Source organism: Wolbachia endosymbiont of Brugia pahangi, from assembly GCF_012030695.1.
Taxonomy (GTDB): Bacteria; Pseudomonadota; Alphaproteobacteria; order Rickettsiales; family Anaplasmataceae; genus Wolbachia.
Genome location: NZ_CP050521.1, coordinates 980,415 through 1,072,967 on the forward strand (window position 1 = coordinate 980,415; position 92,553 = coordinate 1,072,967).

Consider the following 92,553-nt stretch of genomic DNA (forward strand, 5'->3'; position numbering starts at 1 on the left):
TAAATTAACACACTTTAAATTTGGTTTAGGCGGCACCGGTGGTGGTTCCTTTTGTAAATTAACACACTTTAAATTTGGTTTAGGCGGCACCGGTGGTGGTTCCTTTTTGTTTGACCAGCAACTTGAAGAAGTTGCAGTTTCAGGCTCTTGTTGATCTGCATCATCGTCAGATATATAACCACTGCTAGGAGTTGCACTACTTTTTTCATCGTATGGCTGAGAATTTGAAGACGTAGATTTTCCCCTGCGTTTTGTCAGCTTTTTCTCTCTCAATTCTTTCTGTTTATTAACACTCGTATCACTCCAATCACCATTATCACTGTAGTTAGAACGATCGCTTTCACTATCTGAGAACTCAATTGCTAATCTTCGATATTTAAGTTTTTCAAACAATGCAGTACTAGAATATCCACCTACGTTATCGCTTGATTGCTCTTTTTTATCATCTTTCATTGCTGCCTGTTTTTTTAACTTCTCATCGCGTTCTTCCTTGGTTAAGAGTTTTGTTCCTTGCCTTATCTGCTTAAGCATAGCATTACGGCTATCATCATACTCAGGTGTCTTTACAGGACCACTAATTTTTTTTAGTTTTGTATTTTTCACCCCTGCAAATAAACCAGCACTACTCGGTTGAGTTAATGAAATTTGAGAAAACAGAGGAGGTGGCGGTGGGGGTGGTGCAGCACCTGCATCTTGTGATAATGGAAGTGATAGTAGCGGAGGTGGTGCATTATTTAATAGAAGCGGAGCAGACAATGAGAAAGTTTTTGTACCACATATTGGCGAAGATGGTGAAAAAGAAATATGTTTATTTAGTTCACTTTTCAGAGCACCATCCTTACACACAGATTCTTGTGTTAGCCCATGAGATACAGTACACTGCTGGCCAGATCGATCAAGTGCTTCTCTACTGGGACCTGCTTCTTTCTTATTACCAGCTATAGAAACGGCAAGTTTAATAAGGTATGCTGCTGAAACCAGTGCAATAACCATAGAAACAGCAAAAATTGCTAACGGAGCTGCTGTAACAGCACTGGAACTAGAAACTGCTGCAATAACATAAGGAAAATATTGACCAGCTGTGAAGCTCAATACAGATGATGATAAAATAGCAATTAAAGGTCCAAAATTAGATATACGCATTTTTTTCCTCACTATTAATATAGCATTAATAATAGTAAATTATCAATGATTGTCAACAATTTATAGATAAATTAACATTCGTGTAAGATAATATATGACCAGCAATAGCCCATACAATATTCACCCTTTAAGCATATACCGCAATATTTCATTGGCCATAGCAACATCTTGGCGTGGGACTTTGCCGTACTCTATGAATATAGAGATTGCATAGCGCGGGTCATGGTAAGGGCCATAAGCGATGAATAATTTATGACTTTCACCCTTAGAGTTTATCTCTGGTGTACCGGTTTTGCCGGCAATTCGTATACTGCTTAGCCCTTTTCTATAGGTTCCAGCTTTAATATTCACCATGTTAAACATAGCTTTTCGAACTATACTGAGATGCTCATGAGCTATATCAATATCAGGAAAATCTTGCATCGTTTTACTCATTTCAATGCGGGGAATCACCTCCTTTCCTGTTGCAATTCTTGCCGCAAGAACTGCAAGCTGCAGTGGTGTTGTAAGCACATACCCTTGTCCTATAACTAAGTTGACAGTGTCACCTAAATACCACTCCGAATATAGCTTTCGTGTACGCCAATCTTTATCAGGCAACAATCCTGGAGCTTCTTCTTTAAATGTTCCAATTAGTGGCCCACTTCCGATACCAAATTTTCTTGCCATTTCTACTAGAGAGTCTACACTTATTTTTTTTCCTATATTATAAAAGTAAGTGTTGCATGATAAAGCCATTGCTTCATTTAAAGATACATATCCATGGACTTTGCTTTTCAAGCAACAAAACCTCCGCTCACCTATTTTCATATAGCCTACACATGAAAATTTCTCTTCTGGAGTGATTATTCCATCCTTTAGACCCGCAAGTGCAACTATTATTTTAAATATCGAACCAGGTGGAATTTGATACGATAATGCACGATTTACAAGTGGTAATGAAGGAGTATTTAAACCTTCCCAAGCCTCATTTGATAGTTTGTTAGCAAAAAGGTTATTATCGTAAGAAGGTGAATTATATAATGTTAAAATTTCTCCGTTACCTACATCAATCGCCGTTACAGAACCTTTGTGACCTTTAAATATCTCTGCAATTTTCTCTTGCAGATCAATATCAATTGTTAGCTGCACATCTTGTCCGTCCTGTTGTGGTATGCTTGATAATTCTCTCACGATGCGTTTTTTAGAATTTATTTCCTGCTCAGATCTCCCTGGCTTGCCTTTCAATATATGATCATATGTATATTCAATACCACTGATTCCTGCTTCGTCTATGCCTTGCTGTTTTTTCGTATATCCTAGTGTATGAGAACATATTGAACCGAACGGATAGTGACGTTTATAAAGAGCGGTTATTTTTGTTTCTGACGATTTTGTTACATTAGATTCAATTTCTGATAATGTTTCCCAATCAACTTCTTCACCAGAAATTTTTTGCTTATCGAACAAAACAATGTACGAAATTTTGTTTACTGCAAGTTCAATGCCATTCCTATCTAAAATTCTACCACGCTTAGGCATAATAGCAGCAACTCGTATCCTGTTATTGTCAGCCAGCTTTTCGTATTTTTGTCTGTTTCGTATTTGTAAACTATATAACCTACAACTAAAAATTGTGGAAATGGTAAGCTGAATACCGCCTAATATAAATGCCCTACGATTAAAGACTTTGTTTTTTATCCACATAAAATTTTTTTAAATACACCCTCTCCCATTGATACACCTTTGGCTTTACAAACTCTTTCCTCCCATTCACTTAAGGTAACAAATTCATAACCCAATTTTTTTAGTATTTTAATAATCTGAGGCAAAGCCTCAACTGTATTTGATTTATTATCGTGATCATGGAACAGTATGATTGCTCCATTATGTACGTTACCCACAACCCTATCAACTAAGATCTCTGGTTTATCGCCCTGCCAATCCAGAGAATCAACCGTCCATAATATTGAACACATGTTCAATTGATTAGTATTTTTGATTAGATTATCGTCATGACATCCATAAGGTGAACGAAACCATTTCACATCCCGTTCTATTGCATTTTTAATTACCATATTTGTCTTTTCCAGTTCTTGCAATTGTTTCTCACTTGAGAGTGATGTCAATTTCTTATGTGACCAGGAGTGATTGCCTAGCTCATGACCAGCATTATAGATTTTCTTTACTATCTCAGATGTTTTTTTATTTATGCGTTCACCAAGAAGAAAAAATGTTGCTTTTGCTTTATAATTCTCTAAAATATTAATAATATTATTCACTCTATTGCTAGATGGCCCATCATCAAATGTAAGCGCGACAAACTTGTCACTGTTATTTAGCAATTTTTTTATATTACTTAAATTTTTATGTGATAGATCCAAATTACAACTGAGTCCACGGTATGGTAAATTAAAATTACAATCATCGCAGAAAGTTGCGCTCGGGTATAGCAAAAGAAAAGTTGTTATTAACCATGCTTTCAGCCCCATCATCTCAATAACTTTAATCCCACCTAATCACATTATTGTAACTATAGACCTTAGCTCACAAAATCAGAAGCATCAACTTTCTTCTGCAAGCAAGCAGCAATAACAGTATTTATCATCAAGAATGCAATGGTCATCGGGCCAACGCCCCCGGGTACTGGTGTAATAGCTTTGGTTTTTTCTTTCACTCTATCAAAGTCAACATCACCTATAAGTTTTGTCTTTCCCTCTATACTTACACTATTTATGCCAACGTCAATCACTATTGCTCCTTCCTTTATCCAGCCTTCTTGGACAAAATTTGGCTTTCCAACTGCTGTAACTACTACATCCGCTTTAGAGCAATATTCAGCTAAATCTTTACTCTGTGAGTGCAAGATGGTAACAGTGCAGTTTTCTTGCAACAATAGATGAAACATTGGCTTACCCACGATGTTTGATCTGCCAATCACCACTGCATTTTTACCTGAAAGATTAGTTTCAACCAACTTAATTAAATGTAAAGCACCTTTAGGAGTGCAAGGTACAAGGCAATTTTTTTCACCTTTAACTAATTTACCAACGTTTTCACGATGAAAGGCATCTACGTCTTTTTCAACACTTACTGTGTTAATCACTTTGCTTGCATTAATGTGATTTGGTAAAGGTAGCTGTACTAAAATGCCATTTACAAATCGATCATTATTTAATTCATTAATTTTTTCAATTAATTCATTTTCCAAAATATTATCAGGCAAGACAATAGTCTCAGAACTTATGCCTATTGATTCTGCTTTTTTTTGTTTATTACGAACATAAACCTGACTTGCTGGATTGTTGCCCACGAAAATTACTTTAAGGCAAGGAAAAATGCTGTGCTCTCTTTTTAAAACATCAATTCTTTGCGATAACTTCTCACACAGGCCACTTGCTATTTTTTTACCGTCAATGATAATTGTCACTTGCTATACTCCTTGCCATTCTTTGAAGTCAGGTAATTTGATATCAAACAAACTCAATACTTTGCTAATAGAGTGACTTATAATATCCTCCAATGATTTTGGTTTAGTATAGAAAGCAGGCATTGGTGGAGCAATTATTGCTCCCATCTCCGTTAATTTCAGCATGTTTTGTAAATGACCAAGGTGTAGCGGTGACTCTCGCACTATGAGAACTAATTTTCTTCTTTCCTTTAGCGTTACATCTGCAGCTCTTGTTAACAGATTGGAAGTAACACCTGATGCAATTTCGGACATTGTTTTCATAGAACATGGAGCAACAATCATCCCTGAAGTCTTAAATGAGCCACTTGCTATTTTTTCTCCTATTTTTTCTTCAGAATAGTAAAAATCTGCAAGTGATGTAATATCTTCAAGTCTTTCTGTAATTTCATGAGCTATAGTTGTTTTTCCAGCACGGCTTATTACTAAATGAGTTTCGCAATCAGCACCTTTTAGTGCCTTCAAAATATGCATACCATAAATAGAACCAGATGCTCCACTTATTCCAATTACAATTCTGTTATTCACTTAGTTTTCTTCGCAACTCATTCCCAATGCACGTTTATAAGTATTAAGCAATATTTCTTGTTCTGCTCTGTCACCATCTTCCATTTTTCTCAGCCTAATAATTTGTTTCATCACTTTTATATTCCAACCTTTATCTGCGGCTTTTGCATATACATCATGAATCTGATCTTGCACATTCTTCTTTTCTTGTTCAAGTTTTTCAATCCTCTCTATATAACCCTTTAACTCCTCAGCTATTACTTTTACTGCGTCTCCCATAAAATCCAATTAATCAATTGCTGTTACAGTATTATCAGTTTTTACTTGTACTTCAATGACAGTAATAATATTTTTATCTTTTTTTAAAATCCTAAAGTAAAAACCAAACATGGAAAATTCCTCGCCCTCGTCAGGAATACGCTCTATCTCATTTACAATCATACCCGCCAAAGTTGTAGCTTCTTCGTCAGGAAGATCCCAGTGTAACTGTCTGTTAATATCCCTAATAGTAGATTTCCCTTCTATGTGATACACATTATCAGACATCTTCTTTATAAAATTCTCCGTGATCAGGTCATGTTCATCGGAAATTTCTCCAACTATTTCTTCCAGTATATCTTCAAGGGTTACAATTCCTTGCAGCGCTCCATACTCATCAATAACAAATGCAAGGTGTTTCCTATTTTTACGGAAGTTATGAAGTTGTACACTGAGCGGTGTACTTTCCGGTAAGAAACAAGGTTTTGACATAACTTGGGCAATGTCAACCTCCTCTATTTTATTATCCTTTTCACGCAAGGCATTTATTAGATTTTTCACATGAACTACTCCGACAATGTTATCTAGTTCCTTTTGCCATAAAGGCACTCTACTATGACTGCTGGTTAAAATTTCTTTTATTAATTCTTCTTTATTTCGATCTATATCAAGAGAAAATAGGTTTCTCCTATGGGTCATAATTTCTGATATTTCTGTCTCAGCTAAATCAAGTATGCTGCTTAACATATCCAAATCTTGTTGTAACATTGTTCCTTCACTGCGGTGAAGGGCAATCATGTTACGCATTGCATCCGCTGCAGATATTGCCTCCCTGTTTTTATGAAACCCACATAATTTTAAAATGAAATTAACAATAAACTGAATGCCTAACGTCAATGGGGAAAAAATCTTGACAAAAAACAGTACAAAATAAGCAGAGAATGACGTAAACTTTTCAGGATTTTGCATAGCATAAGTTTTTGGTAGCACCTCACAGAACAGTAAGATACAAAACGTCATTACAATTGTTGATAGAAAAACACTTTCATTTCCAAAGAGATTTATAAATATTGCTGTAAATAAAACGGAACAAGTAATATTAATAATCGTATTCCCAAGTAATATTGTCCCTATTGTTAATTCTTTTTTATTTAATAAGTGGTCTATTATCTTGGCCCTTTTATTGCCGTCTAGTTTTAGCTTATTGACTCGAGAACGACTAACAGAGGTTAAACCTATTTCTGCTCCTGAAAATAAAAACGATAAAATCAACAAAACAAAAATTATCGATAATATTGAAACCAATAACCAATCCATTAAAGTATGATGTTATTGAGACTAAAAACAGAGCTAATTTTATATATTACAAGAAGCATTTGCAAGTTTGAAGTTTTATATGGTGGATTTTATATGTTTAAAATGCTCATATAGCTTTAATCTTAAAAAATAAATTATAGAGTATATCATATGCTGCGTCCATATGTTTATCCTCAACGATAAGTGGAGGGGTTATTTTTATTACCCTATCATTCAAAACTTTAGTCATTATTAAACCTTGATCAAGAGATCGACTGACAATTTTATCAGCCAAAGGGTCCTTAAGTTCTATTCCTGCTAACAAACCTTTTCCACGAACTTCGGAAATTATCTTTGGAAACTCTTCAGCTAAAAGCAACAGTTTTTCTTTTAGATATTTACTAATTTCTTAAACATGATTAAAAAAGCCTTTTTCCAGCATTATATCGAGCACTGCATTACCAACAGTCATAGCAAGTGGATTACCACCATATGTTGATCCATGTGTTCCTGGAGTATCGCCTCCGCTATATAATCTTCTACTAACATGCAGCTAGAGGAAACCCCTTACCCATAGCCTTTGTACAAGTTAACATGTCAGGTTCAAATTTTATATTTTGATAATGAAATAAAGAACCGATACGTCCATATCCACATTGCACTTCATCAAAGCATAGAATTATTTCTTGAGCTTTTGTTATTTCTCTTAACTTTTTGAAGATACCTTACATCAAGTGTATACACTCCACCCTTGCTTTGTATGGGCTCTAAAACACAGCAGCTGTTTCATTGCTGATTTTTTCCTCTAGTGTTCTGACGTCATTCCTTGGCACTTTATCAAAGCCAGAAAGAAGCGGAGCGAAACCTTCGCGTGATTTTTTATTTCCTCCAGCAGAAATCGCAGCAATACTGCGACCATGAAATCCTCCTTCGATTGTAATGATACGATTACGCTTTTCTTGTCCTTTTGAATAAAAATAATGGCGAATAAATTTAATTGCGGCTTCTGTTGCTTCAAGCCCACCTGAGCAGAAAAAAAACTTTGTCTGCAAAAGTAAGTGCTGCTAAACGCTCAGCAAGCTTTTCTTGCTTAGGAATAGTGAAAATATTAGAGCAGTGTCACAATGAACCCAATTGCTCTTTTAGCTTGTCTGCAATGTACGGACGGCAGTGTCCTAAAGAGGTTGTAGAAATACCTGCAGCAAAATCTAAATATTTCTTACCGTCTCTATCAAAAAGATATACTCCTTCCCCTCTAACCATAGGGGTTTCAAGCCTGCTATATGCGTTAATAATATAACTCATTTTAAGTGTTATAGTATTATCCACAATCTCGTAACTATAGCTATACATCATTATCAACAAATAATTAGTGTTTGTAAATTAACTACATCTAAAATATAGAACGTGGAAGGAGGTAAAAGTGCGTTTTGCATTAGAAAAAGAAGATGCTCCAAGGTAATGTCTGCAGTAACGCAAATTGTTATGTGATAACTACTAAAGTAAGAGTAAATAGTAAAACGACACTTAGTTTTCCTACTGTATCGTATCTTATGTTACTATCGGTGAGCTTACAGATCAGCGTTTTATTATGATTGACTATAGTCGCGGGGTACATAAGGTACTGAATCATTTTCTCAAGGGCTACAACTAAAGCTAAAAACAATAAAAAATAATAATAAAGTTAGCTTTAGTTACTAGCTCAGATGAACCTTACTATTATTACTATAATGAAAGTTGTAATGGTATAATCTCTTAATAATGTAGCTACTATTGGTCGTATACCTGAAAATAAATAAATATTTAATATGTTTATATATTCGATCATGAAAGGTGTAATGTTCCTACGAATTACTGGAAAACAGTAAGATTTTAATAGATTCAAACAATATAACGAGTAGTGAAAATATAAGCTCTATTTTAAAAAATCTTAAATTTTTGCCTAATAATAGACTTGAGGTACGAATTGGAGAGAACTTTTTTAAAGAATCGCAATTTGTATACAAAGCTTATAAGAACGTTGAAATACATGATTATATTGGCATAAGGTTGATATACTGAACAATGTTGTCCCAACATTCGACAGGAGAGATGGTAACTTCAAACTATTCCCTTCTCATAAAATAGAGAGCTTGGAAGAAAAAGATAGTAATTTTGCAATGGAAAAGCCAGGTAATAACTACGTTGGCTGCATATCAGGTGAAAATGGTGAATGTAAGAACTTTTATGATTTAAAACTCAATTTTGTAAAATATAACTCTGGTAATAACTCAAGTTTATATCCTTATTATTATAACTTAGAAAATTTCGGTAACTTTTTAGAGGTTGATGTGAAACTGAGAGAACTTATAGGTTTGAAGAAAGGGTTGAAAGACTAGAAAGTGAGTTAAGCCCTTTGGGAGATATGGTTGATACTTTACGGCTAGATGTAGACCAAGTGGACCTTCTGGTTCACAGGTTATCCAGGTCCAGCTGGTCCTAAAGGTGAACCAGGTTATGTCTATCAAAGTCCAAAGGAAGATTAGGTGCTGAAGTGGCTGATCAGTTTTTGAGTGAGATGAATCAAACGAAAATTAAAATTCAGGATGCTAAAGAAGCGACAGAGACAGCTAGAAATGTTTCTAAAAGCTTCGCTCAAAATGCTAAAGATAAGAATACAGAACTACACGATAAAGTAGTGAATTTTACAAAAAAAGCTGAAACCGCAAGCGAAAATGCCGAAGATTTTGCTAGACAAGCATTTCTATCAAAACAAAGTACTAAAACCCTTAAACAAGAAACAAAGGAACTTTAAATAAAAAAAAAGATATATTTTGCAAGACAAAACCTACAGATCAAGTTTGTACTGCATGTAGAAGAAGGAGAAAAGCTGAAAATTTTAACAGCCTAGTAGCAAGTGTGGCAAGTAGACCAATCTCATTTATATCTCAAGTAATAAATTTCTCTTATCCTTCTGTAAAACAAGATGAATATAAAATAGAAAATAAAATACAGGAGCTCAATCAAGTGGCAAAATGATAGACGCAAAATTATTGGCAGAAACAGCTCCAAAATGCAGCATTTCAAAAAAGTTTAAACTTTGATCCAATAGAACTACAGTCAACTATTGTGAGTAAGTCATTATCTAATGATGAAGACCCGTAACAAACTGTTGAAACTCTCATGCTCAGTTGCAAAAAAACCATGACCTCATTACAAACAAACTGATAGATTTTTGGCTATTTTAAAAGATTGCATGGAAAGGACTTAGAAAGCAACGAACAGTAAAGAGGTTTTGTTAACGCTAAAAAAATAGCAACAAGTAACCAAAAATTTTATGGATGATGTTACTCCTCTAAGTAGTCTCAGTGCCATTATCCGGTAGACTGTTGGCTATTTTAAGGTGAAAAACTGTTAAAGTAAATTTTGGTAAAATAGTATGAAACAATACACATTTAGAATAGATAACAAAGATCCACTCTATAAAAAGCTGATTAAACTTCCTACTGCATACTACACAGGTTAAAGCATGATGGCAACAAGCATAATATCCATTCAAACGATAATGTCCTATTGGAAATAGGAAACAATACTAATGGTGTAAAATTAAGGTGGGAAAACGATAAAATAGTTTTACATAAAGGAAGTTCAGCCCTGTATTGAAAAACATAGAAGGTCAAGATTTTGGTGTTGGGTTATTATTTTACAATTCTGGAAACCCATTAACTGGAGTACTAAAATTCATTAATTTTTATGATGAAAATAATCTAGTGTTGCAAAAAGATCAAAGAAGAAACAGGCAGGCTTTACTTGACAGGGGACGATTGTTCTCAAACTATCTGCATATCAAACAAGGATGATGCTTATGTCACAACGTATGGTGATAACGGTCCTATCATGTCAATATAACAAAGTGATGCATTTACAGCAATAGATAGCTTAATCAAGGCTGGAAATGCACAGCAGAAATTTACTTTGCAAAAAGGAAAAGAACTATCTTCTGATGTCTATGAAGCAAATATTGTTTTGAATGATAAGACAATGGCTACTTTACCAAAAATAGGTTACCACATGCTCAATGACCAATTGGTTATGTATAATCATGTTACAGAAGAGAAGGTAGTTATTAGCAGGGATTTCCATTTTTTAAAAGCCGTTAAATTTGGTGATGATTACAAACTGACCTTTTACATGCGCTGGGAAATGAGTTCTTTGAATATAAAAAATATGACCTACAGTATTCAAACATTTCGGATAAGAATAAATTCATAGGTTTAAATTGTGCGAAAAAAATACAGTTTGAATCTCGGCGAGTTATTTAGTCACCGACCACCGTTTTTTATTAAGGAAGGATCCGCTGAACCAGTCTTTCATGGTTATCATTTAGCTAACGTGTTCGAATTAACAAGTAGTAAAAAAGGTAAGAAAATAGTTAAACTAATTAATGAATTTGATTATTTCAGTAAAAATATTCAGTTTAAGCATTGCGATTACCATGAAGGAATAGGTGCAACATTTATAATTCTTCCGAATGAATATAGAAAAAGAATACATAGTAACAAATACAAATAGCAAGTTCTCTCTAGGAGATAATAATTTGATTCTTCATACTATTCCAGAGTTATATCCATCGAATTGTAGAAGATCTTGACATAACTTTTAGCTACAAATATTTAAGAAGCTGTAACTGTTTACAGATTATAGGAATGGGTAAAGAACTAAGCAGCGACAGTTACCAGATTCTGTAACTTTTGAAAGGGATTTCGGCCATTTAGACGTGAAGTTAAAAGTATCCATTCAGCGGAGTAGCAAAATAAGATAGACAAGGTAGTATAAAAGATAACGATAGAGCAAAAGTGAGGTAATATGGTAAATCTTTTAGAACTTTACAGAAGTCTGGAGCAGAAAATAGCAAAGTTAGAAGCAAAAATAGAAAGATTGGAAAGAGAGAATGAAAGTCTAAAGGCAGAGAACAAGATTTTGAAAATAGAAAATGCTGAGTTAAAGGAAAAGCTCGGTTTAAATTCAAAAAATTCATTATTTGATAAACCATACATCCACCAAGTTGATCTTCCGAAGATCGAGTCTTATGTAATGGAATATCAACTTACCGGAAGGTGTTATACCAGACACATTTAGGCCAAGAGTTAAGTTGATAATTGCAGCATTCAGCAAGTTTTATAAAAATTCGAAATATGGAATAGCGAATATTATAATGACATTTTCAATGTGAACATAAGTGTTGGTAGCATATCAAATAGTGAACATAGAATAGCTTCAAAATGTGAAGAAATGTATTAGCAGTTAAACAAGAAGTAAGTACAAGCAAAGTTCTTTATATTGACGAAACCAGCCATTACAATAAAGGTAAGCTTAGTTAGCGCTGGATGTTTACAAGTAATACGGCAAGTTTTGTAAAGTTGACAGAGTTAAGAGGAATGAAAGTTTAAAAAAATAGTAAATTCTGCAATTGTCATAGCTTAGTAATAACTAACAGGTATGCAGCATACAGTTATTTTACTGATAAAAAGAGACAGATCTGTTGGACTCATTTATCAAGAGATTTTGAAAGATTAGCCTATAGTTGTAACAGAGAAGTCAAAGTTCTCGCCTGTTATTTAAAAGAAACGTTGCTGCTGAGTTATTTGCACTAAAAGAGCCTTACTAAAGAATGAGATAGATATTTTAAGATTTGTCAGGCGTACCAGAAAATTGTGAAAGTGCACAAGGTATTACTTGAAGGAGATATCCCAGTTACCTAAAACAATTGGAGCCTCTCGAGTTGCAAAAAATATTTTGAAGTTGAAAGGACGATGTGGAAATTTTTGGATGATCCAGGAAACATTCTGCTAACGAACAACCATACTGAACGGCAAACACTGCATTATATAGTTTATACAAAAACCCATATCTTACATAATCGGGACAAAGAAATGCATTTTTTGAATGGGTAATTTCATTATACTTAACATGGAAACAAAAGGAGCTAAACCCTTTCCATAATCTCCTATCTATCGTCTCTCACACCGCTTAGCTGAATGGATATAGAAAATAAATTTATTAATAATATACGTAAATATTTAACAAACCGTGGACTCAATGGAAAACTTGAACTAGAAGACTACCTTGATAAAGGTGATATTACCAAAAGTTTGATCGGAATAGAACTGAGGTCCACCAATGAAGAGTATATACAAGTTTAAGTTGATAGAGAAAGAAAAATTATTCTTGCTATACCGTAAGTACGTTCCAAGATTACACTAAAGTTTTTACTGCACTGAAAATCTTCGTTTTTTCTAACCTCTAAAATTATCAATGCATCGTCACTTAACCATCCTGAATTAGCCAATCCGTCTAAAGTTGAGTTAACTAGATTACTATAATAAGGAGGATCTATAAAAACTATGTCACATTTTGAAACAGGTTTTGGCAATGCGTTAGCACTGCAACAAATTAGTGTAATACTGTCTGTAATACCAAGATCTTTTGCTGTTTTTTCAGGTAATTGCAAATTGTAATAGTCTAAATCTACTATGAATGCATGTTTGGCACCGCGAGAAAGCGCTTCAAATGAAAAAGAACCACTTCCACAGAATAAATCAAGTATATTCAAGTTGTAAATAGTTTTTTTCGAGGAGAGTATGTTAAATACTGCTTCTCGGACAATGCTCATAGTTGGTCGCGCAGCTAAATGCTTGCCTGTGGCTATTTTTCTTCCACGATACTTTCCTGCAATAATACGCAGCATACTAAATGAGCTCCAAAGTAACTAATTATTTAATAATACATAATTAATGTCAATACGACTTTAGCAGATTAATAAGAAGATACCACCAGAATTACTTACATCAAACACAAGATCAATCAATCACTTTTTTTTGATTTATCAACTATATCGATTGCATGACCAATCTCATCCTGTAAGTCATCATGGTCATCCCTTTCATCATGGGTTAATCCTTCAATTCTGCTTTCTAACTCCAACTTAATCATAGTATTAATTTTGTCTATGTTATTGAGAAAGCTTTTACATTCTTCATCGCTATATTTCTCACCAGATGCCCTTTTTTCGATAAATAGACTTTTAAATTCTGCTAAATTAGAATTCTGGTCATTATTAAGTACAACATTTCTCTCGATGAAGCTAAGATCTGACAGCAGTAAACTAACCTCTAATAGATCTTCGCTTTTAATGTCTACAAGATCATCAAGATTATTTAAAACATCAAGCACCTTAAGCTCTTCCTGCACAATTTCTCGATCCTCCTGATCAAATTCAGACAACAATCCTCTATCATTTATGAGTTTCTCACTAAGGGCTTTATCTAGCTTTGAAAGATTAATGTCATTTTGTTTAGTGTTATCCAGCAATAAGTCCACTCTTGCTCTGCGCGCATTCAAAACGTCATTATAGTCATTTAACTTTATGTTACCATAATCGTCTTGTTGCAGTTTATAATAATCAAAGCCCTTGAAATTTTTTTTACTAGCTTTCATTGTTATCCTATTCACTATTTCTATCTTTTGTTAGCTTATTCGATACACCTCTTTTTATTAATTCATTCGATAGATTCCTGTCTTGTTTTAAACCTGGTGTACTAGGTTGACTGTTATCATCTTTATCTTTATACCTCTCCGGTTTCCTCTTGCGCCCTATGGTGTCATCATGAAGTTTTTCTAAGAACGCTTTTCTGTATTCTTTTATCCTATAAAGTAGATTATGGTTATAGCCATGCTTTCCTATAGAATCAAGACCATGTCTCCAAGTAAACTTCATGGCATCTTCTATTGTGTAGCCCAAATGTGATCCTACATATCTTTTGTAATAATCTAAATATCTACCAATCCTCCTGTGTGTGATATCTTCTTTATCAACTCCAAATGCTCTGTAAATTCTTTCTTCAAGCTTATCAACGTCATTTTCAGGTGATATTGTAAATTTTGTTGCCTCAACCGTAGTACCTACAAGCCTACGTGGTATATCAATAGCATGTTTCAATACACCTCCCACCTTTGGTATTCTGCCTAATAAATTAGCTGTACCTCCAGCCAACTGGTTAGGGAGCCCAGTAGCAAATTTACTGAGAGTATCTAACCTTCCACCAACTGCATCTTGCCACAAATGCTTAGGCATAGAAATAGCATGCATTAAGCTAATGTCTTGTCCACCTACTTTAAATGGCAAATTAATTTGGGGTAATATACCACCTCCTTCATACATTTTAGATATATTGTAAACGCTGTATCCACCACCAGTTATACTTGAGCCTATTTGTTGTACAAACTCGCGTAAGTAGAACATTAAAAATGAAAGTAAGAATAATATAAAGATCTCTCCTGCATTGATTAAATAACCTCTCTGTATGTCTTGTACCCTTTGGTAATCGCTATTTTCTTGATAGCCTTTGCAATCTTTGCATCTCTGACAGCATTCACTGTTGGAATCATGGATTTTCAGTATTCTACAACCTTGATTTTCTACCACACTCTGCACTAAAGACCTTATTTCACTTTTTAAATTTGGTCGAATGATGCCCTTTCTGTGGTCGCCTATTATTTCTTCATAATTTTTGCATTTTTCTTCATATTGTTGAGATTGACAATAACGCCTTTTTATCTCACTACCTATCTTTTTATCTATACTGTCAATCAACAATAGAATATCAGCCTTTTCTACTGCATGTAGCAAACTATTTGTTAAACGTACTAGGTCTTTTGCACTGCAACTATCATCAACTATAATGTCATTTTCTGCTATATAATGGTCCGCTGGATTATCTTTAGTGCCAGGAATTGGATTGAAGAAAGGATAATCTATGTAACGAAAACCTTTTATATATTCACCGCTTTCATTTTTAGGGTAATCCGGTGGGAGAGGGATATATCCAGCACCTCCAGTAAATTTTATTGTACCACCTTCTCTGCTTAATTTTTCTACACCCTCTATGCTTTTGTCTACATTCAGTGGGGAAGCCTCTCCAATAGAGTAGGGCACAAAAATTTGCCCAGGAGTCCAACCAAAGTATTGCTTATCAATGATACAAAAACCGCCAAATACCCATTTTGGAGCACATAACCTCACTTCAAACCACTTATTGTAGCATACAGTGAAACCTAACTGTCTGTAAAAGGTATTCATTATGATTGCAGCTAGCAATGACAGCAGGGTAAATATTATAATTGATTGCAAACAGAAACTAATACAAAATTTTATCCAACCTTCAAATAAGCTTTTTAGCGGTGAAAATAAAATAGAGATTAGAAACAGTGGCATTATAGCTATAAGAAAAGCTATACCTACAAAGCCCGAAAGAAATATTATGTAAGCATACAAACACAACAGAAAATATAAGACGATCCCTATGAAAATTGCTGGCACCATAAGAATGCTTGACCACATTTGGTAATGCAAAAACGCCGCAAACTTTTTCCAAACGGAGTAAGCAAAAAACTTGTTAAACATATCTTCCATAGAGCTAAACAACTTAACACGAGCTTCATCTCCTTGAGCAATGCTTGAATCACTTCCGGTGTTCATGTTGGGAGCAAAATTAGTAATTATACTTATCAATTGTTCAAGGCCTTTAACGAATAAAATAAGAAAATGATCATAGAAAAACTTGAAGCTTCCAGGAGATATAAGCACTATTACTAGAGTGATTTTCATCATCCTGATGAGCATATCATGCTTAGTTTCTCGTATCATACCAAAAAGATAAAGAAGCGATGAGATTACTATGAATAGAACAAGCAAAGAAAGAACAAAATTGTGAAAGCTCGTGCTTTTTTCCGCTATGTTTTGAAATATAGCTTGTGCAGCTGCAGGATCTTTACTGTCAAAATGCTTTTCACAATTTTCGTTAATCAATAATGCACATTTTAAATAGTTATAAACGTAATCAAAAAATCCAAAGGTACTTGGTTTCTGCACTCCACTCAAAAATTCAAAGGAGTAGCCACCTACATTATCTAAGTAATATCTGTCTAATATTTTTACATATATTTTCCATCCCTTTTTTAATTTCACTGTATCACAATTTTGGTCCTTTAATTTAGTGCTATTTCTTTCTAGAGTAAACAGTCCACTTCCGTCTTCTGCTGTAGAGTTGTAACCTAAATGTACAGTGGGAAATGAAGGATTACGCATTGATTGCAGACTTTCATTAGGGTTGCCATCACCTGATTTAAATAGAAGATAAGCGCCATAACCTTTGGTAAACCAACATGGAGCCCCACGTGACACCGTACTCTTGCTATCATCTTTATTAATGCAGTTACAACTCACAGTGCAACTTGCGTTAAGATTACTTGAAACGTTCTGTGGTGTACTAGGTTTATAATCATTACAAACCAAGTGAAAGTTAGGCAAATTATCATCACCTTGTTCGCCTTCAAATCTGGTTGCATATTTTAGCTGCTCTAAACTTTGCAAACTGTAACTACCTTGAGATTCTCTTTTGTTATTATTACTCCAAGATGTCCATGCACCATTAACTCGCACTATTAAATCATCTCCATTGGTTTCTAGTCCAGTATCTTTCCATTTCACCACTTGGTTATGGTGAAAACCATAATTAATTTCGCCAGTATCAGGGTCAATAATCTCTCCATCATCTGGAAAAAACGCATTATGACCGATTGGAAAATGAGCACCAACCGTAATAGGTTCAGGACCAAAATAGTCAGCAGATATACATCTTGGAAAAGGCATATCATGCTTATCACAACCTGTTATCAGCACATAAGCTGTAAGAAGTAGTAACCTAAACCAAAATTTGCTTAAGCATAACTGCATATCTAAACTTTTTCCAAATATAGAAATAAATTTCTAAAACTTTATTTAAAACATCTTTTTAATTAGTTACTACATGATAATCATATCCTCTCCTTCTAATTCTTTTTCTCATCCTCCTTAGATTGGTGATCATCACTAGAAGTGCTTGTTGCTTCACCAGAATCTTCTTGATTACTGCGTTTTTTTTTGCTCGGTGCTTTTAGTTGTTCCTCAGTTTGTTTTTGCTTTTTCTTTGCATCTTTCCCATCATCAGGTTTTTCTTTGTTTGATACGTCTGATAATTTCTCAGTTTGGCTTTCCTTGGGCGTTGGAAGCTGAGCTTTAATTTCTGCTGGATCTTTATGTATAGCTCCTCTAATCCGTTTAATATTTCCTTGAGTATCACGATCAAGGCCAACAGTTGACAATATAGATTGCGATGCACTACTGGCAACATTACTCACACCATTTATAATTCCATAACCGGCGCCAAATATCGCTTGCGCTACGGCTTCTGATGCACCAACAAAAACTTCCATTGTGCCAGCAATAATTAGGTATATAAATGCCTGGATTAGATCTATAGGCAATGCTGCAAAGTGTCCACCAGTTCTTTCTCCGGTGTTGAGTGCAACATCAACGCTAGTACCAGGATTGTATCCGAGAGGCAGTATTGATTTCATAATACAAAGATCGTACGATAAGAAATTTACGCTAATTAAGCATTGGTAGCATGCAGAAAAATTCGTGAGGTTATACAAGGCTGAATACATCAATTGGTTTAAAATAGATAAAGATGAAAATAAGACTACTGGTTGCACTACAACATGAGCCAGAGTTTTTATCCAGTTGTCAAACAGAGATTTAGTCTGTTGAAATAAAATAAATATAATAAATAAAGGTGTTAATGACAGCAAAAACGCTACTAGAATAGTAGATATTACATATTTAAATGTAGCACTAATAATACATTGTAAGAATGTAAAACTAGCATGGAGTATTATCAGGAAAGTTACGAAACCAAAAGGACCAGCGAGCATTAATGATAGAAACTTTAACCAAGTCTCTCCTGTGAATAATACTCCCGCTGTTAAGTCTAAGAATGCAAATCTTTCACTTCCCTCTCCTATGTAGCCAGAGAAACTATCAACTAGATAAGTGCTACCATCCATAAAAAGTTTAGATAAAGTCATGCCAAAGAGTTCCCAACTTCTGTCACTAATGGCAAAAGCTATAAATGCTATCTTCATCATCCTTATAATAAAGTCAAATTTACTTAGCTGTATTGTTCCAAGCATATAGCCAACAACAGTAAATATAACGTATAGAGTAAGCAAAGCTCTTACTCCTTGAAGGAGACTTTTTGTATATCCTTCATACGAAACTTTAACGCTGTCGCCAATTACTTCTTTTTTTATAAAATTAAATATTTTGTTTATATTTGATGAAATAAAATCGTTAATCTTTCTTTTTATAAATAAGGTTACAATATACTTATTGTTTTCATAATATCTGCCATTTTTGTCTGTAATATCATCTTTCTCTGCACTTCTTACATCAATACCAAAATATATCTTTTTAGATTCTCCGTCCCGAAAATGCTCTCCACTTATTACATCTAATATAATGTATTCATCTTTTCCCTTTCTTACTCCTACTATTTGGAAATCACTGGTTCCTACACCGCGCAAATCTTTAGGTGGCTCATCACCTAAGTACATATATAGTTTTTGGCCATTAATATACTCACATGACCTAGTTACTTCAACATGGTAACCACCCCTATTATAGTAGTAATGACCATAATCTGCAATAGCAAGCATTACACTACTATTAGGTTTTACACCTTCCATATCTATTGCATAATCATGGTTTAATCTTAAAGAAAAATGCCTAAAATTATCGTTTAACTCTGAGCACACCAAGTTCTCATGTGCTCCTTTTCTTTTCGGAAGACATTGGGTACCTTTAGCAGTATCCTTCATATCATAACGTTCGCTTCCAGGAATGCTTGCACCACCTGGATCGCTTATCTTTGCAACAAGAGCCTCAGCTCTGGAAATATCCTTATCCTCTTCGTCATCTTCATCTCCGCTATCTTTATTATTTTTATTAACTTGCTCAGTATCTTGCTTATTTTGTTCAGTACTTTTCAGTCTCTTTTGAATTTCTTCAAGATAAGAATACATATCACACTTATTCCCTTTATCATATTTATTATACCTTATAGAAGAAACACAGTTCCGTTCTTTGTTTTCATGTGAACTATAATTCCATATACCCCTCTCAGTATAGCACACGTTTTGATAGTAACAGTTAAGCTCATAAGAGCTGTACTTCTTTATTTCGTCAGAATCGCATTTTCCTCTTTTGCATAATTGATCTAACTCTATTTTAGTAGAGCTCTGCTTTTGTCTCTTGTTGAAGTCGCAGTCTTTTCCGTCACATAATTCATTTAACCCTATTTTAGTGCGACGTAAATCGAGCAACGAACCGTGCATCCATGGGCTTTCATCTTGAATATAGCCTCTATTAAAATGCACTTTATTATCATATGGAGTGTAGCCATTTCCAACTAGCACTTCTCTTCTTTCCATATTTTCTTTGCTGAGCTGTGGAAATTTTTCTGCAATTCTTTTACCATTGTTCTCACAATAAAACGTTCCTCCATTGAGCATGTCTTTTATTGTAGCTTTATCATCTCCTTTTTCAGTTCTATAACAATTATCATCAAAACTGATGCCTTTCCCTCCTGGATTGCCATGATCAATTGTTATCTCTCTAGGAACTAGTCTGAATCTTAGCCTATCACCAAAATTTACTTTGATTCCAGTATCAACATAACGTCTCTTGCTGTAGGATTGGCTGTTTCCGAATCCTACGTTTTTACACACTTCTTGTTCGTTAAGGCCAGAATTATTAATTAATTCATCACTGTAACTTGGTATCGAACCATCAGCACAAAATACAGCAGGGACAAGTACTTTTCTTGGATTTTTGTCTTCTTTAAGAGGACAAAAATTGATTGATCCATCGAGAGTAAATTTGATTTCCTCACCTTTACTGATTACTTGACCGGAATCAACCCAATGAATTTTAGTACCTTCATCAGCTTTATGAACTGGAACATCCACATTAACACTAGTATTTCTGCTCTGCAACCCAGGTTCAACGCAATCTATGTTGCAACCAGTAATTGCGAAATATAGTATCAATAATAGCAATCTTTTGTTTATCATGACGGACCGCTTCCTCCTCCTGTAGGTATTCTAGGTACTGGAGCCCTTTGCGGTATTTGGGCTTTTTGGCTTGGTGCACCTGATTGTTGAGGAGCACCTCCTTCTTCGCTTCTTTCTCTTCTTTGAACGCTTTCCTCGTCTAACCCTACTGTTCTCATAAAACTCTGTTGATATTGTTTTCCAGGTTCACTCATTACATAAACACTAAATAATGAGTCGGATATTTTCGAAGAAGCTTCAACTAAGGCTTTCATAGCGTGACCCAGGATAACAAAAGCCATCATAGCAGTGATGTTAGGTGTATACTTGGAAGCATACCCGTAGAAAATACAAGATTCAAAAATTTTTAGGTTGATACTAAGTATACATGTAGAACAGACTTCAAAATCAAATACTGAATATATGATGTAATCCATAACTTGAGTTATTAATGATATAGAAATTAAAAGCACTACTGGATGAATCGCAAATCTTGCCAAGTGTTTGACCCAGTTGCGAAATATCTGCCTAGTGTACGCAAATAGAAGGCAAATAATAAAGAAAGGTGCTAAAGATAGTAATAGCACAACTATTGCTATGGATGTAATAAAAGAAAATAGGGCATTAAAAATAGATGAGCTCACTGTTATTAAACCCCAAATCACCAAACAGAAAGATACAATGCCCAAAGGGCCAGAAAATATAAGAGATACTATTAACAACACTGAATGTGATGATAAAAATCTATTTAATGGTAAATCAAGAAACTCAAAAACATTTGATGTTGTACCCCTGAAGTTTGCTATTTCTATTAAATGTTTTGGAATGTTAATAAAAATAGAAAATGCATTATTATAGAAAAAATTCCAACTATCATCCCGCAATAACTGGGTAATAATTCCTATCTTTACGCATATAATTAAAAATTCATATATAGAAATATGAGATAACCCAAAGAAGTAATAAAGGGTATATAAGACTATATACAATACTAACAGCGATACTATTGTAGATCTAATGGTTTTTGTCTTGCCCAATGATATGAAACTCTGGTAAAGAGCCTTGCCAAGGCTAGTATCAGAATGAATTGCGTCAGGGTCTTTGTAGTTAGAGCCAAAAAATGTAGTCTTTACTTTCTCATCAAAAAAATTATATATTGCACTGAAGGTTTTTATAGGTGGCTCTTTGATTGTCAAGTTGATGCTAAATTGACCTTCATTTTTCTTATAATCGCAACCTTGATCTCTTATTCCGTAATATATGATGCCGCTTTTGCCTTTTAATTTTCCTTTTAAGTCTTCCATATACTGAGTATCATGAACTCCACTAACATCCACAGGTATATCCTCCTGATTTTCACCAGGATTATGCTCAGGAAGTTTGTCAGAAATGCGTATATATAAGTTATTTTTTAGGCTATGTTTTTTTGTTACTCTTATGTTGAAACCACCCTTGCCACTGCTATCACCTAACCTAAAAGTTAATTTTGGTACTGGATGATCATTATCTATTTTGTAATCACAATTAGTACATATGCCACCTATTGGAACGGGTTCAAATTTTTCACCATCCATATTAATACTTAATAATGCAATATCAGTTTTTATCTGCTTTTCCTTTAGTATTTTACTAATAGCTTCAACATCAATAGATTTACCACTAGTACTATTAATGGACTGGAATATCTTACCTTCTATACTATTGTATTCAACATACACACAACCTTTGTTTTCGTTGCCAGAAGCAAATTTACATATACGTCCGCAGAGTAAATTTAAAATGCGCGCATCTATCCCACCTTTCTGATCATTTGAAAGACTACTGCAGTCTATGTTTTCTCCTTGTCTTATAGAGTTGATAATATTTTTAATTTCCTCCTCATCTTGATCTAACTTCGAAAAATTTGGATTCCAGTACTCTTTTCCGCTTAACCATTGTAGGTTGCCTACAATATATTTATTAGGACATATTGTATACTGATATTTTTCACCCTGCCATATTGCCTGACATTCATTTTGATTTAAAACATGTGCAAAATATTCTGTTTCTTGCTCTCTACACTTTTCATCGATTTTTATATACCTGATTGTATCATCTTTTTTGTCTTTACACACTTTACTTCCAATGACACTGAAGCTTATCGAATCACCTGCTTTAAGCGCAAATGGTAATGTACGTGGGACTATACCATTATCTATTTCAGGACTAATTGCAAAATCTTCATACTGGGGACAAAAATTAACCTTGCTAGGCACTATACTAATTTCCGTTACCTTTATTCTATCTGAAATGTAAACACCAGAGTCGACCCACTTCTGTTGCGTCGAAACTATATCTAATTTTTCGCGCAAGCTTGATAAGCTCTCTGGTTTGATACAGCGATCTTCACAACCAGATAACAAAAAGAGTACTAATATCAACAAAAACTTATGCATAGCTTACCAAGTTCTGGTTACTTAAATATTTAAGCATTTGTTACCCATCTTTAACTTTCAGTAGAGTTAGCAGCTTCACTGGCAGCACTCTGTGCAGCGTCAGCAGTACCTCTAATAGCTTCTCCAGTGGCATCAGCAGCTTCAGAACCGACAGTTGCAGGGGATCGTCCACTTTTATCATCAGCATTTCCAGATGCAAGAGCTCTAGAGTCATCCCTTGCCTTTTGAGCTTCTTTAGCAGCTCCAGCAGCGTCTCCGGAATGAGCTTTACCAACAGCTCCAGCAATAGCCTTAGCTACAGAGAAAGCTTTGGACATCATTTTTCCAGGTGTAGTACCAGAACCGAGTGCCGCCCTGTGATTACCAGAAAGTTCTGCAGCCATATCAGGAAGGATGTTTAGGAAGTGATAAAACAGGAACAGTATTAGAGCTAATTTTAATAATTCTCCGATGAGAGAATTACCAAACTCCATGTATGTAAAATCAAATAGACCAAGTATGTTGCTCTTCTCCCATTTGTAATTTTGCATCATGCATGCAAGAGTATTTTCATTTTTATCACATTCACCACCTTTCAATTTAAACCACTGTTTTTCGTTGCCTAATATTTTTATCTTTTCTTCTTTTTCAAAATGTAAATTTTTAAAATAGATTTTATCACATGCTATGAACATAAAGGACAAAAACGCAAAAAGCATAACTGGGTATAGGCTATAGGTAATCAATTCTCTTAGCCACCCATCGAAATACCCTTTAGTGTGTTGGAATAAAACCATAGGGATAAACAAGGGTGATAAAATGATGATTATGCTTAAAGCAATGAGGGATAGGATAAACACATAGCACATCCATAAAATAACCATCATCATCATAATAGCCATGAATATAGCGACAAGGGCTACTAAAATTTGTCCACCAGCGCAAATAATACCGATTACTGAACCTGCAACTAACAAGGCAGGAGCAGCACCTAGTAAGATAGCCAATATTCCTACATCTCCAGTACCAATTTTGCCAGCAATTCCATCCAAAGGTGCACCTAGATAAAATAAAATTCTACAATCAAGCCTATCCCAGGGTGCGAGATAACTGTAATTTGTTGTATCATTTTTGTAATCCTTCGCTTCATAATTACATATACCTTTACTTTCAGATGACGCTTTTAATACTATCTCTGATAAACCATTTGAAAGCTTTGTTAATTCTCCATAATAATGAGACATGGTATTGCCTGTTGTGAAGTAAATCACTAAAGCAAATTTAATGATCAACATATACATTTCTTGAGGACTATGAACTCCACCAGACATAGCTTTTATAGAGAACAATATTAAAGCTAAAACCAAAACAGCAGTGATGGTGTTCTTCAGCCTTTCCTGTGCTACAGATATAAAGCTTTCACCATTTGGTGTACCTTTACCTGCAACTAAATTATCTAACGATTCCTTAATGCATTGCACTATCATAGAAGTTATAGGAATAGGAGCTAATGATTTACTTCCGGCCTGATTGTGGCAAGCTTCAGAGACATACGAGCTGAAACAGCCTTTATTGTCATAACCTACAAAAATTTCCTTTTTTTCTTCCCTTTCCCTTATTAGAGTTTTGTAATCTTTACTCTCATTTCCTTTAAGAAGGTCCTTAATAGGGTTTGGGTCTGTGATAATTATGCCACCCTTATTTTTAAATTTCATCTTAGATTCATCACACATAGGGGCAAGTGGGTCAGGTGGCAACTCTGTACATCCCACATCAACTCCTTGCGGCCAGGGAGTCATTGAGATGCCAAGCGTACTAATACTGGCTAACTCTACACACAACCTGCCCATCTTTTTTAGTGCTTTAAATGTTGACCCATGTATGGTTTTACTCTGTCCAGCTTTGAGGACTTTACAGTCTAGGTCGCCGTCAACTTTTGGAGACCATGATCCATCTACATATCCAGTATCTTTTTCCCTGACATCAAAGTTTATATACTTATCTTCCCCTCTGCGATCGAAATCTTCCTTTTTAAAAAGATTACCAAATGTTAAGGGGTTTCGATGACATACTTCTATATATTCACTATACTGCACACTATTTTTTGGCCAGTAATAATTTCCTGTATTGTTCTGAACATTGGGGTTCAAAGCTTCTCTTTCTGCTCTTTTTCTATCGTAGTCTTTTTTGTTTGCGTTTTTCCGAGTTTTATTTTGCAAACAAGAAAAATACTCATCTTCTTTTTGATAATTCTTATTAGTACAATCCGCATACCCTCCATCTAATAATGCAAAGTCCTTATATTCCCCATCATGATCGCGCGCAACTGGATGTCTAACAAAACTATGCTCACAAACAACAAGTCCTCCTATCGCTTTCCAAACCCCAACAATTGCAGCTATCATTCCAACGATAACAAGAGCAGTAAATAAGCCAGAGGAAGAGAAGATCAAAACAATGCCAGTCCATACTGCACCAACGGCAATTGCTATTCCTGCAATAGCTGCAGCTGTTTTAAAAGCCCCACAGTCAGGGTTAGAGGCGCGACTAAAGCTGCCAGCAGAACTAAATCTGCTAACAAATTCCGTCTTGTCAGTACCACTTACTCCGTCTGCAAATACTGGACATGAGAGTAAAAAATCTATATTTAGTAAAAATACTGCAATTAATAGCAATGACAGCTTAGTCTTAAACATTTTTTACCTTCTGATAAAATATAGGCAACCATACTTTTGGGTCATCCCCGACTTCTTTTAATATATCATGTAACAGTATGACACTCTCTGCGCGTCCAGATAATACGTTAACTATATCATCTAAACCTTTTAAGTCTATTCTAGCTACCACAGCATTAATCCCTTGTTTTACCAAAAAAAATCTAGTACTTGGATCTGTGTGCTTGATTAGTATGTACTCGCGTTCAGTTAACATAAAAACATTCCGATAGATACTAGTAGCTTTTAGATTTGGCAAAAAAATCTGTGTTGCCGTTTGCTGTACAAGTGTATCACTAATAGCACTTTTACTTGCATCTTCAACGCTCTGAGTAGCAAAAACCACAAAAGCATTTAATTTTCTCAGCACTTTCAACCAGTCCTTTATCTTAGGTGCAAAAACTGGATTATCTATTAATGCCCACGCCTCATCAAGGACGATAATAGATGGAGTGCCATCAAGAGATATACTAATCCTGTGAAATAAATAAATCAAGACCGGCCCAAGAGCAATGGGATCTTTGAGCAAGCTAGCCATTTCAAAGCCAAATACTCTTGCTTTTGAAAAATCTAGCAAATCTTCTTTATTATCAAATATTGCAGCATGAGAGCCATTACCATGCCACATAGATATCGCTCCAGCTAGAGTATCAGAACCTGCAAGCCCTAAAAATGGTACTAAGTTTCTTAAGAATCTGTCTTCTTTTCTTAATTTAAAATTTCCCTCAATTGCATCATTAACTCGTGTAATATCTTCAGAAGTGAATTTATTATTATATACTGAAATTAAAGACTTTATCCACTCCATTAAGAAGGTTCTATTGTCAGGAGTATCGTCAAGTTGTAGGGGATTAAAATTCGTCTTAGTTCTTGGTTCTATCAGAGTATAAATACCACCAAGTGCTCTTAGGAAAATCTCCGCACCGCGGTCTTTGTCAAAAAAGAATATTCTTGGAGAAAATTTCATTGCTTGGGCACATAGGAAATTCATTAAAACAGTTTTACCAGCACCAGTTGGACCAATTATCATAGTATGTCCAACGTCCCTTATGTGAAAGTTGAAGAAAAATGGAGTGCCAGATGTTGTGTCAAAGACTGTTACAGCATCTCCCCAGTGGTTATTGAATTTATTACCGGTAGGATAATTATGTTGGGATACAAAGCCAGCCAAATTAAGACTGCTTATCGTACCTTTTCTCACTATATAGTCAAAATTACCAGGAACTTGTGCCCAAAATGCCGGTTCAAGGTTAACTTTTTCACGGATAGGGTAAACACCGCAATTAGAAAGCTCAGACTCTACAAATGATAAAGCATTATCCAATGATTTGGGGCTTTTTTCTATACATAAGATAGTTAAGTGATGTTCACCGAACACAATTCTACCACTCATTGCATCATCAAGTGCATGAGAAATTTCTGCGATTTGAGAAATAGCTTTATCTGCAGATTGTATCATCCGATTTTGCTGTATCTGCATTTTGGCAATTGCCATTTGTCTATTTGTAAACTGGAAAGACTGTGTAATAATAAATTCATAAGGAAGCTGCAAAAAGTGGTCAAGCATTCCTGCAGAAGTATTATTTCCATATTCTTTGATACTAACTATTCCAGCGTATTTACTTTCATTATGAGTTACAACCTGTATCATCTTACGGCCAAAAAATAACCTATGTACCGGTAAGTATCTTGATATTTCAGTTTTTAGCGGAAGGAGTGTGTTTGTAATGAAGCCACAATTTACGATCCTAGATAGGAATTCCATTATTTCACAGAACAGACCATTTGGGGTTTCTTTTACTCCAAGAATTTTGGGCGAATAACTTCTAAGGTTTGTCATTACACGGTTCGTTGTTTCTTCTAAATCTTCATAGGTAGCACGCATATCGCTTTCCCAAGCATGTTTTGAAGTTACATGTCCAAATTTCTTTAGTAGATGCGATAAAAATTCTACTCCTTTTGTGTCTGCTCTACGAATAATTGTAATATATAGATCATTAATAAATGACTGCCTTGTTGCGTGTTTCTCTCTCCATTTTAAATTTACGTAATTAGCAAAAAAGTTTGGAAAATTTTGACTTGCAAACTCATCAGAAAAAATATTTTTTTTACGTCTGATAGTATGAAAATATAGACCAAACGCTGGAGATGAAATGCTTCTCAGCATCTGATTCCTGATATTGTTTTGTATTACCAGATCTTCGTCATCGGCTGTTTCAAATGCAAAGCCGCTTAACTTGATGAACTTAACTAACCAATTTTGTTTTGTTATCAAGGTTGTACTATTCCAATAGCAAGAATAAGGAATAAATTCAGCAGCGTGAACTTCCCTGCTTAGAATAGACTTATTCTTTGATTGAATGGCTCTGAATCTCAACATTGCATAACATTAAGTAATGTCGTAAGAATTGGCTCCATAGTAAAAACGATTCAAACATTTAGAGCATTTTCCTAATTTTACCATAAATAATTCAATAAACAACGGTTCTTTTGCAGAAGCTATATAACCAAGTCCATGTATCCCTGGTAACATCAAAAGAATTATTCTAAGATCGTTTGAGTTGATAAAAATTAACATACAAATTAGAACATTTAGTATTGCAAACATGTAACTCACACCAAAAAGCATTGCAGGTCGTGTAAGACCTTTAAATAACTGATCTGTTTGTATGCTGCCTGTGGACATATATACCCTTCTCACTAATAGCTCTAACACTAATACTACATCATTAATTAAAAATCCATTGAAATGAGCGGTATTTTAGGTAAGATGATTAATTTAATCTTAATGATAAGCTGGCCGTTTCAGGAAGTAGAAAAGGTATTGCAAGAATTTCCTGATAAAAAAGAGATAATATTTGAGACTGGCTACGGGCCTTCGGGTTTGCCGCATATTGGTACTTTTGGAGAAGTCTTCCGTACTACAGTTGTTGCAAATGCACTGAAAAAAATAGCTCCTGAAATAAAAACCAAAATTATTGCAGTTTCCGACGATATGGACGGTTTGCGGAAAATACCAGATAATATACCAAATCAGGAAATGCTAAGAGAACATTTAAACAAGCCGTTGACTATGATACCTGACCCATTTGGCACTCATGAAAGTTATGGCCATCATATGAATTCGCTGTTGTGTAAGTTTCTTGATCTATTCGAGTTCGAATACGAATTTAGAAGTGCTACAGAGTGTTACAAGTCTGGTATTTACGATGAAAAACTTTTGCTCCTGCTGAAAAATTACGATAAAGTGATGGATATAATGCTTCCATCATTCCGAGAAGAAAGACAGCAGACATATAGTCCATTTTTGCCTATATGTCTGGAAACTTCTCAAGTTTTACAAGTTTCAGTAATTGAAAGGAATACAGATAAAGGAACAATCACATACAAGGACCAAAATGGAGAAAAAATAGAAATCCCGGTGACAAAAGGCAGATGTAAATTGCAATGGAAACCGGATTGGGGAATGAGATGGGCCGCATTTGGAGTCAATTATGAAGCTCATGGCAAAGATTTGACTCCATCTGCTGTGCTTTCAAGTCAAATATGTAAAATACTTGGAGAAAAGCCACCGCTTTTGTTTTGCTATGAGTTTTTCCTTGATAAAGAAGGAAAGAAGATATCAAAATCAAAAGGAAATGGCATTTCAATTGAGAAGTGGTTAACTTATGCACCAATAGAGAGCTTAGCGTTATACATTTTTCAGAGCCCTAAAAAAGCTAAACGTCTATATTTTGATGTAATACCAAAATCAACTGATGAATATTTAGAGTTTGTTAAGCGTTACAATGAAGGCAAAGAGAAAGATATAAATAATCCTGCCTGGCATATCCACCAGAGTAAAGTTCCAAACGTGGAAACTTCAGGTATAAATTTCTCATTGCTCTTAAACCTAGCAGCAGCTTGTAACGCTAAAAACAAAGAGATTCTTTGGGGTTTTATATCCACTTATACACCGAACGTTATACCAGAAAGTAATAAGATGCTAGACAGGCTTTCAGATTTTGCAGTTAGATATTATCACGACTTTGTTAAGCCAACAAAAGCATATAAAGCCCCAAATGAAAAAGAGAAAGAAGCGTTACTAGATCTAAAGAACATCCTGCATTCCTTGCCTATTACAGCCACTGCTGAAGAAATTCAATCTCAGATCTTTTCCATTGGGAAAAAACACAATTACAACAATTTACGTGATTGGTTTCAGTTGCTGTATGAAACGCTACTTGGCCAAAAAACCGGCCCAAGAATGGGATCTTTTATTAAAATTTATGGAGTAAATAATACAATTTCTCTTATAGACAGTGCTATTGGACGTACACTTTAGAGTTTTTTTATTGAATATAAAAGCCCATTTTACAGGCCTTAAGAACCCTTATATGGGGATGTTTTAGACCTAAAATTTATCCTTAATCTTTATTTAAGTGACAAAAGCACATTATTAAACTAGGTGTGTTATGTTTAATTTTTCTTATATAGACACTCCATGTCTTTATAAATTTTTATCTACGTTAGCTGAATCTCGCTTATTAGGTAATGTAATAAGCGCCAAGTTTTTGAGAGAACAGTAAACAACTCACATTGCATTGTTCTTTATTTAAGAATTAGTTCAAAAATCAACTAACCTTCTTTTTTTTATAAAGAAATTATTTGAAAAACTTCTGCATTACCCTTATCGTGACGTTATGGATATTTATAATTCCAAGGTTGACTACTTACCAAGCATATAAGACATTAATGTCAAGTTCCTACAAGAGATATCACTAAGGTTTCTTTTGCTTTTTTTCCTGCTTGATGAGTTCCTTAAACATTTACAGCTAAAGCGATTTAAGAGAGAGATCACTCAAATCTGAGATCCAGAAAAAAGTAGGGTTCACTTCAGTGCATGATACATAATTATGTATCATGCACTAAGTTTACCTTGTAGCATTGCGTTTATATAACTTAAATCACTTCAAACCCGAATTCCCAAATCCAAGTAGGTATTATCATGTCAAATAACTTCAATTTTAAAGAATTTTTTTTAATTACTATGAAATAAACAGTACATTAGATGATATACAAAGGTGTTGTGTGTTGTAGAAATCAGTAATAGCATAGGCAATGATTAATGCAACAAGTAACTGTAAAAAAAGCAGAAAGTTTGGTAGAAAAACATAAAGCAATTTCTGGTTATCAGACTTTAGTCGAGATTTCGTATATACATGTATACTTGCTGATTATGACCAGATATATGTAAAAAACAAAATATAGCCAATTCTAGAAAGCCTTACTAAAAAAATCAGATAAAACTTTCTGTACATACTTAATGGGATTTGCCTTTTTCACTGAAAAAAATACCATGCAACCTTCTATCTATAGCTTCCTCTATATCTTTAATTAATAGCTGCTTTATCATATTTACTTTTCGTTTTGCATCTTGAGAATGATGTTCATCATTGCAACCATAACGACTGTTACTACTGTAACTGTTCTTACTGCTATAGCTATAACTACTGGCACTTGGTTTACTACTGTAACTTACTCTATTGACCCTTTTACCTATGATTATAAATTTGAGCATTTGTATCACCTTTTCCTTTAAAAAAGACTTCCAGCCTGTGTTAAGAAACAACCTATAGAGAAAGTGCGGAGCAAGAAATCCCACTAACACTCTAAAAGAAACTTCATAACCCAGATTTTCTCTGTTGTCATAATACCACTTGCAATATTGAAACAGATGGAAAAATGCATTTTTTGGAGAGCTAAATTCTACAGCATACCAAAAGCCATTGCTAAGAAATATGAGCATAATGCTGGATACATAAAGATAAACTGTGAGGAGAAATAGCTTTACAACTATGTCCTTTAAGCTGCCTAATATGTAATTTAATAACCTTAACTTATAGAAAAGCGACATCATTTTACACCACCATTAAATACGGCTGGGGTAGAAGGATTCGAACCTTCGCATGGCGGTATCAAAAACCGCTGCCTTACCACTTGGCTACACCCCAATACTACTCACATCAATAACACTATTAACCCAATTAGCAAAAGATTTATTTACTTTTTCTATAGGTATTATCACAATAGCTGGCTGATCATAAGAATGCATTGCCTCAACTTTTTCTACAATTTTATCAACTTGATCGCTTCTGGTTTTCATAATTGCTATTACTTCACAACTACTATTAATTTCACCTTTCCATAAATAAAGAGAATTCACTTTAGGAAATATATTTACACATATAATTAATTTCTTGTTTAATAATTCTTCAGAAACAGCTTTAGCCTCCTTCACATTTGAAAAAGTCGTATAAACTAAAACTAAACTGTTCATTAGAATCTACATAAACGCATTGCTACTATACTTTACTTAGATTAATCTATCAAGAAAAAATAGAAGAGACTTTTTTTGAAATCCTGTTGTTTCAGTATATAACACTGGAATTTAGAAATTTTTTATGATCAAATCCTTAATCAGAAAAACAAAAAAAGGATGTTACTCGATGAATAACATCCTTTTACAGAAAGTAGGTATTTTGTTTAGAGATACGACACTTCTGCACCTGATTTTTCAGCCTTAGGTTGACTAAACGTTGTAGCAGGTTTATCTTTTTTGAAGTCTTCTTCTAAGTCTTCACTCACATCTTCTACTGCTGGCGCGGAAGCAGAAGGCTGTTGTTCCACCAGCTTGCCCAAAGAACCTGTGTTTTTCAAGCTTGCACGAGCTTTAGCCAAGTCTCCTGGAGAAAGACTTTGTTTTTCCAACGTAGAAGGACCAGAATCCATTCCACTATCAGAACTTAAGGAGCCCAGAGAAAGACTTTTTGGTACCTGTAGTAGAACAGCTGGAGTAAGCACAGGAGAACCATATAAGCTATTAGGTGAGTTGCTTCTAAAAAGATTAGGGTTGACTGTTACAGTTTTATCAACACCTTCAGCTGGAACAGGAATACCATAAAAAGTTCTCTTTCCTATTTCTCTAGCTAGTATGTCTGATTCAGGAAGAACTTGATACTTAACGTTAGTAGCTTCTTCTGGTGCTTTGCTTACTTTATTCCATGGTAACCACCTTAGGAGCTTACTAGAAGATCGTACTTCTCTATGCCCCTCAGAATTCAACAATTCTGCTACACTATTAACAGTACTGTCAGTTCTTACAGAACTAAGTGAATTGCTTCTTGGTAAACTAGATTGTGTTGAATCTTTTCTGCTTTCATCATGCCTTTTTGCCATTCTATTAAGACTTTCTGAAAAATTATGCTCTGTTTTGTGCTCTTTAACAATTCTCTTAATCTCATCATGGTGTTCAGAGAAAATTTCATAAAGATTGTTGTCACCTTGAGCTAATAGATTTTGCAACTTCTTAGAGCTTAATTTGCTAACAAAATCTGCTTGCTGCCCTAATTGATTGATTAACTGGTCCTTTTTGAACCCTTGTTGACCATCAATAGAGTAAGCTTTTTCTAATACTTTTCCCTTCAATTCAGAGAATATTTTTTTGACTAAAACAGAGCTATCAATAGCTTTGTCTTCAAAAACCTCCTTAACGAACATTTCTTTTATACTATTAAAATTTTTCGTTTTTTCTTCTGTTTTTGAAACAACCATTGAATCTTGCAGCCCTATTGAATACGGGATGCTATCTAAATTAGACATACTCGCACCTAAACCACTTAGCTTATGCCCCATTGTTTTCAACACAGAACTAGTTTCTTCCCTTGCCACTTGCCCCATAGAACTCACAGCTTCTTTTACTGAGTCTTTAGCATGTATAGCACTATCTTTAATTTTTTCCCCAATATATTTTACCCCTTTAATTGTCTTTTCTGCAGCATATCTGAAGCCCGCCTCTACTTGTGCCCTGCATCTATATACAGTTGCACCAAGTGCTACAAGTGCTACAGTTGCAAGCACTCCACCTACTATACTGCCAGCAATTATCGGAGCTGCTGCAATGGCAAAACCAGCTCCTACTGTCATGGCTGTTGCTAACGTACTTATAAATAAACCAAGTATTACTCTGTTCGTTACTTCTAACGACTTTATCCTTTTCTCCAATGATTGCATTTGTTGTAATAAACCCTCCGAAGAAGGTGTAATATTATCTACTTGTTGAAGTTTTTGTGCTTCAACAGAATTTGAATTTGCTTCTTGACTAAGTAACATTTTGAACCTCACTATTAATCAAACATATTGATATTGTATGCCTCCAATCCTTAAGTTAGTATTAACTTGGCTGTTAGTGCTCATTCATCTTTAAATAGTTTTGTTTGACGTGTTTTTCTGTGGCGTAGAAATCAGGTTAAAGGCTCTCCGGGCTAAAGTATTTATGTGATGTATAAAAGGGCATTCTTCATTGCAGTTTTAACAATAGTTTTATTATCCAATCACTATTCTTACCTACATGAAAACGCAGTGCACCTAAGAACAATAATAAGGGATTTAAAATAAGGCCAGAAAGTTCTATAGAGTTAACCATATCACATAGAGAAAAGAAAGTGTACGATCACGTCTTCCATTCTGATAATTAACTCGTAAATAAAAGTAATTTATGCTTGCATTTTCTTATTAAAGAAGTAATACTAGTGTATTAATTGATAGAATTAATCATTATGTTTGATGAACATAATCCTTGGAACCTGGAAAAAAAAACGGTAGGGAATAAAACTCCTAATAATGAAGATATTTTAAGTAAAGCTATATCTGAGATAAGGTACTTTTTTATTGGTTTAACAAGAAATAGTGGCAAAAAGCCTTATTTCATCATTTTTATTATTTTGTTATTCTATGTCTGTACTGGTTTTTATATTGTCCATCCAAGTGAAGAAGGCATAGAGCTTACATTTGGTAAATATTCCAATACGGAAACACCTGGCTTGCGTTATCACTTCCCTTACCCTATCGGCAAGGTTTTTAAAGTGAACGTTAAGGAAGTAAATCGTGAAGAAATTGGGATAAGTAGCCCTTATGGGCGAGACACAGATCGCGGCGAAGGTGTGATGCTCACTGGAGATGAGAATATAGTTAACGTTAACTTTGAGGTCCAATGGCGCGTTAGGGACGCTAAGGATTATTTATTCAAAGTAAGGGATTATAAACCTGGTTTTAGTGTTAAAAATGCTGCTGAGAGTGCTATGAGAGAAATAATAGGCAAAAACACGATCTCTTTTGCACTCGAAGGTCAAGGCAGAGCTGAAATTTCCAGAGACACTAGAATTTTATTGCAACAAATTCTTGACGGATATCAAATGGGCATAGAAATTTTATCTGTTCAAATGAAAAAAATCGACCCACCAGAAAAAGTAATTAGCTCATTTAGAGATGTACAAAGTGCTCGTGCAGATAAAGAGCGTACTATAAATGAGGCATATGCTTACAGCAATGATATTATACCTCGAGCAAAGGGTGAGGCAATAAAGATAAAACTAGATGCGGAAGCATATGAAAATGAGATAATAAATGAAGCAAAAGGTAATGCAAATCGCTTTTTATCTCTTTATGAGGAATACAAGCAAAATCCTTCTCTCGTAAAAAACCGTATTTATCTTGAAACTATGGAAAATATCTTTAATAAAGTAGATAAAGTTGTTGTCACTGAAGATTTGAAAGGTATGTTTTCTTATTTACCTCTTACAAATTTGGGAAAATAACCATGCGCAGTAACATTAAAATTGCTTTTGTTTCTATATTTGCTATCTTGTTGATTGTTCTATCTAATTCAATATTTGTTGTGCAAGAAACAAAGCAAGCAATAGTTATACAACTGGGTAAAGTTGTAAGAGATATTAGAAAAAGCGGTTTATATTTCAAGTTACCACTTATAAATAACGTAGAATTTCTTGATAAGAGAGTTTTAGATTTAAGTCCTGACAAAACTCCAAGAGAAGTGATAACTGCAGATCAAAAACGTGTCATAGTAGATGCTTATGCAAAATATAAAATAGTAGATCCTATCACTTTTTACCAAACTGTGGGAAATGAATCAGGGTTAGTCAGAAGATTATATCCAATCATGGAAGCGCATATAAGGGAAAATATAGGGAGGTTTTCATTAATTAGTTTATTAAATGAAAAAAGATCAGAAGTCATGCAACTAATCCAGCGTGGAGTTTACTCTGAAGCTGGAAAATTTGGTATAGAAATAATAGATGTCAGGATTAAGAGAGCAGATTTACCAGAGGAAAATAGCTCTGCAATATTTCGGCGTATGCAAACTGAAAGAGAAAAAGAAGCAAAAGAAATTAGAGCAGAAGGAGAACAAGCAGGGCAGGAAATTAGATCAAAAGCTGATAAACTAAAAAGGGAAATTATTGCTAGTGCAGTAAGAGAAGCTTATGAAATAAGAGGTCGTGGTTATGCTGAAGCAACTAGAATTTATAACAGTGCATTTAAAGTTGATGAAGAGTTTTTTAACTTTTATCGCTCTATGAGAGCTTACAGTAAGTCATTTACTGAAAATAACACTAAATTTATACTTTCACTAAATAATAATTTCTTAAATATTTTGAATAAGGGATGGAAATAGTTTATGAAAAGTAAGGTTTTATCTATATTTGCATGTTTTCTGATTTCATTTTCTTCGTATGCTAATATGTTTGATTGGGGTACAAGAAAGGTCTCAGACACTAATACCTATGTATGCAACTGTAATCAAGGGCTTGCTGATCTAGTGGAAGAACTTATTCCTGCAGTTGTAAACATCTCAAGTGAACAAATAATTAAGCAAGAAAATAACAATAGAACTAAAACCCCTTTTGCACCAAGAAATAATTTCTTTGACGATTTTAGAGAGTTCTTTGAGCATTTTGATCAGTTTTTTACAGATAGGAACCCTAGTATCAACAGAGAAGTGGTATTGCTTGGATCAGGATTCATTATAGATAAAAGTGGAACTATAGTAACCAATTATCACGTTATTAAAAACGCCCAAGACATCACAGTTACTATGAATGATAACACCTATTTCAAAGCAGAAGTTTTGGGTTACGATGCAAGAACTGACCTCGCTGTGCTTAAGATCAAAGCTGACAAAGACCTTTCCTTTGTAACGTTTAGTAACTCCGATAAAGCAAGGGTTGGTGATACGGTTATGGCAATAGGTAACCCATTTGGTTTAGGTGGTTCTGTAAGTACAGGAATTATATCTGCAAGGTCCAGGGACATTAGTATTGGCACCACGAGTGAGTTTATTCAAACTGATGCTGCAATTAATAGAGGTAACTCTGGAGGTCCATTATTTGATTTAAATGGAAAAGTTATAGGTATTAACACTGCTATTTATTCCCCATCTGAGTCTGGCGGCAATGTGGGTATAGGCTTTGCTATACCATCTAATCTAGCTATATCTATTATTGATACATTAAAAAGTGGTAAAAAAATAAAACACGGTTGGCTTGGCGTACAAGTCCAGCCTATAACAAGAGAATTTGCTGAATCTTTAGGTTTAAAAGACGTAAAAGGTGCACTGGTTGCAAACATAGTGAAGGATAGTCCTGCAGAAAAAGGTGGTATTAAGGTAGGTGACATATTATTAGAATTTGATGGTAAAAAAATTGATAGAATGACACAACTACCTCAAATGGTCTCAAGGACTGAACCTGGGAAAAAAGTGCAAATTAAGTTATTGAGAAAAGGTAAAGAAGTTAATGTTAAAGTTGTTATCGAAGAATCTGTAAATGACAGCAAAGATAGCAACACAGAAGAAAATAGATCAATATCTGACTATATAACTGGTTTAACTGTTTCAAATCTACCAAAAGAGTCAAAAGAAAGTAAAAATGACACGCCTATAAAAGGTGTGATAGTTACCAATGTAGATAGTAATAGTAACGCTACACTGCGTGGTATCAAAAAAGGAGATATCATTATTCAACTAGATGGGGTTGATATAGAAAATACTGAAAATTTTCAAAAACAAGTTGATTTAGCAATAAAGAAAAGCGGTAAAGATTCAATAATGTTGCTTATTTACCGCAATGGAAATCAGTTCTTTACTTCGATAAAGTTGAAGAAGTAATCTCATTACTAAGTCCATAAACGGATTTCAGTTTACTAGAATAGTGTCTTCCAAGTTATCCCCCACACAAAAAATGCAAAAATTACCTGACATTACAAGCCCTGCCAATCCTCTTATCATAATGCTGGAGGTATTTAGTTATCTTTATCTGCGCAGATTGAACAGCAGGAGTATAATATGATTAGCGTCTTATTTTTTAATTTTTGCCTATGCGCACCCTATGTCTTCAACAACAGTCTAGGTTTTACTATACAAGTCGAAACGCGCTTATAAAGCTTTAGACTTAAAAAATGTCGATACTGAAAATAGATAGTAGAGTTAGGGTTTCTTTTGCCTTTTTCTGAGTTGGTTAAAAATTTAACCAACTTTTATTATGAGACTTTTTACATATTTGAGCAAGAGGCTACTACTTGATATCATGCAAGTAGTTGAAACTGGGAAAGAATATCAGTAAACAAGAACGTTCAGTAGAATACCTAAACTTTTATAAAAGAAATTTCACTACCATTCAGCTAAAATTCAAGAATTTCAATGCTTTAGCTATTTTGAATAGAATTGAATTTATTAATACAAATAACGAATTACTATTTGATCAGATTGATTGCAAAAAAAATAAGATTTTTAATAGATTAACTATAATCTTAACTATAGTTAACTTTTCATAGGTTGCGAGCAACAAAGCTAGCTGGAATCAAGAAATAAAAGACTGGATGCTAATGTTACACACTGGATGACAAGAGAGGATACGGAATGACAGGAAAAGGAGGCTACTTAGATGACACCACACCCCCCTTTCAATGGAAATTATTCTCAAACCCCAATGTCCATATGGTTATGCCCAAAAGGGCCAGGATTTTACCTCCGACCCTGGTTAAGTGGTTATAGTGAAATAAGATATATTAAATAAATAAACCCAATAGCTTAAAGAATTAAAATAGATTCTTAAAGAAAGCCTTAGCCCCACTTGTACTAATAGAATCCAAATGTGAAGATGGTCGCTTATCTTTAGATCCCTTGATAGGAGCACTCGGGTTTGAAGATGATAAATCAGTGTCAGTGCATTTACAATGGTACGGCAAATTATTTCCTTTAGAAGGTGGTATGTGATACTTGCCAGGTTCAAATGTAAGTTCTAGACCAAGCTTTTTTTTATCAATACCTTCACCTTCATTATACAGTACAGAAGGACCATGTTCTCTATTATAACGCGACACATCAATTGTTTTACTTGGTATAATAGTTTTGCTTGATATGTTACTTGATACAGAATCACTGCTTGTAGTCGATAAACTACTTACTGATGAAGCGTACTGAAAAGAACCTCGAGGGAATTTACCTTCACCACTAGATTCCACAACGTCAACAACACTCGACCATCGCAAGGAACTTATACCACTATCAATCGTACCACCTGTTTTATTTGTAGATTGTGGTGAACCTGATTTACAAGAAATAGCACTGTCCGTAGAAATAACAGAAATGTTAGACTTATGTCTTTCTCTTATTCGCTCCTCCTGACTAGCAGCTTTACTTATTTTACTGTTAGTATCAGCAGTTGTTGTATGCCGTGGTAACAGAGGAGAAAGCTTTTTTATACCTGGTATTTTACTTAATAGTTCCCAAGGAGATCCACTACCAGCATTTACCTCAGCAGCACTTATAGACCGATCACTACCTTCACCTGAATCTATAGTATTGTGTAGTAGCTCCTTTTCTTTTGGACTATATCTGGGAGACTTTAAGTGTGTTAGCGGCTGTTCATGAAGTGAGCACCACTTTAATTCCAGTTGGTCACTCTGTTCAGGAGAAACATAGAATTCTGAATATAGTTTCTTTCTTTCATAAGACAAAGAAAGAATTGAGTATAGCTTCTCCCTACCTTTAGGAGAAAAGAGAGAGCCTAATATTTCTGTTTTTGATTTCTCATTATTATCAAGAGGTAAACTAAATATAAAACGCTGCAGAATGTATTCTTTTGCTTCATCATCAATCATAAATGATCTTTTTAAAGGCTTATAAGGGATGGCTAATTCATGATCTTCATTGATTACGGAGTTTTCTATGATTTTATTTATTACACAGTGAGAAATCTCTGGGTTAGAAAAGTTTATACCACATACCCAACTGCTTCCATTTATTGTTAATGCTGCTTGAGTATCACCACTAATATCATCAAACACAGCACCATTAAATGTCTCATTTAGAATTAAAGCTTCTTTACATGTTAATAACCTAGCTCCTTTACAACTTCGTATAACGGGTATAAGAATTGAGGCTTCTTTTCTACCTAGAGGAGAAGCACACATAAAACCAGCTATTATTATTCCCGTTGATTGATAAACAGACTCTATTATCATATCTTTAAATAACTTTACTTTATAGTTATCACTACTGCTAACCCCAAGGTACATCCCTACAAGCCATGCAGTATACCGTGTTATACTATCAACAAACTGAATATCATTAAAAATATCTTTTATATATACATCATTGTCCTTCACCTTCAAAGGTTTCTGAGGAATATTCTCATATCTTTGCTCTATACCTGATAAAAATAAATTTACAAATTCCTCACATAACTTTGTATTAGGAAATTCACCCTGCCACAAATAACCTTCTTTGTTAGGTGCTTTAATAAACATAGTAGAAGCCGGCATATCTACTCGAACATCTTTTGCAAGTGAAGCAGCTAAATGAGACTTTAAATTAAAAATTACACCTGGATCAATAGGCGTTACAAACTCAAGCCTATTATTATCTTCATCTAAATACCACTCTCCTTTACTAAGATCAAATGGAAAAGACTTTATATCAAAAATTAACTCAGCTGTATTTAATATTTCTTTATCATTATCTTTCTCAATATCGTAGAATTCACATATTATCCTTCTTTTTATATCACTTAGGTATCTTCTACACTGATAATCATCCATACCTTTATCAAATGAAACTATAACACAGTCTTTCTTGTCTCTCCTTTGCACAGAAAAATTAGTGTCAATTATACGACGAGCATAATTATTTACATTAAAAGCACTAATCAGTGCACTTACTGTTTTTTTTATATTAGGCATATACCCCCCTATTTCTAAATTAGAATAATTATCTTTTCTGACTGCTACTAGCTCCACTAGAGTAACACCCGCCCATAGAGCTACTAGGCTGATTAGACTGGTGCTCACGTTCTCTTTCTTGTATTCTTCTTGCTACATCGCTATGATCATCATACCTTGCTCCTTTAACTCGTACTACTATTCCACCACCTTCACCTTTTTCATTCTTAAGTTTCCACTCTTCCATTCCTTTAAAACCTTTATCGCCATGCATATCACCTCCTAAATAAAAATATTATGTAATTAGTATATAATAAATAAATCATCAGTGCAAACATTTTTTTATATTTTTTCAAAAATTTTTATTCGTCTTTCTTATATTCCTAGATTCTAACGTTACGTGCTGGAATGATACCACCTTGCTATCTTGATTGTGCTTCTCCTTGTGCCCTTCCCATTGAGTTTACGTGATTATTAACTTTTACATCATTACACTCACTTGTTGGTTGGGCATTATTCACAGAACTTTGTTGAGCTTCATATTCAGCATTACTCCAAGTACTAAAATCATATTCACTACCAACAACAGAACCTTTCATAAGTTGTCCTGAAGACCCTCTATTAGAAACAGATTTTGTAGCATGTTGAGTTGAAGCTTCCCCGTTAAAAACATATTCCTGAGCTAGTTGTTCTGGAATCTCTCTACTAAAAACAGAACTTTGAGCAGGTCGCCTTGAAGTATTTCCGTTGGAAACAAATCCCCGATTAGATTGCCTTAAAGTTTTCTTACAAGTATTATTCTTACCTTGACCTTTCATTTCTTTCCAATCACTGTTATCTCTTTGAGTATCCTTCAGCTCCATTGTATTTGTTGCAGGCTGCCCTGAAGCAGTTGGACGTACAGCAATCAATTCTTCCACTTGTTTATTTTCCTCCACTTTTGTCTCTTTTACCTCACAATTTTCCCTATTCACATCATGTTCAGGCCCATGAATCATCTTTTTTAGAGAATCCCGTAAAAGGTTCTGCTCTTCTGGCTTAAGTGGAGGAATAATTAGTCTATTTGACTGACCACGAGCTGGGATTAAGAAAAGAGATATTGGCAAGATTCGCAATTTCTCATCTTCACCTACTTTTATTCCTATTTCTTTACAAACCTCTACTTCTTTTTTCGACGACGTTTTTTCCGCCTTTTTGTCTTCTTCTTTAGCTGTCCCTGTTCCTTCCGCTGCAACCACTAGCTCAACTGCAAAGATCTCAGCAACCATTGCTACAATCCATCCAGCTACTGCCATTTGAAGTTTCAATTTGAGCTCACGCAGGGCTTCTAGCTTTCCCAGTACTGCTACTTCCTCTTCTTTGGAGAAACCACCACTTAGCAACTTTTCTTCTAATTCTTTTATCTCTTTATCGATCCTCTCATCAAAACTTAAATCGCAAGAAAAGACCTTTTCAACTAATTCCTTAAGCTTATCATGCAAAAATTTAATTATCGCAGCAAGCCAGTTTTTCTCCCTTTTTCCATTGATCATCTCGTAGGTTTTTGGGTCCAAGTCCATTTCAAATTCACTTAATAAAGATTGAAAAAACTTCCCAAGTTCCGCCAATGTTTCTTCTACTATACCATCATCTGTTGGATTATCATCACCCAGCATTACTGGAGTAAACATTCCTTGTATTTCACTGCTCGCTTCCTTCCCTAACCCTTCATATTCCTGCTTTTGCAGCTCAACCTTCTTAAAAAGCTCCTCAGTTGCCCCTTTGAGTTCATTTACTTCCTGAGCCTTATTTAAATCTTCTGGACAGATTTTTCCTTGGAAAATTGAACTGTCGCTTGAATTATTGTTATTAGTGAAATCGTTCATAATGTTAATCTCTTCTGCCATCAAACTTAATAATTTAATTTTATAGTACTAAATATTTAATGTGTATTAATCCTAAACGCATCAATAAAATTACTTACTTTTTTAAATGATGCACATTATATCACAGATTATTTATCCTTCCAATAATATTTTTGATTTTAGCTGCTTCTTCAAATTCTAAGTTCTTGGCATGTGCTAACATCTGTTTTCTTAAACTGCTTACAGTATCCTTGTTCATACCGATTGTTGTTACCTTCACCACCACTTTTTCTTTTAAAGTATTTGATATAGGTTTTATTATAGTCTTGGGTAAAACATTATGCAAGACACTATATTTCTTTTGTTTTTTTCTTCTCCTTTCAGTTTCTTTTAATGCACGATCCATGGAACCAGTGACTTTATCTGCATATAAAATTGCCCTGCTTTCAGCATTACGTGCAGCACGACCGATCGTTTGAATGAGTGAAGTCTCTGATCGCAAAAATCCTTCTTTATCAGCATCCAGAATTGCAACCAAACCACACTCTGGAATATCAAGACCCTCCCGCAGCAAGTTAACACCGATTAGAACATCAATTTCTTTCGATCTTAATTTGTATATAATGTCAATTCTCTCTAGCGCACTAATATCTGAATGCAAATAACTCACTTTCATATTTAACTCGCTCATATGCTCAGCCAGCTTTTCTGCCATTTTTTTGGTCAATGTAGTAATTAGAACACAAAATCCTCTCTTTATTGTCACTTGCGCCTCGTGAACCACATCGTAAACTTGAGCCTCCGCTGATTTCACAATGCAGATTGGATCTGTAATTCCTGTTGGACGAATAACTTGCTCTACGAACAAGTTATTCGTCCTTGCCAACTCATATTTTCCGGGAGTGGCTGAAATGTAAATAGTCTGCGGCCGCATTGACTCCCACTCCTTAAACTTTAACGGACGGTTATCGAAAGCAGAAGGAAGCCGGAAGCCGTGGTCGATCAATTTTTTTTTACGTGACTCATTACCATTATACATTGCACCAATCTGAGGAACAGTAACATGACTTTCATCAACAAATAAAATTACATCCTCAGGTAAATATTCAAACAATGTAGGCGGTGCATCTCCAGCTTCCATTCCATAGAGATAACGCGAATAATTTTCAATACCTTTACACGTTCCTGTTGCTACCATCATTTCGATATCAAAATTGGTACGCTGTTCAAGGCGTTGTGCTTCAACAATTTTGTTTTGCGAGTAGTAATAATCCAAGCGTTCATTCAGCTCTTCTCTAATTGGCTGAACCGCACGCAACAGAGTTTCACGTGATGTAATATGATAGCTATTGGGAAAAATGGTGATTTTATCTATGCATTTGATAATATTACCCGTTATAGCATTAATTTCAGAGATCCCTTCTATCTCATTACCAATCAGCAATAAACGCCAAGCTTTGTCTTCATAATAGGCAGGAAATATATCGATAACATCGCCGCGCATTCTAAAATATCCTCTCTCAAATCTGATATCAGAACGCTTATACTGGAGATTAGCTAAATTATTCAGGAAATCATTAATACGAATTCTATCCCCAGTACTTAAAGTTATGGTCATACTGAGGTAGGTTTCAGGCGAACCAAGACCGTATATGCAGGAAACACTGGCAACTACAATTGTATCCCTGCGCTCTAAAAGGGAGCAAACGGCAGAATAACGCAGCATATCAATTCTTTCATTGATTACAGAATCTTTTTCAATATAAGTGTCAGTTTGTGGCAAATAAGCTTCAGGCTGATAGTAATCATAATAAGAAATGAAGTATTCAACAGCATTATGGGGAAAAAAACCTTTCATTTCCTCATAAAGCTGCGCTGCTAAAGTTTTATTGTGAGCAATGATGAGAGCAGGTCTGTTTGTCCTTGCAATAACATTTGCCATAGTGAAAGTCTTCCCAGAACCAGTAACTCCAAGTAAAACCTGATCTCTTTTATTGTCATTTAGTCCTGCAACTAGACTATCTATTGCCTGCGGTTGATCTCCAGCTGGTTGAAAATGCGTAACTAGTTGAAATTTCATAATTCCTATATTATCATATATTTATTATCTTACTAGAGTAAATAAGGTATGAAAGTGAGTGTCAATGGATACAAAAAAACTCTATTTTCTCTTTTTATAGAGCTTGCTCCAAATCCTTTTGTTGGTTAGTACAACAAACACCGTTAAGATTATAAAATACGCCACTATTTTAAATCCAAGCTTATGTCGGCGCTCTAGCTCTGGCTCTGCTGCCCACTGTAAAAAATTTACTACATCGTACGCCATATTTTCAACTGTAGCTTGTCTTGCACCATCATATTCTATCATTCCTTCAGATAGCGGTGGTGCCATAGCTAATTTACCTGTTGGGAAATATGGATTAAAATATAAACCATTCTCATCTTGCTCATCGTTTCGATAGCCCGTTAAAAGCGAATAGACATAATTTGCACTATCGTGTCTCGCTTTAATAATGAGTGATAAGTCCGGTGGAATTGCACCATTATTACTTGCTGCAGCTACTTCTTTCGTATCAAAAGGTGCAATAAAATAATCTGAAGGTATTCCAGGTCTATCGAACATTTCACCCAGATCATTTGGACCATCTTTAACTTGGTAAGAAGCTGCAATCTGCTTTACATCATCTTCAGAAAAACCAACACCTTGCAAATCACGAAACGCTATTCTATTCATTGAATGACAAGCAGCACAGACTTCCTTATATACTTTATAACCACGCTGGATTGACTCCCTATCAAAGAATCCAGTAGCTCCATCAAAGCTCCAGTCCATTTTTTTATTTGGCGAAGGTACAAATTCTTCTGCACACACAGAGTTAGTAAGAAGTAATGCACAAAACACAGCTAATATATTCTTAACCAGCATTATTTCATCTCAGGTACAGAATCACTTATGGTTTTTGGTAATTCCTCTGGCTTCTCATACTTACTAAGCAGTGGTAAAACTACCATAAAGTATGCAAAGTAATAAAGAGTAGAAAGCCTACTTAGAGTGATGTAAGGTTCTTTGACTTCCTGTCCCCCAAGCCAAGCAAGAAATGCAAAATTTACTGCAAAAACCAAAAAAAACTTTTTGAATAATGGGCGATAAGCACCACTTTTAACTTTTGCTTTATCAAGCCAAGGCAATAGAAACCACACTAAAATAGACCCAAACATAGTAAGCACACCGGTAAGTTTATCTGGAATTGAGCGCAGCATTGCATAAAAAGGTAAAAAGTACCATTCTGGTACTATATGAACAGGAGTGACCATAGAATCAGCCTCTATATAATTAGAGGGATGACCAAGATAATTGGGAGCATAGAAAACAAACGCAAATAAAACTATAAAAAACAGACCAAAAGTTATGCAATCCTTTACTATATAATAAGGGTAGAGTGGAATGGTATCCTTACCTGATTTCACTTCTACTCCACTTGGGTTACCAGAACCAAATCTATGTAGAGCAATAATATGCAGCATAGCTAAAGCAATAATAACAAAGGGTAAAAGATAATGCAGAGCAAAAAAACGATTAAGTGTTGGGTTATCAACGGAAAAACCACCCCATAACCACATAACTATTTTATTGCCAACTAAGGGTACTGCTGAAAATAAGTTGGTTATAACTGTTGCACCCCAAAAACTCATTTGTCCCCAGGGAAGAACATATCCCATAAATGCTGTTGCCATCATTGCAAAAAATATAAATATACCTATAAACCATACCATTTCTCGTGGCCTTTTATAAGACCCATAATATAACCCGCGCATCATATGAACATAGACTACCATAAAGAAGAGCGACGCTCCAACAGCATGAGTGTAGCGTATCAGCCATCCATAATTTACGTCACGCATTATGCGCTCCACGCTGTTAAATGCATGATCAACATGTGGAGTGTAGTGCATAGCAAGAAATATACCCGTTATTATTTGTAAAATTAGCGCTACACCAGCCAAAGAACCGAAGTTCCAAGCATAATTTAAGTTTTTTGGCACTTGGTAAGAAGCAGTATGTTTTAGAAAAGAAAATATAGGTAATCTATACTCTATCCAGCCTAATATGCCCTTTTCTTCTTCTATCGTTGTTTTTTTATCATCTTGCATAATCAAAGCTTTCTTTACCTTTTACTCGTTTATTGTAGCAGTTTATTCTCTATAAACAATAAAAACTTTAAATCAAGAAATCAGATCTTTTAGCATCAAAAGTTGTAACATAGAGAACTAGTTGCACAGCTACCAGTCCACCAAAGTAACTTATAGAAATGCAAAAACTATTTAACAAACTCCGCTAGCCCCATTATAATGATAAATATTACAATAATACAAAAAATAATATTATAGAATTCAATAAGGTATTCCCTAGGGGTTTATTGTATTCTAAAAAAGGCAAATCTTGTTAACATTGTTTCAATGTAAAAGATAGGCTAAATTTTTATAAGGAAGATATTTTAAATAGTAAAATATCTTTGATTGAGAAAGCACTAAACTTATGAGGTGAACTGGCTCGCTATTTCGACTCAATTAACAAACTTAATGGAAAGGAAAAAACATCACGAAAATGTAAAAAAAATAAGAAAAGCTATTGTTAAAAGATTCAAAGATTGGAAGGGCATCCTGATAACCACTACTGCAGCTGACACAGAGGAATTAAAGACTTCTAATATACCAGAAAACTTGAGAAAGTTAAAGATAGTTTTAATGTAGAGGAACATGAAAAGACTGCAAATATGACAACAGATGCAGAAACTGATACTCAATTATATAAAAATATCAATATAAATATTAAAGATTTTAAAATTCCTCAATCCATATGTGAAAGTAGAGAAGAGGCATATAATGCTTCAGTAGATATCTCCGTGCAAGAGCCAAATACCTATAATGACACCTCTTTCGCTGAACCATGTAGTGAATCTACAAAGGAAATTCTGCAAAAGAAAAATCATCAAAAAGAGCATATTAATCAATTGTGGCTGGTGTTGTTGGTGCAGTTTCATTGGTAAGTAGTGTTACATTTCATGTGCTAGAAATGCCTATAATAGAAGCGATCGTGGAAATTATTGGATCAGCTTGTACAGGTTTTACGTTGTACAACCTTTTAAAGCCCAACACAAAACTCGAAAAAGTTGAAAATGTGGAACAGCTAATAGTTTCCTTTGAACCCAAGGTTATACTTAGAAATACATAAGCATCAAGAAAGCAAAAAGAGATAACTTCTTTAGAAAAATCCACAAATTATCAATTAATACTATCTACATCAACCATGCTACCATTTTTCCTAATCAGAGCTTATGGCTTTCACAGCACGTATTTTTGAACTTGTCAAAAACTGCACAGATACAATTCATAGGTCGTTCAGAAACTAGTAAAATTGGACACATTTCCTCTTCAAATATAATCTTATTCATAGTAAGATATATGAAATTTTCAGTAGATGTTGTAAGCAAATCGTACTCCTTTGATAGCCTTCTATTCCTAGAGACTTAGGCAAAGGTCCCCTCTACAAACCACCTTCTTGGCTGTATTTTAAATCCCTGTTCTCTTGCTGGTAGCAATGCAGGTGGTATGTCTTTATATATCCAAAACCCACATGGAGGCCTTTTCACAATTTCAATGTCCATTCCATATTTTTCCTTTATATACATCTTTAAATTTTTGCTTTGATATCCCATATCAGCCTACATTTCCTTAACTCCAGTATACTTCTCTCTGTCTTGTTTAACACTACCTTTACTCCATCCCTGTCATTCTCACTGGCAGCTCCCACACAACAACTCAGTATGAAACCCTGAGTATCTATAATCATATGCCTTTTTCTACCTTTTACTTTTTTACCCCCATCATAACCTTTACTCCCTCTTTTTCTGTAGTTTCAACAGACTGGCTGTCTACTATGGAAGCGCTCGGCTGCTCATTTCTTCCTATTTTTCGCTACATTTGGTAATTTCATAACTCATTTTTTCAAAGGTACCCTGCTTTTTCCATTGCATGAATTGCTCATATACAGTTTTCCAGAATGGAAAGTCATTCGGCAGATAACGCTATTGGCACCCTGTACGTAGTACATAGAAAATTGCTTATAATATTCCTTTCTTACTATACTTTGGCGATCTTTCTCCTTTCTTGTATGATACCCTAAAGTATTTTTCTATTCTAGCCCACTCCCCTTCACTTAAGTCTGTTGGATGTTTCTCCTTATCTCTTACCTCATTTTATACTCTTAACACTATACCCTTATTTTAGTCTCCGGATAATCTCTTATAGCTAACTAAGATAAAGTTTCCCCAATGCTGAAAGACAAAATCGATGATCGAATTGATATCAAGCCAAAAGTTTGGTTTGGTAGAGTTTTTCTTACAGCATGCTTGATAGCAAACCAAAACTTCTCAACTGGATTTAAGTCAGGTGAGCATGGCAGCAAAACAAAATTTTATATCCAACGGTTTCTATTAATTTTCTCGTCCTTATCAGACTTATGAAAGCTCACATTATCGAGAATAATAGTTTGCCCAGGTTTTAATATCGGAATAAGCACATTTTAACATAAGCTTCAAAAAATTCGCTGTTATAATACCCTTCAATTATCCTGGTGCTTCAACTTTTCCTTCACCGAGTGCTCCAATTATGCACACCCTTTTTTTTGTACCCTGTTTTTTCCGCAAACAATCTTTCCCCTATTGCAGCCCACCCATATATATAAAACTCATTATCCTCTATACCTGATTCATCAATGAATACTAAATTTTCTTCGTTTATTTCTACTATTTTTTTATGAATTCCTTTCGTTTTTCTTCATCCCTTTCCTGATAGAGAAAAGTTTTTCTTAGTTTACTTTTTTTAAGGTAAGTTATACACCATACTTTTGCATATATTACCAAATTTTCCAATTATCTTTTCAATTGCAATTTCCCGATTTTTACTCAGGAACTTGACAAATTTGTCTATGTCTTTAATCTTATGGTCATATCCCTTTTGGTAGCCTGAAGATGATTTTATACTTCTTGTTTCTTCTCTTCTTTTCCTCCACTAATATATAGTCTTTTCATCAATTTTGAATATCCCGCTTACTGAATTCATAGTCATTTTTTTCTTGTCAACCACTTTTAAAACTCGTTCTCTGAGCCTTTATACCAATTTTCACTGTTAGTAGGTCAAATAAGTGACATTGCAGAGTTGCTTTATTGCGGAGAGAGAAGGGTAGGTAATAAATTTGCATAAAGCGCTCTCAAGCAAAGTAATTGTATTATATACTTTATTATGCAAAATGTTCTGTTTTATATACAACCAAAGTTTCCCAATAGGATTAAGCTCAGGTAAGTACGATGATAGGTATATAATCTTGACATTTTTAGGTATCTTTAAACTTTTTGAATTATGCCAATTAGCACAATCTATGACAAGAAAGGCTTCTTGTGTTCTTAAATATTGCAATATTTGTTCAAGAAATATATTCATACAACCAGTGTTGATATTCAGTGTAAATAAGCTAGAACTTTCTTCACTCCTAGGATTAACTGTACTGTAGAGATAAAAATTTTGTCTACCTAACTTTACTTTAACCTGTATTCTAACGCCCTTTTTCAAACTACCAGTGACAACCTTCGAATGTGTGCCCCGCGATCTCCATCAAAGAAAAATTAGCTCTTATTCATGATATTTGCCAATAGTCTCATTAAAATTTTTAACTATTCCTACCTACCTTTATCTTATCCATTATGAATTGGTCTTAGCGTAATATACGAAAACCTCATTTTCATCTCTTCTATATTTCAGAAAGTGACCTTTATTTTTTAAAGTTTCTTCAACCTGCTCAGGCTCAAATTGATTTCCTTCAGTTATAGTAGAATAGTGTGTGGTATAGAGCTATACAGTTTCATGAAAAGACAAAAATATCTATTTAAGAGCGGCAAATGCAACACTTCTTCTTTTACTGCTTTAATCCTTATAAGGCAGCTAGCAATCTTGAAGGTACCGTACAATTTGGTATAAACTTTATTGCATAGTATTTATATTATATTACTTTTATATTATGCTGACAAAATGCAGACAATGTAACATTTTTAAAATTTTGTTAATGTGCTGCAAGAATTCTTCTTTGCTTATGTTTACCCATCTTTCGATACAAAGCATAGTTCAGTTCTTATAGAAAACAAAAGATAGACATGAGGCCATAAAACTGAAATAATTTGTTAATCAAATTTCTCAAAACTACTTAGTATATGTTAATCAGAATAGGTACCAGAGGAAGCAGTCTTGCAATTGCTCAAGCTTTGGAAGCAAAACAAAAGCTGTTGGACCTTTTTTCTAGTTTATCTGTTGAGATCATTAAAATAAAAACTTCCGGTGACAAATATGCAAATGCGAACCTCGCTGAAATAGGAGGTAAGGGATTGTTTATTAAAGAAATTGAGACTGAATTGATTAAGAGTAATATAGATATGGCAGTTCATTCGCTAAAGGATGTTCCTGCATTTTTTTCAAAAGACTTAACAATTCCTTGTATTCTAGAGAGGTTAAGTCCATACGATACATTTATTTCTAATAAGTATAAGAGCCTTAAGGCTTTGCCACAGCAGGCCATAATTGCAACTTCCTCAATAAGAAGAAAAGTCCAGTTGCTAAATTTTAGACCAGATTTAAATATAGTACCACTGCGTGGAAATGTGACAACTAGACTGCAGAATCAAAGCTTTGATGGAATAATTCTAGCTGAAGCAGGATTAATAAGATTAAAAAAAGATTACTTGATCACAGAGGTACTGTCACCGAAAACTATGTTAAGTGCAGTGGGACAGGGAGCAATTTGCATTCAATGTAGAAAAAATGATATAAAAATTATCGATCTTTTAGAGAAAATTAATAATAATAAGTCTTTTATAAGGGTGAAATCAGAACGCAGCTTTATGAAGACAGTAAATGGTTCATGCTTTACACCACTTGCGGCTCTGGCAAAATATGTGAGTGAAAACGTGCTACATCTTTATTGTATGTTAGCAGACAAGAAAAATATATATTTTACTGAGCGCACTTCGTTTATAGAAGATGCAGAAAAAATGGGTATGGATGCAGGATTAGAATTGAAATCAAAATGCCTATAAGCTTGCCTAAGGTACGCGGAATCTATCGTTATAGTGTTTTAATGTCTAAAATAACATGGTTGAATGTTGGTGGACAAGCTGATATATTGTTTAAACCACGTGATATTGAAGATTTAATATATTTAATCAAAAATACTAAATTGCCAATTAGCGTTATCGGTGCAACATCCAACATGATAGTGCGTGATAGTGGAATTCGAGGAATAACAGTAAAATTAGGTAAGGAGTTCGCATATATTAAATATAAAAGTAACAACTCTATCATTGCAGGTGGGGCTGCGCTACTTAGCAATCTCGCTTACTTCGCAGGAGAGCAACAAGTTAGTGGACTCGAGTTTCTAGTTGGAATTCCAGGAACGATTGGTGGCGGAATAGAAATGAATGCAGGTGCATATGGTAGTGACGTTGCAAGCGTTGTTCAATCCATAAAGGCGGTGAATCTAAGTGATGGGAATCTATATGAATTTTCCAGCAAAGAAATGGGTTATGTTTATCGTGGACATAGCTTGAAAGGGCAATGGATTTTTATTGAAGCTGAGTTTAAAGGGGTAAGTTCAGGACATGAGGTTATATTGCATAGGTTAAAAGAAATTATCAATAAAAAAAACAAAAGCCAGCCAGTGAGAGGAAAAACTGCTGGGTGTATATTCAAAAATCCAAGAGCCTACCAGGCGTGGAAACTGATTGATGGATCTGGCTGTCGAGGATTAAATAACGGTGGAGCTAAAATTTCTAAGAAACACTGTAATTTTTTACTTAATTACAATAATGCAACTGCGTCTGACTTGGAAAACCTTGGCAACAAGGTAAGAAACACAGTGAAGGACAAGTTTAACATTGAACTTGAGTGGGAAATAAGGGTCTTGGGCAGCCATTAGGCAGTTTTTATAGCTGCTGTATTTACTAGCTGTTCAACACTATCTACTTCAATTTTTAAAGTGTTCTTTATAAATTTGTTAGCCCGGTCTTTGCTCACAAAAACTGCACATTTATTGGGCATTAATATTTTTATAGTAGCCCTATCTTTTTTATCATGCATATGTTTAAGAAGCACATCACTTCCTTTTTCATCTTGACGCGATCTGCAAATATAGCTATGTTTTTTGAGATCTAGAAGCTTAACAAATTCATTATAATCATCTTTATAGCGAAAAACTATATCAACACCCCCACGGCTTCTTTTTCATTGTATTTAATATTGATCTTCGGTTTATAACCATAATTTGCTCCAATAATCTTTCTTATTGAGCGTTCTACTGTTATTGTTTTTACTTCTCGAAGATCACTGTTTGAAATAGGCATTGGTAACTTATAACTTACAAGAAACAATTTTGGTCTGTATCGTTCATCATGTTTTCTTATTTCAACAAAATACCTTTCATATTTAGTCAATCAATCTTCTCCTTTTTTCTCTATCTTGTCTAGGAATTTCCCCATTGGCCCTTGATTAGTATGAAGTTAGTTTAATATGGCCGGTAGACAATTTCTGCATTTTCTGAAAATAAACCTTCTAATTTTTCACTGCATTGTACAAATTTGCTAATGCCGGTTTATAATGTTCGCTATTGTTGCCTATATAAGTTATTTTACCTTTTTCTACCTTCAAAACAGGACACAAAACTGGTTTACCACCTGCAAGAGTTGAATGACGACGAGCCAATTCACCTTTATTAACATTAATATGCTTATGAGCTACTAACCTCCTATCAAGTGTTATCACATAAGCTACACAATCTTTTTCTTCTTCTTCTTTACTAATTTCACCAGTCGTATCATATAACTTGCCCTTAAAGCCTTTTAACTTATTACTTTCATTTCTGGCATTAAGTCTACATATAATCTTCCTTTATGAGCAATTTTAGTATGCTCTGCCTGCTCTTCTGAAGTGAAACATTTGACTCTTAAACTACTTCCAAAAATTTCTTTTTCTTCAGTTTCCATTTCTAAAAGAAAGATAGGCATAACGAGGAAAAAGATGTTTAAACGTGCGTTCTACCCAATGTAAAATCTTATTTGCAACACCAAAATTTTTTTGTTACCTAGATCAATATAAAGTTGTTGTTCTTTTGGTACCACTGAGTGATCAAACCTTGTGCCATCTTTGCCAAATTCTTCAGCAGCATATTTAAATTTTTCTAGCAAATATTTTTTCCGTTCTTCTGATACTGGTTTAAGTTTTCCTAGTAGATATCTCTAAAATCTTTCGAATATTAACATTCTTACCTTACACTAACTATTATTTCATTTTATATCACTCTAGCTAAAAAGTCAACCTTTTTCTTAATATATTAAGAAGAATAAAAGCAATATTAAAATTAAAATGATATATATAAATATTAAAAAATGTGAATCTTGCTTGCATTAATCAAATACGAGTCACCTTTTATTATAAAGTTAGTAAAGATTCTAGTTTACTTAAAGTACGTTAATTGCTATTTTTTAAAATGCAATGTTTACTATAGCACCATATGCTTAGGTTTTTTTTTACACTAGTGTTTTTGGGTTCCAGCTTTTTCATCATGCAAGATGCTGAAGCTAAACTTAAAGTGAAGCTTAGTAAAAGATACATACCTCCTGGTAATCCTGGCGGTACAAACTTTTATGAAGATGAGGATTTCGCTGAGTCATATAAACTGTATGAAAAGCGTAGGGAACTCCTAAAGAAAAAAAAGTTGCAAGATCAAACTAATATTAACATAAACAAAGAAAAACTGGCTAAAAAACTAAAAGAAAAAAAAATTGCTAATCTTGATAGTGAGCTAAGTGATACAGAAGCTTGTGTAATCAATGATGAAGAGGATGCTATGGTAAATCAACATGGCATCAATATTGCGCGTTTAAAGGGTGCTGTATTTATAGATCAAGGACCAATTTCTCAACGTGAAGATGAGCAACATGAAAGTGAACGACAAGAAGGAAAAAAAGCTACTTTAACACGGGAGAAAAAAGTTTCTCCTATAAATGTTACTATAAAAGACACTCGATCAAAAAGAACCTGTTCACATGATTCCATTATCGACTTAAATAACGTCAGTTCGAACGGCTCGGATTCATTTGGAAGTGCAGCTGATGCAGTAAATTAATAACATGTTAAATAAAGATCTGGTAGACCATGACTTGAGTGACGAAGTATGTGAATTATTACCTGCTTCTCGACATAAGACTTATGTTGTAAAGGTCGGACAAGTAAAGATAGGTGGAAATAATCCTATAGTTGTACAATCTATGGCACTTGGTGTACACATAGATTCTGATAATGTAAAAAGCAGTGCTAAGCGATATGCAAAAGAAATAGTAGAACTAGCGCATTCAGGTTCAGAGTTGGTGCGGATTGCTTTGAACTCAGAGGAAGTAGCAAGAGCAGTACCTTATATAGTAGAAGAAATAAATAAAGAAGGTTTTGACGGTAAGATATTGGTAGGCTGTGGACAGTATGAGCTAGATAAATTAGTCCGAAATTACCCAGACAATATCAAAATGCTAGGTAAGATTAGAATCAATCCAGGCAATATAGGCTTTGGCGACAAACATGATGAAAAGTTTGAAAGAGTTATAGAGTATGCAATAACGCATGATATCCCGGTTAGGATTGGAGTAAATTGGGGCAGTCTCGATAAATACCTTTCACAAAAACTGATGGATGAGAACTCTTTATCCAATAATCCAAAATCTTCTGATGTTATACTGCGCAAGGCACTTGTAATGTCAGCTCTTAATAGTGCACAAAAAGCTGAGGAAATTGGCCTTAGTTTAGATAAAATAGTTATCTCGTGTAAAGTTAGTAGAGTGCAAGATTTAATTTCAGTTTACACGGCGCTTGCAAAATCTTCCAATTACGCCTTGCATTTGGGTTTAACTGAAGCTGGTACGGGTAACAAAGGCATGATAAGTACCACAGCAGGGCTTACTTACTTATTACAAAATGGCATTGGAGATACGATACGGGCTTCTTTAACTCAACGCCCTGGTGAACCACGAGTTAATGAGGTAGCAGTATGCCAAGAAATATTGCAGTCCATAGGCTTACGCCACTTTAATCCTCAAGTTAACTCGTGTCCTGGTTGTGGACGCACGAATAGCGATCGTTTTCGTATATTGACCGAAGAAGTAAATGATTATATAAAAATTCGTATGCCAACATGGAAGAAAAAAAATCCAGGTGTAGAGCATATGAATATTGCTGTCATGGGTTGCATCGTAAATGGCCCCGGAGAAAGTAAACACGCTAATTTAGGAATTAGCTTACCTGGATATGGAGAAAAGCCCATTTCAGCAGTTTATAAAGACGGCAAGTACTTTAAAACTCTACAGGGTGATAATATCTTTGAAGAATTTAAGGCAATTATTGATGATTATGTGAAGGAACATTACACATAAAATTGATGATACACAAAAATTGTGTTTTAAGAGCAATTTCCATAGCAGGCAGTGTTATCTCAGTATCAAGCACATATCTGTATGAACATTGGATTTAAGAACGATCCCCATTTCCTCCTCAAACTGTGTAAAATGTTAACCACATTATACCGTATTTAGCCATCTCATTCTAACAATTTTGCTATTCAACTGCTCTCTACCGCTCCGCTGACTTGCCTTTTGTGTTACTAATCATTTTCTTGACTTTTTCGGAGCCGTTCATATTTTTCACGAGCTATAGAGATAGCTTTTCTCAACTTCTCCTCAAGAATTTCCTTAGGAGGTAGCTGTGTTAAATATCACGCAACATGAATATTAGATTCTTCAAGCTCCAGATATTCTATGTCTTCTTGATCCTTACCAGCGCATATAGAATAATCCCTAGAGGCCTCACTATGACTTGATGACAATTCCACAAAGTTAAGGAAGTATGGATCGTAAAAAATAAATTTAGGTGTTAACGTATTTTTTTCCCGTAACTTTTCGATACTTTGCTTTATTGAATTCCGCAGTTTTTCTTGCTAGTGCTGTACGTTCATACAATATAGTATTGACTTCACTACGTAGTACTCTAACATTCCATCCTTCAGTACAATATATCCCCAAATAGTATCTTGCGCTTCAAGTTACCAAAGATTGCAGTAATTTCTACAAAATGTGACCAACTCAATTGTTGCAACAGTGTCACGACAATTTCTTGATCGGGAAAAAATTTGGAAAATTGCACTATCCTAAATAATGGAAGCTCTATCAAATCCACGTCCATATTCAATCTGAAGTTCTTTTGCAAGTTGGAAGATGGATTCGTTTACCATAGTCTGCACGCACATTTGTGCTTTAAGACATCTTGATCAATTCTGAAGCTAATTTTTCAAATTTAACAATACTATGGTAGAATTAAAATATCTAGCAAGATGATTCTTTGCTCTATCTATTAAATTATTAATACCCTCTAATAAGCTAGTAGTGATATTCATCAACGCTATTTTCAACAAAGGACCATTATAGCACAAAAACTAACTTTCTTGGATTTAACAATAAGCATGTATATACTTCCACCACGAAAAACATCACTACTTCTACTTACTACCTTTAAATCACATGAAACGTATCGTTCAGCCAATGGCGCCAACTTAAGAGCTTCCCTTAGTAAACTTCTCTAAAGGCACAATGGGTTTTAGAGAAAAATCTTATATACAATCACTAATATTTTTCCTTAAGTTGACGCCATTAGCTGAACAGATACTACTTGACTTCATAATTGCAACTAAATCTAAGTTATAAATATTTAATAAATTTATCAAAGAAAAAAAGGCAAAAGAACTGCCGCAGTGCAAGTTTTAACCCTATAATAATTTTAACTGGCGCTGTAATAATTTGCCGACGCTTAGTTTAAGCGCAATTTGGCTGAATGTAGAAAAATTTTAAAAGACATGCAGCCGCGATAATTTGATGTAACTTGCCAACAAATACCTAAACTTTTCTACTAAATTTTGTCATTGAACCTGCATAGGTTAAAAACAAGCTGCGAGTCAGAAATACCCTTATTGTCAAGGTAACGAGGCTGTTAGAATTTGTCAAGTAATTTTTGCATTTCTATGAGCTACTGGAATGACGCCTACCGTCTCTCAAACTGCAATATTTGTGCAGTTGTAGGTATAATGCTGAAATCTAATAAACCTTACTTACTTTAAGCTAGCACAATTAAGTAAATATAATAATTTTAATGTACTTTATTGATATATTCAACATCTTTTGGTATGATCGATAAAGAGTTATAAGGGGATAAAATATGGTTGGAGTAAAAGGTTTCAGAGATCTACTAAGCAAAATTAGACTTGCATGGGTTAGCTTAATATTAAGCGTAAAAAATTTTTTTTCAAGTAACAAACATACACCGTTAAGCACCTCTATCAAAAAGCAAAACGCTGACAATGGTTGTGACAGCATACAAAAGAAACAAGCGTAGAAAATAAAATAGAAATAAAAGGTAACAAGATTGATTTAGAGATAAGCAGAATATATGACATGATGCTTTAGAAAAACAAGAAGAATTTTTTGATACTGTTGAAAGTTTAGATAAACAAGAAACTGGTAAAAGAAAAGATTATGGGGAGAATAAGTACTACAGCTTACAAGGTAGCTTGCAAGACAAAACTGAATTTGATCATTCAAAGCAAACTCTTGCACTTGCTTTTGAGATTGAACCAGGAAATTTCAATACTGAACTCGGTAAATTTAAAACACGTAAACTTAAGCAAAATGGCAATAAATATATATTTAATCCAGAATATAAGTAAAAAAATCGTATAGAACTACATTCTGAGTATCTTAATATGTATCTCCCTAAATACTTTGAAAAACACAGTAAAAAAAGGACATACATTGAACTTTTTTCTCTAAAAGAAAACAGAATTAATGACGATATCATAATTCCATCAAGTGTACCTAAAGAAATAGACATATTTTTTTGAGAATTCTGTCGAATAAATCCTAAAAGAGCTATACAGAGTAAAATACCAGATTTTCGGAGGGATATATATCTGAAAGATTGCAAAAATGATGTAAAATTCCACCTTAATTCAAATAATACTATATTTCTTTCTGTGACATCAGGGAGGATGTCCTAATTAGAGGCAGGTTTGCTAATAATGTAAATAAGCATATTCACAAGCAACTTGAAGTAAAAGTGGACTCTGATTTTGAATGTGTTGGAATAGTTAAGTTGAGGAGGTAAGCTCGGCTTTAAAATAAGTTAGAGTCATACCAGGTAAGCAAACGCTTCAGAGCAAAGCATAACGTAGAGTACAAGAAGCCATGTCTGCAAATGTACTACCACAATTCTTATACTGTAATAGGTAAATTCACGTAGATTATTACAACTAGTCAAGCCTAAGCTACTTAATAACCTCTACGGATTATCCATGTTACTCTATTCCTCATGAAGTACTTTCTTTACTTTCTATGAGTATGCCAAGCTCTTCTGCTGCATTTTTGACTTCTAAAGTGAAGTTTTAAAGTTCTTTACAACCTTTTTAATTGTTAGTACACTTATGAAAGTTTTACTTTTTATACATTGTTATAAAGATTTTTTAAATTTTTCTTTTTTATTCAATAAAACTTACAATCTGACATATCAGAGTGGTTATTCTTTTTTGCCTATCAAAAATAGTTTTGTTCTTTTTTGTAAGCACGGTGTTTGTCTCTTCCAGTCGTTTGCTTTTTTTTCTTTTTTCATAAATTCTTCTTTATGTTCTTGTATTTTTCTCTCCAATTCCGCTGTAGATTTTTCTGTTCTATCTAGATTATTTACTTGCTCTTGCAACTGTTTGTCTATATCATGCAATCTTTCTTAGTTTTCATTAATCTCGTTGATTGTTACTTTTCCCAATTTGTCTTTACATTGCAATATTTCAGCTATATAGTCTATTTTACCTTCCAATTTGTACTCTAAGAATTCTTTTTCCTTGCGAAGAACTGCATTTTCAGTTCCACATTAGACTTTCCTTGAGCCAAATTCAACTGACTACTTAATTTTTCTGTATTCTTGTTTGAGGTACCCACAATTACAGCTATTTTGTCATTTAACTCTATTATTTTATTCTCTAGCTTTTTGATTTTACCATCTCTATCATTTAACTCTTTATACAGTATTATCTAACTGTTGTTTTACACTAATTAGCTCTCTACTTTTCTGGTTTAATAGATTCTTCAACTTCTTCATTAGTTTGCTTGCGGCTTTCCCAGTTTCCTTCTCTAGAATTATTTTCTAGTTCTTGCCCTCCTTTAGTAACCTCATCTCTCTCAGTTCTCCTTTTCTTATTACTACTAGTTATTTTATGTGAAAGTGTAGCTGCTAAAACAGACAACATAGCTAAAGTAAAGGCTAGAGGAAGAGGTACACTAGAAAATGCAGCAAATGTTACAGATGCAAGTAACGTAAGAGTAGCTAAAGAACTAGCTACAAGCTAAAATGCGTTAGCTTTGTTAAGTGAATTGCCCAATAACCTCTTTCCACAAACGAAATTTCAACTCCACTGTGCATATATTTATTAAAATTCTCTTTAATACCTGTATTTTTATTTGCTACCATGTTAATAACATCATGCTGTACTATACCCTATACTTTTACAAGCTTGGGCTATAAAATGAGAGAATTTGTAAAATTGGTGCTGGCAAAAATTTTTCACTGACCTGATTGAAATTCCAATTTTATTTCATAAGTTTACTTTAGTTTTCCTGTTAGTTCTGGGCTTGGTAATACCTTTCATGCAATCACTTGAGATGTATGAAATATGGTAATTTTACTCGTTTAACACAAAGGTTGTGAGAAGAATTTGCTTTCGGTATTATTAGTGCACTATGTTCTTGTCTAGATAGGAAACAGATGCCACACTTGAAATTGATATATGCAATACCTATCTTTAAAAATTAAATACTGAACTGTTATATATGAGTAAAAAAGACTACTATAAGCTGCTGGGGGTAGATAGAAATGCTAGTACTGATGAGATAAAAAAAGCATATAAAAAATTAGCGTTAAAGTATCATCCAGATAGGAATCCTGGCAATAAAGAAGCAGAGGAGAAATTTAAAGAAATAACAGCTGCGTATGAAGTTCTATCTGATTCTGAGAAAAGAGCAGGCTATGATCGTTATGGTCACGAAGGTGCTTCCGGTGGGTTCGACTTTAGCCAAGGTTTTGGCTCTGCAGGAGATTTTAGTGACATATTCAATGACTTCTTTGGTGGGGAATTTGGTGGCTCAAGTAGGTCAAAAGCAAAAAGAAGCACAACGGGAGTACCTGGGGCAGACCTACGCTATGATCTTGAAATTACCTTAGAAGATGCGTTTAAAGGAATACAAGCACCTATACATTATGTCACAAACGTAAAATGTGACATGTGTCAAGGTAGAGGTAGTGAAGGAGCAACCAAACCGGTTCAGTGTCATACATGCCAAGGAAGTGGTAGGATTAGAACACAACAGGGCTTTTTTACAATCGAAAGAACATGTACTACATGCTATGGAGAAGGAGAAATAATACAGAATAAATGTAAGAAATGTAATGGAAGTGGTCGTAGAAGAGATGAAGTAAATATATCAGTTTCAATCCCAAAGGGGATAGAAGAAGGTGCTAAGGTAAGGGTAAGTGGTAAAGGAGAAGCTGGAGCAAAAGGTGGAAAAAGCGGCGATTTATATGTATATGTTAAAATTACTCCACATAAAATCTTTACCCGAAATAAAGCAGATTTACATTGTAAAGTACCTATAAGAATGACACTAGCAGTGCTTGGTGGTGAAATTGATGTTCAGTCTATTGATGGAGCTAAAATAAAAGTAAAAGTTCCAGAAGGTACTCAGACTAGTACCAAATTACGTTGTAAGGAAAAGGGCATGCCTTATATGAACTCATATGCTCGTGGTGATTTATATGTACAGATAATAGTTGAGACTTTAAATCCTAATAATTTAACTAAAAAGCAAATTGAGCTATTAAAAGCACTTGAAGAAGAGGAAAATGCAAGTATACAACAGCAATCTGAAGGGTTCTTTAGTAAAGTAAAAAAAAAGTAAGAAATTTGCTAAATGATGTTAAAAGTAGCTAATTATTACTGGTTTTTTAAGTTACCCTTTATTGTCCAGTACTTGGTATACAACTGCACGAACATTGTGATTTGAAAAGAGGGAGAACGGTACTAAAAAACTACTTGATAAACTTCCCTGCCCCTACCACGATACTGGAGGTATTCAGTTACCTTCAATCTGTGCAGGTTAAAATGACAAAGTATTACACATAGTTGGCACCTTATATTTAATTTTTTGTACTATGTGCACCTTATGTCTTCATAACATTTCTAGGTTCTTACCTATATAAGCTGAAACTCGTTTATAAAGCGTTTAAGACAGTATAGTACGCCAACTTACAGGATTAGAAAGCAAACACTATCTACCACGGGACATCTTTTGTTTTTTTCTGCTTAATAAATTTCTTAGACATTTATGCCTAAAGGTTAGTTGCATTAAAAAACAGCTGAGTCACGATTATTAAGTATTTAAAATATAAAAAAATGCCAATGTTTTTAAATAGATAATAACCAGGGTTTTTTTGCCTTTTTTACCACTTGATAAATTTCTTAAAATTTATAGCTAAGGCAATTTAAGAGTCCAAGAAAGATGTCACCCAGATATATGCTTGACACTTAGGTCCAGGAAATTTAGTTATATATAGGGAAATCTTGCTTATGTTGCTACAGTTTGAAATTAAGAAATATTCAAGTGATCATGTTAAAAGAAAAATATAGCTTCAAAGAAGTCGAAAATAAGTATAATATATTATGGGAAGATAGTAGGGTCTATAAATGGGATGGTAAAAAAGAGAACACTTTTACTATAGATACACCTCCACCAACAATATCGGGCAAACTGCATATTGGTCACATATTCAGCTACTGTCACACAGACTTTATTGCAAGATTTCAACGCATGCTTGGAAAAGATATCTTTTATCCAATTGGGTTTGACGATAATGGCCTTCCTACCGAAAGGTTGGTAGAACAAACCTATAAAACCCGTGCAAGAGAAGTTGGGAGAGAAAAATTTATAGAGATGTGCCATGAAGTTATTGAAAAATCAAAGCAGGAATTCAAGGAACTATTGAGATCAGTTGGTATTAGTTATGACTGGAGTTTAGAATACCACACAATCAGCAAAGAAACTGTGACACTTTCTCAAATGTCGTTCATTGATCTATATAATAAGGGATATGCATATAGAAAGATGCAGCCTATTCTTTGGGATCCAGTTGATAAGACAGCAATTGCGCAAGCAGAAATAGAAGATAAAGTCTGTGAGTCATCTTTAAACACAATAACTTTTTCTACTGAAGAAAATGAGCAGATCGATATCGCAACTACGCGACCTGAGTTATTTCTGGCATGTGTTGCAGTTTTTTGCCATCCAGAGGACGCACGTTACGCTCATCTAATCGGAAAAACATCTGTAGTACCAATAATAGGAGTCAAAGTTCCAATAATAGCTGATGGTAGAGTTAAAATAGATAAAGGCACTGGGCTTGTTATGTGCTGTACATTCGGTGATGAGCTCGACATATATTGGCAACAAAAGCATAATTTGCCAATGAAAATTATCATCGATCAAGATGGGAAGATAAATCTAGATTCAATGTACGATAATAATAGATCTCAGTATCAAGGCATTGGGATGACAGGGGAAAGAAGTACTGTGGTGATAAAGGAAGGTGCCATTTCGCCACACTACGATGTTATTCCAGTGCGTAACACTAGAATCTACGATGAAATCAATGGACTAAAGGTTAAAGAAGCAAGAAAGAAAATAATTAAAATTCTAACTGAAAGAGGACTTTTGACAGGAAGCACTAACATTTCTCATTCTGTCAAGTGTGCAGAGAGGTCTGGTGTATCACTTGAAATATTACCTACTTATCAATGGTTTATTAAGACTTTAGATCAAAAAGCTCAGGTATTAGATAAAGTAAAAGAATGCAACTGGTATCCAAGTACCATGCGTAAGCGTATGGAAGTGTGGATAGAAGGGCTAAATTGGGACTGGTGTATCTCAAGGCAACGTTATTTTGGTGTACCGTTTCCAGTGTGGTATTCAAGACGTAAAGGCGAAGAAGGCAAAGTCATCCTAGCTGAAGTAGAGGATCTGCCTGTAGATCCATTGAAAGACTTGCCGAAAGGGTATAGTAAGGAAGAGGTGGTCCCAGATCAAGATGTAATGGATACTTGGGCGACAAGTGCGATCACTCCTCAACTGAGTGCGTTGGCAGTAAACAGTGAGTTTAGCTTGCCAGATCACCGTTATAATACGATATTTCCTGCAGACCTACGCAGCCAAAGCCATGAGATAATAAGAACTTGGGCTTTTTATACGATTTTGAAAGCATACTACCATGCAAATTCTTTACCCTGGAAAAATATCATGGTCAGTGGCTGGTGCCTGGCTGATGATAAGAAAAAGATGAGTAAATCAAAAGGTAATATAATAACTCCAAAATCGATACTTGATACATATGGTGCAGATGTAGTGCGTTATTGGACAGCAAACTCAAGGCTTGGAGTTGATACAGTCTACTCTGAAAACATACTCAAAATTGGCAAGCGCCTCGTTACAAAACTTTGGAATGCCAGCAAGTTTGTTTCTATATTCATGGAAAGATATCAAGCTGTAAGCATAAATTCTGTCAGTGAGACAATGGATCAGTGGATATTGTCTAAACTATATAAAGTTATAGAAAAAGCAACGAATAACTTATTACAATTCGAATACTGTGAAGCTTTGGGTGCAGTAGAAGGATTTTTTTGGAAAGACTTTTGTGACAATTACTTGGAATTAGCAAAAAAACGTGCATATGGAGATAAAGTAAGCAGCAAGGCAAACTTAAGTGCGAAACAAAGTTTGACATATGTATTAAATACTATTTTGCGGTTATTTGCACCTTTTCTGCCATATATTACTGAACAAATATATCACCAACTATATAGCGATAATTCTGTGCACAATCGAGGCAATTGGCCGAATAAGGAGGAGCTTATCTATGATAAGCATTCTGAAGAAATGGGGGATAAATTCATGCAGATATTAAACCTCGTGAGAAAAATAAAAGCGGACAATAATGTATCAGTTAAGCATTTGATAAAAAAGTTAATGATAAAAGCAAATGTAAAAGAGGATAAGTTGAATCAGTCTGCGCAGAATGATTTACAGACAGTCTGTAATGCTGAAATGATAGAATGGAGTGAAAACGCACAAGCAGGACTTATAACTGAAAATGGGAAGTTTATTGTAAGTATAGATTTATACTAATTATTATATAAATCTAACTTGATCACCTTTAGCATTCATACTACTTTAGCAGTCGTTTTACTATGAAAGGACGATAGTGGGAGATTCATATAAAAAAACAATGTACCATATCTTAGATTGCATCCAGGATACTTGCTGTAGCCTTTTTCGTTGGATTCTTGTCTTTCAGTTACAGCCTTTAACATATCTCTGCATATTGCCTTGATTTCACTTATATTTTCTGTTTTGGTGCTCGCACTTTCACGCAAAATGATTAGTAGTAATAAGAAATTAGAGGTTGAGAAAAATAAATTTGCTGAAAAAGACAAGAGTTAGAAAATAAAATAACTCTAGAAAAAAGAGCTAGATAAGCTACAGATAAAAAAGTGGAGTAATTAAATAATTAATTAAATAAATTAACTCGAAAGAAGTAAGATTTAAAAAGCAAAATTGAAGGGTTAAGTAGGGAAGTGAGTCAATTGATGGAACAAGAAGCTAATGCACAGCAAGAATCAGATGATACTCTAAAAAAATTAAGTGATAAGGATAGTGAAATCCAGGATCAAAAAGTCAAATAGATATTATTAATAGCGAGAAAAAGGAGTTATGCTGTAAAAATACAGAGTTGAGTATCAAGTAGGTCAGTTAGAATGCGAAAAGAATAATTTTTTTCATTATACCGAAGAGCTACGTGATGAAAATAAGAAACTAAAAGAGGAAAAAGGTAATTTACAAGGCCAGTTACGTAAGATGTAACTATACAATTTAAGACACGAGTATGATAATTCACCCTGTAAATTACAAGAGAAGGTTTCTTCTCTGAATGATCAAGTAACTATGTTAGAAGAAGAAAAGAGACAATTAGCAATAGGTTAAAAACGAGAACATAAGAAGTAGAGTGGCTAGAGAATACGGTTAAAATCAAAAGAAGAACTACATGATGCATTAGAAAAGCAAATAGCTGGCAATAATGGTAAGAATAGGAAATTGGAGAAATTTTTAGTCAAGAAAAAAATAAAAATAAGGAATTAGAAAAAAAGTTAGAGGATCTAGAGACAAGCTACGATAATCTAAGAGATAAAAACCGCAATTTATTAAAAGAGAACGAAAAGTTGAATAAGAAATTACCGTTTTTAAAAGTAGAAAATGCAGATCTTCTTAACATATCAGAAATAGTGCAAAGTAGTCACAATAAAGGTCTGAACAAATTTGAAGAGCAAAGGAGAGAATGTACAAGGATAAGCAGTATTTACTACACTCAGTGTAATAGTAACAGTGATAGAACGAGAAGCCACTAACTCGGTAGAATCACACACATACATGAATACTATGTGCAAGAAATAGTTAATTAGTTTACGTAGCCTATATGTAAAGAATGAAATATAGATGGTCTACAAAAACATGACCGTTATACTGCAGAGCACTTAAAACAGTCATAAAATCTTTTAAAGACTGATAGCCTCTTCCACAAAAATGAAAGATGAGTTAATTAATTTTACTTTAGGAATACAAAAAGCAGTGAACATTTATCAGAACTTGAAGTAATAGGTGAAGGTAAGTGTGCTAATGAGCAACTCCAGAAACTAGACATATCCACTCCAAAAAAATTGCTATACAAAAAGCCAAATGAGGCTGCACGTACAGAAGAAGATCTTGGATATACCAGTAGATATTCTACTCCGATTAAACACACTGATGTTACTACGCATTGCACATTAGACTGGATACACGGAACTTAAATGAGCCTACTTAGTGCCTTATAGATCAAGAATTGCCGCGATCTTTTTGTAATAAAAGAAATTGCAAAATGCAATAGTTATTTTTATAGTCTACAAAAAGACGTAGAGGTATACAATGAATCCAATAATATGCGCACTAGACACGCAAGACTTAAATGAGGCCATATCCTTGGCTAATACTTTGCGTGACAAGGTTGGCATGATAAAGCTGGGGTTAGAATTTTTCGCCGCTCATGGTCCTTCTGGAGTGAGAGAAGTTGCAAAGTGCAATGTACCAACTTTTTTGGATCTGAAATTGCACGACATTCCAAACACTGTAGCTAAAACAGTTGAAGCGATAAAAGTTCTGAATATTGAAATATTAACATTACATATCAGCGGTGGAACAAAAATGCTTGAAGAGGCTCTAAGTATAGTGAAAGACACAAAAACGAAACTAATTGGAGTAACAGTATTAACCAGTATGAGCAATGAGGATTTGAGCGAACTTGGAATAGCAAGAGAGGTAAAATCACAGGTAATTCTGTTTGCAAAGCTTGCAAAGAAGGTTGGACTACACGGAATAGTCTGCTCGGCATTAGAAGCTCAAGAAGTGTATCAAGAATGTGGTAAAGACTTTAAAATTATTACTTCAGGAATTCGTGTAGGTTTTGGTCGTGATGACCAAAAAAGGACAGCGACACCAAAAGAAGCAATAAATTCAGGAGCTGATTATATTGTGATTGGTAGACCTATTACAAAAAGTAATAGTCCTGCAAACAGTGCAGAATTAATATTGAAATCACTTAGTTAACGAAGGCTGCGAAAAAAACTAAAAAAGTGCTTGACATGAAAAAGTAAACATTACATAGTAAAGTTATCTTTCATATTTTTCCTCACTTAACTTAGTTAAGTGTAATTATTTTATAACTTGCGGCACTATTTAAGTAGTGCCGTATTGTTTTCTTGTTTATATCTTTAACAGGTAAATAATTGGTGTGTCCTAACGGATAGTACTGGAACCTAAAGACTTGTTTAGTCTACGGAGACTAGATTTCGATACTTGGATAACACTAAAGATATAACCTGTATACCCCTAATGCAGTCGGAGCAAGCTAAAACCATATTTTCACCTCAAAGGAGGTTATTTTGTCACTTACTATATTACTGATCGTGTTAATGAATTAGCTTCATCATGGGAGCAATTTAAATTAACAAATGATCACAGACTAAAAGAAATCGAAAGCAAAGGATGCACTGACTCTGCAACAGTTGAGTAGTTATGCAAAATAAATAGTGATATCGATAATTGCAAAGAACGCTTTAATTTAATCAAAACTGCAGCATAGCGTCCAGAAGTAGGTGCAGACTTTAGTACAGGCAACAAACATTTTTCTGATTATGTCCTCAAGGGAATAGAAAGCTGTTTATCACACAAAACTCTCAGTGGTGATGATGATAATATTAGAAGATATCTAGTTATTCCGCATATTGTAAAAAGTACAAACAAGCATGTAATTGATTCGTCTCCAATGCGACAAATACTTTCCAGCCAAAGAATCTCTACTGAAATATTGGATTATATTATAGAAGATCACGACCATGCTGGTGCAGGTTGGAGTGGTAAAACAGTAGAGAGTGAGAATAGAAAAGAAAAATCCAAGATAATTTTACAGAAAATGCAGCTATACCTAAAACCCAAAAGATTTCCATCACAACTTTACAAGTTATATGCCTAACCACAGATATCATACTGCGATTCATTTGCAGTATCTTATCTACTAATAAGCAGTAGAATGACGATTATTGGTATCACTTTAGCTATAAAATTTAAGAAAATATCTAAGAAATTTATTAAATAATCAAGAGAAAGGCAAAAGGAACCCTTGATCATTATCTGTTTTCAGTATCGGCGTTTTTTCAGTCTTAAAAGTTGCAATTTAGCTGCTTTTTAAAGCAAATAACCTTAGCTTTAATGTTTAAGGAACTTACCAGGCAAAAAAAACTGGAGTAGCTAGTTACTAACTCTTTATTTTAAAAATTTGACGTTGGGTGACATCTTAAACGTTTTATAAGCGCACTTCAGCTTGTATAGGTAAGAACCTTAGATTTTAAAGGTATAAGGTGCAAATAGTGCGAAAAATTAAACAGCAGCATACCAAATATAAGGTTTTCTTGTCATTTTAATCTGCACAGATTGAGAAGCTACATAAAATAGCTCCACTACTATGACGAGAAAGCTAGCAAAGTGTGTTAAGTAATTTTTTGCATTTTTGTAAGCTATTTGAGTGATACCGTAGGTTACTAAACGATAGAGAATTTTACAAAAATTCATTTCTAACTTACACTACAACTTTAAACCTACAACTTATGTGCAACAGGCTTATAATCAAATCCTTGTCAGTGTTATGCATCTTCTTGCTTGCCTTATACGTAATACTGCCAAACTTCTTTAATAATAAGTTTTTTATCTCAAAAAAGAGAATAAGCTTAGGGCTTGACTTAAAAGGTGGATCATCTTTACTTCTTAATGTAGATTTGGATTTCTATTTCAAAGAAAAGTTGGGTATGTTAGCCGATGAGATAAAAGAAAGCCTGCTGATAAAAAACATTGAATCCAGCGTACAAAGCGGTAAACAAGTAGTTGTGATTTTAAATAATATTGATGACTATAAAAAAGTTTCAGCATTAGTTTACAAAATAAACCCAAATTTAGAGCTGAATAGAAAAAGTACCTCGATTCTCATTTCATACAAGCCTTATTATAAGAATTCTCTAATCAATGAAGTAATTTCAGAGTCGATAAGTAATGTCCAAAGACGTTTAGATAAGCTTGGTACTAAGGAAGTAAGTGTGCAAAAACAAGGACAGAATAAGATATTAGTTCAAGTACCTGGAGTAGAAGACACGGAACAAATAAAATCTCTGCTTGGCAAAACTGCCAAGCTAGCTTTCCATTTAGTAAACACTAACGTAGCCAAAATGCAGGATGTAGACCATAAAACGATTGTCATACTCAAGGATTCTCTAGGCAATTCTTACCCAATATTCCGCAAGACTGAAATAGGCGGTGATTCTCTGGTTAACTCATCAGTTAGATCTGGTTCACTTGGTAAACCAACAGTACATTTTAAATTTGACAGCATAGCGAGTAAAAGATTCGCGAAAATCACTAAAGAAAACGTGGGAAAACCCTTTGCAATTGTTTTAGATAACACAGTTTTAACTGTGCCAACAATACGTGAACCAATTCTAAACGGAGAGGGAGAAATTAGTGGCAATTTCACTGAAAAACAAGCAAGTGAGCTTGCAATACTTTTAAAATCTGGCGCATTGCCAGCACCACTTAAAATAATAGAAGAAAAAAACATTGGTCCAAGTCTTGGAGAAGAGTCAATAAAAGCAGGAGAAATAGCAGTGATAATCTCTATCGTAGCCGTTGCTTTATTTATCATTATGATTTACGGCAAGTTAGGTTTATTGGCCTCTGTTGCACTGCTTTTTAATGTAATCTCTATACTATTAATTCTCACCTTACTTGAAGCAACTCTTACTCTACCTGGAATTGCCGGCATTGCGCTAACTGTTGGTATGTCGGTAGACGCAAATGTTTTGATATTTGAACGCATTCGTGAAGAAATAAGATCCGGAAAAAGAATAGTTCGCGCCATTGAAGAAGGATTTAAGAATGCAATAAAGACAATCCTTGATTCAAATATCACTACGTTAATTGCTGCTGGGATAATGTTCGTTATTGGCAGCGGAACAATCAGAGGCTTTTCTATTACCTTATCAATAGGAATCTTATGTTCGATGTTCTCTGCAATTACAGTCACAAAACTTCTAGTAGAATTATGTGTTGATCCAAAGAAATTGGTGCTTTAAGTCACTAAGTCCTTGTCTTTACCTTCAACGCTTTAAGGATCAGTTGATCCAAGAGTACTATTAGGTTGTAGTCCATCTTTATCAGATTCCCCTATAGGGTAAGTGTTCTTTTCCTGCGAGATAAAATATTCCTTTATTTTTTTAACCGCAGGCATGATGATATATTCTGTTACAAGGAAACTTGCAATCAATGAACAACTTCTATTGATCCATCAAGTTCAGCAGCTAATTCTATATCTAATATTACACTAGGAGTAGCACTTACAGCTGCGCTAAGGCCAACTTCCATTACCATGCTAAAAATATACTCTACACTAAGAAAACTGCACCCTGATTGTTTTTTATCTGGCGGTTGATCAAACATTTAAAAAAAATCACATAGTAAACATATTAAATAGTACAAAAACGTTGTAGAAACAACAGCAGCAATATTACAATACAGCAAATGGTGATAAAGACATCAACCATGGTATACAACCTAAAAACGCACCTATTACAATACCTAGACTACCTACTATAACTGCTGTATATGTTATATCCAATATTACGTCTATTTTATTCCTTGCCGTACTATTCACATCTTCAACACCTAATTAATAATAAAATGCTACTTAATTTTTTCTGATTTATCAAGTTATTCTACCCATCAATCTAATTCCAAAGCAGAGAAATTGTTGTATAATTTCACTTTCAAGTTTTGTTTCCAATGCATAAGTTCGCAATACTCTTTTCTATACTACTTGCAATAGTTGCTTACCATCTAAACAATGAAGTTGTATTTGAAGTAGCAAGGCTATTTAGTGGTATATTTATCAGTCTGTTAAAATTAATAAGCTTACCCTTGGTTTTTCTATCTATAGTATCCACAATTTCTGGGCTTAAAGATTCAATCGAAATTAAAACCTTAGTTAAGAAAACACTATTTTATACGCTGCTTACAACTATTATAGCTGCATTTGTTGCTTTATCATTTTATCTGCTAATAGATCCAGTAAGAAAAAACTTCATAAGTAACACGATAGAAAGTGCGAGCAATAGCAATTATAATTACTTTTCATATTTGAAATTACTCATTCCTTCAAATTTTATGCAAGTTTTTCTCAAAAATAACATTATTGGTAGCATATTGATCGCTTTTTTGATGGGTAGAGCTATTATTTCACTTCCAAAAGGAAAACAAGATATATTACACCAGGTATTCTCTGCACTGTTTGACACGCTACTTAAAATTGCTCAATGGTTATTAAAGTTTATCCCACTTGCTGTATGGTCTTTTATCACATGTTTTTTGCATGAATTAAAAGGTGGCAGCGAATTTTATAGTCTTTTGTGGTATTTTGCTTGCATAATGTCTGCAAATTCAGTGCAAGCGTTTCTGATTTTACCGCTACTTATGTGGTGTAAGGGCATATCACCAATTCAAACACTAAGGGGAGTCATGCCAGCATTGACGCTTGCGTTTTTCTCTAAATCATCCAGTGCAACACTGCCTACAACCATAGACTGCGTGCAAAATAAGCTAAAAGTGCCAAAAAAATTGTCGTCTTTTATTTTACCAATATGCACAACAATCAATATGAATGCATGTGCCACGTTTATTTTGATTACAGTAATGTTTGTTGCAGAGATGAATGGGTGCACATTTTCCTTGAGCGAAATATTCATATGGATTTTTTTAGCTACAGGCGCTGCAATTGGCAACGCTGGAGTACCGATGGGATGCTATTTTATGGCAACTAGTTATCTCGTATCGATGAACGTTCCTCTGTACATTATGGGACTAATTTTGCCTATTTACACGATCATCGATATGTTTGAAACTGCTATAAATGTCTGGTCTGATGTTTGTGTAACCCAGATAATTAATAAAGAATATAAGGGTGAAATCCAAAAATGATGTTAGACAAAGAGAACCCAATAATAAAAGAATTCGAGGAAGCCGGAGCAATTTTGCATGGGCATTTTGTGCTGTCATCAGGGCTGCACAGTGATACATACACACAATGCGCTAAGATTTTTGAGAATCCAAGTAGAGCAATGAAAGTCTGTGAGCTACTGGCAAATAAAATAAAAAAAGAGCTAAACAGCTCCATAGATTTAATACTCTCTCCTGCAATTGGTGGGATAATTGTTGGCTATGAAATTGGCAGGCAACTTAGAATGAAAACAATGTTTTGCGAGCGCGTTAATGGCAAGTTTGAACTGCGCCGTGGATTTGAGATTAAACGAGGTGAGAAAATATTACTAGTTGAAGATGTAATAACTACAGGCAAATCTTCACTTGAAGCTGTGAAATGTGCAGAAGATATGGGAGGTAAAGTCGTTGCTGAAGCTTCCCTAATAAAGAGAAATAGTGAAACAAAATTACCTTTTTCTATCATATCTTTACTTGAGCTCAGCATTAAAAATTACAGTGAAGCAGAGCTTCCTGAAGAATTGAAAAAACTACCTATAATCAAACCAGGGAGCAGAGAATATTTAAGTAATTGTTCAAAGTAATCTTATTTTCAATATCATCTAAGTAACTCATAGAAATGCAAAAATTTGCTTGACAGGTTTAATAGTCTTCTTATCATAGTATTAAAGCTATTTATTTATCTTCATAATCTGTGCAGGTTAATGACAAAAAATTTAGGGTATTAGGTGTATTATATTTAATTTTTTGTACTATGTGTACCTTATGTCTTTGTAAATCTGGGTTTTTACCTATATAAGCATGAAATATGCTTATATAGCGTTTAAAATAGTAGAAAATGTCAAATTGATAAGGGAGTACTTGAATACTAGCTATCTTAGAGTTTTTTGCCTTTTTTCCTGCTTAGATAAGTCTCTTAACATTAGGTTAGATAAAAATAGCCGAATCACAGAGCGTTTAGAATAGAAAACGCCAATATTTGAGGTACATATGGATAACTAGCCAACCACAGGGGTTTCTTTTACCTTCTTTTCTATTTGTTAAATTTCTTAGTATTTGTAGCTGAAGCAATTTAAGAACAAACGAAAATAGTGTCACGCACTAGTATGACAAGAAGAGGGTACTGGAATGACAGGAGAAGGAAGCACTGAGGTAACAAATAAAGAGATACAGAATTACACTCTTCCCCTTTAGACGGTTAAATCACGACATTTATGTAGTCATGTGTCAGCTATTTTCATGACAGGAAGAAAGTGCTGAATTACGTATCCATTCAGCGGAGTAGCAAAATAAGATAGACAAGGTAGTATAAAAGATAACGATAGAGCAAAAGTGAGGTAATATGGTAAATCTTTTAGAACTTTACAGAAGTCTGGAGCAGAAAATAGCAAAGTTAGAAGCAAAAATAGAAAGATTGGAAAGAGAGAATGAAAGTCTAAAGGCAGAGAACAAGATTTTGAAAATAGAAAATGCTGAGTTAAAGGAAAAGCTCGGTTTAAATTCAAAAAATTCATTATTTGATAAACCATACATCCACCAAGTTGATCTTCCGAAGATCGAGTCTTATGTAATGGAATATCAACTTACCGGAAGGTGTTATACCAGACACATTTAGGCCAAGAGTTAAGTTGATAATTGCAGCATTCAGCAAGTTTTATAAAAATTCGAAATATGGAATAGCGAATATTATAATGACATTTTCAATGTGAACATAAGTGTTGGTAGCATATCAAATAGTGAACATAGAATAGCTTCAAAATGTGAAGAAATGTATTAGCAGTTAAACAAGAAGTAAGTACAAGCAAAGTTCTTTATATTGACGAAACCAGCCATTACAATAAAGGTAAGCTTAGTTAGCGCTGGATGTTTACAAGTAATACGGCAAGTTTTGTAAAGTTGACAGAGTTAAGAGGAATGAAAGTTTAAAAAAATAGTAAATTCTGCAATTGTCATAGCTTAGTAATAACTAACAGGTATGCAGCATACAGTTATTTTACTGATAAAAAGAGACAGATCTGTTGGACTCATTTATCAAGAGATTTTGAAAGATTAGCCTATAGTTGTAACAGAGAAGTCAAAGTTCTCGCCTGTTATTTAAAAGAAACGTTGCTGCTGAGTTATTTGCACTAAAAGAGCCTTACTAAAGAATGAGATAGATATTTTAAGATTTGTCAGGCGTACCAGAAAATTGTGAAAGTGCACAAGGTATTACTTGAAGGAGATATCCCAGTTACCTAAAACAATTGGAGCCTCTCGAGTTGCAAAAAATATTTTGAAGTTGAAAGGACGATGTGGAAATTTTTGGATGATCCAGGAAACATTCTGCTAACGAACAACCATACTGAACGGCAAACACTGCATTATATAGTTTATACAAAAACCCATATCTTACATAATCGGGACAAAGAAATGCATTTTTTGAATGGGTAATTTCATTATACTTAACATGGAAACAAAAGGAGCTAAACCCTTTCCATAATCTCCTATCTATCGTCTCTCACACCGCTTAGCTGAATGGATACGAATTACACCCCAGGGTTAATTTGACTTCCAAAACTAGTTTACACAAATCCCATAGCGTGCCGGATGAAGCGTTTTTTAAGGAATTTTGAATTTTCAACTGCCATTAAGCCAAAATTTCTTAGTGTTTTAGCGCAGAATATTCTGTTGGAAAATATCCTATTTAATCCATCGGTTGCAAGCGCCATCGTAAAATTATCAAGACATCTATCACGTGAAATTTTCTTTAGTAAGTAACTACTACCAACATCAATACCAAATGCTTTTGCAGCAGTTATTTGCCTTACAACGCTCTCTGCATCTCTAATGCCAAGATTAAGCCCTTGACCTGCAACTGGATGGATTGAATGTGCTGCATCACCAATAAGCAAAACTCTGCTTTTATACAGCTTTTTTGCAGAAGCAAAACTCAAAGGATAAGATTTTCTTTCACCATCTAGTTTAACCTCTCCTAAATAAGAGCCAAACCTTTTCTTAAGTTCTATGATGAATTCTTCCTCAGATAGACTCATTAGCATTTTTGAAATTTCAGATTTTTCTGTCCAAACTATTGAAGAAGTATAGCCACTTTTCATCGGCAGAATTGCAAACGGACCGCCAGGAAAAAACTGCTCCACAGCTAAGTTTTGGTGGTGCAGCTCGTGCTTTACATTAAATACTATACTACTTTGTTTATAATCAAATTTTATTATTGACATAGAAAATAACCCTGGTAGTTTGGAGTTTTTGCCTTCAGCACAGATAAGTAGCGATGATATTAATTTCTGGTTATTGCCAAGGGTAACTTCCACGTATCCTGCATCACAAGTAATTGTTCTATAAGAGTGCAGAGAATATATATTTAGTTTATTTAAAAAATTGTTATTGATCGCGTTCCATATAACAGTGCTGTTGATAACATAACCCATCGGTTCTTCACTAACCATCTTATGGTTATAATGCACAGTGATTGGGCTATTTTCATCTAATATACATATATCAAGTATTGGCTCAGCCTCGCTTTCTATAAATTGCCAGATCCCTAACTTTTCCAGTATTTTTCTTGAGCCTTGGGAAATAGCAAATGCTCGATTATCGTCAATTATACGCGGCAAATTGTTTTTTTCAATCACGGCTACGGATATAGAGTTATTACTCAGGCCAACAGCAGTAATAAGGCCAAGTAACCCACCACCTGAAATGATTACGTCGTAACTCATTTTATTTATACCAATCCTAAAATTATATTTTATCTATTTTGAAAATAGTTTAAACAAACCTTATAGAACTCTATATGAAAGACCTAATATCTTTAGCAAAGTCTTCGTAAATTCCTGCTAAATCTTCACTTAGCATTAAAGGGTTTCCACAATCTGAAGCGTAACATATCTTTGGATCTAGAGGAATTCTGCCTAAGAGTTTGATTCCCAGTTCCTCGGACATTACTTTTGTACCATCTTTCCCAAATATATATATCTTTGAGTTGTCTTGAATAAAATAGCTCATATTTTCTACAATGCCAACGATCGGTACGCTGAGCTTTGTAAACATATTATAAATTTTGCGTGCATCAACCAAGGCAAGTTCCTGTGGAGTTGAAACTATTATTCCTCCAGTTAAGTTAAAATTTTCCATCAAACTTAGGTGCACATCACCAGTTCCAGGTGGTGTATCAACTACCAAATACTCTATATCTGACCATTTCGTTCCCATTAGCAAATTGTAAAGCGCCTTCGTGATCATAGGCCCACGCCACATTGCTGCACAGTCCTTATCGATAAAATAGCCAATTGAAATAGTATGCAGTCCATACTTCTCTATAGGTATTATCCTACTACCCTGTATCTTTGGCTTTAATTTTTCAGCGCCAAGCATTTTGGGAATTGAAGGACCATATATATCTGCATCAACCAGTGCAACCTTATGTTTTAATTTTGCCAACGAGAAAGCAAGGTTTAGTGCAACCGTGGACTTGCCAACACCTCCTTTACCGGAAGCAACGACAATTATATTTTTCACTCCTTCGATATGCAGCTTAGCTCTTTGTTGTCCAGCTTGTTTTCGTCCAGCAGCAACCACGGTCACTTTTCCCACTCCTGATATAGCTTTAACAGCTTTCTCACAATTTTTTCTTAATTCCTCATTTGCTTGTGTGTCACCAGAAATCTCAAGCACAAAGCCAATATCTTTACCTTTAATAACGATTGAGGATATTATGCCAAGAGCGATCACATCTTTACCACTTTTTCGCTCTATGACTTCTTTCAAGTTCTCTTTTACAACTTCTTCATTGATCATATAAGTCTTTTAGACGATTCCTTCCTGAAGTTGTTTAATCTGAGCCTGAGAAAGGCCAGTTATTTGAGAGATAATATTAATAGAAACGCCAGTTTTAAGTAGGTTTTTTGCTATCTTCATTGCCCAATTTTGATACCTTCCCCTTTAGCAAGATCAAGTTTGTATTCAAGGATGGCTGCCTCTTTTTGCAAATCCATTACTCTTTCTTCATAGACTACTAGATCTTTTTCATTCCAGCTAAATTTGTCCAATTCATCATATGTTAGCTTTAGCATTAGGAATTTTTCTACTATATCTCTTAGGTCTTTATCAGTAGTGTTCTCTGCATATTTAAAAAAGAAGTACCATCTCTCTATTGTACTCCCTAGCTGTTCTACCTTGCTTTTTGTAAACTTTGGCAACTCAATAAAGACAAATTGAAAGTCTTTTAAGTGATATCCATTGGTTTTTATATCTCGTATACTATGGGCAGAAATATACTCAACCTCCTCAGGAAATAGCGCACTATTGGAAATAGCAATAAAGAAGACTTTCTTTAAATTTATGTAATTGTTTGATTGTCTTGAGTAAGCTTTAGCAGCATGTAGTTGTGCACGTTTCTTGAAGCCTTTAGTTTTAGCAACTTGCATTTTGACAATTACTTGCACCTCATTTTCATCTTTATAGAGTACATCGACAATATTTTGCTTTTTAGAGGCAATCTCAACGTCCATTATGGTGATTAAAAACTCTATGTCCTTATTTTTTTCAGTACCAAAGATACACCAAAAGGCTACATCATTTTTTGGATCTAGAAATTTAGAAAAAGCCATAATTAAATACAATTAGGAAAGTCAATAATTATACACTACTATTAGCAATTTTTCAACTTCTATCTACTCTTTATTCTTTGCCTTTTCTGCACGTCTACGTTCATTTGGATCAAGAAACTTCTTGCGTAGGCGTATAGATTTTGGAGTGACTTCCACTAATTCATCATCATCTATATACGCTATCATATCTTCTAGAGTCATTGTTTTTGGTGGGGTAAGTTTTATAGCTTCATCACTACCTGCAGCTCTCACATTTGTTAATTGCTTACCTTTTAGTACATTTATCTCCAAATCATTGTCACGACTATGCTGACCAACAACCATGCCACAATATACCCTGTCTTGTGGTTTAATAAACATGATTCCTCTGTCTTGCAAGTTGAAAATTGCATACGCCACGGCTTCACCTTTATCCGTAGAAATTAAAACCCCATTACGCCTTCTAGAAATTGGACCCTTATATGGAGCATAACTGTGAAATAGACGGTTGATTATACCAGTACCGCGAGAATCAGTTAAAAACTCTCCTTGATAACCAATCAACCCCCTTGATGGTACTAAAAATATCAACCTTGTTCTGCCACTACCAGAAGGCCTCATGTCAGTTACTTCGCCTTTTCGGAAGCTGAGTTTTTTCATGATGATTCCACTATATTCATCATCTACATCAATTACTACTTCCTCTATAGGTTCAAGCTTTTTACCGCCTTCTTCTTTAAATAATACTCGAGGACGCGAAACTGAGAGTTCAAAACCTTCTCTTCTCATATTTTCGATCAACACTCCGAGCTGCAGCTCACCACGTCCACCTACTTCAAATGCTTCATCATTCGGTGTTGGAGTCACGGTAATTGCAACGTTTATTTCCGCTTCCGCATATAAACGATCCTTTATAATAGCGGAAGTAAGTTTTGTTCCTTCTTGTCCAGCAAAAGGTGAATCATTGACGCTGAGAGTAATTGCCATCGTCGGTGGATCAACCGGAGTTGAGCTTATTGCAGTTGTAACTTCTGGCGCCACTATAGTGGCTGAAACTGAAGCTTTTTCAAGTCCTGCAATTGCAATTATATCACCCGCTACAGCTTGCTCTACTGGAATGCGTTTCAAGCCAGAAAACGAAAGCAACTTAGTTAATCTTCCTCGTTTGATTACTTTACCATCAAGATCAAGTACCTTAAGATCTGAATTAACTTTTGCAATTCCTTGATAAATTTTTCCTGTCAATATTCTGCCAAGAAATTTATCAGATTCAAGCAGAGTAACTAGCATAGCAAAAGGTGCATTTTGATCATAATTGGCAGGTTTTATGTAATCTATAACTGTTGAAAATAACGGACTTAAATCTTTTCTTTTATCAGAAAGCTCTTTAATACACCAGCCGTTTCTACCAGAGGCATACAATACTGGAAAATCTAGCTGCTCGTTAGTTGCATCAAGATTAAAAAATAGCTCATATATCTCGTTCAGCACTTCATCAATCCTGCTATCTGGCCGATCAACCTTATTGATTATCACAATTGGCTTCAAATCTGCTTTTAGTGCTTTTGACAATACAAACTTAGTTTGTGGCATGGGACCTTCTGCAGCGTCAACCAGCAGCAGCACGCCATCTACCATGCATAATACCCTTTCTACTTCTCCACCAAAATCTGCGTGTCCTGGTGTATCAATAATGTTGATCTTTTCGTCACCCCACATTATCGATGTGCATTTTGCAAGTATCGTAATTCCACGTTCGCGCTCTTGATTACCACTATCCATTACCCGCTCTTGAACTTCTTGATTCTCACGAAACGTGCCACTTTGTTTTAACATGTTATCAAGTAAAGTAGTTTTCCCGTGGTCAACGTGTGCAATTATTGCAATATTACGGATTGATTTAAATTCATTCATTTTCTATCATTCCAAAATTAATTTAGTAATAAGTATACATGTAATATACTTGGAGTAAATAGAACTCTTGCATTTGGCAGCACGTTGAAAAGCCCATTTTACAGGCCTTAAGAACCCTTATATGGGGATGTTTTAGACCTAAAATTTATCCTTAATCTTTATTTAAGTGACAAAAGCACATTATTAAACTAGGTGTGTTATGTTTAATTTTTCTTATATAGACACTCCATGTCTTTATAAATTTTTATCTACGTTAGCTGAATCTCGCTTATTAGGTAATGTAATAAGCGCCAAGTTTTTGAGAGAACAGTAAACAACTCACATTGCATTGTTCTTTATTTAAGAATTAGTTCAAAAATCAACTAACCTTCTTTTTTTTATAAAGAAATTATTTGAAAAACTTCTGCATTACCCTTATCGTGACGTTATGGATATTTATAATTCCAAGGTTGACTACTTACCAAGCATATAAGACATTAATGTCAAGTTCCTACAAGAGATATCACTAAGGTTTCTTTTGCTTTTTTTCCTGCTTGATGAGTTCCTTAATATTTGTGTCTGCCAACATCCCAGCGCGTGATACTAGCTTCTCATACTGGAAAACCATAGAATGATAGAAAATAGTAAATAAATTTACTAAGATTCTAGTGTCACGCACTGGAATGACATCGTTTACCATTAAACATCGATGTTACAATATCCACATACTTGACACTGGAATCTAGTATGATTTAATTACCAAGAAATAGAGATATTCACATGAAAAAATTATGTAGTGAAGCTGAACGCCAGTGTCAGCTACTTTTATGACAGGGAGAGGCTACTTGAATAACAGGTAGCTATGCAAGAAGCCTGATAACCGATAAATGTGTTCATACACTTTTATTGATTATTAAAGCTTTAACCAAAGCGTTTATAATGCCCATTAAGCACGATAGAGGAAATCATTTATAATTGCCATAGCAACCAGTGTTGAAACCTGGCGTGCCTTGTGATTGGATAAATGGAGGTTTTTATCCGACTTTACAACAAGGGCTTCTGGATGACTCTGAAAGTAAATATTACCATGCTTATCTTCAATAGCCTCTATTACCCCATCATTGGAAAACGCTGCAATTTTATATCCAAGCAATTCTAATTTCCTTCTGTTTTCTGGCCTATTGTTCACTGTCCCTGAATGAGCATCTGGAAAACATGTTGAAAACCAGCCATTTTTATCGGGTAATAAAAATTTAGCTACTACCTTTGCTAAATGACTATTTGGAACAATCTTTATCTGCTGGAAAGTTACATCCTCTTGCTGTGGATTAGGTGCAGATTTCAAATGAGATCTTCGCTGTTCTTCATCGCTTACAAAGTTTTCCACGTGCACTACTTCAATTCCTTTTGCACTCATAATTCCTTGTAAACCTCCACATATGCTAAGCAAATGAATTGTAGGGTTATCATCGACTATTTTCACAATTGCTTCAGTAACAAGCTGGCAACAAGGAGTAGACGGAAAGGGTTCTGAATGTAAATTGTAATAGTTCTCCGGAATAAATATTCTATTTATTTTGTGCCCCTTAATGAATTGCCCAATTTCAATTTTTATTCGGTCTAATACCAACTTTTTTGCCAGCATCTCGTCTTGTTTTAAAAGGCTGAGTAATTCTTCTTGGATTTTTTTAAGGTTGATTATTTTATTACAGTCGATGAATACGGTTCTAACTCCAAAACTATTGAACATCTCGTAGATACTTTGAAACAAGCCAAGCTCATGCGGATATGTTTCTTTTTCTGTTTTCAACAAACCAACCACTATGTCGCTGCCTATTTGATGCGTACTTTCACTAGCGTCAGCATAAGTGACATTACTTAATAATAGAACTATAATTAATAGAATATTAAATATTCTATTATAATATTGATACATTATGATTTACTTCTTTAAGATTTGTATTAACATAATAACATATTATAGAACATTTTACAACAAAATAGTAATTTTGACAAGAAAAGGAAAGTGGCCTGAGCAGGAGTCGAACCAGCGACACAAGGATTTTCAGTCCTTTGCTCTACCAACTGAGCTATCAGGCCAACTGTATGCTTTCATTTTTAGATAAAAAATGTTATTATGTCTATTAAAAGTTTTTAAAGCAATTTATATAAAAATAAAGGATGAACATTAATAACAGAATAGGTATTTACCCAGGCACATTTGATCCTATCACTTTTGGACATATTGACATAATAAAAAGAGCATGTAAACTAGTAGATAGATTAATCATCGGCGTTGCAGAAAATATTAATAAGCATACTACTTTCGATGCAAAGCTACGCACAAGCATGGCCGAAAACGAAATTAAAAGATTAGAAATTGACGTAGATGTTGTATCTTTTAACGGGCTATTAGTGAAGTTTGCCAAAGAGCAGAACGCTTCTGTTATCATTAGAGGATTAAGAGCAGTATCGGATTTTGATTATGAGTTCCAAATGAGTTGGGTAAATTACAAGCTTCTTCCTGAAATTGAAACCATCTTTCTTCCTGCCTCTGAGGATACTCAGTTTATCTCATCAAGTTTTGTAAAAGAAATAGCAAGATTAGGAGAAAGTGTTAGCAAATTTGTGTCAGTGGGTGTTCAGAAAGAGTTGATTAATTTGAATAGGATAGGAAGTGAATAATAGTATTTATTTTCTATTCCCAAATGTATATATTCAATATATAAAATATTATAAACTAAAGGAGCAACATGGCAGAAGTGAGGGTTAACAAAAGAAAAGTTTGTTGTCATGGTGATGGAAACAATGAGGGTTCTGGTCACCCATTAATATACTTAGATATGGGAGAAGAGGAGGAAATAGCCTGTCCTTATTGTGAAAAAACGTTTGTCCATGACTGTACTGTAGAAGCAGTTAAGGAGGGAACAATGGCTAAGGATGAGTTTTAATAGTACTTCATTTTTTAAGTCAGTTAACTTATATAGATAGCAATAAGAGGAGAAGTGAAAATGAAACTGTCCATGCGGTCAAGTATCCCTCCATGGCCAGGTATTATACTTCCACTATCTTTAACATTGTAAACTCTTTTGATGAGTGATTCAGTAAAATCACCAAGTTGTGCTAGAAGAGCAATTGTAAATCCAATGATTGGAGAATATAAAATTGAAAATAGGCCAAAAAGTATTGACCCAAAAATTGTGCACACTATTCCAGCCAAGATTGCGCCAAGAAATCCTGACCAAGTCTTGTCAGGGCTAATAATTGGGCAAACTCTGGCCCCACCAAAATTCTTGCCAAATAGATAGGCAGTAATATCGATGCTCCAAATGGTTAAGATGAGCCATACTAACGCGTACTTTCCTTGCGGTAGGTTGTATAAATATATTAATGAGGCATTTGGTAGTGCAATCAATAACAATGCGAAAACATACAAGATTCTGTTTCCCTGAGTTAGGTTATACCATTCAAAGGAAGACAAAACCGCTATCGAAAAAATCAATAGGTAAAATGATAAATCACTGAAGTATGTCGAAAAAGAAAATATGAACAGTATTACTACTGAAGATAGTATTCTAATTATAAAATTGTTATCTACCATACCTTTTCTCCCTTTTCGTATAATCCTCTAGTGCTTTGCTCAAATCTTGACAAGAAAAATCAGGCCATAAAGTATCACAAAAATACAATTCAGCGTAAGCTGCTTGCCACAACAAAAAATTACTTAACCTTTTCTCACCACCAGTACGAATTAATAAATCCAACTTTGGTAGATCTTTAGTATATAGAAATTTCTCAAACTCGTCTTCTGATACACAATCAATATTTTTTCTCGTGATATTTCTCACAGCGTGTATAATTTCTTGTTTTGCTCCATAGCTGACTGCTACAGTAAGCAATAGACCATCGTTCTTATGTGTCATTTCTTCTGATTCTTTAATCTGGTTAAGTACTTTTCCAGGCAATAAACTTAAATTACCAACAAAATTCAATTTAATGTTATAGTTGTGAAAGAAATTAACTTTATCTCTATCAGTCAGAATAGAGTAAAATAAGTCAAATAGACAGTCAGTTTCTTCTTTAGGTCTAAGCCAATTCTCCATGGAAAACGCGTACAAAGTTAAATAGGGTATGGCTAGGGCTATACAATGCTTAGCAATATCATATGCAACTTCACTACCTTTTCTATAACCATCAATTTTTACCCTTCCTTGACTGTTTGCCCACCTACTGTTACCATCCATAATGATTGCTAAATGTTTCGGTAGAGATTCGAGGTTCAACATTTAGAGCTTACCTAATTCTGATTTAAATGAAATTTTCTTGACCTCAGTTGGTACCTAGAAGACGTCATTTTAGTGCCCAGACACTGGGATCCAGAAAATTTGATTTTAAACGAGTACATCAAATAGCTGTGTGGTAAAGACTGGACTCCACTGTCAAGCACTGGAATGATATCATTCACTACCTTCATATTCACTTAATAATTCAGTATATCCTTTTCTTTGATAGATAATTCACCATCAATTTTTTTAATATTATCATCAGTAATATTTTGTATTTCCTTTTTAGCGTTATGAAAATCATCTTCTGAGATTTTTTTATTTTCCTGCATTCTCTCTATTTCTTCCATAATATCTCTGCGTATATTCCTAATGGCAACCCGTGCGTTCTCAGCAAACTGGTGCAATAACTTTACTAATCTTTCACGGGTCTCTTGCGTTAGGTCTGGAAGAACTATACGTATGGTATTACCCTCAACAACAGGATTTAAATTTAGATTAGCATTTAATATAGCATTTTTTACTTCACCTATAACGCCAATGTCCCAAACTTTAATTAACAGGGTTTTATTATCTGTAACTGAAACACCTGCAACTTGATTTAGTTTTTGATGTCCACCATAGATATTTACAACTATTCCATCAAGTAATGACGCGCTAGCTCTACCAGTACGTATACCTTTAATATCATTATAAAAAGATTGAATAGTTTTCAGCATCCTTTCTTTTGTCTTAGTTTTTATTTCTTTTAACATAAATTACCTATCATTCACAATCTGAAACTATGGTGTAAGTACCGTGACCTTTAACGATATTGACTATTTTTTCTTCTTTCAAAGAAAAAACTATAATTGGAATAGAATTCTCACGCGCAAGTGAGATTGCTGATGCATCCATGACTTTTAAATCACGAGTCAATAAATCCATATAAGAAAGTCTATCATACATTACAGCATCCTCATTTTTTTTCGGATCAGCAGAGTATACACCATTTACTTGTGTACCTTTTAGGATAGCATCACAATTTGTTTCAACAGCACGTAAAGCTGCGGCTGTATCTGTAGTAAAAAATGGATTACCTGTGCCTGCTGCAAAGATCACTACTCTACCCTTTTTTAAATGATGAATAGCTTTCCTCCTTATATAAGGTTCACATATAGTGACCATAGGTATTGCAGAGAGTACCTTAGAATTTACTGAATTTTTCTCTAAAAAATTTTGTAAAATTAAAGCATTTATTATAGTTGCAAGCATTCCAATATAATCACTACTCGCTCTTTCACAACCACTCAAAGATGCGTATGCACCACGAAAGATATTACCGCCACCAACAACAATACATACCTGAACTCCAAGCTTATAAATATCAGATATATCTTTGCATAATTGATCTATGACCTCCATATCATGGCCAAAAGGCCGAGATCCCATCAGAGCCTCACCAGAGATTTTAAATAACACCCTGGAGTACTTTACTTTACTTCCTTTACCCGTTGAGGCATGCATTTCTAACTACTTAACTTTTACTACCCAAAACAAGCAACTTGTAATCAGACAATTCAACTGGAGAATTCACACTAGACTCACTTAACCTCATAAAATCAGAAATTTTCATTTTATCATCCTTTATAAACTTTTGTTCTAGTAAAATAACTTCTTCATAGTACTTAGCCATTCGGCCATCTACTATTTTTTTCGTCACTTCTTCAGGTTTATTTAAGCCTTTTACTTGCTCTTCAATTATAGAACGCTCATTGTTCATCTTTGTTTGATCTAAGTTATCTATAGAAAGAGCTTCAGGTTTCATAGCAACTACATGCATTGCTATTTGTTTCCCAACCTCTTGCAACTTTGACTTATCGCCAGATGATCGTAATGCAACCAAAGCACCAGTCTTACCTAAGCCACGCACATCACCATGAACATAACCAGCAATAACTCCGTCTTTAGCTTCTAGGTAACAAAGTCTACTTAGTTCCAATTTTTCACCAAGAACCGATGTACCATTCATGATAGCCTCCTGCACTGTGCCAACACCTTCATACTTAGCATTTTTTAACTTATCAATGCTAGTACAGCGTTCTTGGTAAGCAATCGACGCTAAATTTGAAATTAATTCTATAAATTTCTCATTTCTTGCAACAAAATCAGTTTCACAATTCAATTCAATTAACACACCGCAGCTTTCAGCCAAATGCATAGCAATTAGTCCATCTGAAGCTACCCTATCAATCTTTTTATCAGCTTTAGCAAGTCCTATTGCACGTAATTTGCCAATAGCTTCCTTAATATCACCACTACACTCCTCTAAAGCTTTTTTACAATCACTCAAACCAAGCCCTGTCCTGTCACGTAGTTCTCTTATATTATCTGGATTCATCTTCATTCGTTACTACCTCCTTTTCATCTTCTTTATAAACTTTACTACGCCCCTTTTTAGTTCGTATAATACTATCTCCTTTTTCTTGAATAAACTCTTCATCTTTTATATCACCAACTTTAACTCCAGATCTTGCCAAACTAGATTCCATTCCAGCTAATATAGAGTCAGCAGCCAGTCTACAATAGAGTTCTATTGATTTTCTTGAGTCATCATTTCCCGGTATAGGATAAGTAATACCATCTGGATCAGAATTAGTATCAAGTATTGCAACTACCGGAATTTCTAATTTTTCAGCCTCTTTGACTGCAATGTGCTCTTTATTAGTATCAATTATAAATAAAACATCTGGAACTGCTCCCATCTCTCTAATACCACCCAGCGCCTTATCAAGTTTCTGCCTTTTTTTTTCAATATTTCCTAATTCTTTCTTCGTTAAAATGCTATTTTCAGCATTCAGTACCTTCTCATATTGAACTAGTGTCTTTATCGAAGAAGAAATAGTTCCCCAGTTAGTAAGCATACCACCGAGCCATCGATAATTTACGTAATATTGACCACAACGAATCGCTTCACTTGCAATAATATCCAAAGCTTGAAATTTTGTACCAACAAACAGAATACGACCACCCTGAAATGCAACATTATACAAAACTTTCATGGCTGCCTGTAGCAATGGTAATGTTTTCCGCAGATCAATTATATGTATACGATTTTCTTGATGCACTCCATATATATATGGAGCCATTTTTGCATTCCAGCGACTAATTTTATGACCAAAATGCACACCAGACCTAGCTAAATCACGTACAGTAACTTCAGGCAAATTTGCCATATTCATCCTCCAAATAGTTTACCCTCCATGGCACAACCTTTAATTAGGACTACTTGCATGAGCCATGTGTGAAATTAAATCATTTACATGGTAATATAAAAGACAACAAAATGCAAACAAAAAATATTGACAAAAGGCAGCACATTTATTAACTTTAAAGTTAATAATGCTAAAAGGAAGCAGGGGGTGTAGCTCAGTTGGTTAGAGCGCATGCCTGTCACGCATGAGGTCGTGAGTTCAAGTCTCATCACTCCCGCATATCGTTTTAGTACAGTTTTAAACCAGCTATATTAATTTTTTTACCCTAATTTAAGTACATAATAGCACAGTGGAATAGACTTCTTACATGACCTAGAAAAAAACAAATAGTTATTATTTTAAATATTAGTATTTTATAATGCCACTGCTCTTAAGTTACTTTAATATTTAAGAAATTTACCAAATAGAAAAAAGGGCAAAAGAAACTCTGGTTAATATCTATTTAGAAACATTGCATTTTTTTATATCTTAAATACTTAATAACCGCGACTCAGCTGTTTTTTATCGCAACTAAGCTCTAGCCATAAACGTTTTAGAAATTTACGTATCCATTCAGCGGAGTAGCAAAATAAGATAGACAAGGTAGTATAAAAGATAACGATAGAGCAAAAGTGAGGTAATATGGTAAATCTTTTAGAACTTTACAGAAGTCTGGAGCAGAAAATAGCAAAGTTAGAAGCAAAAATAGAAAGATTGGAAAGAGAGAATGAAAGTCTAAAGGCAGAGAACAAGATTTTGAAAATAGAAAATGCTGAGTTAAAGGAAAAGCTCGGTTTAAATTCAAAAAATTCATTATTTGATAAACCATACATCCACCAAGTTGATCTTCCGAAGATCGAGTCTTATGTAATGGAATATCAACTTACCGGAAGGTGTTATACCAGACACATTTAGGCCAAGAGTTAAGTTGATAATTGCAGCATTCAGCAAGTTTTATAAAAATTCGAAATATGGAATAGCGAATATTATAATGACATTTTCAATGTGAACATAAGTGTTGGTAGCATATCAAATAGTGAACATAGAATAGCTTCAAAATGTGAAGAAATGTATTAGCAGTTAAACAAGAAGTAAGTACAAGCAAAGTTCTTTATATTGACGAAACCAGCCATTACAATAAAGGTAAGCTTAGTTAGCGCTGGATGTTTACAAGTAATACGGCAAGTTTTGTAAAGTTGACAGAGTTAAGAGGAATGAAAGTTTAAAAAAATAGTAAATTCTGCAATTGTCATAGCTTAGTAATAACTAACAGGTATGCAGCATACAGTTATTTTACTGATAAAAAGAGACAGATCTGTTGGACTCATTTATCAAGAGATTTTGAAAGATTAGCCTATAGTTGTAACAGAGAAGTCAAAGTTCTCGCCTGTTATTTAAAAGAAACGTTGCTGCTGAGTTATTTGCACTAAAAGAGCCTTACTAAAGAATGAGATAGATATTTTAAGATTTGTCAGGCGTACCAGAAAATTGTGAAAGTGCACAAGGTATTACTTGAAGGAGATATCCCAGTTACCTAAAACAATTGGAGCCTCTCGAGTTGCAAAAAATATTTTGAAGTTGAAAGGACGATGTGGAAATTTTTGGATGATCCAGGAAACATTCTGCTAACGAACAACCATACTGAACGGCAAACACTGCATTATATAGTTTATACAAAAACCCATATCTTACATAATCGGGACAAAGAAATGCATTTTTTGAATGGGTAATTTCATTATACTTAACATGGAAACAAAAGGAGCTAAACCCTTTCCATAATCTCCTATCTATCGTCTCTCACACCGCTTAGCTGAATGGATACAGTTATAAAAATATCGACAACATCTTTTATGAATCTTTCTCCACGTTCTGACCAAGTGAAAAAGCTGTTCTTACAATAGATTACATAGCGCCTCATTTACCGTTCTGCAAGGTTATTGGTTGTATCTATCACTTCAAGTTTTCGTAAAAACTTCCATATCCTCAGATCTTAACATCTTGGCAGCCATCCTCAAAGTTTGAGTACCATTTATAACCCTAGTCATTTTACACAAAAGATGTTCTACCCTTTTTCAAAATTTTTACATTAGTTGATAAAATCTTAAATCATCTACCAAATTTTATTTTTTTGCTTTTGTACCACAAATACTCTGTTGTTGAGTGACTTGAGCGCCTGGCCAATTTTGCTCACTTCAATATTTTTACTATACGCAAATCTTTCAAAATCTCTTGTCAAATGTGTCCAACATATCTATCTATTTTCAAGACTAAAATAATTGTACACAGCGTATTGTTACTTACAACTATGCCATTGTATTCTGGCAGTAAACTTTGCAACACCTTCTTGCCACGAGACTCGGTCATCTTTAGAAGTGTCAGAGCGCTTTGTTGTTATTACCCAACCCAGCCTCTTTCTCCTTGATTTCTGTGCTATGTTTCATCTATATGCAGGTTTCTTTCAATTCTTCCTTCATTTTCTCATATTCAGATGCGCATCTTTTGATACTCTGTGCTCAGTCTTTGATACTAAACTAAGACTTATATTGAGGTTAAATATACTGCTTAAAATTTGTTGTACTTTTCTTTTCGAGTTAATAAAAAAGCCACTTAGGCTGCTAATTGTTGTTTTAGCATTGAACCCTAGAAGACATCTTGAAACCCCCATGGTTAAACTAGCTGAACCCTTCCTATCACAAGCTCTGTAATAGTTTCTTTGCAACCTGTACTCAGTTACGATTAGTTTGATTTCTGGTAATTCTTACCTTTTAATGGACAATTTCATCTTCTAAAACAACCTTATTTCCACACACACAAACCTGATAAAATTGTATAGTCTACTACTATATTTGCTACCATCAAATCTCACTTATATACCTTATGCCCTGGCTGACCTCCTGGTTTTTTATCACTTTTCTTTTTTGTTTTTTTGCGATATATATCTTGCGATGGTGGTAGAGATGAACTTTTTGAGTTCAGCCCAGTTTATCTTCTAGCTCAATTATTTTTGCTTTTAAGCCATCATTTTCTATAATCAGAGCCTTTATTTCTTCTTTGAGATTAGCGTTTTTTGATTTGTACGCCACAATCTTTTCTGCAGCCCTGTTATCATACCCACTCCATACTTAGCTTCTCATGTCTTTACACTTTTACAATCACTTTGTAAATCCCTTATCTCCGTGAACGGTTATAAGAAATTTAATAAGTAGAAAAAAGGTAAAAAAACCTAGTGATATCTCTTGTAGGAACTTGACATTAATGTCTTATATGCTTGGTAAGTAGTCAACCTTGGAATTATAAATATCCATAACGTCACGATAAGGGTAATGCAGAAGTTTTTCAAATAATTTCTTTATAAAAAAAAGAAGGTTAGTTGATTTTTGAACTAATTCTTAAATAAAGAACAATGCAATGTGAGTTGTTTACTGTTCTCTCAAAAACTTGGCGCTTATTACATTACCTAATAAGCGAGATTCAGCTAACGTAGATAAAAATTTATAAAGACATGGAGTGTCTATATAAGAAAAATTAAACATAACACACCTAGTTTAATAATGTGCTTTTGTCACTTAAATAAAGATTAAGGATAAATTTTAGGTCTAAAACATCCCCATATAAGGGTTCTTAAGGCCTGTAAAATGGGCTTTCCCAGCTACCTAAATTATAGCTAGGCAAAACTATATGGCTTGCAGAAGGGTTCACCTTAAGATCCAAGCCAGAGCATATTACATCCAGAATCTACCCTAACATTACATCCCTTGCAGGAAATATTGATCTAGCTCTCGTAATCACTCAAATCCAATATTACCTTGTTGATATAGCGCTCATTTGCGTCTTTTATGACAAACTTCACGCCACTTTTGTATTTAATGATTTCATCTACAGAAGGCACTCTACCAGCGATCGAAAGAATTAGGCCACCAAGTGTAGCATAATCTTCTTCAGGATCACGTAATTCTATTTTCAAATTTTCTTCTATATCCTTTACAGGAGCCCTTGCTGATACTTCATATTTATTTTGGGATAATTTAACAATGACATGTTCAAAAGGCTCGTTTTCACTACTAATATTTGGTATTAATTCCTCCATAAGGTCAGTCATTGAAATTAAACCGTCAGTTCCACCATATTCATCCAATACAACAGCTAAATATGACTTAGAGGATCTCATCCTAATAAAAAGACTAGTAGTCTTCATTGATGGTGGAACGAATATCACGTTTTGTATGAGGCTCCTTAGATTAAAATTCTTATTCTCACTAAAGAGAACGTCCTTTATATAAAAAAAACCTATTACGTTATCAAAATTATTCTTATAGATTAATATTTTGGTGAGGCAAGTACCTTTTACCTTTTTTATTATCTCATGTCTGCTTGACTCGATGTCTACTGCGCATATTTCCGTACGTGGAGTCATTATGTCAATTATATTGCAATCGTGGAACTTCAGCAGGCCATTAAATATACTAAGGTCCGGTAGATCTTTCATTAACGCTTCGGTTGCACACTTCTTTAACATGCGGACCCTTTTGAAAAAAAATAGGAAAGCCCCATATGCTATTTTTTCTATCAAAGTTCTTTTTTTACTCAGTCTGCTTCCTGTAATAGCCAAAACGTTCTTAGATCAGATTTATCAAGAAAACTGTTGTCAAATGTTTAATAAGCATGTGAATAATGTCAAACTAATTTGTGAATTACTTGTCGATACCAGATACTAACAATTGGTTAACAGTTTCTTCACTGGCATATACACAACTATGCAATAGCCTACAATACAAAACCCTTTTCCATAAGAGAAGATTACTAACACTCTAAACATTCTACTTATACACACAAATTACAGTAGAAAATCAATGGTATGCAGAAGTTACTAACATATTTATTCACAAGTTAAGTAACAAGAATCTTAACCGAGTTTTGAGTCAATGACAAGTTGTTGACAAAACTACTACTACTATTATTATACCTTAATATATGAAAGAGGAGAGCGAGCTGGCTAGA

Annotated in this window: 76 protein-coding genes, 3 tRNA genes and 8 pseudogenes (1 of these 87 cut by a window edge); 32 read left to right on the plus strand and 55 right to left on the minus strand. The window is 34.4% G+C overall.

From position 1 onward, the window contains the following. The 10 genes and pseudogenes from WBP_RS04810 to WBP_RS06090 form a co-directional block, all read right to left on the minus strand. Window positions 1-1,143: the 5' portion of a WH2 domain-containing protein gene (locus tag WBP_RS04810; RefSeq protein ID WP_167896226.1), read on the minus strand. The gene continues 36 nt to the left of window position 1, outside the view; the window shows 1,143 of its 1,179 coding nt (coding positions 1-1,143); the start codon lies at window positions 1,141-1,143; its stop codon lies beyond the left edge, outside the window. Between the two features lie 120 nt (window positions 1,144-1,263). Then, the gene (locus tag WBP_RS04815; RefSeq protein WP_167896227.1) at window positions 1,264-2,829 is read right to left on the minus strand and encodes a penicillin-binding transpeptidase domain-containing protein; all 1,566 of its coding nucleotides are present in this window, start codon (window positions 2,827-2,829) and stop codon (window positions 1,264-1,266) included. Then, window positions 2,820-3,614, minus strand: coding sequence for a polysaccharide deacetylase family protein (locus WBP_RS04820; protein ID WP_011256276.1), 795 nt, complete (start codon window positions 3,612-3,614; stop codon window positions 2,820-2,822). Before WBP_RS04820 ends, WBP_RS04815 begins: the two co-directional genes overlap by 10 nt. Window positions 3,615-3,664: 50 nt before the next feature. Beyond that, complete coding sequence (folD, locus tag WBP_RS04825; RefSeq protein WP_011256275.1) at window positions 3,665-4,552, minus strand: bifunctional methylenetetrahydrofolate dehydrogenase/methenyltetrahydrofolate cyclohydrolase FolD; 888 nt, start codon at window positions 4,550-4,552, stop codon at window positions 3,665-3,667. Window positions 4,553-4,555: 3 nt separating this feature from the next. After that, complete coding sequence (locus tag WBP_RS04830) at window positions 4,556-5,119, minus strand: UbiX family flavin prenyltransferase (RefSeq protein ID WP_011256274.1); 564 nt, start codon at window positions 5,117-5,119, stop codon at window positions 4,556-4,558. Then, window positions 5,120-5,377 (minus strand): DUF2312 domain-containing protein, encoded by a 258-nt coding sequence (locus tag WBP_RS04835; protein ID WP_011256273.1) that lies wholly within the window; start codon window positions 5,375-5,377, stop codon window positions 5,120-5,122. It lies immediately after the preceding gene. A 9-nt stretch (window positions 5,378-5,386) separates the two neighbouring features. Next, on the minus strand, window positions 5,387-6,673 hold the full coding sequence (locus WBP_RS04840; RefSeq protein ID WP_011256272.1) for an HlyC/CorC family transporter: 1,287 nt from the start codon (window positions 6,671-6,673) through the stop codon (window positions 5,387-5,389). A 106-nt stretch (window positions 6,674-6,779) separates the two neighbouring features. Continuing rightward, window positions 6,780-7,124: pseudogene (locus tag WBP_RS06080) on the minus strand (aminotransferase class III-fold pyridoxal phosphate-dependent enzyme). Window positions 7,125-7,194: 70 nt separating this feature from the next. After that, window positions 7,195-7,704: pseudogene (locus WBP_RS06085) on the minus strand (aminotransferase class III-fold pyridoxal phosphate-dependent enzyme). A 67-nt stretch (window positions 7,705-7,771) separates the two neighbouring features. Then, window positions 7,772-7,981, minus strand: a complete 210-nt coding sequence (locus tag WBP_RS06090; RefSeq protein ID WP_256366189.1) for an aminotransferase class III-fold pyridoxal phosphate-dependent enzyme — start codon at window positions 7,979-7,981, stop codon at window positions 7,772-7,774. Window positions 7,982-8,784: 803 nt separating this feature from the next. On the opposite strand from WBP_RS06090, the gene WBP_RS04850 reads away from it, so the two are divergent. The 7 genes and pseudogenes from WBP_RS04850 to WBP_RS04880 all read left to right on the plus strand — a co-directional run bounded on the left by WBP_RS04850 (window position 8,785) and on the right by WBP_RS04880 (window position 12,834). Next, complete coding sequence (locus WBP_RS04850; protein WP_167896228.1) at window positions 8,785-9,030, plus strand: hypothetical protein; 246 nt, start codon at window positions 8,785-8,787, stop codon at window positions 9,028-9,030. A 155-nt stretch (window positions 9,031-9,185) separates the two neighbouring features. Then, a complete protein-coding gene (locus tag WBP_RS04855) occupies window positions 9,186-9,446 on the plus strand; it encodes a hypothetical protein (RefSeq protein WP_167896229.1) in 261 nt (86 codons plus the stop codon). An 844-nt stretch (window positions 9,447-10,290) separates the two neighbouring features. After that, a complete protein-coding gene (locus WBP_RS04860; RefSeq protein WP_167896230.1) occupies window positions 10,291-10,491 on the plus strand; it encodes a hypothetical protein in 201 nt (66 codons plus the stop codon). A gap of 115 nt (window positions 10,492-10,606) precedes the next feature. Beyond that, complete coding sequence (locus WBP_RS04865; protein ID WP_167896231.1) at window positions 10,607-10,903, plus strand: hypothetical protein; 297 nt, start codon at window positions 10,607-10,609, stop codon at window positions 10,901-10,903. Between the two features lie 9 nt (window positions 10,904-10,912). After that, a complete protein-coding gene (locus WBP_RS04870; RefSeq protein WP_167896232.1) occupies window positions 10,913-11,203 on the plus strand; it encodes a hypothetical protein in 291 nt (96 codons plus the stop codon). A 294-nt stretch (window positions 11,204-11,497) separates the two neighbouring features. Further along, a pseudogene (locus tag WBP_RS04875) lies at window positions 11,498-12,665 on the plus strand (IS66 family transposase). A 4-nt stretch (window positions 12,666-12,669) separates the two neighbouring features. After that, window positions 12,670-12,834, plus strand: coding sequence for a hypothetical protein (locus WBP_RS04880; protein ID WP_167896233.1), 165 nt, complete (start codon window positions 12,670-12,672; stop codon window positions 12,832-12,834). On the opposite strand, the gene rsmD is transcribed toward WBP_RS04880, so the two are convergent. From rsmD to WBP_RS04920, 8 genes are all read right to left on the minus strand, one after another. Then, on the minus strand, window positions 12,831-13,379 hold the full coding sequence (gene rsmD, locus WBP_RS04885; protein WP_167896234.1) for a 16S rRNA (guanine(966)-N(2))-methyltransferase RsmD: 549 nt from the start codon (window positions 13,377-13,379) through the stop codon (window positions 12,831-12,833). The two genes, WBP_RS04880 and rsmD, sit on opposite strands and share 4 nt — an antisense overlap. Window positions 13,380-13,495: 116 nt before the next feature. After that, window positions 13,496-14,128: a WD_0853 family protein gene (locus WBP_RS04890; protein WP_041571597.1), complete on the minus strand. Its 633-nt coding sequence runs from the start codon at window positions 14,126-14,128 to the stop codon at window positions 13,496-13,498. A 7-nt stretch (window positions 14,129-14,135) separates the two neighbouring features. Then, window positions 14,136-17,426, minus strand: coding sequence for a TrbL/VirB6 family protein (locus WBP_RS04895; RefSeq protein ID WP_167896235.1), 3,291 nt, complete (start codon window positions 17,424-17,426; stop codon window positions 14,136-14,138). A 95-nt stretch (window positions 17,427-17,521) separates the two neighbouring features. After that, the gene (locus tag WBP_RS04900) at window positions 17,522-20,644 is read right to left on the minus strand and encodes a TrbL/VirB6 family protein (RefSeq protein WP_167896236.1); all 3,123 of its coding nucleotides are present in this window, start codon (window positions 20,642-20,644) and stop codon (window positions 17,522-17,524) included. Continuing rightward, window positions 20,641-23,058 (minus strand): TrbL/VirB6 family protein, encoded by a 2,418-nt coding sequence (locus tag WBP_RS04905; protein ID WP_167896237.1) that lies wholly within the window; start codon window positions 23,056-23,058, stop codon window positions 20,641-20,643. The genes WBP_RS04900 and WBP_RS04905 overlap by 4 nt, the downstream gene beginning before the upstream one ends. 50 nt (window positions 23,059-23,108) lie before the next feature. Continuing rightward, the gene (locus WBP_RS04910) at window positions 23,109-25,733 is read right to left on the minus strand and encodes a TrbL/VirB6 family protein (RefSeq protein ID WP_167896238.1); all 2,625 of its coding nucleotides are present in this window, start codon (window positions 25,731-25,733) and stop codon (window positions 23,109-23,111) included. Continuing rightward, the gene (locus WBP_RS04915; protein WP_167896239.1) at window positions 25,726-28,131 is read right to left on the minus strand and encodes a VirB4 family type IV secretion/conjugal transfer ATPase; all 2,406 of its coding nucleotides are present in this window, start codon (window positions 28,129-28,131) and stop codon (window positions 25,726-25,728) included. Before WBP_RS04915 ends, WBP_RS04910 begins: the two co-directional genes overlap by 8 nt. A 9-nt stretch (window positions 28,132-28,140) precedes the next feature. Continuing rightward, window positions 28,141-28,437, minus strand: a complete 297-nt coding sequence (locus tag WBP_RS04920; RefSeq protein ID WP_011256995.1) for a type IV secretion system protein VirB3 — start codon at window positions 28,435-28,437, stop codon at window positions 28,141-28,143. Between the two features lie 63 nt (window positions 28,438-28,500). On the opposite strand from WBP_RS04920, the gene WBP_RS04925 reads away from it, so the two are divergent. Further along, complete coding sequence (locus tag WBP_RS04925; protein WP_167896240.1) at window positions 28,501-30,075, plus strand: lysine--tRNA ligase; 1,575 nt, start codon at window positions 28,501-28,503, stop codon at window positions 30,073-30,075. Between the two features lie 978 nt (window positions 30,076-31,053). Here WBP_RS04925 and WBP_RS04935 read toward each other — a convergent pair. From WBP_RS04935 to WBP_RS04950, 4 genes are all read right to left on the minus strand, one after another. Next, window positions 31,054-31,650, minus strand: a complete 597-nt coding sequence (locus WBP_RS04935) for a hypothetical protein (protein WP_167896241.1) — start codon at window positions 31,648-31,650, stop codon at window positions 31,054-31,056. Window positions 31,651-31,672: 22 nt separating this feature from the next. After that, window positions 31,673-31,744: transfer RNA gene (locus WBP_RS04940), tRNA-Gln, on the minus strand. After that, window positions 31,735-32,070: a divalent-cation tolerance protein CutA gene (gene cutA / locus WBP_RS04945; protein WP_167896242.1), complete on the minus strand. Its 336-nt coding sequence runs from the start codon at window positions 32,068-32,070 to the stop codon at window positions 31,735-31,737. Before cutA ends, WBP_RS04940 begins: the two co-directional genes overlap by 10 nt. Before the next feature lie 206 nt (window positions 32,071-32,276). Beyond that, window positions 32,277-33,902 carry an actin-bundling T4SS effector WalE1 family protein gene (locus WBP_RS04950; protein ID WP_167896243.1) on the minus strand — a complete coding sequence of 542 codons (1,626 nt, stop codon included), beginning with the start codon at window positions 33,900-33,902 and terminating at the stop codon, window positions 32,277-32,279. 446 nt (window positions 33,903-34,348) lie between these two features. On the opposite strand from WBP_RS04950, the gene hflK reads away from it, so the two are divergent. Genes hflK through WBP_RS04965 form a run of 3 tightly spaced genes read left to right on the plus strand, consistent with a single transcriptional unit; the run spans window position 34,349 to window position 37,752 of the window. Then, window positions 34,349-35,386, plus strand: coding sequence for an FtsH protease activity modulator HflK (hflK, locus tag WBP_RS04955; protein WP_011256965.1), 1,038 nt, complete (start codon window positions 34,349-34,351; stop codon window positions 35,384-35,386). A 2-nt stretch (window positions 35,387-35,388) separates the two neighbouring features. Beyond that, window positions 35,389-36,261 carry a protease modulator HflC gene (gene hflC / locus WBP_RS04960; protein WP_167896244.1) on the plus strand — a complete coding sequence of 291 codons (873 nt, stop codon included), beginning with the start codon at window positions 35,389-35,391 and terminating at the stop codon, window positions 36,259-36,261. Window positions 36,262-36,264: 3 nt separating this feature from the next. Continuing rightward, window positions 36,265-37,752, plus strand: coding sequence for a DegQ family serine endoprotease (locus tag WBP_RS04965; RefSeq protein ID WP_167896245.1), 1,488 nt, complete (start codon window positions 36,265-36,267; stop codon window positions 37,750-37,752). A 929-nt stretch (window positions 37,753-38,681) separates the two neighbouring features. On the opposite strand, the gene WBP_RS04970 is transcribed toward WBP_RS04965, so the two are convergent. The 6 genes from WBP_RS04970 to WBP_RS04995 form a co-directional block, all read right to left on the minus strand. Next, window positions 38,682-40,883 (minus strand): hypothetical protein, encoded by a 2,202-nt coding sequence (locus WBP_RS04970; protein ID WP_167896246.1) that lies wholly within the window; start codon window positions 40,881-40,883, stop codon window positions 38,682-38,684. Further along, a complete protein-coding gene (locus tag WBP_RS04975) occupies window positions 40,855-41,079 on the minus strand; it encodes a hypothetical protein (protein WP_167896247.1) in 225 nt (74 codons plus the stop codon). The genes WBP_RS04970 and WBP_RS04975 overlap by 29 nt, the downstream gene beginning before the upstream one ends. Before the next feature lie 148 nt (window positions 41,080-41,227). Then, window positions 41,228-42,691: a hypothetical protein gene (locus WBP_RS04980; protein ID WP_167896248.1), complete on the minus strand. Its 1,464-nt coding sequence runs from the start codon at window positions 42,689-42,691 to the stop codon at window positions 41,228-41,230. A 100-nt stretch (window positions 42,692-42,791) separates the two neighbouring features. Then, a complete protein-coding gene (gene uvrB / locus WBP_RS04985; RefSeq protein ID WP_167896249.1) occupies window positions 42,792-44,729 on the minus strand; it encodes an excinuclease ABC subunit UvrB in 1,938 nt (645 codons plus the stop codon). A gap of 81 nt (window positions 44,730-44,810) precedes the next feature. Continuing rightward, window positions 44,811-45,575 carry a cytochrome c1 gene (locus WBP_RS04990; protein ID WP_179958975.1) on the minus strand — a complete coding sequence of 255 codons (765 nt, stop codon included), beginning with the start codon at window positions 45,573-45,575 and terminating at the stop codon, window positions 44,811-44,813. Further along, complete coding sequence (locus tag WBP_RS04995) at window positions 45,575-46,801, minus strand: cytochrome b (protein WP_167896250.1); 1,227 nt, start codon at window positions 46,799-46,801, stop codon at window positions 45,575-45,577. Before WBP_RS04995 ends, WBP_RS04990 begins: the two co-directional genes overlap by 1 nt. Before the next feature lie 429 nt (window positions 46,802-47,230). On the opposite strand from WBP_RS04995, the gene WBP_RS05000 reads away from it, so the two are divergent. Together WBP_RS05000 and WBP_RS05005 are read left to right on the plus strand one after the other, a co-directional pair. Next, window positions 47,231-47,401 carry a hypothetical protein gene (locus WBP_RS05000; RefSeq protein ID WP_167896251.1) on the plus strand — a complete coding sequence of 57 codons (171 nt, stop codon included), beginning with the start codon at window positions 47,231-47,233 and terminating at the stop codon, window positions 47,399-47,401. Between the two features lie 23 nt (window positions 47,402-47,424). Then, window positions 47,425-47,697: a hypothetical protein gene (locus tag WBP_RS05005; RefSeq protein WP_167896252.1), complete on the plus strand. Its 273-nt coding sequence runs from the start codon at window positions 47,425-47,427 to the stop codon at window positions 47,695-47,697. Window positions 47,698-48,075: 378 nt separating this feature from the next. Here the strand turns inward: WBP_RS05005 and WBP_RS05010 are convergent. Continuing rightward, a pseudogene (locus WBP_RS05010) lies at window positions 48,076-48,846 on the minus strand (IS5 family transposase); the annotation flags it as partial. 135 nt (window positions 48,847-48,981) lie between these two features. Between WBP_RS05010 and WBP_RS05015 the strand changes: the two are divergent. Continuing rightward, window positions 48,982-49,173, plus strand: coding sequence for a hypothetical protein (locus WBP_RS05015; RefSeq protein WP_167896253.1), 192 nt, complete (start codon window positions 48,982-48,984; stop codon window positions 49,171-49,173). A gap of 664 nt (window positions 49,174-49,837) precedes the next feature. On the opposite strand, the pseudogene WBP_RS06360 reads toward WBP_RS05015, so the two are convergent. Beyond that, a pseudogene (locus tag WBP_RS06360) lies at window positions 49,838-50,331 on the minus strand (transposase); the annotation flags it as partial. A gap of 582 nt (window positions 50,332-50,913) precedes the next feature. On the opposite strand from WBP_RS06360, the gene hemC reads away from it, so the two are divergent. Then, window positions 50,914-51,792, plus strand: a complete 879-nt coding sequence (hemC, locus tag WBP_RS05025; protein WP_167896255.1) for a hydroxymethylbilane synthase — start codon at window positions 50,914-50,916, stop codon at window positions 51,790-51,792. Beyond that, complete coding sequence (murB, locus tag WBP_RS05030) at window positions 51,783-52,670, plus strand: UDP-N-acetylmuramate dehydrogenase (RefSeq protein ID WP_011256975.1); 888 nt, start codon at window positions 51,783-51,785, stop codon at window positions 52,668-52,670. Before hemC ends, murB begins: the two co-directional genes overlap by 10 nt. Here the strand turns inward: murB and WBP_RS05035 are convergent. From WBP_RS05035 to WBP_RS05055, 5 genes are all read right to left on the minus strand, one after another. Next, a complete protein-coding gene (locus WBP_RS05035) occupies window positions 52,667-52,846 on the minus strand; it encodes a hypothetical protein (protein ID WP_167895692.1) in 180 nt (59 codons plus the stop codon). The two genes, murB and WBP_RS05035, sit on opposite strands and share 4 nt — an antisense overlap. Before the next feature lie 101 nt (window positions 52,847-52,947). Continuing rightward, on the minus strand, window positions 52,948-53,184 hold the full coding sequence (locus WBP_RS05040; protein WP_167896256.1) for a hypothetical protein: 237 nt from the start codon (window positions 53,182-53,184) through the stop codon (window positions 52,948-52,950). 118 nt (window positions 53,185-53,302) lie between these two features. Then, window positions 53,303-53,512, minus strand: a complete 210-nt coding sequence (locus tag WBP_RS05045; RefSeq protein WP_167896257.1) for a hypothetical protein — start codon at window positions 53,510-53,512, stop codon at window positions 53,303-53,305. 77 nt (window positions 53,513-53,589) lie between these two features. Continuing rightward, window positions 53,590-53,733 (minus strand): hypothetical protein, encoded by a 144-nt coding sequence (locus tag WBP_RS05050; RefSeq protein ID WP_167896258.1) that lies wholly within the window; start codon window positions 53,731-53,733, stop codon window positions 53,590-53,592. A gap of 51 nt (window positions 53,734-53,784) precedes the next feature. After that, complete coding sequence (locus WBP_RS05055; RefSeq protein WP_167896259.1) at window positions 53,785-53,934, minus strand: hypothetical protein; 150 nt, start codon at window positions 53,932-53,934, stop codon at window positions 53,785-53,787. Between the two features lie 326 nt (window positions 53,935-54,260). Between WBP_RS05055 and WBP_RS05060 the strand changes: the two genes are divergently transcribed. Continuing rightward, a complete protein-coding gene (locus WBP_RS05060) occupies window positions 54,261-54,875 on the plus strand; it encodes a TRP75-related protein (RefSeq protein ID WP_167896260.1) in 615 nt (204 codons plus the stop codon). A 4-nt stretch (window positions 54,876-54,879) separates the two neighbouring features. Next, window positions 54,880-56,169, plus strand: a complete 1,290-nt coding sequence (ispG, locus tag WBP_RS05065; protein ID WP_167896261.1) for a flavodoxin-dependent (E)-4-hydroxy-3-methylbut-2-enyl-diphosphate synthase — start codon at window positions 54,880-54,882, stop codon at window positions 56,167-56,169. Window positions 56,170-56,658: 489 nt separating this feature from the next. Here the strand turns inward: ispG and WBP_RS05955 are convergent, their stop codons facing one another. Continuing rightward, window positions 56,659-56,814 (minus strand): hypothetical protein, encoded by a 156-nt coding sequence (locus WBP_RS05955; protein ID WP_246165966.1) that lies wholly within the window; start codon window positions 56,812-56,814, stop codon window positions 56,659-56,661. Window positions 56,815-58,352: 1,538 nt separating this feature from the next. Between WBP_RS05955 and WBP_RS05075 the strand changes: the two genes are divergently transcribed. Continuing rightward, complete coding sequence (locus tag WBP_RS05075; RefSeq protein WP_167896262.1) at window positions 58,353-58,508, plus strand: hypothetical protein; 156 nt, start codon at window positions 58,353-58,355, stop codon at window positions 58,506-58,508. Window positions 58,509-59,353: 845 nt separating this feature from the next. On the opposite strand, the gene WBP_RS05080 is transcribed toward WBP_RS05075, so the two are convergent. The 3 genes from WBP_RS05080 to WBP_RS06095 form a co-directional block, all read right to left on the minus strand. Then, the gene (locus WBP_RS05080) at window positions 59,354-59,554 is read right to left on the minus strand and encodes a hypothetical protein (protein ID WP_167896263.1); all 201 of its coding nucleotides are present in this window, start codon (window positions 59,552-59,554) and stop codon (window positions 59,354-59,356) included. A 340-nt stretch (window positions 59,555-59,894) separates the two neighbouring features. Continuing rightward, window positions 59,895-60,080 carry a hypothetical protein gene (locus WBP_RS05085; RefSeq protein ID WP_041571519.1) on the minus strand — a complete coding sequence of 62 codons (186 nt, stop codon included), beginning with the start codon at window positions 60,078-60,080 and terminating at the stop codon, window positions 59,895-59,897. 89 nt (window positions 60,081-60,169) lie between these two features. Next, the gene (locus WBP_RS06095) at window positions 60,170-60,301 is read right to left on the minus strand and encodes a hypothetical protein (protein WP_256366190.1); all 132 of its coding nucleotides are present in this window, start codon (window positions 60,299-60,301) and stop codon (window positions 60,170-60,172) included. Window positions 60,302-60,660: 359 nt separating this feature from the next. On the opposite strand from WBP_RS06095, the gene dnaJ reads away from it, so the two are divergent. The 6 genes from dnaJ (at window position 60,661) to secD (ending at window position 70,643) form a co-directional block, all read left to right on the plus strand. Continuing rightward, window positions 60,661-61,785: a molecular chaperone DnaJ gene (gene dnaJ, locus WBP_RS05090; RefSeq protein WP_167896264.1), complete on the plus strand. Its 1,125-nt coding sequence runs from the start codon at window positions 60,661-60,663 to the stop codon at window positions 61,783-61,785. Between the two features lie 708 nt (window positions 61,786-62,493). After that, on the plus strand, window positions 62,494-65,061 hold the full coding sequence (locus WBP_RS05095) for a valine--tRNA ligase (protein ID WP_167896265.1): 2,568 nt from the start codon (window positions 62,494-62,496) through the stop codon (window positions 65,059-65,061). Window positions 65,062-66,152: 1,091 nt separating this feature from the next. Then, a complete protein-coding gene (locus WBP_RS05100) occupies window positions 66,153-66,338 on the plus strand; it encodes a hypothetical protein (protein WP_167896266.1) in 186 nt (61 codons plus the stop codon). Window positions 66,339-66,894: 556 nt separating this feature from the next. Continuing rightward, a complete protein-coding gene (gene pyrF / locus WBP_RS05105) occupies window positions 66,895-67,572 on the plus strand; it encodes an orotidine-5'-phosphate decarboxylase (protein ID WP_167896267.1) in 678 nt (225 codons plus the stop codon). Between the two features lie 718 nt (window positions 67,573-68,290). Next, entirely contained in the window at window positions 68,291-68,497 is a 207-nt protein-coding gene (locus tag WBP_RS05960) for a hypothetical protein (RefSeq protein WP_246165969.1), read from the plus strand. Window positions 68,498-69,128: 631 nt separating this feature from the next. Further along, window positions 69,129-70,643 carry a protein translocase subunit SecD gene (secD, locus tag WBP_RS05115; RefSeq protein ID WP_167896268.1) on the plus strand — a complete coding sequence of 505 codons (1,515 nt, stop codon included), beginning with the start codon at window positions 69,129-69,131 and terminating at the stop codon, window positions 70,641-70,643. Window positions 70,644-70,830: 187 nt separating this feature from the next. On the opposite strand, the gene WBP_RS05120 is transcribed toward secD, so the two are convergent. Further along, window positions 70,831-71,007, minus strand: a complete 177-nt coding sequence (locus WBP_RS05120) for a hypothetical protein (RefSeq protein WP_167896269.1) — start codon at window positions 71,005-71,007, stop codon at window positions 70,831-70,833. 67 nt (window positions 71,008-71,074) lie between these two features. Continuing rightward, a complete protein-coding gene (locus WBP_RS05125) occupies window positions 71,075-71,221 on the minus strand; it encodes a hypothetical protein (protein WP_167896270.1) in 147 nt (48 codons plus the stop codon). A gap of 128 nt (window positions 71,222-71,349) precedes the next feature. On the opposite strand from WBP_RS05125, the gene WBP_RS05130 reads away from it, so the two are divergent. The 3 genes and pseudogenes from WBP_RS05130 to WBP_RS05140 all read left to right on the plus strand — a co-directional run bounded on the left by WBP_RS05130 (window position 71,350) and on the right by WBP_RS05140 (window position 75,068). Then, window positions 71,350-72,540 (plus strand): dicarboxylate/amino acid:cation symporter, encoded by a 1,191-nt coding sequence (locus WBP_RS05130; protein ID WP_167896271.1) that lies wholly within the window; start codon window positions 71,350-71,352, stop codon window positions 72,538-72,540. Continuing rightward, on the plus strand, window positions 72,537-73,142 hold the full coding sequence (pyrE, locus tag WBP_RS05135) for an orotate phosphoribosyltransferase (protein WP_011256987.1): 606 nt from the start codon (window positions 72,537-72,539) through the stop codon (window positions 73,140-73,142). Before WBP_RS05130 ends, pyrE begins: the two co-directional genes overlap by 4 nt. Window positions 73,143-73,900: 758 nt before the next feature. Further along, window positions 73,901-75,068 (plus strand): annotated as a pseudogene (locus tag WBP_RS05140) (IS66 family transposase). Window positions 75,069-75,119: 51 nt separating this feature from the next. On the opposite strand, the gene ubiH reads toward WBP_RS05140, so the two are convergent. From ubiH to WBP_RS05175, 7 genes and pseudogenes are all read right to left on the minus strand, one after another. Further along, the gene (gene ubiH, locus WBP_RS05145) at window positions 75,120-76,277 is read right to left on the minus strand and encodes a 2-octaprenyl-6-methoxyphenyl hydroxylase (protein ID WP_167896272.1); all 1,158 of its coding nucleotides are present in this window, start codon (window positions 76,275-76,277) and stop codon (window positions 75,120-75,122) included. A 70-nt stretch (window positions 76,278-76,347) separates the two neighbouring features. Then, a complete protein-coding gene (locus tag WBP_RS05150; protein WP_167896273.1) occupies window positions 76,348-77,355 on the minus strand; it encodes an Mrp/NBP35 family ATP-binding protein in 1,008 nt (335 codons plus the stop codon). Window positions 77,356-77,364: 9 nt separating this feature from the next. After that, window positions 77,365-78,167, minus strand: a pseudogene (locus tag WBP_RS05155) (Rpn family recombination-promoting nuclease/putative transposase). A 63-nt stretch (window positions 78,168-78,230) separates the two neighbouring features. Then, window positions 78,231-80,060, minus strand: coding sequence for a translational GTPase TypA (typA, locus tag WBP_RS05160; protein WP_167896274.1), 1,830 nt, complete (start codon window positions 80,058-80,060; stop codon window positions 78,231-78,233). Between the two features lie 505 nt (window positions 80,061-80,565). Further along, entirely contained in the window at window positions 80,566-80,739 is a 174-nt protein-coding gene (locus WBP_RS05165; RefSeq protein WP_167895793.1) for a hypothetical protein, read from the minus strand. Window positions 80,740-80,985: 246 nt separating this feature from the next. Continuing rightward, the gene (locus WBP_RS05170) at window positions 80,986-81,975 is read right to left on the minus strand and encodes a gamma-glutamyl-gamma-aminobutyrate hydrolase family protein (protein WP_167896275.1); all 990 of its coding nucleotides are present in this window, start codon (window positions 81,973-81,975) and stop codon (window positions 80,986-80,988) included. 91 nt (window positions 81,976-82,066) lie between these two features. Then, window positions 82,067-82,139, minus strand: a tRNA-Phe gene (locus WBP_RS05175). Window positions 82,140-82,220: 81 nt separating this feature from the next. Here WBP_RS05175 and coaD point away from each other — a divergent pair. Further along, window positions 82,221-82,724 carry a pantetheine-phosphate adenylyltransferase gene (gene coaD, locus WBP_RS05180; RefSeq protein ID WP_011256998.1) on the plus strand — a complete coding sequence of 168 codons (504 nt, stop codon included), beginning with the start codon at window positions 82,221-82,223 and terminating at the stop codon, window positions 82,722-82,724. 68 nt (window positions 82,725-82,792) lie between these two features. Then, window positions 82,793-82,990: a zinc-finger domain-containing protein gene (locus WBP_RS05185; RefSeq protein WP_167896276.1), complete on the plus strand. Its 198-nt coding sequence runs from the start codon at window positions 82,793-82,795 to the stop codon at window positions 82,988-82,990. 23 nt (window positions 82,991-83,013) lie between these two features. Here the strand turns inward: WBP_RS05185 and WBP_RS05190 are convergent, their stop codons facing one another. The 6 genes from WBP_RS05190 to rpsB all read right to left on the minus strand — a co-directional run bounded on the left by WBP_RS05190 (window position 83,014) and on the right by rpsB (window position 87,537). Further along, window positions 83,014-83,640: a phosphatidate cytidylyltransferase gene (locus WBP_RS05190; protein ID WP_167896277.1), complete on the minus strand. Its 627-nt coding sequence runs from the start codon at window positions 83,638-83,640 to the stop codon at window positions 83,014-83,016. Beyond that, window positions 83,630-84,325, minus strand: a complete 696-nt coding sequence (gene uppS, locus WBP_RS05195) for a polyprenyl diphosphate synthase (protein WP_167896278.1) — start codon at window positions 84,323-84,325, stop codon at window positions 83,630-83,632. Before uppS ends, WBP_RS05190 begins: the two co-directional genes overlap by 11 nt. A gap of 194 nt (window positions 84,326-84,519) precedes the next feature. Then, on the minus strand, window positions 84,520-85,077 hold the full coding sequence (frr, locus tag WBP_RS05205) for a ribosome recycling factor (protein WP_011257002.1): 558 nt from the start codon (window positions 85,075-85,077) through the stop codon (window positions 84,520-84,522). A gap of 10 nt (window positions 85,078-85,087) precedes the next feature. Beyond that, window positions 85,088-85,828: a UMP kinase gene (gene pyrH / locus WBP_RS05210; RefSeq protein WP_167896279.1), complete on the minus strand. Its 741-nt coding sequence runs from the start codon at window positions 85,826-85,828 to the stop codon at window positions 85,088-85,090. 10 nt (window positions 85,829-85,838) lie between these two features. Then, window positions 85,839-86,708 carry a translation elongation factor Ts gene (gene tsf, locus WBP_RS05215; RefSeq protein WP_167896280.1) on the minus strand — a complete coding sequence of 290 codons (870 nt, stop codon included), beginning with the start codon at window positions 86,706-86,708 and terminating at the stop codon, window positions 85,839-85,841. Then, on the minus strand, window positions 86,689-87,537 hold the full coding sequence (rpsB, locus tag WBP_RS05220; protein ID WP_041571601.1) for a 30S ribosomal protein S2: 849 nt from the start codon (window positions 87,535-87,537) through the stop codon (window positions 86,689-86,691). Before rpsB ends, tsf begins: the two co-directional genes overlap by 20 nt. Window positions 87,538-87,719: 182 nt before the next feature. Between rpsB and WBP_RS05225 the strand changes: the two genes are divergently transcribed. Then, window positions 87,720-87,793: transfer RNA gene (locus WBP_RS05225), tRNA-Asp, on the plus strand. A 404-nt stretch (window positions 87,794-88,197) separates the two neighbouring features. After that, window positions 88,198-89,365: pseudogene (locus tag WBP_RS05230) on the plus strand (IS66 family transposase). Between the two features lie 1,962 nt (window positions 89,366-91,327). Here WBP_RS05230 and WBP_RS05240 read toward each other — a convergent pair. Next, the gene (locus tag WBP_RS05240) at window positions 91,328-92,143 is read right to left on the minus strand and encodes a transporter associated domain-containing protein (protein WP_167896338.1); all 816 of its coding nucleotides are present in this window, start codon (window positions 92,141-92,143) and stop codon (window positions 91,328-91,330) included. Between the last annotated feature and the right edge of the window lie 410 nt (window positions 92,144-92,553).

Excerpts from the sequence above, each read along its gene's own strand:
- WBP_RS04920 (WP_011256995.1), bottom strand. The coding sequence starts at position 28,437 with ATGTCCACAGGCAGCATACAAACAGATCAGTTATTTAAAGGTCTTACA.
- WBP_RS05060 (WP_167896260.1), top strand. The coding sequence starts at position 54,261 with ATGCTTAGGTTTTTTTTTACACTAGTGTTTTTGGGTTCCAGCTTTTTC.
- WBP_RS04905 (WP_167896237.1), bottom strand. The coding sequence starts at position 23,058 with ATGCATAAGTTTTTGTTGATATTAGTACTCTTTTTGTTATCTGGTTGT.
- murB (WP_011256975.1), top strand. The coding sequence starts at position 51,783 with ATGCCTATAAGCTTGCCTAAGGTACGCGGAATCTATCGTTATAGTGTT.
- WBP_RS05130 (WP_167896271.1), top strand. The coding sequence starts at position 71,350 with ATGCATAAGTTCGCAATACTCTTTTCTATACTACTTGCAATAGTTGCT.
- WBP_RS04820 (WP_011256276.1), bottom strand. The coding sequence starts at position 3,614 with ATGGGGCTGAAAGCATGGTTAATAACAACTTTTCTTTTGCTATACCCG.
- pyrF (WP_167896267.1), top strand. The coding sequence starts at position 66,895 with ATGAATCCAATAATATGCGCACTAGACACGCAAGACTTAAATGAGGCC.
- WBP_RS05170 (WP_167896275.1), bottom strand. The coding sequence starts at position 81,975 with ATGTATCAATATTATAATAGAATATTTAATATTCTATTAATTATAGTT.
- rsmD (WP_167896234.1), bottom strand. The coding sequence starts at position 13,379 with ATGCTGCGTATTATTGCAGGAAAGTATCGTGGAAGAAAAATAGCCACA.
- WBP_RS05000 (WP_167896251.1), top strand. The coding sequence starts at position 47,231 with ATGGAAAGGAAAAAACATCACGAAAATGTAAAAAAAATAAGAAAAGCT.
- WBP_RS04950 (WP_167896243.1), bottom strand. The coding sequence starts at position 33,902 with ATGTTACTTAGTCAAGAAGCAAATTCAAATTCTGTTGAAGCACAAAAA.
- WBP_RS04910 (WP_167896238.1), bottom strand. The coding sequence starts at position 25,733 with ATGTTTAAGACTAAGCTGTCATTGCTATTAATTGCAGTATTTTTACTA.
- frr (WP_011257002.1), bottom strand. The coding sequence starts at position 85,077 with ATGTTAAAAGAAATAAAAACTAAGACAAAAGAAAGGATGCTGAAAACT.
- coaD (WP_011256998.1), top strand. The coding sequence starts at position 82,221 with ATGAACATTAATAACAGAATAGGTATTTACCCAGGCACATTTGATCCT.
- WBP_RS06095 (WP_256366190.1), bottom strand. The coding sequence starts at position 60,301 with ATGGTAGCAAATAAAAATACAGGTATTAAAGAGAATTTTAATAAATAT.
- WBP_RS05150 (WP_167896273.1), bottom strand. The coding sequence starts at position 77,355 with ATGATCAATGAAGAAGTTGTAAAAGAGAACTTGAAAGAAGTCATAGAG.
- WBP_RS04975 (WP_167896247.1), bottom strand. The coding sequence starts at position 41,079 with ATGCATGGCGATAAAGGTTTTAAAGGAATGGAAGAGTGGAAACTTAAG.
- ispG (WP_167896261.1), top strand. The coding sequence starts at position 54,880 with ATGTTAAATAAAGATCTGGTAGACCATGACTTGAGTGACGAAGTATGT.
- WBP_RS04880 (WP_167896233.1), top strand. The coding sequence starts at position 12,670 with ATGGATATAGAAAATAAATTTATTAATAATATACGTAAATATTTAACA.
- secD (WP_167896268.1), top strand. The coding sequence starts at position 69,129 with ATGTGCAACAGGCTTATAATCAAATCCTTGTCAGTGTTATGCATCTTC.
- pyrE (WP_011256987.1), top strand. The coding sequence starts at position 72,537 with ATGATGTTAGACAAAGAGAACCCAATAATAAAAGAATTCGAGGAAGCC.
- WBP_RS04995 (WP_167896250.1), bottom strand. The coding sequence starts at position 46,801 with ATGCAAGATGATAAAAAAACAACGATAGAAGAAGAAAAGGGCATATTA.
- typA (WP_167896274.1), bottom strand. The coding sequence starts at position 80,060 with ATGAATGAATTTAAATCAATCCGTAATATTGCAATAATTGCACACGTT.
- uppS (WP_167896278.1), bottom strand. The coding sequence starts at position 84,325 with ATGTTGAACCTCGAATCTCTACCGAAACATTTAGCAATCATTATGGAT.
- WBP_RS05015 (WP_167896253.1), top strand. The coding sequence starts at position 48,982 with ATGCTGAAAGACAAAATCGATGATCGAATTGATATCAAGCCAAAAGTT.
- WBP_RS04965 (WP_167896245.1), top strand. The coding sequence starts at position 36,265 with ATGAAAAGTAAGGTTTTATCTATATTTGCATGTTTTCTGATTTCATTT.
- dnaJ (WP_167896264.1), top strand. The coding sequence starts at position 60,661 with ATGAGTAAAAAAGACTACTATAAGCTGCTGGGGGTAGATAGAAATGCT.
- WBP_RS05165 (WP_167895793.1), bottom strand. The coding sequence starts at position 80,739 with ATGGTAAACGATGTCATTCCAGTGCGTGACACTAGAATCTTAGTAAAT.
- WBP_RS04895 (WP_167896235.1), bottom strand. The coding sequence starts at position 17,426 with ATGCAGTTATGCTTAAGCAAATTTTGGTTTAGGTTACTACTTCTTACA.
- WBP_RS05185 (WP_167896276.1), top strand. The coding sequence starts at position 82,793 with ATGGCAGAAGTGAGGGTTAACAAAAGAAAAGTTTGTTGTCATGGTGAT.
- WBP_RS04835 (WP_011256273.1), bottom strand. The coding sequence starts at position 5,377 with ATGGGAGACGCAGTAAAAGTAATAGCTGAGGAGTTAAAGGGTTATATA.
- tsf (WP_167896280.1), bottom strand. The coding sequence starts at position 86,708 with ATGAAGATGAATCCAGATAATATAAGAGAACTACGTGACAGGACAGGG.
- WBP_RS04935 (WP_167896241.1), bottom strand. The coding sequence starts at position 31,650 with ATGATGTCGCTTTTCTATAAGTTAAGGTTATTAAATTACATATTAGGC.
- cutA (WP_167896242.1), bottom strand. The coding sequence starts at position 32,070 with ATGAACAGTTTAGTTTTAGTTTATACGACTTTTTCAAATGTGAAGGAG.
- WBP_RS04890 (WP_041571597.1), bottom strand. The coding sequence starts at position 14,128 with ATGAAAGCTAGTAAAAAAAATTTCAAGGGCTTTGATTATTATAAACTG.
- WBP_RS05050 (WP_167896258.1), bottom strand. The coding sequence starts at position 53,733 with ATGGAAACTGAAGAAAAAGAAATTTTTGGAAGTAGTTTAAGAGTCAAA.
- WBP_RS04815 (WP_167896227.1), bottom strand. The coding sequence starts at position 2,829 with ATGTGGATAAAAAACAAAGTCTTTAATCGTAGGGCATTTATATTAGGC.
- WBP_RS05005 (WP_167896252.1), top strand. The coding sequence starts at position 47,425 with ATGACAACAGATGCAGAAACTGATACTCAATTATATAAAAATATCAAT.
- WBP_RS04925 (WP_167896240.1), top strand. The coding sequence starts at position 28,501 with ATGAGCGGTATTTTAGGTAAGATGATTAATTTAATCTTAATGATAAGC.
- WBP_RS04900 (WP_167896236.1), bottom strand. The coding sequence starts at position 20,644 with ATGATAAACAAAAGATTGCTATTATTGATACTATATTTCGCAATTACT.
- ubiH (WP_167896272.1), bottom strand. The coding sequence starts at position 76,277 with ATGAGTTACGACGTAATCATTTCAGGTGGTGGGTTACTTGGCCTTATT.
- hflK (WP_011256965.1), top strand. The coding sequence starts at position 34,349 with ATGTTTGATGAACATAATCCTTGGAACCTGGAAAAAAAAACGGTAGGG.
- pyrH (WP_167896279.1), bottom strand. The coding sequence starts at position 85,828 with ATGCATGCCTCAACGGGTAAAGGAAGTAAAGTAAAGTACTCCAGGGTG.
- WBP_RS05085 (WP_041571519.1), bottom strand. The coding sequence starts at position 60,080 with ATGTTGTCTGTTTTAGCAGCTACACTTTCACATAAAATAACTAGTAGT.
- hemC (WP_167896255.1), top strand. The coding sequence starts at position 50,914 with ATGTTAATCAGAATAGGTACCAGAGGAAGCAGTCTTGCAATTGCTCAA.
- WBP_RS05190 (WP_167896277.1), bottom strand. The coding sequence starts at position 83,640 with ATGGTAGATAACAATTTTATAATTAGAATACTATCTTCAGTAGTAATA.
- rpsB (WP_041571601.1), bottom strand. The coding sequence starts at position 87,537 with ATGGCAAATTTGCCTGAAGTTACTGTACGTGATTTAGCTAGGTCTGGT.
- WBP_RS04990 (WP_179958975.1), bottom strand. The coding sequence starts at position 45,575 with ATGCTGGTTAAGAATATATTAGCTGTGTTTTGTGCATTACTTCTTACT.
- hflC (WP_167896244.1), top strand. The coding sequence starts at position 35,389 with ATGCGCAGTAACATTAAAATTGCTTTTGTTTCTATATTTGCTATCTTG.
- WBP_RS05960 (WP_246165969.1), top strand. The coding sequence starts at position 68,291 with ATGCGACAAATACTTTCCAGCCAAAGAATCTCTACTGAAATATTGGAT.
- WBP_RS05120 (WP_167896269.1), bottom strand. The coding sequence starts at position 71,007 with ATGTTTGATCAACCGCCAGATAAAAAACAATCAGGGTGCAGTTTTCTT.
- uvrB (WP_167896249.1), bottom strand. The coding sequence starts at position 44,729 with ATGAAATTTCAACTAGTTACGCATTTTCAACCAGCTGGAGATCAACCG.
- WBP_RS04980 (WP_167896248.1), bottom strand. The coding sequence starts at position 42,691 with ATGGCAGAAGAGATTAACATTATGAACGATTTCACTAATAACAATAAT.
- WBP_RS04840 (WP_011256272.1), bottom strand. The coding sequence starts at position 6,673 with ATGGATTGGTTATTGGTTTCAATATTATCGATAATTTTTGTTTTGTTG.
- WBP_RS04915 (WP_167896239.1), bottom strand. The coding sequence starts at position 28,131 with ATGTTGAGATTCAGAGCCATTCAATCAAAGAATAAGTCTATTCTAAGC.
- WBP_RS05095 (WP_167896265.1), top strand. The coding sequence starts at position 62,494 with ATGTTAAAAGAAAAATATAGCTTCAAAGAAGTCGAAAATAAGTATAAT.